Raw genomic sequence first — 115,343 nt, 5'->3', positions numbered from 1 at the left:
CATTGCTGAAAAGGCGTTTGATATTGGCGACCGTTCCGGCCCTCAGCGTAAGACGATTTTCGCCAGCGATTGTTGGCTTCAAAATGCCGACCATTTTCCCCACGTATTGAACGAGCGCTTACTCAAGATTTTCGATGCGACCTTGCTCACACCAGACGGCCAAGATAGACACGATTATGTGTCTCGAAGTGTAAAAGCGGACCAAGCAATGGGATCGAGCTACTTTTCACAGCCTACTGAGATGATGGCAAGAGCCTTTGAGGCCGTCGTAGAGTCATGCTCTGGCATAGAGAACGCTTATCTAGTTTCGGGTACAATCAAGCCTGATACCTTGCCCCTCTATCCCGATATAGCGCACAGACATGTCATTAATGACGCACTGCAAGCGTACTTTCGCCCTTTGGGAGATGCCCTAAGTCGTTGATATGTTAATAGCGACTACTCATCATTATCTCGCTCAGTTTGAGCATAAACCTTTCCCATCAATCTCAAAAAGGTTTATACATAACATTATGTTATTCAAGCTGCTGAATATTTCATGACGTCAAAAGAAATTCTAAAAATTCGCAATGTCCGCTGTTTCCTTATGTTCCGAACCAGCTATTTTGCGCGCTTCTATTATCCCGTATTTACCCTGCTCTATTTGGACTACGGGTTAACACTTTCTCAGTTTGCCATGCTCAATGTCGTGTGGGCGGCGACCATTGTTTTAGCTGAAGTACCGTCTGGCGCCTTCGCTGATACGCTAGGTCGTAAAAGGCTGGTGGTTTTATCATCACTCGTCATGTTCATCGAAATCGCAATGATCGCCTTTGTCCCAACCGTGAACCCCACTTTTGTTTTCATTGTATTTTTGATTAACCGAGTATTGAGCGGCTTAGCGATGGCGTTGGCAAGCGGCGCCGATGAAGCATTGGCGTACGATACGTTAAAAGAACAAGGCAAAGAGGAGCTGTGGCCACGTGTGTTGCAGATTCAACTTCGCCTTTCGTCAAGCGTTGGTATTGTTGTCACACTATTGGGGCAGCCATGTACGACGTTAACTTTATGGCATCGGTGTATCATTTCCTTGGACTGGCAGAGCCAGAAACGACCCAAGACATCATGCGCATCCCTGTTTACGCGACATTGCTTGTTGCGTTGATTGCCATCTACGCGGCGCTGGGCATGAGAGAAGCAAAAAGGGTTATTCCTAGCAACGAGAATAAATTAGCTTCGACCATAGCAAGTATGAAACTGACGCTCAACACAGCGAAATGGGTACTGTCTACGCCTTACGTACTGTTTATCTTGCTTTATTACAGTTTGTTCGAACACACTTCGCGCATGTTTTTAACCATGAACAGTCAGTACTATCGCGCAATTGATATTCCAATTATTTACTTCGGTTTTATCGGGGCTGGCATTAGCTTATTGCAGATCATCTTGGCTGGTAAAAGCCGCCGATTGGTAGAAAGCATGGCGCCGAAGACGTTTATCTTAGTCATGGGAATGGCCACAATGGCAACTTACTATTGGATTAGTATGGGCTGGTCGATTTATGGGGTAATTCCTGCGCTGATTCTGATCTTTATTATCATGACCATGAACATCTTCATCAGTTACCACCTGAACAAAAAGACCGAGTCACATAACCGAGCAACGGTATTGAGCTTCAAAGGTTTGATGTTCAACCTAGGCTACGGTTTGATCGGTATGCTCTATGCCTATTACTACAAGCTACTATCGCAAAACTACAGCGAGGAACAGATAGAACAGCACATTGATTTTATCGCGTCCCTGTCTTCGTTCTTCTATTACTTTACGTTCTTATTTGTCGCAATCAGCGTCTTTTTCTATATGAAAGACAAAAAACAGGCGATCTTTTAGATCGCCTGTTGGTAGGAAGGTTCAAACTACCACGTTCTATCTAAGTCTTTTGCATACAGAGATATCGCACGCTGATACGCTTTAATGGCTTCACTGTTCGTAGTTGAAACCAATAACTCTAGTAATAACGACGTTGCTTCTTTATGACGACCGAGGTTGTATAAACACATCGCGTAAAACGGCTGAACTTCTACCGCATTAGGGTATTCGTTGATGGTTTGCTCGAAGTAACTTAGTGCCTCTTGGTACTCTCCAAGGCTACGGTAAGTACTCGCGAGACCAAATAAAGCATCGAACCTTTCATCAGCAGAAAGTATCCCTTCAAGAGACGCCGTATAGTGCTTAATGGCTGCTTGTTCTTTACCTTCATTATCGTAAGACCATGCAATATGCAGGTGAGCTTTCGCCGCGTAATTCTCATCACCTAATAGCGTTGTGAGCAACGCTCTAGACTCTTGGTAATTGGACGCTTTGCGTAGCTCAATGGCCTGCTGGATGACTGATTCCATCATTTTCTTCCTTTGAAATTGCATCTATTTATATCTGTAGCGATTCGCTCTACGTCATTGGCCGCATTAAAACACGCTATCATGCCAACTTTGGCTTTTTGAAGTAATAACGGTAGTAGCCCACAAGGTTGCTGGAGATAAATAGGACTTCCATTAGCACAGCGGTTGGTGAACCAATAAGGTAATTATGAAGCAACCAGAAGGAAGTGCCGACAATCATCAGCTGACGTAAGCGGCGATCATCCTCTTGAAACGCCGCCATTGTTTGAAAGACAGAGCCGAAGCAACTTACGATACTCGTTACGCCCGTAAACGTCACACCTGTCGCAATAACCGACGCGCCACAGAATAAATACTTTAGCTTTGAAGAGGTTGAGAAGATGCTGATCAGATAACGCACAGTAGCGATCCCCATCAGAGAGGCGCCTGTCCATTGCTCCAATAATGCAAAATGGCTAGATATTAAAACGCCGGCACAGAATAAACTGGCAACAATCTTCTTTCTCTCTTTGAATTGAAACGACAACAAATCGAAGCAAATGGCAATTGCTACGAGTACCTGTGACAAGAAAAACGCATCCATACCTACACCTACTGTTACAAATTCTTACAACTGGCGCAGCGTATGATCGACTTCGAAATGACACCACTATCTTCGTGCCACAGCATAGAAAAATGTGAATGTCGATCACATGTATGGCGTACGACATTCAAGGCAACGAATGGTCAGAAGCCTCTCTCAAGGCTTCAACATTATCTCACTGTCGCGGTAATGAACTTGTCGACCTCGGCATAAAACGTTTCGGGATCATTTTGCACCCAATGGTTGGCACCTTCGAATGCAATATTATTGAGTGAGGAGATAAATTCTATAGCACGGTGACAACCCGCTAAACTCTGTGTACCCCAAAAATACACTTTAGGAATCGACAAACTTTCATAGATTTGTCCCCACTCCACAACGCCTCGTTGGTCCTTTGTGCTGTGCTGAGCATAAATTTCACTGGCCGTCTCACCCAATACCATTGGGTCACAACGCCTTACTGAAGAAAGATATTTGATGCCTGCACTGTGACCCCAAGATATAGAAAAACGCTGAGCGAAACCGCCACCTTTTACCCAAGCGGAGAATGCGTTTTTATCAAGCTTTGAATACTGTTCGGCGATAACTTGGGATAGGATGATACTTTCTTCATGCAATCCACCCTCAGCGTTGATGAATCCACGTATGACGCCTTTATTGTCGAAATGGCAAACTAATGTCGAAGTATCACCACCCCAGGAGTGACCAAGAAGAAAACACGCTTCAATCTCTAATTTCTCGATTGCTCGCAGAATACGCTTTGCCTGCACTTCGGTCGCATGAGAGGAGCTTGACGCGGGCGAGTACCCATAGCCACATAAATCGAACATGACTATGTTGTAATTGGGTAGCCAATCCAACGCATCGGCAAAGCATAAATGTGACTCCCCTAACCCGTGAATAAGTACCAATGTTTCTTGAGATGTTTTAATTGGCGTAGACAAGCAATATAGCTTGTCACCTTCAATGTCTATCCACTGTTCTACTAACACACTACCCTCGCGTTTGACTGCTGAACATGGACTCATCATAACCAATTCACTTTGTAACAAAAGAACTCTTTTATAAAAGTTCGAACTGTAAAAGAGACTAACTCGCCTTGATACGCCAAGGTGGGTTCTTTCGATTTTCCCCTGCCCAATACAGCTTAATTTCGTTACCCGAGGGATCGGTCAGCATCGCCTCTCTCCAAAGATAATCTTTGTCAGTTGGCTCTTGTACAAACTCGATTCCTCTTGTCTTTAACTTTGCGACTAAAACATCAAGCTCTTTGTGCTCAAAATAGATAACGCTGTTATTTTTAGACTGTGGCTCACCGAGATAAAGTGAAAAGGTCGCGTCTCCTTCAGGGCATTCAAAACGCGCATAATGGTCTGCTTCCACGATCAATTTAAACCCCAGCTTTTGATAAAACTGGATGGATAGTTCGATGTCTTTTACGGTTAACAGTACTTGATTTAGATTCATAGAAACTCCTTTTCCTAGTTCTTACTTAGAGATTTGTGGTTCGTGTTCTGAAAGTATTTGAAGGTAAGACCTCAAGTTAACCTGAGGTCAAGAAGGAATTTCACGCCTTGTTAAAGACTCAAGATAAATGAGAATTAAAAGTCACAACGCTATTAGATCATACTTCCGCTCGGACACCCTTGGGACAAAACACTTCCGTAGCTCGTCGTCGGAGTAAATAACATGACTAAATCTGCTGGCAAGAACACAACATCAGTAACCAAAGACAGAGGCATATCCACAAATGAAATAGGATATAAAGCATATGACACTGCAGAGCCATCCAAGAAGCATGGCTGGCGCGCAACTGACAACGCCGTACCGGAGAATGGTTTACCGTAACCACCTCTAGCATGGGCATCCATAGATGAACATCCCACCGTCAAAGAAGCCATTGCTATAACGGTAAGCACTTGAAGTTTTTTAAGAAGATTGTTTTTCATGGTCGATAGGTTCCAACTGATTGTTATTGATATACATTATTATTCGGCGACATTAACGCCTTATGTATTTATAAAACAACCTATCTAGCTAATTTAATGGGTAATAAATCAATTTTCGTGATGAATGCATTGTTTCTTTTCATCAAGGTATTCATGTTTGCCACCCCATTTATAAGCAAACATAAAGACGCGTCCCCAAAGCTCAACTTGAGGAAATAATAAAGATGTTTAGCGGAGCGTTATAGCAAGTTGATACCAAACTGTTTAGCTATCAAGTTGGTTATAGCAAAGCAAACGACAGACACGATGCAACTGATCAGTAAAGTGGTCCAAAAGGAATACTTACTGAGTAGGTAAGGGAAAAGAAGAAACATTGGCAGTGTTGGCACAACAAACCAAAAAGTATAGAACGCATGATTAGACAGTTTCTCCGTTCCCTGCCCTTCGATATACATCCAAACCAACGCCAATATGGTCACGGTAGGTAATGCGGCAACCAATGCGCCTAATCTATCGCTTCGCTTTGCGACTTCAGATATTAGTACCACAATAGCAGCGGTTGTCAGGTACTTGGTTACAATCCATAGCATGTCAATCCTCCTGATCGATGATGCGCTCGTCCATAATCACTCAATCCCACACGCAGTTAATTACTGGTCATTTGTGAGCTATCAAATCCACTATTTGCTCTGGCGTCATTGTCTAGCGCTGACACATTCACCTTTATGAGTGCGTGATTAACGCCATCGTCATGCCAAGTAGCCGTACAAACTACACCGGATACGTACCTGATTTACAAGGCGATAAAGCCATATCTGTGAGTGCGACACTAAATCACAATGAAAATCTGTCACCCGGAGGCATTCGAACTTCGACAATAAGCCCACGCCACCACACGGGAAATTCCTCTTATTTTCATGATCTTATAATCACAATAAAAACAATAAAAACAATAAAAACAATAAAAACAATAAAAACAATAAAAACAATAAAAACAATAAAAACAATAAAAACAATAAAAACAATAAAAACAATAAAAACAATAAAATTTTATAAAGATGAACTTTGAGCTTTTTTCCGTAGCTTTCCGCGCAATTCGTTTCTCTTTTTGTTGATAAATCTCTAGCTTGACAACCACTTTCACAACGACGTGAAAGGCAACGATGATAACCGCTAATACGAGTTATCAATCAGCAGCTATAACACTGGGAAACACATAATGAAAAATAAAACTGCAGCACTTTTCGCTCTAGCAGCATTAACAGCAGCAACAACGTTCACCGCTAACGCAGCGGCAAAATACGAGTCGTTTGTTGGTATTGATGCTGGTGCACGCTTAAGTGGGCAAGCTGAATCCAAATATGACGGAAAAGAAGATCACCTAGACCTAAAATCATCAATGGTATTTGGCGTGGAAGGTGGTGTAATCCTTAACCAAGCGCATCAGTTCAGCATCGGTTACGACTACCGTGGAGTGAGTGTTGACTACACTGATGACGATCTTGAAGTTGGCACGCTATACACACAGTACGATTACCTTGTCCCTATCACGCAAAAGCTGGCGTGGACTATTGGTGGCAAGCTTGGTTACGAGATGTATAACTCAGATTTTGATAATGCAGACGAGCTAAACGGTGTCGTATTGGGTGCACAAACAGGCCTAAACTACCGCTTTAACGCTTGGAGCGTAGGTACTGAGGTGAGCTACCTTCACCACACACACGAATTCGAATCTTCAGAGACCTACAACGGTCAAACAGAAACTTCATCATATAAGATCGGTGACGAAGTTCTGCTAACAGCAAACGTGAAATACCACTTCTAATAACAACAATCTTAGTTGGCTTTTTCTCCCGGGAAACCGGGAGTTTTTTCGTTTTAAAAGAAGGTAATTACCAAACTCGGCTTAGCATTAAGTGGTTTCGCTCTCTCGCGATCACATCAAGGTTTTCATCGTGATAGATGAGTTGGTTCTTAGACGTACCAGAAAGAAACAATGAGCTGTAACTCGCCGCTTGGTAACCATCTAGCACTTTGGTGGTTTGAATGGGCTCAGTCGTATAAGAAAACTCAAACTCCCCATTAAATGAATTGTTAATTTTCCCCGTCACCGCAAAAGCGCAACACCCTCTAACCCATTTCCCTCTATGGATACCGTTGATTCGAGGTTCTCGTTATTTAAATCAACCTCAATGCGCTCTTTCCACACACCGCCGTCCGCTGAGTATTGCTGTACTGTGGTGGTGTATCTACCACTGAGCAAAAGCTTCTTTTCACTCACATACACAGAAACGCCGTAAAGGGTGAGCGAAAGTAGGAACAGCCCAATCCAAGGTCTCAAGCTACGTTTCATCCGAGCTCCTTAATCAGCTTTGGTAACGTGTCCATTTCGAACAGATAGTTTTCACTGCGTTGGTGTGCGTTCTCATAAACCGACAGAGTATAAATTCCTTCGGTTTCCGCCACAAAATAGAAGCAATCACATTCGGAGCGCTGAATCATAGACTCAAGCTCTGGCGGTATTGTCGTCGCTTTTTGTTTTAGAACTTTATGATGATTAATCTCGATGAACTCATAGTCTTCGTGGAGGTAGGAAACCAAATGTGTGTTGGTTACCCTAGAAAAATTGAAGAAAGACAACAGCACGAGCACAAGAGAAACGAATGTCAGAGAGGCTTTCGCTAACGTAAGTGAGTTAAAAGCGCGACGATTTGGCGTTGATACCTTGGCTCCCGCACAGCTGCAATAGAGCATGTACCCGACACCCGCAATGGTTCGTAGCTCTACGCAATCAGAGATGGCAATGGCAAGCCTCAGCTTTTGTACCGACTTTTGCAGAGAAGAATCCGTTACGATCGTATCCGGCCACCCTGCTTGTTTGAGCGTCTCTTTATCAATAACTTGGTTTGCATTGTCCAGAAACGCTTTGAATAAAAGACATTCGTTGTAATTCAATGAACGTTCTAAGCGGCCTGTGCTGACGCTCATCTTTTCGATGTCGAATATCAAATCGTCACAAGTGTACTGCTTACTCACTTTTTACTTTGCCCGTGAACGTTTTGCTTAAAAGGCCGAGCATTGTAGTTGAAATAGCAACCACACATCTAGGACACAAGCACTCATCAGACCAGTTTGAAGTAATATAAGAAATACGGTATCAAGCTTTGACGTAAACGCGGTTTCTACCGGTTTGCTTAGCTTTGTATAGCGCTTCGTCGGCCTCTGCCAAGGCAATCCTTACATCATCAGCAGAATGAAAATGGGCAACGCCGATACTCACCGTAATTTCTATATTCAAATCATTAATAAGAATTGGAGTTGCAGCGACCTCTTGTCGAAGCGCTTCACAGAACAACACTGCTTCTGCTTTCGTAGCACCTGGCATAAGGAGAACAAATTCCTCGCCACCAGTACGTGACAAAGTAAAATTCAAATCGGTCTTCGCCCCACACAGCAAAGCAAACTGAACCAGAACCACATCGCCAATTTCATGGCCGTAGGTATCGTTGATGGCTTTAAAGAAATCGATATCAAAAACAGCAATAGAGCCAGAAACCTGTTGTTCTTTTAAAGCGTAAAGTCGATTTTCCAAACCTCGTCTATTTAGTAATCCTGTAAGAAAGTCTGTGTATGCTTCGTTTTGTAAATCGAAACGTTGTTTCTCAGACCGGCGATATTGATTAAAAAACTTTACGGGGGACATTATCAAAAGCAAGGTGACAAGCAACGTCGAGAAAATAAGAACTCTAGCCAGTACTCCTGAATCGTTCGGCGAAATAGATACCTGCCAGTTGGTGTTAAATATTGTCACGATGCTAGTGTCAGCATCGCAATCAACCTCACCCTTACTACTGATCACTTTTTCATGAAACTTGCGATTATCTGGATCGAATCCAACGATCGAATAATTAGAGATATTTTTATCTTCTAGAATATTCTCTAGCGATTGTAAAATCGTTTCTAAATAGATAACCGAAGAGGAAAAGCCCACGAATCCAGATTCATTGGTAATTCCTTTACGCAGGATAAAAGCTTGCTTGCCATTTTGAACCAGCGTTACCGGCCCAATTACCATGTTTTTACGGCAATTAATCGACTGCTCCGCTCCTAGCCTTCTGCTTTGATCTTGAAGCACATTGTGACCTATCGCCCGTTTATTTTCTTCATATGGGTAGACGAGCGTCACAACGCCCTTTGGCAAATATAGCAAGGAATCAACGTTACTATAGGTAAACAACAAAGTTCGGCTCAGTTTGTTAAACGCTTCAAGTGAGATGTGGCTATCTTCAGAAAGTACTACGACTTCCTTCAATACTTCTGCGGTAATCAAGGCATCGTTGAACACCTTCTTCATCTCTTTGTTTATCGCATTGATGACATTAACTGACTCTTTTTGGTTATTGATTCTACTCAGTTGAGTCGCTAGTAATTCGGTTAATATCAGTACCGAAATGACTAATGCTACTTTGATGCTTTTGTTCATGGTAACAATCCCAGTTCGTTTGGTTCTCCATATCCATTACTTGGTTCTAAAAATTCCATCTATATTTCAGTAATTTCTTTTCTTATCGACGTTATTATGCTCGAGAAATTCAAGAAGCAGGGATTATACGCATAATTGAATAACGGTCGATGCCCAATGGGTATCGTTAAGGAAAAACTTTTTTATCAAGATTGATTAATTTTCTATCGATCGACGGCGGTGATCGACACGATCGATTATCTTGATTAAAAAGATTGATCTAGACGGAAAATATTTTCGCGCAAACTTGTTCAATAGGTAACCAAACAATCAGTATTGCCAATAAAAAGACTAAGACGGAAATAAAAAAGACGGTCAGTGAAACCGTCTTTTAGCTAGCCTTTGATAGAAATCAGTCTTTAGGTTGTTCTAACTCTTTTTCAGGAGGGTCGGTATTCTCTAATTCTGATGCCACATCTTGAGTTTCGGCGTCTACCCACTTCATAAATACCTGATAACCTGCCGCTAAGAATGCAGCACCGATAAACATGCCCAAGATACCGCCAGACATCATACCGCCAACCGCACCTATAAGAACAATAGGCATGGGTACTTCTAACCCTCGCCCAAGAATAAGCGGCTTTAAAAAGTTGTCGATCAAGCTTGCCGCAATTAGCAATACAGTAAAGATAGAATTATGAATGGTTCCTGTGTCACCTGACCACAAGATGGCCACAGCGACGATAGCAATAATGGTGACAGGTAGCTGCACAATTGCAAAGACGAGTGCAATCAAGGTAAAAAGCGCTGCTGCTGGAACACCAGATAACGCAACAACACCACCAAAGGTCATCGCGGTTAAGAATGCAATACCAATAATACCGATGGCTACTTGCCTGATGGTTGCGGTGGTGAGTTCATGAAGCTCTGGGCCCCTCTCTTCATCGGTAAAGCTAATGAAGATCTTTCGTATCGACCTAGCAGCCGGTTGAGCCCACGCAAGCATAATACCCACGATAATAATGGCACCAATCAGCATAAATACACTCTTCGCTGCACCCGTCGCACTATTGATGAACCAACTGAACACACCTTTTATTTGCGGTTGACGTTTTTCGATAAAGTTCGGTAAATCTTCTGCGGCTTCATCCCAAACTTTATGCAACTTTCTACCGACTAAGGGCCACTCTTTTACACTGTCGGCAGGTTTGCTGACAACGAGAGTCCCATCACGATAGGATTCAAATACCCCCAAGGTCTTAGAAGCGAACGAGTTACCAACCATCGCGGTTGGCGTACCTAGGATAAGTACACCAACAATGGCAATTAGAGTCGCAGTGCGTGCAGAACTTAAACCCATCTTTCGCTCTATCATGAGCTTTACTGGGTAGAGAGCAATGGCCAGCACTAACGCCCAAAGTAGTATTGGTAAGAATGGTAAGAACGCCCACCAGCAAACAATCACGATAAATGACGTCACTGAGAAGCGTATCAAAGACGTGGTGAACGCCTTAGACAGGACTTTCTCTAGGTTTTCATTTGAATTACTCACTGTTTTTCCCTTTGATTGAGTTTCTGAGCAGACACCAACGCGTAGTGGCCCCTGTTTAGTGTGTAGATGTCCGTTACACACCCATTCTTTTTGATCAAACCAGCTTTTATATAAAACCCTAGTACATACCACCATGCACCGCATGGTTTAGTTAGGAATCTTAGGTGCAGCTGAACTGGAAAGCGAAGGGAAGGATGAGTGACAAGAGGCGTGGGTTAAGGGAAAGAAAAAGACGGCAGCGAGGCACCGTCTTTTAGTTAGTTTTAACTACGATATATGACTAGCGAGTCTCTATGGCAATAAAACCGTGTCGATAACATGAACCATACCATCTGATAGTCGGTTATCAATATCAAGCAATCCAGCTTCTGAGTTGGTCGCGATTATCAACCCTCCTTCAAAGCTGATCGTATTGCCGTCGAGCATGGTAATCGTTTTCGCTCGTGTCACGGAACGCGAATTGCGAACATCAGGCGTGACATGGTAAGCCAATACTGCGGCGATCTCTTCTTCGCTTAACAGTGAAAGTACAGCATTGAAGGCATCTGTATCGTTATCTGTGCCGGTGAGCATGTAGAATGCGTTATCGTTCGGCGCAAATACCGTTAAGTCAGTGCCATCAAAAGCCTCGACAACGCCTGTAGCGATCAGAGCGGCAACCAAAATATCGAAGTCTCCACCGTTGTCATCAAAATCAAACGGTTCGCCGGAAGCACCAACGGCAAATTCCACAATCGAGGCATCGATCTGGTTTGCCCATTTTGGTTTCTCGGAATAGCTTACTGCACTAAAAGTAAGTGCGAAGGAAGCTATCAGTGTGGTGAGTGAACGTAGTAAAAGTCCCATTTTCAGTCTCCCTTTCACGAGCGTGTTTAAAACACTTTCAATCGCACTGATGCCTACGCACCAAATTATTCAATCGATCAATTTATTTGGAAGTTTGACTGGAATTCTTTTACACATCAGACCGGAAACTAAGAGTGATTTTTCTGCTCCGCATCCGCGATTGTTTTAGATATCAACAACTCAAAGTGCTCCAACTGGCCAGCAGGTATCAACTGGTTTTGAATTTCGCGTCGCTTATCAGAATCAAACAGACGTTCTGCTAGCCAACCAATGAGATACATGAGTGATAAGCAACCACCTGCTGTTGCAATATTGCCTTCTACAACGAGAGGAACATCTTGAACGTCCCCTCCCATGCTTTCCAATACTTGTTTCGCATCTGGGTTTGTTGTGAGCTGTTTACCATCAAGTAAACCCAATTCATGCAAGATAAAAGAGCCGGCGCAAATCGAGCCAATCAGTTGCTTTTCAGGGGCAAGCTTCATTGCCGACATAAACTCTCTATCTTGGAGTGCTGCTGGGATCCCTTTCTTGCCACTTGCGATTAGCACAACGTCTTGTGTAGCAACTTCAGAGATATGGCCATCCGTTTTTACCGCCATACCTAGGTGAGAAATATGTTCTGGCTTGGTTCCTAACACTTTGACGGTCCAACTGTCTTGAGTTCTTCCCAACAGGTCATACATCAAGAAAAAGTCTACGTCAGTGAAATCATCAAACAACACAATGCCAACGGTATACATAAGCCAACTAACCTAACCAATTATTAAACTGTGCGAAGAGTGTAACGACAAACCAAGCAAGTTGCGAATTGTTCATTAGAAATAAGCTCACACATTCGTACATACTTAATAAGCCCTTGCTAATTAGCGTATTTTTGACATTCAGAGCAGACGTAACATCAGTTGTATTGACATCTACTTATGATAATTGCGCAGTCAATCACATCGAAAAAATCATTGAAATCAATCGATTTAATTCCTTATTAACTTTTATAAATCCGAACTACTATCATGTAGAACCATCGCTCAACATAAATAAGGTTAACAATAATGAAAAAGGCTTTCTCTACTCTAAGCATCGCAGCTGCACTGCTTTCTAGTGCCGCATATGCTGCAGACAACTACACGCTTGATTCCGATCTCTCTTCCCTAAGCTTCGCAACAATCAAAAAGCAGTATATTGTCGAGCCCGCGACCATTGATGCCCTATCCGGCACACTTAACAGTGATGGGCAATTCGATGTCGCTATCGACCTAAACAGCATCAATACAGGGATTCCAATCCGAAATACACGCCTGAACGAGATCTTCTTTGAATCTGCAAAACACGCACCAGTAAAAGTGGCTGGCAAAGTGGATTGGGCCGCTCTGGGTGAAGGCTCACACAAGGTAAAAGTACCGGCAGAAGTGACGTTGTTTGGTAAGACGAAATCAGTAGAATTCCCTGTTGTGGTACTCAATGCAGGTAATACCGTAATGGTAAGTTCAAGTGCCCCTGTCATCATCGGTGCTAGTGATTTCGGTATCCCAACGGAAAACTTGACCAACTTGGCGGCAACGGTTGGTGGAATTAAGATTTCGGATAGAGTTCCGCTTACTCTGAACCTAACCTTTAAAAAGTAGTTTAGTAGCCCAAAAGCGGCTTGCTAACTGGAAACAAAGGCTTGGATAGGCTCACCAAGCCTTTTTTATGCGCCATCAAACAAACCTTTCTTTAAGGTTTATGACCGACTTAGCTTGGACAAGTTAAACGCCATACTTCTTAAGACATCATTCTTATTCACGAAATGATGTTTTAGAGCGGCCAGCGCGTGTAGCAAAACCAAGCTTGCCAGAGTCGCGCAACCAAAACGATGGACCATAAAAAAGAACGCATTCACTTCAGCATTTGAAATTGGGTTTGGAATAGTAAACAGCCAAAAGAATGGGTACTCGTGTTTAAGCATTAAAAAACCGCTGACAAACACAACGAACATCACAAGATAGAGAGCGCCATGTGCAAGTTTGGCCATGCTTTTCTGAGTGTTTGGAATCGTGTCTGGTAGCTCTGGTGTCTTACGAAAAAATGACCACCCCCACCTCACAATCAATAGTACCGAAGCGATCGTTGCAAACGACATATTAAGCGTCGATAAAACGTGGAACAGTTGCGGCATATCCATAACGAATAACATGCCGTAGCCTGCAATCGTTGCATAGATAATAATCACTGCCATAATCCAGTGTAGCCATTTGCTGAACGCGTCGTATTGTTGAGTGGATGTATTTTGGACGTGCGGAATCGCTTTCTGGTTCTGACCAGAATCTAATTTCGACATATTGTCACCACTGACTTTTATTTGAGATTGGCATGGGAATACGGCGAGCAAAAGCGTTCCCATGATGAAGATTGAAGAAATAACGGAAGGCATAAGAGCCTTCCGTCGTTCAAGTAGATTACAAGATGAGGTGAGTACTACTTGCTTACGCCGATCATGTCGTTAAAGTAGTCCACTTGCTCTGCCATGCTCAAACCTTGGTTGTTTGAACCCAACGTCCACATAAAGAAGCCACCATAACCGTTATCTTTCTGCCATTTAGCACGGTCTAGGTTGTTCTGGCGTGTTTCGACAAAGTTACCACCTGGTGCCCACTGACTGTTGATCGTATTACCTAAAACAATCTTCGACTTGTCTCCAATGTATTCAGCATAGTTTGCCATCGCCACTTCGTATAGGAAGTTTCGACCCGCGTCGTATGTCATCACGTTGAAGAAATCAAAGTCGTTCTTGGTCGCTTTCAACAAATCAATCACTTCACCGTGGTGAGATGAGCGGCCAGACTCTTCGATATAAGAACAGTTTTCAAATACGCTCGCGTCCATACATTCAACTGGATCCGCGCCTACGTGGTAAGTCGTCAGAGACAGAACCTTCGTATTGCCCACTTTCTCACGGATCAGTTTGATCAAAGCCGTCAGGTCCTGATTCTCTTTGTCCGTGATTCGTGCCGCTTTCTCGAAGTCGAAATCTAAACCATCAATGTGCACGTAACCCGCTAATTGGTACTTGCTGTAGTCACAGCTACCGTCTGAATTTGTTGCAAGACACTCGCCTTCCATCTCTTCAGGTTTTAGGTTCTTTTTGTACACAGGGAATGGTGTATGCACCAAATCAACCAAACCTGTCGCAACCGATTCACGGCTTTCAGGCGTACTGATAGCCGACCAAATGCTTTCGTAAGTTTGACCACCAAACGCGACCATCATAGTAACATTTTCATTGTCATGCTTGAGCGTTGACCATGCTAGGTACTGTGTTGGCATCCAGTCCGGATTGTAATTCGGTGGCGTTAGCATGCCATCAGAGATCGTGATGTTACCGCTTGCGTCCCACTTACCAAATGACAATAAGTAACCATCACCTTCTGAGTTGAACAGCTCTTGGTAGTCATTCAAACCCCAAGACGTTAGGTAACTGATAGAGCGATCAGGGTTATCGACTAAGCCGCCACCACCTGTGCTTTCTTTGACTGTAATGTTAGACGTTGCAGAGGTTTGCTCTTGGTTGGCCGTATTCACCGCTTTTGCTGTGATAGCGTATGTACCCTTTTGAGCACCTAGCCATTCATATTCATAAGGTGCTTCAGTGTCTTTAAACAGCTCGCTGCCATTCGCAATGAAGCTAACCGAGGAAATATCGCCTTCGTAGCTCTTCGCGTCTGCTTTGATCGAAATCGCACGACCTTCGAAGTAGCTTGAACCATCGACAGGAGATGCTAGAGAAACAACCAAGTCTTTATCGGTAATCGCTAAAGAAATTGGCGCCGCCTCTGCACTCGCACCTTGATCATCATAAGCAACAACCGTCAATGTGTATTGGCCTTCGACTTGGGCAGGCACCGTGATGGTATAAGTATCTCCTTGAGAAGGCGTGTTTGATGTCGCAACCACTTGACCATTCAATTGAACATCAACGCGGGCAACTTCAGTGTCATCCGTAGCATCGACAACCACGTCGAATGCTTGGTTAGGTGCGATTTTCTGTCCATCTTGCGGCGATTGAACGTCCACCACTGGCACTGGGTTCGGATCACACTCACCAACTTCATTCCATGCATCTTTCCACGCATCCGGGTAATCAGGGTGACCTGTTCCCGGTGTCCATACTGGGTTGCCACACCAACCAGCTACCGTACACGAGTAGATATTGCCAATGTTAGTGACTTCATCACCGACTTGATAAGCCACACCATCTTCGTACTGAGGTATGTCACCACAGCTTGTGCTTGTATCTGTAACCGTGATGGTTAAGTTCTTACTAGAGACATGTTGCTCGTCATCTTTTGCTTCCGCACGAAGCGTAGTAGAGCCTGCCGTTTGCGTTGTCCAGTCACAAGAGAAATCTTGCGTCGCTTTCGCATCAAGAGAACACACTTCTGCATCGTTAGCGAAGAACTTAACGGTCGCTAAGTCATCATCTGCATCCGTCACATGCGCTGAAATTGTGATGCTGTCACCTTTTTGGTGAGAAGAGCCTGCGTCTGGCGAGATAAACTCAATTACAGGTGGATTTGGCGCCGTTGATTCTGACTCTACCGTCACTTGAATCGCTTTCTCTGTGAGTTTGTCACCATTGTCATTGAACGCCATGACAGTGATCGACGCAGCACCAACTTCTGTTGGAAGCCAAGCTTGCTGGTATTCTGTTGTGCCTTCTACAACGTTTTGCTCGCCCAATTTGGTACTGTTTGCCCAGAATTCTAGTTTGCTTGCACCGTCACCTTCGACACCCGTGATGATGTCAACATTCGTACCTGTGTAAACCACTGAGTTTTGAGCAGGCGCTAAGATATCCAGTGAAAACTCTGGTGGCGGAACAACTTCGCCATCCACTTTCACCACAACAGAATTCTCAAACGCGTTCAGGTCATTCAATTCGCCACCGAAAGAGATAGTCAATGCCGCAGATTCACCTGAGGCCAGCTCACTATCAACCCAAGAGCCTTCTGGGAACGTCAATGTCACCGAGTTCAATACACCATCCGCTTGCGTCGTATGAGAGATTTCCCATGATGGGTAAGAAAGATGGTTTGACGCCCAATTGATTTCGTTAATCGCTACCGGCAATAAAAATTCGATCACGGCTTCACGCATGTCTGCGCTATCTGAGCCTGTGTTTGTGATATCTAGCTTATAGGTGCTCCAGTATTCACTTTCTGACTGAGCTACCGCATCGGTGCTGAACTCTGCGGCCATGGCTTGTGAAATTGGATTCAACAATAAGCCAGAACAAAGCATTGTTAGCCCTAACGTACGATAACCAATGGAACTGGTCTGATTAGCACTGCCCTTTCTTAGATACATATTTAAGTCCTTAGTCTTATATTAATTATTTAGGTACTGTACAAAAACCTGCAATTGGCAATTCAACGATTCCTTGCAAGCACACTTAATTTATAAATAAAAATAACCAAGGCAAAAATTCATTTTCACTTCTGGGATAAATATCAAAATTTATCTATTTATGGGAATAAAACCACAATTTTATAAACCATATGATTATATAAGAGCTAATTAAATACTATTTATAGAATAAACTTAATTAGCCACCTTTAATTTAGCGAAACGAAAGCTATTGAATTTAGCTGGAAAGGAAAGGTTTCAACGACATAAAAAGAGACTATGACAAGCCGGTCAACAAAAGAATAAAAACCCAATATAACAACAACTTAAATGAGACAATTCAATAAAATATCATATTTAAAAGAATAAACCACATGATTACCATGTAGTAAATTTCGCACAATAAATAAGTCACATGAATGATTATCTCATTTCAATATCACTTTGAAATATGAAGTAAAGATGCAAAATTAATAAAAAATTGAAGTCAACATTTGCTTTTATTTGGAATTAACATCACGCATTTTTCATGGGCTACAGAAATAATAATTATCCTACAACATCTAGAGTATTAATTCTATTTTCAACTTAATAGTTCAATTAACAATCTAACTATCATTCTAATCCTTTCACTTTTTCTAATATAGCTCGACCTTGACGATAATGTATTTACGCTTGTTTTGTGTTTATTTTACCCACTATTTCTCCAAGTATTAGAATCAAAAAAGGCAAGCCGAAGCCTGCCTTTCACTGCGTATTGCACTTTTTATCTGAGATTAGGCTCAAGAAGTTCGTTTTTCCTCTTTCGCGTCCACATTGCTCGCGTTTTGCTCTGTGGCAACCATGTCATCAAACTTAGAAATTCTTGCCAAGAATGCAGGCTTGTCTTTACTTGGGATCGAGCTTGCCAGTGGCAAGTCTGCTTTCATTGAATCGACCGCGCGATTTCGTACCAGTACTTCGAAGTGCAGGTGTGGGCCTGTTAGCCGGCCTGTCGCTCCGGAAAGCGCAATTTTCTGCCCACGCTTAACATGGTCTCCTTTCTTAACTAAGAAACGGCTCAAATGCAGATAACGCGTTTTGTAGACACTGTTATGCTCTATTACCAAGTATTTCCCCGCATAAGGATGGTTACGAATCGCAATCACTTTACCATCGCCAGTAGAGTAGACTGGAGAGCCAACAGGCGTCGCGAAATCCGTGCCATTATGTGGTGAGATACGTCCTGTCACTGGGTGTTTCCGATAAGGGTTGAAAGGTGAGGTAATACGACGGAACTGTTTGTCGACTGGGTAACGATTGAATGCTTGCTCAAGGCTGTTTCCATCTCGGTCATAAAAACGTCCATCTACCGCCAAAAACGCCTCCACATCTTTGCCGCGCATCTTGATTGCAATGCCTTGTACTTCTGTATTGCCAGTTAAATGATCATCAACATATTGGCGACGAACCAACACATGAAAACTATCACCAGCACGAAGTTCGCGAGCAAAATTCACTTTATCGCGCAATACACGTGTGATGTTGGCAATCTGGGTCGTAGTTAAGCCTTGTCGATGAGCTGACGATGAGAAGCTACCGTTGATCGTCCCTGAGTGCATTTCCTCACGCCATTCACCCGGCTCTTCCACAAAGTCATAGGCAAAAGTACCATCGCTATTTTGCGTGTAGATCGCGCGTTCAACGAGACTCTCATGGAAAATCACTTGCTGTAAGGTTTTAGTGTCTCTATCCACCACAAACTCGAGGTGGTCGCCTGGTTTAATGGTATCGAGCTTAAGTGAGATTAAGTCAGCTTCAAGAAGCTTCTGCGTCGTTTCGTACGGCACACCCCATGAAGAAAAAATCGTGCTAAGCGTATCGCCGACTTTGACGAAGTAATGAATACGAGCAATGTTGTCATGACCTTCAGCGGAGCGGTCATTCTTTTGTGTCGCCTCCGTTGATTGAGTGCCAGACTTTGGAGCGCTCTCTAACTGAGAATAAGGCGTCACCTTAATAGTGATTTCTTCAGGTTTCGTTTCTGCTTGATAGGTGAGGTATGCTGCGAGAGAGAATGCGGTAGCAGCGACAGCAATGAGTGAATAACGAACAAACTTCATAATACTTGGATTGACTGAAAACAATAGTTGTTATGTTATAACATTATGCGTTAGCAATTAAAACATTACGTATTTGAGAACTTTGTTTCTAAGCTTTATTGGGTTCTATAAGCCGCTCTTTTGATCAGGAAAGCTTATAGAGAAAAGGCCAAGTCAACCTTGCCCTTCTCTATGATTACCAAATCGTGTTTTAGTTCACCGGACTGACAAAACTTCTGCACATTCGTCTTAACAACCCCTCTATGCGCGCAAATACTGGCCAATCATGGGATCGCGTTTTAGGCTGTTGAGTATAAATTGCACTCGTTGTTCGACGTTAAGTGTTGGAACCTCAATCAGCGTGTATCCGAATCGTTCGTATGCTGCAACCATCACTTGATAAGTTCTCACGGCTTCCGAAAAGTTTTGCTTTCTCTCTTCATCGTTGACAAAAATGGCCTCCCAAGGTGGGAAGATGAAAATGCGTTTGGCGTATTGTTGTTCCCTACAGGCATTCGTTAACGCTTGCGGGATAGGTAAACTTTCGAGTTGGCTATAGCCGTATGAATCCACAATACCGCGGTCAAAGAAGACGAACTCATTATGATGCTTGTGGGCTTCATAGTTGTTTTGCTCTTCGCGCACCATTTCATCACGAAAAGCGATTTTGTTTTTCCAAGGTAAAGCGTCACCACCAAGTGCCACTTGATGTTGGATCACCTTACGCCCGGTTTCTGGTGCGCAAACGTAACCAAGCTTAGTAAGATGCTCAATCACTGAGGTTTTGCCCGAACCCGGACCACCAGTAAATACGATTAGGTTATTCATTTAGACCTCAATGGTTAAAAATAGAAGGTTGAAGATAAAGGTTAAAGGTAAAGGGTTGTCTTATCGCCGCTTATTCCGACTTAAGGGCGTTAGTGGCATTAACGTAGAAACAACGAGAAAAAATGGATGTCATGACGCAAAGTTGGTCTTAGACGACATCACGCGGGGAAGATTAGGATAACGGTTCGAGAGGAAATCAATAGAAGTGCACAAAAAGGCGCTAGAAACTGCCTCTGCATTATAAACGTACTGACGTAAAATGCACGGCTGTAAATTACATTACCCTCCCCTAAATCTGTGACCAAGCTTAGATGTTATCGACGTTTCATCGGGTATTGGGGGCTGGAATCGTCCCAAAGACCGCCGTGGCGAAGGCTATCTTGTATCAGAGTCAACCTTCTTAAAACAAGCAGACTTGGGTGTTCCAATCATCGGTGTGGGTGGAATTGAAAGTGCAGAATACATCGACCAAGCGGTAAACAACGGCTGGCTCGATTTGGCAGCCGTCGGCCGTGCCATATTGAAAGACCCTCTCGCCTTTAATAAGCAGATCATGCAACAAGAAGTCAGTGCATAACCCCCTATTCAAAAACAACAAATGCCGAAGCAACCTACATCACTTCGGCATTTTTGTTGTCACCCTTGGTTCTGTTTTACCACTTACTTCTGATTTTCCGCTTAGCTTTACTTTCACGGTTAAGGCAAGATACGAATTACCACTTAACGATACCCAGCGTCACTTTGACGCCGCCTACGAGTGTTGAACCACCATAATCTTTTGCTAGGCGCAGCAAGGTGTCATGAAAGCCTAAGTTTGGAAAAGCCGCTTCAACTTCTGCGATGGTTTCTTTACTCAACCCTTTGCGAACACTGCCTTTGGTCGCATCAATCCAGTCTGCTTTCCGACACGCTTCTATCACTTTTTGGTGCGGACCTTTATACGGAGAAATCTTATGATGCCAATGAATCGCTCCACGTAAAGCATCAGGATCTAAACCCCATCCAAAGTGTTCATTGTCAGCTAACGCTGCAGCTTCAGAGGGTTCGAGATAAGCCAACTCATAGTCAGTCCACAAGCCAATGTCGTGATAAACAAATGCCGTTTCAACTAACTGCTCGTACTGCTCATCATTGCCTAAAAAATGCATCGCATAAGTAATGGTCCGATATACATGATTTCTATAACCGGGAAAATCGTCACCGATCTGCTCTTTGTATTTAGCAAACAACAACTCGACGCGTGGCCGGTCCCGTTTGATTTCTATTCTCGACATATCACAGTGCTCCTTGGCGCGTGCATCTGTGTTGTACAAAGTTAAAGCATAGCACCTGAATGATTTGTTCAATCCACTGTCGCGAAATGGCAATTCAGTTCAAGCCTATTTTCCTAAGATAGCCTCAGTTCCCAAATTCAGTTTGAAATTCAACGAGGTTTTTATGCTTAAGAAAACACTTATCGCTACTTCTCTTGCTGTTGTCGCTGGCTCACTGATGGCGGCACCAGTGGTTACCACGACTCAAACCGAAACGGTTGCCGAGCAACCCCAGGTTACCGTGTTCACTAACGTGAATATCTTTAACGGCACCGATAACAAGCTGTTTAAGAATCAATCGGTTGTTGTCACTGGCAATAAGATCACCGCGATCACTGAAGGTAATCCCGACGTACCTAGCGATGCTAAGGTCATTGATGGTGAAGGCAGAACCTTGATGCCGGGCTTGGTGGAATCACACATGCACCTTGCATTGCCAAAAGGCTTATTGGGCACAAACGATATGCGTTGGTCGGAAATCGCGGTTCATGCTCAAGGCTTTGGTGAGATGTACCTAAATATGGGCTTCTCAACAATTCGTGATGTGGGCGGTGCAGAAGGCTCATGGACAGATATGGAACGCGATGGTCGCTTAAACGCCTTCCCTCGTACTTTTGTTTCTGGTGCTCCTATCGCCCCTATCGGTGGTCACTCTGACGTTGGCCTGCAATCTCGTCGCCTAACGGATTCACCTCAAAACCTTGAGATCCTGAATATCATGTCGACACCTGCTGGTGTGGATGCGATTCATGAACAAGGTCGATACAACTTCCGTCAGGGCGCGCAGTTTTTAAAGGTATTCCAATCTGGTGGTGTGTCGTCTAAGTTCGACCCGTGGCAGTACCAGTCATTACTAGATTCGGAACTGAAAGCGGCCGTTGATATCGCAAACTCATATGGATCTTACGTATCGACACACGCTTATTCAGAAAAAGCGATTAACCAAGCGCTAGATACAGGTGTGAAGACCATTGAGCACGGCTTTATGTATTCACCTAAGCACCATAAACGCTTTAAAGAAGAAGGTGCATTCTTGGTGACAAACCTAACTGCGTTTTCTCCAGAACTTGCGAAAACGCCTGTAGTGCAAGATCCAATGATCCAAGCGAAGCTGCACTCGGCGCAAAAAGCTTTCGACTCTTACGTTGATAACGTCAATGAGGTGAACCCAGACTATCGCGCGTTTAATACCGACTGTGTTGGCGTTGCATCGACCTGTGCAAAACAAATTGCGCATGAGATTTACCTAAACGCGAAGTTCTTTGGAAACTACAATGCACTTAAAGCAATGACTTCGGTCGGCGGTCGAATCCCAGCAGAGTTGATGGAAGATTGGATCAACCCATATTCAGACGGCAAAATCGGTGTGATTGAGGTTGGTGCTTACGCAGATATCTTACTGATTGCTGGTAACCCGCTAGAAGACATTACCTTAGTCGGCGGACGTGAGACTTGGTTTACCAACGATGCCAAGCCAGACGGTTCTCACCTAACAGAAATGGATCTCATCATGAAAGATGGTCAGATCTTTAAAAACACACTGTAATTAAATACAACTCACCTCGCCTTTGCGGGGTGAGTTTTTATCGAACTAAGACGATTTAATTACCGTAAACTCGTTCCTTCCAGCTTGGCTGCACACCGAGAACTCATCTGTCATTTGAGCGATCAATATAAGCCCTCGACCAGAAGGCAACCAACTGTCTTCATCGAACAAATTGGGCGCTTCAATCTGTTTAGAGATGTGATCTTTGAACGTATCGTCATCAATACCGTTTCCGTAATCAGCCACGCGCAGTTCAACTTTTGTTTTTTCCCCCTGAATCACTTCGCATTCTAACTCAACCGTTTTTCCGGTTTGTTCTTGATAGGCATGAATGAAAGCATTGTTCATCAACTCAACCACACACAACTCTAGAGTTTGCACGACATGAGAAGAAACCGAGTGTTGTTGAAGGAACTCAACCAATTCGAGACTCGCTTGGCGTGAAACTTCTAAAGACGCTTGATAGGATTTTTGGAATACCGAACTTGTCGACTTAACGGCTTGCGATTGTGCACAGCCCAACCATTGCACTTTCAACAAGCTCACATCATCGTCGATTTCTGGTTTTCCTTGCCAGCTTTGCACTTGCTCCAAAACGGAATTGGTTTGTGCCTTTTCTGGCATCGCTTTACTCCCTTCGATGTTAGCTAGCAGTCGGTCAATGCCGTAAAGCTCCTCGCCTTGCTTTGCTTCCAATAAGCCATCGGAGAAAAACCAAAGCGCGTCATTGGGCTTGAGTTGGATACTTCCACCTTGGTACATCATCGGCTCCAATGCCCCGACGATGAAGTTGTTGTCACCAACAAGTTCCAAGCAGTTGTGTTCCGTCTGTTGCCACACAAATTTAGGGTGGCCTGCAGTGCAATATTTCAGTTCACCGGTTTTGGTGTTCAACACAGCGTATTCGATAGTGAAATAGAGCTTGCCGTTCTGCGTTTGCTGGTAGCGTCGATTGAGCCTTTCAATCACAGCCGCAGGCTCACTGATGCGGTACTCATTGTCGCCCCAGTCTAACGTTATCGACTCCGACTTGTTACGTTGTGACAAAGTTTGTTGAATCGAGAACGCCATCAACGCCGAAGAAATACCGTGTCCGGAAACATCGAAGACATAAAACGCGACATGGGAATCATCAAGCTCCACATACCCCAACATATCCCCGCCAATCTTGGTACAAGGGACATAAGTGAAGCTAAATTGTGCCGTATGAATTTGTTCTTCAACGGGCAACAGTTGCCCCATTAACTCTCCAGCAGAATCCAGATCCTGCTGAATGGTTTGATACGCTAAATCGAGCTCTTGGTTTTTTGTCGTGAGCGTATTGTGCAATTCTAGAGTACGAAAACCCGCTCGAATTCGCGCTTGCAACTCAGCGACAGAAGTCTTCTTATCAACAAAGTCATCGGCACCTGCATCCATGCCTTTGATGATGGATTCTTGATCGTTATATGAAGAAAGGAGAACAAAGAAGATATAACGAGAAAACGCCGACGACTTAAGCTCACGACAAAGCTCAATGCCACTAATACCCGGCATCATCAAATCACTGAGGACAAACTGAATGTCAGTTCGGTGAGTCAGCACTTCTAACGCAGACTCACCATCTTCAACGGCAATGACCTCGTACCCTTGCTTTTGCAATGCACTGGTCATGTAGAGCAGAACCGTTTTGCTGTCGTCAACCAACAATATGGACTTCATGCGTCTCCTTGCCTATTTGCTTTATGGCAGCACATTACTCATGGATTGCTCATCTCTGAAACGGCTGTAATCTTCCGCCAAAAGTTGGTGTTGATAACGGGTGTAAGATAACGCCTCATTCGAGACTACGATTTGGTTTTCTTTTTCCACCAGTTGCCCACGCAGCAGTTCAATTTGTTGATGCTGCTGAGTGTGACTTTGATACATGGCCACGAGCCCGCACACAGACGCTACGAGCAGCGTACACAACACGCCATTGATGGTTTTACTTCGAACACGCATAACCTCTCCTTGTCGCTTGGTGTCCTTCATTACTTGATGAATTCCAATAATGATTGGGACGTCTACAGACTAAGAACGTAACGTTCTAAAACGCCGTAAGAGCCAATTGAGGTTGTTTCATTAACAAAGTTAATTATAGGAGAGAGGCTGAAAAAAGAGAAAACCCGAGAAAATTGAAGATCTTTACGCTTAAAGCGACAAAAAGCAGCGAACTCATACAAGCTTCACTGCTTTGTTGATGCAGACTAAGCCTCAGTCTTGGAATGCTTCACGCACCGATACTTGTTCAAACCAACGTGCAATATTTGGGTAGGTTTCGAACACTTCAATACTCAAACCATTTACGGCAAAACCAACAAAAATGTAGCCGGTAATGTCTACGATGGTGAAGTTGTCCGTCGCGATGTGCTCGCTCTCCGACAGACGCTTGTCGAGAATTGGCAGGAATTCTAATACGCGGGATTTCGACTCGTCACCCCACGCAGCCACACAGTTTTCACGGTCTTGGTAAATTGCTGTGATATTGCGAAACGCCTGAAAAGCCGTGTACAAGCCTTGGAATTCCACCACACGATGCCACATTTCTACCTGAGCGCGTTCGAGTTGGTTAGCACCAAACAGCGCAAGATCATTTTCAAACGCTTCATCTAGGTAACGACAAATCGCCACGCTTTCACAGATCGTCGTGCCATCATCCAGTTCTAGTAGAGGCACTTTGCCGTTCACGCTTTTCGATTTAAACGGTTCAGATAGGTTATCGCCCTCACGAACGTTCAGCGCAATTCGCTCAACCTCGCCACCGATTTCCTTTAGAAAAATGCTAACTCGCTTACAACTTGGAGTCATTGCGGTTTCATACAGCTTCATTTCACATCCTTTTATCTTTTTCTAACCGATTGGTTAGGATATACTGTAGCCAGTTTATAAACGATCAGTCAAGAACTTCATTATCAAAAATTTTCAAACAGTTTTGGGTCTGTTTGCTGAGCGAGATTTTTGATGCCGTTTGTGAGTTCGTATGAATTTGGAGTTTCACTATTTTGGTTCAGTTCGAACGCTAGAGGTTCTCTGTGCCATCCCTCCAAAATGATTCAATTACCCGATAAGCAGACCCAGGCAGGTAATTTATGGCAAGAAAAGCCAATTTCGACCGAGATGAAAAGCTTCTCGTGGCTATGGATGTGTTTTGGCGCAAGGGCTTTGCGAACACGTCAATCTCGGATCTCACCGACGAGTTGAACATCAACCGCTTCAGTCTTTACAACACCTATGGTGACAAGCAACAGCTCTACTACGAAGCGCTCGATGCTTACTTGAAAAAGGTCTCGCTACCGTCACTGAATGATTTGGAAAAAGACGATGCGTCTTTACCTGAGTTGGAATCGTTCCTTAAATCTTTTGCTGAGCTGCAACGCAAACGCAACTGTGGGTGTTTTATCCAAAATGCGTTGATTGAGCATGCAGGTGAAGACGATGACGTACTGCGCAAAGGGCATTTCTTATTTGACCATCTTATCGACATCATTGCGGATGCGCTAACCAATGCGCAAAAAGAAACCTTAGTGCCGAAAACGCTGAAACCAGAAGAACTCGCTCGTTTCGTTCTCAACAACATGCAAGGCATGCGCGTACTTGGCAAAGCCAAACGTTATGCCGACTTAGATACGGCGCTTTCCTGCTTGCTGGTTTTGATTAGGAAGTAATATGTCGATTGAAGTGATAGCAGTACGTCTTACCAAAGGCATGGACTTAAAGCTGAGCCTAGCGAAATTGGTCGCGGAGCACGATATCAAAGCAGGCTCGATTGCTTCATGTGTTGGTTGTGTCTCTGACCTCAACCTTCGTTTGGCAGGTGCAGAAAGCACGTTAACCAAACAAGAGCCGTTTGAAATCGTCTCTGTGATGGGAACCCTAACGCCTGAACATCAACACGTTCATATATCAGTCTCTGATCGTGAAGGACGAGTTTGGGGTGGGCATTTGCTAGAAGGCACAGTGATTGATACTACCGCAGAATTGATCATCCATTCTTACTCAAAACTTGAGTTTACCAGAGCGATGGACGACTCGACTGGCTATACCGAACTACAAGTGAATCCTTCCAAATAGTAAAAAGCCCCAGAGCCATACTGTACTGTCTCTGGAGCTCTATTCGTTTCTTTCTTACTAAGATATATACGGAATGTGCCAACTAAAGTTGAAGCGTTTTAACTAGAGGCGAGATGTTCTTTGAAGAAGCCGAGAGTGCGCTCCCAAGCGAGTGCTGCTTCTTCCGGAGCGTAACGTGCCGTTGAGTCGTTATGGAAGCCGTGATTGACGTTCTCATACATTAACGCTTGATACTGTGCGTCGGTTGCGATCAGTTGCTGTTCATAAGCAGGCCATGTTTCGTTAACACGCTTATCGAGTCCTGCAAAGTGAATCATCAACGGCCCTTTGACTTGCTTTTGGATCTCTTGTGCCGCTGGTGTTCCATAGAAAGGCACACCTGCATCGAGCTCATCGGGCATCACTGCTGCAAGCATATTGACAATGTAACCTCCGAAGCAGAACCCGACCGCCCCCAACTTACCGTTCCCATCCTCGTGCTGTTTGATGAAATTAGCCGCCGCAATAAAGTCTTGCTCGATCTTAGCTCTGTCCATCTCTTTCTGCATAGAGCGACCTTCATCGTCGTTCCCTGGATAGCCGCCAAGTGGGTATAGGGCATCTGGAGCAAAAGCAATAAAGCCGTCTTTCGCGAGTCGCCTAGCCACATCTTTGATATAAGGGTTCAGCCCACGATTTTCATGAACCACTAACACCGTCGGTGATTTTAAGGTCTTCTTCTGTGGCATCACCAAATAGCCGCGCCCTTCTCCATGCCCATTTGGTGATGGGAAGGTTTCGTAAGTTGCTTTGATGTCAGGATCGTTAAATGAAACTTGTTCTGCCAGTGCGTAATTCGGGGTTAGCGCGTCGACCAGTGCTGTCATGCTAAAGCCAAGCACAGCAAGGCCACCCAGCCTATTTAGAAACTCACGGCGTGAGATTTTTCCATGGGCGTATTCGTCGTACCAATCGAAGGCTTCTTGCGGGATAGGATGAGAAGCCTTTTGTTTGGTAGTGGTATGCTTTAGAACCATTATCCATGTCCTCTACGTCTTACCATATGTTTATTTCAAACTCTCAGCGGCGAAACGAAGTCGAACGCGACTGATTCTTGAACGGTGGTTTCACCCCTGAAACGGAACGCGGCGGTGAAACACATCACTGGTGAGCTAGGATCTTTTACCTTCTTCAAACAATAGATAATGGATTCAGATTCAACAACTTTGCGTCGTCGGTTTTACATTCATTGACAATAGTACGTTATTGCTGGCCGCAATAGGCATGCCAGTAAGAAAAAGCACGTTCAAATGCTTTTTCTCTGTCGTGCATTTGTGCAAATAGAACCACTGTCATCGTCGCTAAAACCGTATTCGCCATTTGGTTCATGTCATCTTCTGACGTACCAAACGGGCAATTTACTGGCATTGGCACCTCAGACAGCATTTGCTCCGTCCAGTAGTGCGATGTCACGCCGCTTGTTTGGCTTAACCATACCGTTTGGCTTACTTTCGGGTTGTATTCTGACTCACCCGATTGTCCTTTGAATGACACAACGGCGTGAGCGGTTTGACCAATCTCGTACTCAACTTCTGCATGAAGTTGTTGGAATCCAGGATGAAAACTACCACGAATACCGACGGTCGCTTGCCCTGGGTTCAATGCACGAACCACGGTATTAATCGGCGTTCTAAGCCCATAACGATTCTTCCAACCAATCATGGTTTCTGCTTGAGGGGCAAACGCACTGAGCGGTAGATACACGATGTTTTGTGTTTCTAAGACACGCTTTGCGTCTTCTGCTGATTCCGCTTTCTTGATAGCAAATTTGTCGAGGTAATCTTCAGCATGTAAACGACCAGATTGACGATCGTGATAACCATGCATCAACACTTTATGACCATTATCGGCGAGGATCTTCGCTGCCAACAGGTGCCAAGGTTGACCTGCTGCTTCACGTTTGCCTGCGTAACATGGCCAGTCAATGTCTGTGCCAATAGCTGGCATGCGGGATTGGAATGCTTTAACAAAGCCAGCGATTTCTTGTTGAGTCTCGTTCTGTACGCGGATCAGCATCAATAACATTGCCATCTGATCGTCGTCGCACTCGCCGTTTAGGTATTCATCCATAACTCGAAACGCTTGGTCAAAGTTCAGTGGTTTTCGTCCACGTTCACCACGACCGACTGTTCTGATACACTCCAAAATGCTGCTCATATTCCCTCGTATTCCGTCACTGACTGTACGGTTTTTATTAGTTGTTTGCGCAGTTTGACAACTTCTCCCATCACAATCAATGCTTCTTAACCTCCGTACCCAAACATACAGTGACCGCCACCTTTTAATCTTACAGTCCGCCTTCCTTGATTCGTGAACGAACTATTTAATAGCAGGCATCCTCTTAAAATACTGAGCTACAAGCGAAAAAAAACCTCTCCCGAAACGAGAGAGGCTGCATTGCCTATAAAAGCTCAAAAAAGTAATACCCTATCCGCTTAACCGCCTGCTAAGGGAAAGCGGCGCATCGAGTTAACGATGAACATAATCTAAGTTGCAAACCCGATTCCAATTTCATATTAATCTATATTTCAATAACTTAACAAAACCAGCTATAGCTTTATAATTGGCAATGCACTGATTAGGTGCGAGCTTGTATCACAGAAGTGCAAGATTAACGGGCTAGTGCCATGACCAGTCTAGGCTCTCCATCACCGAAATAATCTTCTTCTTTTTCCAGAGCCTTAAAGCCTAACGAATTGTACAACTTGTAAGCTGGCGCATTGTTTGGATCGACAGTTAACTTAACGATAGAACCTGAGCTTACCTTTGCAATTGCATTCTCCACAAGCGAACGAGCAATCCCCTTTCCTCGATGCTGGCTATCTACCGCAAGCGACAAGATCCAATGTGTGTTTCGCTCATCGCTTGTCGCCATCAGTACATAACCCGTAATTTGATCTTCTTCTTTGGCAATCAACAAACCATGCGGCCAGCAATCAAATGCTTGTCGAAAGAAAAACTGAGGGTAAGCGTGATGACCAAACAATACGTGTTCAAGTGCGTGTACTGACGCCAAATCCTGTTTTCCTGCTGGGGTAATCTTCATTAAAACGGTTCCTTTTGAGCTTAAGAAGCGGAATATAGTGGCGAAAAGCGATAAAACCTAATGATTTCATACCTTTCCTAGCAATCTGTTAAAATAATCATACTCAGTAGATTGGTAAGACCACTTCTCATTGATGAGAGGTAGTTTTGATTAATGGAACGTCGTACCAGTTTTTATTTGATTGTTGCTTGTTTTTTGTAGAATAATCGCCGCTCTCATAAGCAGAAACAATAACAACAATAAGGGCGAACTCGCCCACCATGAGCCATTGCGATCCTTTAGCTAGGCGAATCATTATAAAAATGAGGCTCTCGCATTATTAGTGCAGAGACTTCAATTACGCTGTCATAATTAGAGTTGAATAATGTCGATGTCTGGACTCGAGCAAATCAGCCCTTTGCTCGAATATAAAAATAAAAAGTGGTGGCAGTTTTTAGGGACTCAGATCCTAATCTTTTGCGCAATACAAGTTAGCTATAGCCTCTCCAATTTCTATGTGATTGCGCAAGATCGCGTTCACGTGCTCTCTTTTACGGCCGCTTTCGTTGTTGCAGTTACGCTCAGATACAATTTTAGGGTACTGCCCACGATCATCGTGAGCTTGCTGTTTTACTACACCATTTGCTCTGAACGTCCATTTGATATGGCGCTGATGTTCGCTCTGTTCCTTCCTGTGCTTCCATTATTGTTTTGCCAGCTCTATCGCTCGGCTTTGAAACATGTTGCTGCCTACAACTTTACTGTAAAGCTAAGCTATTTCGCTCTGTTTATCGGTATTCTTTACCCAATCGCCAATACGGCTTTATTGTTGTTAATCAGTGTGCTACTCGGCGGTAGCCCCAACTTTTCATTTGAATTTATCGCCTATTCGGTTTTAAGTGCGGTTCTGACACAGATGGTACTAACTCCCTTATTGAGTCTAGGGTTGAGTTACGTTCTCGATGGAGAAAATGCGCCATACCTAAAGCTCGACCGTGCAATGATGAGCGCACACTCTAGTCCATTTCACTTTCGTATATGGGTGATGATTTGTGCATTATTCCTAGTCGGGGGCATATCAACAAACAACCCACTCACACTGAACACGCTCAGTTTGATATTGCTCTGCTTGGTTGGTATGGGATTGGGTAAGTTTGGACTGATTCGCCCTATGTTAGTTGGTGCTGCAACATTGTTGATTTGTGTTTTTAGCATCATTAATCGTTTTAATGCCGAACTTCTTTCACGTGAACAAGTTTATGCGATGCTTCTGGTGTTGTTCGTTCTCACCATGCTCACGTTTATGTTGGGCGCGCACACGATTAAAAACTATGTCACGACACGCAACGCCATTCGCAAAGAACGTATCGACAGCTTTACGGGTTTATATAATCTCGCCCAGCTAAAAGAGGATGTTGCCAAGCAAGCCAATGCAACCGTGATATATATCGACCTAGAACCAACGCTATCCAAACTCAATGGTTTAGGCCACCAAGGTAGGGCTCAGCTAATGAAGCAGCTCAGCCAATATCTTGCCTCCAACACTGAGCATTTAAAACGCGCCTATTTACCTCCGTTTGCCAGCGGCTTGCTGTGTATCGCTCCGCGTCTACCTGATATGGATGCTGAGTTAGAAACCCTTATCGCTCTGTTAGATCGTTTTTACTTTTACTTTGATGATAAAGCGATAAGCTTGGTAAAACGTACCATACAGTGTGCTTCGGTTTACGGAGACAAAAGCCTCGATCCATTAATTTCTAAACTGTGCGAACAGCAAGGTCACGAACATCGCTGTGTGAACTGGATTACTCAGGATCAAGAGCAAAAGAATACACTTGATCAATTAAGTTTTATTCAGCAGTGTTTTCGTAAAAACGAGTTCGAGCTCTACTGCCAACCTTACCGCGCACTTAGTGAGGCACACCAAGCAGCGAACTTTGAGATACTTTTACGTCTTAGACCCAGCGAAGATACGTTGATGTCACCGGGAGAGTTCTTTCCGCTGATTAACGAATTTGGTTTAGAACTTGAACTGGATAACTGGGTAATTGAGCACACCTTTCTCTCACTAAAAGCACAAATTCACGATTGGCGTTCAGTCGGTCGTTGCTCTATTAATCTAACGGCAAAAGCGCTCAACTCAGAAGGTTTGGCAGAGCAGATACAAACAAAAGCCGCACTGCACGAAATTCCGATGAATAAGCTCTGCTTTGAGATCACAGAATCTGATGCCCTTTGTAATGAGCCGATCGCCATCCAGAACCTGAACTTACTACGCAAAGCGGGCTCAACTATCGCACTTGACGACTTCGGTACAGGGTACGCGAGCTTTGACTATTTGCGTCGCCTTCCACTGGATGTACTAAAAGTGGATGGTTCTTTTGTCAAAGATATCGTTGCTAGTGAGAACGACAGAATTATCGTCCAAGCCATTAGCCAAGTAGCAAGGAGCATGAACCTCGTGACTGTTGCTGAATTTGTAGAGTCAGAAGCTCATATAGAGACATTAAGAGCATTAAATATCCAGTTTGCTCAAGGGTTTGGCGTTTCTAAACCGATTCCGCTCTCTGAACACCTTACAATATTATCGAACAAAGCTTAACCACAACATCTAAAACCATAAAATCATAAAATTTCGCGATATTATTTCAATTTAAACACGACAAACTGAAACTATATATCGCTTTTTTCAAATTTTCATGGTTCGATAGTTTACACCACCACCTTTTCACTAGCACGATTCACCACAAACTCGATGTGATAACAATCACTAAAACATATACCATCCGCGCGATTATTATTTTTATAAAAGCGAGTTTTAAGTGAAAGAATCTCGAGATACGTTAAATTTTAGTGAATTAAACACCAAAAATACTTGGACAAAGCACGATACACACTGGCTATTAAGCTTGTTTGGTACTGCTGTTGGTGCAGGTATTCTATTTTTGCCGATTAACCTTGGTATTGGCGGCTTTTGGCCTCTCGTTGTCATGGCGGTTCTTGCATACCCAATGACTTACTTAGCTCACCGTGGTCTTGCCCGATTTGTCCTGTCCTCAAAGATCAAGAACGCTGATTTTACCGATGTGGTAGAAGAACACTTTGGCGCGAAAGCGGGTCGTTCAATTTCGCTGCTGTACTTCCTCTCTATCTTCCCAATCCTACTAATCTATGGCGTTGGCATTACCAATACTGTCGACAGCTTTATGGTCAACCAAGCGGGTATGGAGCCATTACCGCGTGCCCTACTGTCTGGCGTATTAGTGTTTAGCTTAATTGCTATCATGATGGCGGGTGAAAAAGTAATGCTGCGTGCCTTTGCCATCATGGTTTACCCGTTGGTGGCGATTCTGGCGTTTCTATCATTCTACTTAATGCCAAACTGGAGCATGCCAGTAATGGATGCGCCAGAAATGTCGTCTTTTGCAAGCACCATGTGGTTGGCGATTCCTGTCGTCATTTTTTCTTTCAGCCACGCGGCAGCAATCTCAAGCTTTGCCAATGTTCAACGTCGTCACTACGGTGAGGCAGCGGATGCGAAGTCTGAGCTTATTTTACGCCGCACTAGCATCATGCTGATCGCTTTTGTGCTGTTGTTTGTCTTCTCTTGCGTACTCGCGCTATCTCCGGAACAGCTGGCAGAAGCAAAAGAGCAAAACGTATCTGTGTTGTCTTACTTAGCAAACGCTACGGACAATCCTTTTATTGCAACGTTAGGTCCACTTGTCGCATTTGTCGCGATCACCTCTTCTTTCCTTGGTCACTTCCTTGGTGCACGTGAAAGCTTGAATGGTTTGATCACTAAGCATTCTGATATGCCAAAACGACGCGTAGATCGCATCAGTGTTGTTGTACTGTTTGTGTCTATTTGGATTGCTGCGATCATGAACCCTAGCATCTTGGGGATGATGGAAGCCCTGTCGGGACCTGTCATCGCAATGATCTTGTTCATTATGCCAATGCTAGCGGTATACAAAGTAAAAGGCCTGCAGAAGTATCGTGGAAAAGCATCGACCTACTTTGTACTTATGACGGGAGTTATCGCAGTAAGTGCGTTGGTTTTTAGCTTGTTGAGTTAAGAATAGAGACTTAGATAGGATTTTCAGGGGAATACCTTATTTTTTGTTAAGGTAATTCCCTGAATTTTGCTATGTTTTCTTAGCAGTACTGATGAACTACCGTCTTATTACATAAGAGTGAAAACACCTGCGATCATAAGTACTGAAGCGATACAAGTACGACCGATGATACCGAAGCGAGAAGGTTGAATCATTTCGTTGTGCATAGGCAATCTCCTTTTTAGTTGGAACAACCAGTTTTTCATGGCTTAATAACACTATGTCTAAAAAGATGTTTTTTCACAAGACATACCAATATTAAATATTTATGACAGCTAAATGAAATTTTAGAGATCGAGGGATTTTTTACGAGCTGTTACCCCATCGTTTATCCTCTTTATGAACAGAGTTACCTACTCATCTTTCCCCTACTCTATTGTTAAGATTCTTATGGCAACAGCCTTTAACGAGAAAAGCTGAAAGACATCCGTCCAACCGGATATTTTTGAGCATTTTGTGTTAAAAACGTCTGTATTTCAGTGGCCTATTTTCACTCATTGAACAGTTACTTTTAATGTACAGATAAAACAACTAAATCTGTGGTTATTCATAGATGAGAAATGATAGACTTCTTGCGTGTTTCACTTTAAAGAGTTCGCTTTTATCAACCGTCTAAAGCTTATACCGTTTAAAACGTTACGGTATCTATTTCCGATTGTGTTTGGCGCGATGTGTTCAACCAGTAGTTTCTCTGCAGACCACGCGAACAAAGAAAGTTACCTCAGACACCATATCTCGATAAAAGACGACCCGATGTTGGAATTTTATTTCGACTCTATCGGTAAGCCTCGCTCAATCAAATCAAGCGACTTCACATTACCCGCGGACGCATCTCCGGATTCACAAGCACTTTATTACTTCGCACATATTTATCTTGAGCGTTACGAAGGCGTTCCAATTCCAGAGCTCCCTGACCTCGTTGAATTCGGCAAACAACATGATTTGCCTTGGGTGATTGCAGAAGCAAAGTTAAACCAAGCCGTCGAACTGATAGAAGCAGACGAAGTTTGGCAAGGCGAGCTTCTTCTGCACGATGTCATCAATATCTCTCGCCAGATTGGCTATAACTCTCTTCAAGGTCGAGCTTACCGCTGGCTTGGGAATGCAGAGGTTCAACGCGCTCAAGTACAAACCGGTTTAAAACATTATCGAACCGCTTATGATTTGCTTGAAGGATCTGAGTTTGAGATCCAGATTGCGATGACACTCAACAACATCGCTTCACTTTATATGGAACTGTCGGATTGGGATCGGGCAAAAACCTATCTCGACCAAGCGATTAATGGCTACTTAAACAGCGACGATAAGTATGACAACAGCTTGTTCCTTGCCATCATGTATGCGAACTTAAGTGTCATTAACTATGGCATGGAAAAGTACGAAGAATCAGAACGTTACTTTGAGCAAGCTGCCCAACTTTCCATGGCAACCGGCTCAGTCAGAATTAAGCATAACTCCGTTTCTAACTTATCCCAACTTCTTAGCACACTAGGTAAGATGGAAGAATCTTATCAACTTGCACAGACATGTTTAGAACTTCCGAACCCGCAAAACTTAAAAGGCCTAAAAGCCGCCTGCCACGAAGCTTTTGCCGAAGCCTACCTTAAGGATGGGAAATATGAGCAAGCAATTGAGAGTGCAAAAACTGCATTAGAAGGCCTAAGTGAAACGGCAAGTGCAGAGACTAAGCAGCAAATGGACCTGTATTTAGTGCTCGTGCGCGCCAACCAAGAATTAAAACATTTTGAAAAAGCATTCGATAATTTAGGTCGTTTACGTAACTTAGAAAAAAGCTTTGATAGCCATGTTCATGGCGATGAGATGATCAATATCAAGCTCGACTTAGAGGCGAAGCTGGCTCAGAAAGAATTGACCCTTCTCGAAGCGAAGAATGCGCTCCAAGCTTCTGAGCTTGAATCCCAACGCTACCGCGAAATCTTCTACTTCCTTATTGTTGCCGCTATCGGTTTTTGGCTTTTCCGTTACATTCGTCAAATGAACAAGATCAACGAGGAGTTGGCGCAGCAAAATACCACTGACCCGCTAACGAAGGTACATAATCGTCGCTATCTGCCTAGTTGGCTGGATCAAATGGCGCGTCGAAGCCCTGAACGTAAGTTCGCCCTTGCCGTTATTGACATTGACCATTTCAAAGCCTTCAATGACCAGTATGGCCATGACCTAGGCGATAAAATGCTGTTGCACGTTGCACGCGTTCTCGACGAGGCGACGCGCGCCGGAGACTTACTCGTCCGTTGGGGTGGCGAAGAGTTTGTGCTGCTGTTCGAAATTAGACACGCTGATGACTGTGCAAAAACGTTAGATCGTTTGAGACTTGCAGTTGAAAACAACAACCTTGAGGTTGACTCTGAATCGCTAGGCGCGACAATCTCACTCGGCGCAGTTAACGAGCTAAGTGCGCAAAGCATCAAACAGGAGTGGGATCAATGGTTCTTTGCCGCTGACCAAGCTCTGTACGATGCTAAACAATCTGGTCGAAACCAGTACCAAATTCACTCGACGTCATAGAAAAACACAATGAAAAAAAACATGGATTCTCGCTGCACTGTCGCCCTTAGTATTGGCCGCGTGCAGCAATCATCAAGCCGCGCAATTAGGAATGAGAAGCAGCAGTGTTAATGTGTACGCTCAGCAGATGAGCAACATGCAGTTATGTGAAACCCTGTATTACAACCGCGCATCAAATCAAACCCGCGTGGCAATTGGTGCCGAATTCAACCGTCGTGGTTTGAACAAGCGTTGGTGTGATAAGGAGTATAAGAAGTTTTATGTAGAAAAAGTGGTTGACGGTCTGCTGTCTCGTAAAGAACAAGCCCCTACAGAACCTGCGGCAACCATACAACCTGCCATATAAATCATCCCATTCCATAAAAAGCAGAAAAATTCTCTAGTTTTTCTGCTTTTTAAACATGCAATCTTTCCTGCAAATATCTAGATTCTAATGTGACTTCAAGCACTTATCGTCAAGAAAATGTCGTGCGTCGAAAAACAAAAGTAAATAAGATGTAAACAGTTTTCGTTTCCATTCTAAGCCGCTAGCTTTGTTTAGACCTGTTTAAAGGAGTATCGAACAGGGACAAAAATTCCAAACAAAGACATGAGGTCACAAATGGAAACACGCATTAATCGCCTATTCGCTGCAATGTTAGCAGTAGGCCTTTCTCCTGCCGTCTCGGCTTATGATCCGCTCTACTCTGAGCAATGGCACCTAGACAACACAGGCCAAACTGCATTTGCAGCAAACCCTGCCGTTGCGGGTAATGACTTGAACACCAAACTGACACAAGCAATGGGCATTGCTGGTGTTGGTGTAAAAGTTGCCGTTATTGACTCTGGCGTACAGATCGATCACCCAGACCTTGCAGGTAACGTAGTCACAGGTAGTAGAAACTTCGTTGAAGACTCTTCATTCCCAGCCGATTACCCAGTTGATACAAATGGCCACGGTACCGCTGTTGCTGGCCTAATCAGTGCAGTTGGTAACAACGGTGAGGGCGTTCGCGGCGTAGCTTCTCGCTCTTCTCTAATGGGCTTTAACTGGCTCGCAAACCAAACGCTGGAAGGCTGGTTGATTTCTCACGGCGTGGACGCTGCAACCAGCGATGTTCGCGTTTTCAACCAAAGTTATGGTTTTAGCCCAATCTACCCTATTCCATTCGACGAGAACGATCCGCAGTTCAAGCTTGAAATGGATGTAATGAAAGACGTCAGCGAAGGTAATGCTTGGGGTCGTGGTGCTGTCTTCGTTAAATCTGCCGGTAACGGTTATCGCTACTTCAACACTGGCCGTTTTTTCGTGCTTCCTAGCGACTTTTTCGCAGGCGGTGGCAACAAAGGCCTACCAATGCATAACTCGGCACAGTCTTACGACAATGCGAGTTACTACAACCTTGTAACCAGCGCACTTCGTGCTGACGGAACTCGCGCAAGCTACTCATCCGTTGGTGCTAATGTGTGGGTCGCGGCACCAGCGGGTGAATACGGTCAAGACTTTCCAGCAATGGTAACGACAGACCTAGTAGGCTGTGAAGAAGGTCAAAACACCAGTGCAGATTTAGGTATTAACGGCCTTCACGGCGGTACTGAGCAAGATCCGAACTGTAACTACACCAGCACAATGAATGGTACGTCTTCAGCGGCGCCAAACACTTCTGGTGCAATTGCGGCGATTATGTCAACCAACCATGCGCTGACCGCTCGTGATGTCCGTGCGTTACTAGCAGAAACAGCAAGCGTAACCGACAAAGACCACCCAGGTGTTCAACTTGAGTTCGTTAATAGCCAAGGAGACTTGGTCAGCTACGAAGCGATTTCACCATGGCAGACAAACGCAGCTGGCGTTGACTTCCATACCTTCTATGGTTTTGGCGCAGTTAACCTAGATGAAGCGATGAAACGTGCTCGTATGACAAACAATGTTCTACCTGCACAAGTTATTACACCTTGGGCAAGCAATGCGACGGAAGTAATTGTTCCAGACGCAAGCTTGGCGGGTGGTTCTTCAGCGATTGCTGTTACCGATGACATTACTGTTGAGTCAGTACAAGTGAAACTTACACTTGAACACTCGCGTCTACCAGATTTGGCAATTGAGCTGATTTCTCCATCAGGTACACGTTCAGTTCTGCAAACACCGCGTAATGGTCTCGTTGGTCAATCTCTTGATCCAACAGTAGCAGGTTATGAAAACCAGTTGATGCTTTCTAACCAATTCTACGGTGAAAACGCGAAAGGCGAATGGACACTACGAGCGATCGATACCAACGGCGATGAAGTGTTCTCATTCATTGCATATTTCAATTCTTCAGCTATCTATGATGTACCGATGGCTAACAACGCAAAACCAGGTGTTATCAAAAACTGGTCTATGCGTATCTTCGGTCACTAAGGAGTCATTCACATGAAATTTATGACATTTTCTATTCTGGCTCTATCGACAATGGCAGCGGCTGTACAAGCAGAGCAACAATTGGCTCAGCAACCGACACCTGAACTGTTTGTTGCATCTGATGCCGTACAAATTAACGGCCAAGATTACCGTAAGCTTTCTGTTGATAGCCTTGCCGAAGCGGCAGAGCTACACGCTGGTGACGAGGTGTTTAAGAATGCGTTTAGTAACGTATCTAAAGCAACGGGCCTTATCTTTGTTACGGTGAAAAGCCCAGCCGATGCTAAGGCAGTAGCTAAAGAGCTCAAACTTGATGTCGTCTTTGCACAAGGTGAATCAGCCGTGTTCAAAGCTGCGGAAGGTCAAGATCTTCTGGGTATCAGCGATTACCTAAATGCTGACAGTCGCGTAAAAGCGACTAAAATTGAACTAAACAGCGGTAAATACCGTGCACAATAATTCTCTAACAAGAGAAGTTGGCCTATAAAAAATGCCTCAGCACATGCTGAGGCATTTTCTTTTCGCTTACGAGAAGCGGACAGTTTAAATCTATTGAGTTGAGAGCCTACTGAATAAAGCTGATTAACTTCTTCGCGATGTCAGTGTTATTTTGCGAACCAACAAACTTATCCGCACCTTGCCCATAGGCGAACACTTGAACGTCAACGGCAGTATGGCCTTTTGTCGTCCAACCGGTGTAGCTCTTCTCATTAATGATCGCTTTCACTTCCTTGTAGAGAGCTTTAGCTGGCTCTTCACTCAATTTAGCGTATGCCAGCTTTCGACCTTGATCTTTAGATAATGACCAATCGACCGACTCATTCCATGTCGCGATCATGTCATGGGATTGCGCAAGAGACATCGCTAAAGGCCATGCCGTTTTGTGAACACCCTTAATCACCTCAGTGTCCCACTGATACTGCCCATTCGAGCCAATTGTTAAGCCGCCAGTTGAGTGATCAGCGGTGATCACCAATAAAGTATCAGGGTGAGCATCGACATACGCTTTAGCCAACTCAATGGATTTAGCAAAATCATTCATTTCTGCCATTGCACACGCAATGTCGTTCGCATGCCCACACCAGTCGATCTGGCTACCTTCAATCATCACGAAGAAGCCATTGTCTTGACGTTGTAATAGAGAAAGCGCTTTGTTGGTCATCTCTTCTAGGCGAGTGGGGTTTTCATCTAGTGCGAACGGAAATGCCTTATCCGCGAACAAGCCTAAGGCGGGTAAAGTTTGTAGTGCAGGAAGCTGACCAAAGTCGGCAACGTATTGGTAGCCTTGCTGCTTGAACTCGTCAACTAAATTACGGTCTTCACGCTCGAAATAGCGAACACCACCGCCCAAGAGTAGATCGACTGGTAATTTCTCACCCACTTTATTGTCGATGTAATCATTGGCGATATCGTCATAGTTTCGGCGAGATTCATTATGAGCGGCAAAACTTGCAGGCGTTGCGTGGTTAATTTGCGATGTGGCCACCAAGCCTGTGGTCATGCCCTTCTCTTTCGCCATCTCTAACATCGTTTTGATCGGCTTCTTATCCGTATCCACCGCGATAGCACCATTGTAGCTTTTGATACCGGTACTCAGAGCGGTAGCACTTGCAGCACTGTCAGTAACGTAAGTCGCATCATCAGGATACGTCTTCGCCATACCAACCAAAATAGAATCAAAAACCGTCGGCTCTATTTCATCTGTGTTTGGATCATCATGATAATAGCGATAAGCGGTCGTAAAGGCTGGCCCCATGCCATCACCGATCATATAGATAATGCTCTTCGGCGCGTCACCTGCGTAAGAATGGGTAGCCAAGAGGCTCGCGGTAATTAGGGAGTATTTAAGTCTCATATCTCATCCATGACATAGTGCGATGGCACCATAAAGGCGCACATCAACTTGAGTATCGTTCTAATTTGTATGCCAATACTATCATGCACTTAGGATGAAACATGGCGTTGCTTCATAGTTTTACAACGCACATCATTTCTTGAACACAATCACCTCAGTCAACAAGTCTGCTTTGTCAGTGTCATTTGGGTTATTAAGGTAACGTTCGATGCCCAACGGTTTGGTCTTCACTTTGATGCCATTGTGCCGAGTAAGATTCATCGCATACGACCATGCATTCCCCAAAAATTGATACTCTCCCTTGTGTTCAATCACATAGGTGTCACTTTCGGGAATGGTTCCGGCAACAAACTCACCAGTCGCGACAACGCCAGCTTTGACAGGCAAACAAGTAATGAACTCAAAGTATCCTTGCTTCATGTCCATTGATAGGTAGTAGCAAAATAGCTCACCAGTGACAGGCAGGTTTTCTTGCTCTGCCATCTCATACAATCGCACCACATGCGATTGCATGAGATGGCCAAGATCAGGAATCGTACCCGCACCGGATAATCCAATGTAACTGACTTCATTTTGCTTCCGGGAGCCCAAATCAGTGAGCAGGGATAACACTTGCCCTGTTTCCAACTGGCTTTTCAACATACGTAAGCCACGGTCATAATCCATCTCGATCATGGACTTAAACACGTTTTTTAGAAAGAACAAGAACCAAGGTACACGTGATTGCATTAGCCACTCGACGGTACAACCAGCTTGTGACGGCGTCACTATTAAAGTAACTTTCGCATGAGTTTTTAAAGGCCGAAAAAAGTGAAGTTCCATGTCCAATCGATGCTCTTGAGTACTTTCGAGAACCATGGCACCAGTACCAATTCGTTTTCCGTTCCATTGATACCCTGCCCCTACCACACCTTGCTCATCACTGTAAGTTAGCTCACAGTCTGGCTCGAGAATGATCCACGGCGACCACTCAGGCCAACGAGTAAAATCTTTTAGGTAGTTGATGATTTCACTTTGTGTTTTTTCTATCTCGATACTTCGATTGACCTGATATGAGAGCATAACCACTCCTCTGAATTCACTTTGACTCTTTTGAGTCTAATCGATATCGAATTTATTTCTTGTTTCACTGACAGTTAGATGCAAAAAAGCCAGAGTATGTTCTCTGGCTTTCAAAACATGCACACAAGGTTTAGGAATAAAAATCGACCTTGGCAGTAAACCTCATACCATCATCATTGAGTTCAAACGGCCAGCTCATGCGCTCACAAATACGTTCAACGATCACTAAGCCACATCCATAGCCGGCGTTGTAGGTCTCATTGCCATCGTGACGGTTCACAATGGTCAATTGAGTACCATTAAGAACAATTTCGATATCTCCGATACTGTAACTGAATGCGTTCTTGATCAGGTTGTTGATCACGATCGTCACAAAGCTTTCAGGCGCATGCACCATACCGCTATTAAGCTCATCCAGTTTGTACTCTGCACCTTGTTTGGCAAATAGTGGTGCCAGTTCCGCTAATTGTTGATTCAAGCACCCTAGTAAAGCGTGATCCGCGTAATGTTGATCTTCAACTTTCTCTTTGCCCAACAAGAGGAACGCTTCAGTTAACACTCGCATCTCGTCACAAGCCGTTTGCATGCGTCTCACCGCCTTTTGAGCCACCGGAGGCTGCTCCGGCACACGAGCTAAAATATCGGCAGAGCCTTTGATTACCATGATTGGCGTGCGTAACTCATGAGAGGCAAAGCGGCTAAACTCTTGTTCACGGCGGAAGTAACCTGCAATCTCATTTTTGCTGTCGAGCAACGTCTGCTCAATATGGCGAGTCTCGCTGAACTTGGTATCAACATTAAACGTCGGTTGATCCGGAGGCATGTGACCAATTTTGTCTTCGATCTTAGCTAAAGGTCGAGACAAAATCCGTACCATGTATACGCCATACCCGACCATGATAATGGAGAACAAGCCCCCTAAGAAAAAGGTAAACTGGTGCAACGAGCTTTCGTATTCATCCAAATAGTCGTCTGAGTCATCTTGGAAGACGATGTACATCAAACCTTTACCAGAAGGATGCTCAAACACCACGAAGTGCTTATCCTCTTCCCCTAAAAGATACTCGTAGAATCCAGGAAACTTAAACGACAACAACCAATCCGGCGTTGGCGCTTCACTCCAATAAGAATCAAACTCCAGCACATTGGGCAATGGTGCGTCCCACCCCTGTTTTTGGTAGTTTTCTTTATAAAGCTCAACTTCTGTATCTAACCAATGGTGCAAGCTCAATACTTCAAGTTTGTTCTCAGCAACGTAGATCAACGACCAAAACAACGTAAACATCGCAAAGGTCATCAAGCCAAAACCCCAGCGGATCTTGCGATATATGCTTGGGTATTCTTTATGCTTTGAGTCGGTAACCTTGTCCATGAATCGTCTCTAATCTGGAATCATCAAAACCCTTGTCGAGTGCCGTTCTTAAACCATAAATGTGGCTTCTCAACGCATCACTTCCCGGCGGCTCATCACCCCACACGTTCTCAATCACTTCAGTACGAGAAACCGCTGAAGGAGCGCGTTTCAATAATAATTTTAGGATTTTGGTTTGAATGCGACTGAGCTTGATGTTTTTACCCATCCGAGTCACTTCATCAGTGCGAGCATCCAAGCTAATATCAGCAAACTTCAGCGTTCCTATGTCTTGTCTTGGACCTCGGTTGGCCAGCGCGTGAACTCTCAAGCTAAGCTCTTGCATGGCAAAAGGCTTCATCAAATAGTCATCGCCACCCGCATTAAAGGCAGCCACTTTGTCATCTAAGGTATCTTTGGCGGTCAAGAATAAAATTGGCGTTCCACATAAGAATTCTTGACGCAGCTTTTCAACCGTACTAATGCCATCGAGTTTTGGCATCATGATGTCCATAATGATGACATCATAATGATTTTCTTGAATTAAATTTAGCGCAGCCTCTCCATGGTAAGCGCAATCGATCGTCATCCCTTCCAGTTCTAGATAATCAGCAATAGTTTCTGAAACATTGTGATTATCATCGACAATTAATATTTTCATAGGCTCACGTTTCTTCACGAACACTTCACGATACGCGTCATAAGATACAACCAAATTCATAAATAAGCTTTCAAAAATAGGTCGATATCATGAAAAAATTAGCGCTTGTAGCGGCAGTGGGTTTGGCATTATCTGGTTGTGGCGGTTCTGGAGACGGTGGTAGTTCTTCACCTCAACCGGCGGCAAAACCAAGCTCGGCAATTGGTACGGTTGAATCAGTCAACGAAGCGAAAAGCACCATTACAGTAAACGGCTATACCTATCATGTTTCTGAAGTCATGTATGGTTCAAAAGAAACGAATCTAGGTGCTGTTCAGCGAAACATGATGGTTCAAGTTGGTTCTGGAACAGAGAAATCGGCAGAGGAACCAGTAGTCGTTACGCTAGAGCCAACCATGACTGGTACAGTGACGGCAATTGATCATGTAAACAAAAGCTTCACTGTTAACGGTGTCGAACTTCATTTTGAAGATTTGAGTAATGAAATCGACCAAGGCGATTGGGTTATGGTGTCCTCACTGCCAACCGCTGATGCTGGCTACAAAGTGCTATCCGTTGTGAAGTTTGACTTCGACTACAACGGTCCTGATGAAATCGAAGGCCGTATCTCAAGCATTGATGCAAATAACAGCACCTTCAAACTGGGTGCGAACACAACCGTTTCTTACGACCGTGTTGATGGCCTAGAAGTTGGTCAATGGGTTGAAGCTGAAGGCTCAATGCAAGGCGACCTATTTGTGGCAACCGAAGTAGAAGTTGAAAACTATGACAGCCTTGTTGGCGATAATGATGTGGAAGGCATCGTGACATGGGTTGCGAACGATTACAGCCAATTCTCATTAAACTACCGTGGTAACTTCGCTGTCGACAGCGCAACACGCTTTGAAGATGGTACCAAAGCCGATCTTAAACAAGGCCAAGAAGTTGAAGTGACATCAGTAATGAAAAATGGTGTTCGCACAGCGACAAACGTTGAAATCGACGGCCCTGATTTCGATGGCGACCACGACAGCAACTGGCAAGGTAAAGAGTTTGAATGTGAAGGTGTGGTATCCAACTACGATGTCAACACTGAGACTTTCCAAGTAACGCGTTGTGAGAATGACGCTGACCAAACTATGTCGAACAACACGGTTGTGATTGACGCTCAAACTCGTTTCGAAGGTTTAAGTCAACACAACCTAAATGGTTCTCGAGTTGAAGTGGAAGGTGTGATCATCAACAACCAAAACATCGCGCGTGAAGTGGAAGCAGAAGGCCACGACGACTAACGCAATGTAAATACACGCAAATATTTAAGAAGCATCACAGTTTGGTGCTTCTTTTCCTTCCGTATCGACTTTTCTTCTATCCTCTTTAAAACAGATACGTATGACCAAATGAGGGATTAATAATGCGTAAAATAACACTACCTCTAATTATGCTTTTCGGTGCTTGTGTTTCAGCAAGCAGTTTCGCTGCGACAAATGCTCAGGATGCACCAGAGCGACTAGAGTCTTTCGAGTGTACAGGCCTTGTAAACAGTTACGACGCAAACTCCCGAACTTTCGTACTGGATTGCCAAAACGAACACGGACCAGACTTCCAAACCAAAACTGTCGTGATTGATAGCAATACTCAAATTAACGGGGTGCAAGAAGCGAACCTAGACGGGGCAACCATCGAAGTTGATGGCGTGGTAATGAATGATCAAAATATCGCAAGAGAAATTGAGCTCGCTAACGACTAAACTTCCGAAAATACAACAGAAACTCTCAAGTGTCGCGTCGGCGGCACTTTTCTTTTCCTGCAAACTCACCACACTCAGTTACACTTAATTGATGTTTACATGAATACGGTAACTGCAATGAAAAAACGTAACCTTGCCCTTCTCCTTTTCTTGTTTGGTTCGACTGCGAGCTATGCGGGTGTCATGGATCCAGATTGTGATGCTGAAAAAGCCGCTAAGGCCACAGCGACTAAAGCAGTTGTTGGTGTTGGTGGTCGTTGTACGCCAAAAGAAGCGTTGAAAGACACCACCGTCGATGCAGGTAAAGAAGCCCTACCCGATGATGGACTGGCTGGCAAAGCGGTAGACGCAGCCATGCCAGAGCAAGAGAAGAAACCACTCAAAAACACAACCAAGAAAGTCATCACGGATTAACTTCTGATTGCTGTGAATAATAGATATATAACCAATAAAAAGAGCGTCCATCTGGACGCTCTTTTGTTTTCAGTTTAAAAGCTAACGTAATAACACTCTTCGATTCGTGTTTAGATCAATTAGCCAAAACCCATTCAACTCATAAGAACCGACCAATAACACGCTCTCGCTGTACCACCGGGCAACCGAAATCGAACCAAGTAGGCTCGGGCTTGCTTCACTGTCCGCAATAACAGCAGTCGACTTGGACACCAAGTCATAGCGATACAAACTGTCATTAGTGTAATTCTGATAAATAATTCCTGTGGCATCTTGATCCCAAGAGATGGAGCCCTCGATATTCAATGCAATGGCTTCTGACTCATTAAGGAAAGTGCGCACACCAGTCTCTATATCCACTGAGATAAAATACGTTCGGCCAAAATCACGGCGTTTCTGTGAGTCCACAACTAAACGATTATTCAACTCATCGACTAATAGCCCTGTGACACTGTAAAACTGAGCATTGGGGTCATTTGCAGATACGACCTCAACACCGCCATCCTGTAGGTCGTACTGCTTTATTTCGTCTCCATCGATGAAGTAAATGGCCTCACTTCCTGATAGTGCAATAAATTCAAATTCGAGCCCAATTTTAGGATCAACCAATACTTGCAGTTGTTCGGTAGCGGAATCAAAAACACTTAATGTTCCAGAATCATCCCCAATATACAGTTTCTCTAGACTCTCATCCCAAGCCAAAGAAAGCCCTTCGCCACCTAAGGTATAGAGCAAAGAGAGTTGACCCGTTTTAAGGTCGTAGGCATTTAATTTATAGCCATCAATAAACAGAACTCGCTCTCTCTGACGATCAACGATTAGGCTTGTAATCTCATCAATTTCCCATGGTTGACCAGAAAAACCCTTGATTTCGAGAGAATCAAAGGAGTCTGTAGCTTGATCGTACGATATTGGCCCAGAATAAAAACCAAGGTACATCTCTCCCGTATTTGGATTGATATCAAACCCTTGTAGCGACTCACGCTCAGCATGCAGGTCGGATGGCATTCGGAAATATTCTTTCAAACATCCAGCCTCAATATCCATTTCATAAACCACGCCGTGGTCTTGCTTCGACACCAAGTACCATTCAGAGTCTGCACGTGCATTGCCTTCTGATAGCTCTAAGCTGTCTAGCTGAACACACTGCTCACCCGCCGTCATTGGAACTTTGCGAATTTTACCTTGTTGATCTCCAGAGAGCGCTAACGAATAGAGACTAGTGTCGTCATTAAACCCAAGCCCCCTGTCCAGTAGATAAAGCTTATGTTCCGTGTCTGAGTATTTAACTGAATCAACACTTCTCAAAATTCCATCATCGCTCGCCAATATCGTATCTGCGATGAACACCATTTGTTTTGATGCGATATCAAAATCGTAGAACTCTTCATAATTCTGCCAAGAGTTTGGTCCCACCTGTTTAGCACCAACAAACACGATGAACACTGAAGCGCCATCCTGAGACATTGTCATTCTGGACAGCCTGATGTTGTCATTAGTTAAATTGTAAAGCAGTTGTGCTTCATTATTTTCCATATCGAGAAGATACAGCTCATTATCACCACTGTCTGGATTAACGACATGGCCAACAACAGTTTGCCCCGACACCACATAGGATTCTGGCGTTGCTGGTAAACCTTGGACAGACTGGGGTGTGAACTGCTCTGTTTGACCCGAGGTCAAGTTAAAACTCAATAAAGCATCACGACGGTAATCATTAACCAAAATTTGACCATCACTAAGATACGTAAGATCTTTGCTTCCGTGATGCAACGGCCCTTGATACTTAAAGGTTCGAATAAATGTGGAGGTTTGCGTTTCTGTTTCTACAGTAATCTCAAAGCGATTATTTTCTTCTGTTAGGCTCAGATTATCTTGCCAAGAACGAGGATCCGAGACCTCAAACTCTTGCCCATTAATCACCAAACTCTGAACATCCACTTCAGCATTCATCGAATATGGCATGTCGGCGTTTTCTGAAATCGCATCGACTGGTGGAAAGAACGTAATACCATCAATCAAGTCGACGCTCTCGCGTTCACTAAACACTAAAATTGCTGCGGGAGAGGAACTGTTTCCATCATCTGCCAGAACATCGATTCGATAAACATCGTCCGCGATCTGAGGTTTCTCTAAAATCAGTTTTTCATTTTCAAGCTTGCATGTAATACCTTCGTTACAACTCGATACCGAAAGTGAAATAGCATTCCCCTCTTTGTCGGAAACGTAAGGTGATAGGTCAACCTCCAAAGTACTGTTTAGTTGCATAGTTTGCGTCGGAATAGAGGTCCAAGTCGGGCTGTCGTTGACCTCTGTGACTTCTAAGTTGAAGGTATGCATTACTTTGGCACTGTTTGAGTCCGTGACGGAGACTGTTACCGCGTTTTCAGGGCTCGAATATTCGCGGTTTGGAATCAAATATAACATCTCCCAAATGAGCAAACATTCTACATTACTAGGGCATGACTCAACGTTGTAAAGCATTTCATCACCGTCGATATCATAAGAAAAGCTCCAAAGATTGAGCGAGAAAATTGAATCCTCTTCAGTAGACTGATCAGGTATCATTAGCGATGGAAGGTCATTTTTCGGCAAAACAACAACATTCACCTCTTCTGACTGAGAAAACCCAAATGTATCTTTTGTCGCCACTAGAATTGAATTATCTGCACCGTTATAGTTCTCACTAGGGGTTAGGCTGAGAACGCTCCCTTCAAGCTGACAGGTTAGGTTTGAGGCACATTCATTCAAGTAGAACTCAACTGGTATGTCTTCAACAGAATGGTACCAATCTGCTAGGTCAATTGATTTACTGGTATCCTCATTGATTGAGATTTCCTGAGCATTGAAGCTTGGCATGTCATATATCGAGTTTATATCGACATTGAACGTGACATTACTTGAGGCGCCATCATCATCACTAACGCCTATTGATACAGAGTTAATTGAACCAAAATAGTTTTCTTTAGGAGTCACGGTTAAGCGCTGAGCATCGATCGCACATTGCATATTTTCCGCACACGATTCAACAGTGAATGAAAAGCTATGACTATCGACATCTTGTACGAAAGGCAGGAGTTCAATCGTTACCCTATCATCTTCATTAAGAACAATATCGCTTAACTCCAATGAAGGGGCGTCATTAACTGCTTCCACCGATACTGTGAACTGACCTTGTTTTTGATTCCCTTTACCATCCTTCGCCGTTATCGCGATTGAATTATCGGGGCCAAAATAGTTAAGAGTGGGTGTCACCAATAAAACGTCATCTTTAATTGAACACGTCAAATAGTCAGAACACTGCTGGCTCACTTCGATGGTCAATGCATCTTGTTCTGGGTCACTCACGTAGTCAGTAAGCTTGATGGATAAAGGGGTGTCTTCCAGAGTTGAAAAACGGCCAGATAGGATTTCTGGTGATGAATTGGTATTTGTGTTCGTGTCGTTGCCTGTGCTTCCAGAATCTGTTTCGCTTCCTGCGTCAGTTCCTGAATCAGAGCCACCACATCCACTTAGCAGCAACAACATAGCTGCTGATAGCAGTGTATATCTCATGAAAGTATCCTTACTAAACTCGCCTAAATCTGCAATTCTTTTCTGTAGACTCCGCTACCTGTGCTTCAGATAACCCAACGGTTCTGAATATAAGCGCATAGGATACCAATAACAAAAGCAAATAAATTAATTATATTTCTATAACTTAGAGTTATTTCTCATAAAAAAGAGCGTCCACCTGGACGCTCTTTTGTTTTTTATTCACGATGCTTAAGCCGCTTCGGCTTGGCCAATCCAGTGGTAATGGTGGTTGGCTTTCTTACCGACTAAACCCAGTTCGGATAGCTCTTCGAATACTTTATCAACTTCTTCTGCCGAGAGTCTGAACTGATTGGCTACTGCCTTTTTAGTGCAAGTGATTTGGTGACCTTTTAACGCATCACTCACCTGCTCTAATAATGTTTTGGGCTCTTCTGGCTCAAGCTCTTGTTGCACTTCCGGCTCAGCTTCCTCTTTGATATGAGGCAGGTATCCTGCTGGCTCTGGCTCTATATCTCGAACGTTTGCGAGCGTAATACCATCGTTACGACGGAAGAAATGACGGAAGCGGTTCTCTTCACCAATCAAACCCACAAAGAAAGCAGCAAAGAAATCCAACAAGATAGATAAGAACACCACCAAGCCCAACTGCGCTTGGGAAGATGTCGTTCCAAATGCTTTCGCTAAGCTGTCGATCAAACCAATCACGGAACCTTGCGCCACTGGCGGTAAGCTATCTCGCTCTGTTGCCAAGCGTTGCTGCTCTTCACGTAGTTTCTTGTTCTGCTCTTGAATGCGCGTTACGCCAGTCGCGATGCGCTCCATCTCAATGTACTTTTGCGCCGCCATGTTGTTTAGTTCAATCTGCTTATCGATGGACGCAATCTGGCGGTTATACGCTTCGACTTTCGCTTGTTCTACCGAGATATGGCTTTGAGCACTGTTGGTTGCACTGTTGATGCCACCGATACTGCCGCCGATAGAAATAGCAGCCAACACCAAATAGAACACTAACGCCGTGAGGGCCCCGGTGTAGTTTCTGTGTGCACGACGCTCACCGTATTCATACCAAGCGTAAAACTTGCCCGCTTCAAAGATGATTGCCAGACCGCCAAATAGCGCCTGCATCATTGGGTTTTCGTCAATCGACAAAAACAGTAAAAGAGAAAAAATAGTCGATGCTAAAATCGCAGCTCCAGTGAACGCGTACACGCTCACCATAGCAAATCGACCTTTAGGATATCGATATCCGATCTGTTGTTCGTATTTCATTGGAGAAATTTCTTAAGATTCCGCAGCCCTTATATGACGGGCGCTTCAAGCAACTACAAAGGTGCGGAGAATACCGTATCCTTTATTAAATTACTGTCATAATTCCGTTAATGGAAAACAAGTGAGGAATAGATAATCAGTTTGAATTGAATCAGTGCGATTCTAGCACGCAAAATCACCAGCTCAATTTGCGACATTCAGCGCACCAATAGGTTTGAAAGCTTTCCGAACGATAAATCTTTGCGATATGTGTTCTCAGAATAAAAAACCGCAAAACAAATAAAACACACTCACATCACCTTTTTATAAACTCACGATTACAATTTGATGTTCGTTTGTTACTATCCTGCGCCGAAACATAGTCTTACAGCCAATTAGCGTACCTCCGCTTCATAATAAAAAGTCGTATGGACACACTCAGAACACAGCATGGAAAGAAAGCGATAAGCGCAGTCATGATCATCATCGCTGTGCTGTTTCAGCTGTACCTAACGTCTACTGCGGCACTGAACCCTACGCAAATCCACAGCGAAAATTGGCTAAACCAAGTTCAAGATGAAAAGGTGTTGCTGTGTACCGCTGATGGCTTTAAATGGGTGGATATTAACCAACTGATTGAAGCCAACGCACTGCCCAATTCTGAATTTGTTCAAGATCTTAATCTGCACGATGGGTTTCAGTTTGAATGTCCATTATTGCAAGCGGCGCAATTCTTTATCGCTATCGCGTTCGGTCTGTATCTGACCACGCTCTCTTGGTTACGACGCACCAAGCACGTTTTCACACCCTACCATTTCGCAGCTTGCGGAAGAAAAGTTTACAAGTACGTAGCGCCCAAGCAGTCTCCGCCGTGTGTTTTCCACGCCTAAATACTCAACGAAGTAGTCGGTAAATAAACATAACGTATTAATCCTATCGAATAGTCGATAGAGAACAGCCAGAATAAAAAAGGAAAACACAAATGATCAAAGTGATGAAAACCACAGCCATCGCCCTTATCGCTTTTATGCTAAGCCCACTCAGCCTTGCTCACGAATACGAAGCAGGCAAGATTCACATCGATCATCCTTGGAGCCGTGAAGCGCCACCAAATGCCCCTGTGATTGGCGGTTTCTTTCAGTTAAGCAACCTAGGTGACGCTGATGACGCGCTGATTGCGGCTTCAACACCGATTGCTGACCGTGTGGAGATTCATACTCACACGAAAGAAGACGGCATGATGAAGATGATTAAGATTGATGAAGTCGTGGTTGACCCTCAGCAGAAAGTCGAATTCAAGCCAGGCGGCTTCCATCTCATGATCTTCAACCCAACCCAAACGCTTAAAGAAGGCGACCGTTTCCCTGTGACTTTGACGTTCAAAAAAGCAGGTAAAGTCGAGGTAGAAATGGCGGTTGAGAAGAAAGACCACATGGAGAAGCATACGCACCATCATTAATCGCTTAAACGAAAAGAGCCCGCTACTTCAGCGGGCTCTTTTTCTTTTGGTAATTAAGACTTTAATTATGTGTACTTGAGAGGTTCCCTACTCGCTCGTTCCTCGCTCTAGGGAATGACCCTATTTAATCTTCTGCCAAAGTTTGAGTAGCTTAGTTCTCGGCACATTAGCCAAACTCCACCCTCGTCATTCCGACGAGCCTAGGCGAGATCAGGAATCTAATAACAGCTTACTTAAAGCAAACCTCTGCCCAGCGCGCCAGACCTGCGGTGACCGAACCAAAGTAGTTGCCACTCACCACCGGAATGTTTGGCAGCACGGTCTGCACAGCATCACGCAAAATCGGTGAACGTGCCGAACCACCCGTCATAAAGATCGCATCCGGTTTCACACCTGCTTGCTCTACCGCTTCAGTAACCAAAGCTGTCATCTTATTCTTCGGTGATTCAATCGCTTCAATCATCTCGTCGCGTTGAACATCGACTTCAATCAACTCAGACAACAAGTTAATGCCCGCACGGTAAGACGCTTGGTCAGACAACGCGACTTTGGCCTCTTCTGCGCGACGCACGATGTTGTAGCCCAGCGACTCATGGTAAACCTCTAGCAAACGAGCCAGCTTCTCAGGCTCTTGCGCTTGCTTGTGCAGCAGTTTCAACGCCGCTAAGTTCTCACGTGAGTAGAAATCGTTTTGCGCTTCCACATTGTTGATCGCGATTGGGTTCCAGAACTGTGTGGTTGGCATCATGATGCCCGATTCCATCTTGCTCTCCATACCGAATGGGAACATCAGTTGTTTAAACGCCAACGCGATATCTAAGTCGTTACCACCAATTCGTTGACCACTGTGCGCCAACAGACTTGCGGTACGATCGGCTTTACCTCGCCAAGATGGTCCCATCTGAATCAAAGAACAGTCTGTCGTACCACCACCGATATCGACCACCAGAATGGTTTTATCTTCGGTTAGCGTTGCTTCGTATTCCAGGCCTGCGGCTACCGGTTCAAATTGGAATTCGATATTCTGAAAACCAGCGCGTTTTGCTGCTCTTAAAAGAATGCCTTCCGCTTGAATGTTCGCCGTCTCACCGCCACGACCGTGGAAGTTGATCGGACGACCAATCACCGCATCAGTAATGATTTGTTGTGCGCTGTTCTCTGCTTGCGCTTTGATGTTGTCCATCATGGCGCAAACCAGATCTTCAAAGAAACTCAACTGGACATCACGCAGACCAGAAGCACCGAGGAAAGACTTTGGTGATTTCACATAGTAGATATCGCGAGGATCTTCCAAGTAGCGATTCAATGCCGCTTGACCAAACGCCATGTCTTCTGGCTCAAGTTCAATGCTTTCTTCACGATTAAGGTTGATAGCACGACGCAAAACCTGCTCACCAAGCTGATCGAATGGTTTGATGCTGCGATGACGGAACAAGTGTTCAGACACCGACTCACGCGTTGGTGCAGCAAGGGTGGAAGGAATGTAAGGGCTATTCCCTTCAAGGTTTAAAAGTTGCGGCTCACCTTGTTCCATTTTCGCCACCGAACAGTTCGCGGTGCCGTAGTCAAAGCCAATATACATAAGTCCTCCCACTGACGAAAAAAAGGCCGGCGATCCTACCTCAACCTCAGTGGAATTACTACCGCAACTCAATGAAATAAGTGGCGCTTACTCTTTTTCAGCTGGTTCTTTCTTCACCGATGGCAACACAACCGCAAGCAACAAAGCCAGCAGCAGAAATACCGGAGTGAGCGTAAGCCCATGCCAAATGGAGTATCCGTCGTGGAACAGCCAGAAAATACCAACAGTCAGCAAGTACGCGAAGTAACTGCAGAACACCAAACTGATCGCGACAAAGCGAGTACGATTGATGATCAAGATTCGCACCAAATACTGACTCATGACCCCGGCGCAATGTACCGCCAATTGCCAATTAATGATGAAACACGCCAGTGCCACAAACCCAGATACGACCAAGGCATCATGAGTATTGAGGATAAAATAGCTGCCAAAGCGGCTGATAATGATGGAATAGTCCCCTTCGTACACGATCGACCAAGAAATGGCGTTTGCTGCAGCCACAAAGTTGGCAAAATAGGCGATGGCATAAAAGGTGGTTTGAGAACTGAACGGCTGAAAGACTTCGGAACAATAGCCCTGCCATTCTTTTTGATTCGACGTGGGTCCGACCCAGTTACGTTTTTTGTTTGGCACCCGCTCGGCAAATGCAGGGCCATTGCGAAACAACAGCCAAAAGATATACAGCGCAAGTGCAATTAAGAGTATTGTAAGCATACCCTTTCCCCTCCAGAAATGTCCTTTTCCACTGCCATTGGCGTTGGGGTCGTAAACTGCACTTCCCTGTTTTTGTGCTTAATCTTGTTTTAATGCATTGTTAAACATCACAAATGTACTCACAACGGCAGTGACTACTTTATCACTACCGTTATTAAGGTTTAGCACACGATGGACGGAATTGCTGAATCTAGATAGGCCACAGGAGGGAAAGAAGTGGCCTGTACGAATGATTTATACTTCGAGCTTTTCTTCAAACACACCAAGTTCACGCCCCAACCAAATCGCACGCTCGGTATGATCACGTAACTCATTGTCGCTGACTGGATGAATTAGGACTGAAAAGCCACCTCTAATGGTATCAAGCCAAGCAAGAAACTCATCACTGACCGATTCAATATGCAGTTCAAACATTGGCATCTTGTGCGGGCCGACTAATTTGCACACTAACGGAGATACTCGCAAAACATCTTGGCGCTCCTGACGAATGATCTCATTGAGCGCTTGAGCTTTATCTTGTTGTTGAAGCGGAAAGTAAACATGAACGTGGTACATAACTTCTCCATGTGTATCACAGGCTTTAATTTTTTCGTCACACTACCTTCATTCTATGACATTGGGAAGTCACAAGTGTCGTTCGATCGTCAAAGCGTGACAACGAGATTAACGTGTTACGACATTATCGTCTCAAACTGCTGATAAATCGTGCAATGTGTGAAATTTCACAAAACAATTTTATTACAAATTTCGTGTCAAGCTCAGTGAATCCCTTCAACTTTGAAATCGTACAATTCTTAAAATCAGTATTTTATCCTAGAAAAGCACGGTGTAAGCGAAATTTTACTGATGAAGAAAACTCAAATTAAAGCACAATTTAACAATTTGTTTACACTTACTATATCTGGTTATACCAAGATTCATCACTGGATTAGGCGGTGTAAACAGCAGTATTAAACGACGCCTTGTGTTTTACCGGAACACAGTTTTGCTAGAGAGACGGAAAAGAGGTGCGTCGATAACTAACAAAAACAACTGCAATCCTAGGTATGGCCTTTTGCGCTGATATCAAAGACTGAGTACCCATACAGACTTTGATTTAACAATAAGCAGCTGCAGTCCAAAAGACCCGCAGCTTCAAAAGGAGCTTGAGATGAACGTTCAGGCATTACCCATGCATCGGTTTATCGACCATGATGGGAACCTCGTCAGCCAACTACCCAACTGGGCTGACCTAGAAGTACTGGTCGGTTTTTACCAAGACATGGTATTAACTCGCACCTACGATAACAAAGCCGTTGCCCTGCAACGCACCGGTAAATTAGGCACCTACCCTTCGCACCTCGGCTCGGAAGCCATTGGGATTGCGGTTGGCAGAGCACTAAAAGCCAGTGATGTCTTTGTTCCTTACTATCGCGACATGCCAGCGATGTGGTGTCGTGGTATTGGTATGGAAAAGAACCTGCAATACTGGGGGGGCGATGAACGCGGTAGCGACTTCGCACCAGAAGGCAGCCCATTCCCTAGCCGAGATTTACCTTTCTGTGTTCCTATCGCCACCCAATGTACTCATGCGGTCGGCGTTGCATCTGCACTGAAGATCCAAGGCAATCATGAGGCAGCTTTAGTGATGTGCGGTGACGGCGCAACATCTAAAGGTGACTTCCTCGAATCCGTCAACTGTGCGGGCGCTTGGAACATTCCATTGGTCTTTATCGTGAACAACAACCAGTGGGCAATCTCCGTGCCGCGCACCTTACAATGCGCCGCGGAGTTTTTATCTGAAAAAGCCAAAGGTGCAGGTATTCCTGGCATTACTGTGGATGGTAATGACGTCGTTGCGGTGTTTGACGCAACAATGACTGCCCTCGACCGAGCCAGGAAAGGCAAGGGCGCGACGTTAATAGAAGCCGTCAGTTACCGCTTGAGCGACCACACCACTGCCGACGACGCTACCCGTTATCGTAATGAGGATGAAGTTCAAACGGCTTGGCAATATGAGCCCGTCCGTCGCCTTAAAGCCTTTCTCACCAATCAAGGCGTTTGGAGTAACGAGAAAGAGCAAGAGTGGCAAGCCCACTGCAAAGAACAAGTTGAACTCGCCGTTGAACGTTATCTCAATATGCCGAATCAAGCGCCTGAAACGGGCTTTGACTTCCTTTATGAATCCCTACCCCAAGAGCTTCATGCACAAAGAGATGAACTGATCAACAAAGCAATGCGAATGCAGGGAGGGAAACATGGCTGAACTGACGTTAGTTGAAGCAGTGAACCTCGCACTGCACCATGAAATGGAACACGATCCGAATGTCATCGTCCTTGGCGAAGATGTGGGTGACAACGGCGGTGTATTCCGCGCCACTGTCGGGCTCAAACAAAAGTACGGCCTTAAGCGCGTTATCGACACGCCATTGGCCGAAGCACTTATTGGCGGTGTCACTGTCGGGATGGCAACGCAAGGCTTAAGACCTGTCGCAGAGTTTCAATTCCAAGGCTTTGTCTTCCCTGCGCTGGAGCATTTAATGTGTCACGCAGCGCGAATGCGTAACCGTACTCGTGGTCGACTCACCTGCCCTGCCGTATTCCGCGCGCCCTTTGGTGGCGGTATTCACGCGCCAGAACATCACTCTGAAAGTGTTGAAGCTCTGTTTGCTCATACAGCGGGTTTTAAGGTTGTGATTCCTTCATCACCGCAACGTGCTTACGGTTTGCTCCTTGCAGCCATACGTAGCAACGATCCGGTGATGTTCTTCGAGCCGAAACGTATCTATCGCACTGTGAAATCAGAAGTGATTGATAACGGCGAGGCTCTTCCTCTAGATACTTGCTTTACCCTTCGCAAAGGTCGCGACGTCACATTAGTGACTTGGGGCGCATGCGTGGTCGAATCACTGCAAGCGGCTCAAACGCTGTCTAATCAGGGTATCGAAGTTGAGGTGATTGATTTAGCCAGCATCAAACCCATTGATACCGCGACCATCTTCCGTTCACTTGAGAAAACCGGACGCCTCTTGGTGGTACACGAAGCCAGTAAAACCTGTGGTGTCGGCTCAGAACTGCTAGCCAGAACCGCAGAACATGCGATGTGCCTACTCAAAGCGCCACCAAAACGCGTCACAGGTATGGATACCATTATGCCGTACTACCGCAACGAAGATTATTACATGGTTCAGGAAGAAGACATTGTACTCGCCGCGCGCGAACTCGTGGAGGATTGGAAATGAAGACGTTTAATTTACCCGACCTCGGCGAAGGTCTCGCTGAGTCAGAAATTGTGAAATGGCACATTAGTGTTGGCGATATGGTCCAACTCGATCAAATAGTGCTTACCGTAGAAACCGCAAAAGCAACCGTGGATGTCCCTGCTCCTTATGGTGGTCGGATCGTCAGTCGCCACGGTGAAGAAGGTGATGTGATTAACATCGGTGCTCTACTTCTGGAAATCGATGAAACTGGAGCAGAACAAGCAGCTACAGAACAAAAGCAAACGGCTGATGCTGCAACCGTGGTGGGTAATGTCTCCCAGCACGCACATAGCGTGAATGTCGATGACTTTTGGATTGGCGGTGAACATAACCCCTCTCCCGATAATCTCATCAGCGCTCTCCCTTCGGCGCGTTTATTAGCGAATAAACTAGGAGTCGATTTAGCGTTGGTGAAAGGTAGCGGCCCCGACGGTTTGATCCTTGATTCAGATATCTATGACGAAGCTGGCAAACAGCGCCCTGGAACAGAAGTACTGAAAGGTGCACGTCGAACCATGGTGTCAACAATGGCGGAATCTCACCATAATGTCGCAGCAGTAACCATTACTGAGGAAGCTGTCTTAGATGGTTGGAAGCAAGGCGAAGACATCAGTATTCGTCTCGTCCAAGCGATTGTGCATGCTTGTCAGGAAGAACCCGCCATGAATGCATGGTTTGATGCGGAAACCATGACGCGTTGTGTCCACAGCACGGTGAACATCGGTATTGCGGTCGACAGCCGACACGGTTTGTACGTGCCTGTTCTTCGACACGCTGATGAGTATGAACCGCAAGAGGTGCGCCGTTGGTTAGATCAAACCGTACAAGGTATACGCGAACGTAAGATTGGTCGTGATCAGTTACAACATGCGACCATCACGCTTTCAAACTTTGGCGCGATTGCAGGTATTTACGCAACGCCTGTTGTGACTCCTCCGCAAGTTGCGATTGTCGGTGCGGGTCGAATCATTGAGAAGGTCGTAATTCGAGACGGACAAGCTGTAGCAGTGAAAGCCATGCCGCTGTCGATCACGTTTGACCACCGAGCATGTACTGGTGGTGAAGCAGCAAGGTTCACAAAAGTACTGGCAGAGCACTTGAGAAAACCGAGTGTTTAAGCAGCTTTCTCCATAATTAGCGAAGGGCTTCCAATCGGAAGCCCTTTTGTTTTGAGCGTGAATTTGAAAAAGAGATTCCCTACTCGCTCATTCTTCGCTCTAGGGAATGACGTTGTTTGGACTGCACTCAAAAAGAAGCTACGTAACAATCTAATACTTAAAAGGAAATTCTAGCGCGTCATTCCAGCAAGCCTAGGCGCGACTACGAATCTAATGACAACGAAAGCTGAAGCACCTTTATAGCAATAAACTAACAGCGCACTTTGACAATAGATTCTGAATCACGCTCGTTCCTCGCTGTTCAGAATGACGACTTAAAGTAGCAAGCAAGAAGGAGTTCACCTGCCCGTTTATTCTTCATTCTAAGGAATGACGCAGTTTGGTTTTCACTCAGCAAAAGCGCACTAATGACATGATTACCAATAAGAAACCCCAGCGTGTCATTCCAGCAAGCCTAAGCGCGACTAGGAATCTAATGGCAAAGCGCACTGCAGGGCTTTCATAGCAATGAACCCACAGCGCACTTTGATAGCAGATTCTGAATCACACTCGTTCCTCGCTGTTCAGAATGACGGCTTAAAGTAGTGAGTAAGGAAGAGATTCCCTGATCGCTCATTCTTCGTTCTGGCGAATGACGCTGTGTGGTGTTTACTCAAAAAGAAGCACCGTAACAATCTGATACTTAGAAGGAAACTCTAGCGCGTCATTCCAGCAAGCCTAAGCACGACTAGGAATCTAATGGCAACCAAAGCTGAAGCAACTTCATAAACATAAACCCACAGCGCACTTTGATAGCAGATTCTGAATCACACTCGTTCCTCGCTGTTCAGAATGACGACTTAAAGTAGCGAGCAAGAAGAGATTCCCTACTCGCTCATTCTTCGTTCTAGGGAATGACGCTGTTTGGTTTGCACTCTGCAAAAAGCGCCTCAAGAATCTGATTTTAATAAGGAAACTCTAGAGCGTCATTCCAGCAAGCCTAAGCGCGACTAGGAATCTAATGGCAAAGCGCACTGCAGGGCTTTCATAGCAATGAACCCGCAGTGCACTTTGATGAAAGGTTCCGAATTACGCTCGTTCCTCGCAACTCAGAATGACGACTTAAAGTAGCGAGCAAGAAGAGATTCCCTACTCGTTCACTCTTCACTCTTCACTCTTCACTCTTCACTCTAGGGAATTACGCTGTTTTGTCTGCACTCAACAAAAAACGCCGTAATAACCTGATTCCTCTTAGGAAACTCTAGCGCGTCATTCCAGCAAGCCTGAGCGCGACTAGGAATCTAAGAACAACGAACACCGAAGGGCTTTCGTAGCAATGAGCCCACAGCGCACTTTAATAGCAGATTCTGAATCACGCTCGTTCCTCGCTGTTCAGAATGACGACTTAAAGTAGCGAGTAAGGAAGAGAGCCCCTACTCTCTCATTCTTTGCTCTAGGGAATGACGCGATTTGGACTGTCCTCAACAAAAAACGCCGTAATAACCTGATTCCTCTTAGGAAACTCTAGCGCGTCATTCCAGCAAGCCTAAGCGCGACTAGGAATCTAATGACAAAGCGCACTGAAGGACTTTCATAGCAATGAACCCGCAGCGCACTTTGATAACAGATTCTGAATCACGCTCGTTCCTCGCTGTTCAAAATGACGACTTAAAGTAGCGAGCAAAAAAAAGACTCCCTACTCGCTCATTCTTCGCTCTAGGGAATGACGCTGTTTTGTTTGCACTCTGCAAAAATCGCCTCAAAAATCTGATTTTCATAAGGAAACTCTAGCGCGTCATTCCAGCAAGCCTAGGCGCGACTAGGAATCTAAGCTGAAGCACCTTTATAGCAATAAACTAACCGCGCACTTTGATAACAGATTCTGAATCACGCTCGTTCCTCGCTGTTCAGAATGACAACTTAAAGTAGTAAGCAAGAAAAAGATTCCCTACTCCCTCATTCTTCGCTCTAGGGAGTGACGCCCGAAAAATATCGAACTTACACCTTCTCCAGCAACTCCGGCATAATCTCAAACAGGTCGCCAACCAAACCATAGTCTGCGACTTGGAAAATTGGGGCTTCAGGATCACTGTTGATCGCCACAATCACCTTGGAGTCCTTCATCCCTGCCAAATGCTGAATTGCACCAGAGATACCCACAGCAATGTACAGCTGAGGCGCGACAATCTTACCTGTCTGCCCAACTTGCAAATCGTTAGACACAAAACCCGCATCTACCGCAGCGCGAGACGCACCAATAGCGCCACCAAGCTTGTCAGCAAGTTGTTCCACCAGCGCAAAGTTCTCTTTGCTGCCCAACCCACGACCGCCGGACACAACGACGTTCGCCGCCGGTAGCTCTGGTCTTTCACTTTCCGCTTTTTGCTGTGAAACAAACTCACAGTGTTCTGCCTTAATTACCGCTTCTAACGTGGCGACATTCTCAACTACTGGAGAATCAGACACAGCAATTGCGTCAAACGCAGAGCTTCGAATCGTCATCACTTTGGTAGCATCGTCCGAGCGAACTCTGGCTAACGCATTACCGGCATAGATTGGACGAACAACCGTATCAGGCGATTCAATCGCAATCACATCCGACAGCTGCCCAACATCCAGCAATGCAGCGACACGAGGCATTAGGTTTTTACCAAAAGTACTCGCAGGAGCTAGGATATGAGAAAAATCCTTACCAACGTCGGCAATTAATGTCGACAGGTTTTCTGCCAACGGATGCTGATATTCGGCAGCATCAATCGCGATGATCTGCGAAATACCTTGTACGCACTTCAACTCGTCCAGTACCGACATGCAATGATGGCCGATAAGCAACGCCGTTACAGGCAGAGTCGTACCACCTTGTTGAATATCAGAAGCCGCACTCAATGCGCGTAATGTGTCCACTGAAAGTGATTGGTTATCGTGTTCCACAATGACCAAGGTTGCTAACGGTTTGTTTTCCATGATTATGCCTCCTAAATCACTTTCGCTTCGTTTTTGAGCTTGTCGACTAACTCGCTCACACTGCCTACCATTTCGCCCGCTTTTCGTGCAGGCGGTGTCATGACTTCAAGTACCTGTTGAGAGCGTTCAACACTCACATCAAAGAAGTCTGGTGTCATCACAGACAAAGGCTTCTTCTTCGCTTTCATGATGTTTGGTAGAGAGGCATAACGCGGCTCATTCAGACGCAAATCTGTGCTGATAATGGCAGGCAAATCCAGTTTGAGCGTCTCCAAACCGCCATCGATTTCTCTCGTAACTAAAGCCGTTTCCCCTTCGACTTTCACTTCCGATGCAAATGTCCCTTGAGGACGATTCGTCAATGCAGCCAACATTTGCGCAACTTGGTTGTTATCTGTATCGATTGACTGCTTACCCAAAAGCACCAGTTGAGCCTGTTCTTGCTCCATCACGGATTTGAGCAACTTCGCTACCGCAAGAGGCTCTGGCGGTAGCTCAACATCGATTTGGATCGCACGGTCTGCACCCAGCGCCAGTGCTGAACGTAATTGCTCCTGACAGCTAGCATCTCCAATCGAGACCACTAGCACCTCTTCCGCAACGCAGGATTCTTTTAGGCGTACTGCCTCTTCCACCGCAATTTCACAGAACGGATTCATCGTCATTTTTACGTTGTTGGTTTCCACGCCGGAACCATCCGATTTCACCCTAACTTTCACATAAGGATCAACTACACGTTTAATCGCAACCAGTACTTTCACATTCCCTCCTAGCAGATCGCAATAGCGATACGCGTCCTAGCAATTGGGTCATACGTGACCAAGATTTTCATTAAAGCTAAGCATTTTCATTGTGTTGCTTGCAAAAGTCATTTAGTGACATTGTCACCGAAAAATCTTATCACGCCCTTTGACGTTACCATTTGAGCTTAGTTTAGTTTACGTTTACGTCAACTGGACTATAGTTCTTTATACGAGCACTGCTTGTTAAAAGAAGCACCTAAAACACAAAGAAAGGTTTCACACAAAGGAAGCAAGATGATGGAACGAGAATGCATGGAGTTTGATGTGGTGATTGTTGGCGCAGGACCTGCTGGGTTGAGTGCAGCCTGCAGATTAGCGCAACTCAATCAAGAGCGAGAGGATGAGCCGCTTTCTATTTGTGTGGTTGAAAAAGGTTCAGAAGTTGGCGCCCACATTTTATCTGGCGCGGTATTTGAGACTCATGCGTTGGATGAACTCTTTCCAGACTGGCAGAGCATGGGCGCGCCTCTCTCGGCATCCGTAAAAAACGACGCTTTCTTATACCTAACGACAGAACTTAACCACGTCCGCGTACCCCACTTTCTGACACCAAACCCAATGCTTAACGATGAAAACAACTACATTATCAGCTTGGCAAACTTGTGTCGTTGGTTAGCAGAGCAAGCGGAATCGCTCGGTGTCGAGGTCTATCCCGGCTTCGCGGCTTCCACCATAAACTACGACGAATCAGGTGCAGTAACCGGAGTAAACACCAGTGACATGGGTTTGGACAAGAAAGGAGAAGCCAAAACCAACTTTGAAGCGGGTATCGAGTTAAAAGCCAGATACACTGTATTCGCCGAGGGATGCCGAGGCCACCTTGGTAAAGAGCTCATCCAAAGATTCGGCTTAGATGATGATAAACAACCGCAACATTATGCGCTCGGGCTAAAAGAGATCTGGGAGTTACCTGCTGGCGCCAAAGATCAATCTGGCAGTGTGATCCATTCTGCAGGGTATCCACTGAGTGAATCCAACACCACAGGTGGCGGTTTTCTTTATCACATGGAAAACAATCAAATCGCCGTTGGGCTTATTGTCGACTTAAACTACAGCAACCCTTACTTGAGCCCATTTGACGAGTTTCAACGCTTTAAGCACCACCCTGCAATCGAAAAACACTTGAAAGGCGCTCAACGCATCGCTTACGGAGCAAGGGCTATTGCCAAGGGTGGACTTTCTTCTCTGCCGAAACAACAATTCCCCGGCGGTCTATTAATTGGTTGCGATGCAGGCACCTTGAACGTCGCCAAAATCAAAGGCAGTCACACTGCGATGAAATCTGGCTTGCTAGCGGCAGAAGCCATTATCGAAGCATTCGCACAAACAAATCCAGAACCGGATTACCAAAGCCGATTTGAAAGCTCATGGTTGTATGAAGAACTCAGCGAGACGCGTAACTTTGGTGCAAACATTCATAAGTTCGGCAGCCTACTCGGCGGTGCACTTTCCACCTTTGAGCACAATATCTGGCAACCACTAGTCAAGAAACCAATACCATGGACAATTACCGATACTTCGCTCGATCATGAACAATTAAAACCGATTGACGCATGCCAACCCATTGAATACGTGAAACCTGATGGCATCATCAGTTTCGACAAGCCCTCATCGGTGTTTTTGTCCGGAACACAGCACGAAGAAAACCAGCCATGCCATTTGCAACTCGCCTATCCTCATATTCCGATTCAAGTGCATTTGAAGAAGTTTGATGAGCCGAGCCAGCGCTACTGCCCTGCTGGTGTATATGAAGTAGTAGAAGTAGAGGGCGAGAAGTTATTCCAAATCAACGCCGCAAACTGTGTGCATTGCAAAACCTGTGACATCAAAGATCCGTCGCAGAACATCACTTGGAAGGCACCAGAAGGTGGCGGCGGACCGAGTTATCAGAACATGTAAACAATGAATGACTAGCGCAATGGCATAGCTGTTGCGCTAGCTTAATGTGTCGACCAGTCTAAGAGTCAAACTCCTTACTCAAAAATTCTTCAAGCGGCATAGGCTTAGCAAACAAGAACCCTTGTAGATAGCTTACGCCTCTCTCCTTTAAGTACTCCGCTTGAAATTCCGTTTCTACCCCTTCAGCGACCACATCCAACGACAAGTCATGAGACAAAGTAATCATATTCTGTAGTAAGTGTCCGGTTATCGTGTCGACGCCAATATCTCGGACAAACGTTTGATCAATCTTAAGATAATCTAAATCGACTTTACGCAAGTTGACCAAAGAAGAATGCCCTGTACCGAAATCATCGATTGCGATTTTACAGCCCATACTTTTTATCTGAGTGAATATTTCATCGGTTAAATCGCAGTAATTTAACGCCTCTCTCTCCGTGAGTTCTAAGACCAAGGTAACGTCTTTAGAATCAACAATATCAATGAACTCTTGGCAAGCACTAACAAGCGTCCCTTTTGAGCAATGTTGCGGTGATATATTCACACCGACATGAAAAGGTTTTGGTAGCTTGTCTTTCCAAAGGCGAATTTCTTTCGCAGTATGTATCATCAATTGATGTGTGATCGAGAGGATCAACCCTGAGCGTTCAGCTTTAGGAATGAAAAGATCCGGCCTTACCGTCCCTTGCACTGGGTGCTGCCAGCGCAAAAGGATTTCAATTCCCTGAATCTCTCTGTTTGCACTGTTCAAAATAGGCTGCGCGTAAGGGACAAACTCTTTGTTTTCCATCGCCCTCTCTATCTCTAGGTATAAGTTTGATGGACGTCTTGATAGCCACAGAAGGTAAAGCGCGAAGAGCGTCTGAATGATTAAGATAGCAACAATATATTGATTATCATGCTCCCAAAATGCAGAAATCATACTAGGGTAATCAAACCCCGAATACACACTGTAAGGAAAGTTAGCTGATGACACTTTATGCCAAGCGATCAGCTTGTCCGCTGGGTTAACTTTAAGCACAAGGTCTTTACTATCGAGCCACTGTTCACCTACAGCCAAGTATGAGTGCAACTTGTCGTGAGGCTCTAACAACTGCCTTAAGTACAGGCTGTCTATCCCACTTAATGCGGTATCCTCACCCGACTCAGACCGAACCACAATAAGAGGATGTTTGGCATCGACTTTACTGCCATGCATTAAGCGTAAACGCCCAGAGCTGTAATCTGCTAGATCGTACTGGTAATGGCTGTCTCCCCAGATCGAGGTACAGTAAATCACATTGTCTTTGGCTAGGTTGGCACTTCGTACATACGGCACTGTTGCAACCAAATGGCGCAAAGCCACACTGTGAGCCTCACAGCTATCGGGCTTCTCCAAAAGCATTAAGGATTGGTTATTAGCCTCTTCACCATACTCCAGAATCTCATCGACCTCTTGGACCACACTCGACGCTTTTAACTGAGATAATTCATCAAGAGACTGACCAAAGCTGAAATACAAAAACGCCAGCGCGAAAAGACTCGGAAGAAAGGAGAGCAAAACTAGATTCGTTGAATTTTTCTTATTGTTTGCAAACATGAAAGGCCTAGTTAATGGGATATATGTTTAGTTTGTAGCCTGCCTTCTCAGAAGTGATAGCAGTCAACAAACTTATTGGAGCGATTTAATGTATAGATATCAGTATATAACGTGACTTCTACATACCATGTGAGAATAGCTTTCTTTTTGCGCATTACATTCTCAACCTTGAGAAATTGTAACATTATGATGTGTTTTTGTATAAATAGCTCTTGATCTCGTTGAACACAAAGTTTAAATGCAGGAGCGTGATTAGGACGTTAACTTACCTTCAGAAAACGATAAGCGTACTGTCAAATCTTCCCGTGACAGAGAGGAATAAAGGGGGCTAAGAGAGTACACCACTGGAATCCACTAATGCGATTACACAGCCTGAAAGTAATAAAGCAGCGTTCATTAGTGGCAAGCAATGCAGAGAAATCATTTCGAGCAAACCGAAGTGGCTTAATACATGAATAGTAAGCATGAAAAGCAAGCAAGGTATTTTTGAATAGAGCCTCACGTTCGGTGAGGCTCTTAATGTTCGAACCCTTACCTGTCCCACCGAGACTAAGGCTCCCATATCGGCAATTGCAATGCCTCAGCTTGCTCTATGAGCATCATTCCGTCTTCAACCAAAAGATAGCGCTCAAAGATCAAAGACCATACAGATAACACAACTCTTTGCACGTATGTTTGCTTGGTTGGATAAAGCATTAGCAATGTTTCGTCGTCATATTCTGAAAATGTCCCACCGTTAGCAAAGAAGATCCCAGGGCCTCCGGCATAGCTGTAATCAATACCGCCATAGATACCTAATGGAGCCCCCATCTTAGATGAGAATGGACTTTGCTTTGAACTAGGCATGTGAGGAAGACGTATCCCGCCTTCGGCGAAGCCATCTCTATTCGAATCAGTGATATATACCTGACCACCACTCCAACTCAATAGAGAGTCATCCCCTCTTAGATCCAAGAACGAAACGAATGTCTGAGGATCCGGCTTTGAAAAAAGCGTACGACTTTTCGGTGTTGGGACGTCATCTTTCACTTTCAAATATAGATTCCAAAACGCGGCTCTAACGGAAGGCGCAACAGAAATTGGGTTTTGCTTAAAGTTGAACCCTAAACCACCAAACAACACTTCAAATGGCAAAAACTGCTTATCAATATGAGCCAGACCAGCATACTCATAAACACTTAAGCTCGACGTTGAGTTTCTTAACTTGCCATCTCCGCGAGCAAGTTCTGTTTCACTTTGTGTATTGTAAGCGACCGTCGGGACATGCTTATTAGGCGCTTTTGCACAAGAAGTATATCGCCAAGGAAACACATCATTAATTAAATGACGACAAATGCCACCAGCGACACCAAGGAACAAGCCATCAAAGGCGGGATTTTCTATGCTCCCATTGAGCTCTTCCGTTAGCATGGTCGCTAGCAACTTACCAGTTTGCGACCAACCGAAACCAATCGTTTGTTTTATGTCACAGTCAGTTTCGAGCTGCAACATGGGAATGACCTCATTCGTTTTTAAAAAATGAGCAAACTGTCGCAAGATGCTATAACCATCCGTCCCCTTAACGATCGTTCCACTCGTCTGGTCTACCACGTTTTTATCCCAAATAACGCTCGCATAAATAAAACTGTTTTCACCTCTCCCCGAAATGAAGTTTTCTCCGAGTATTATTTGTCCAATATTTAGCGTGATGTAACCAAGTGGTGTGGGTGGGAATTCAAAAAGTACGCTGTTTACAACATCAACAATCGCAACCTGATTACAGCTTTGCTTCGGAATCATTAAAGAGACAGGGACACTAAACGGTGAGCTTGTTTGGCTAGGCTCTTCAACCTCCCCCGCAAACATAGCGGAAATCACATAATACGGTTTATTCCCAACGTCTTGTTCTTGTATATCCACATCATTTAGCGTCGAAGCATGCGCCATGGATTGAATCATTAATAACAATCCAATAGCGATGTTCCTAAAAGTAAGTCGTCGCATACCAATCCTCCATCGAAGTAGATTTACTTTCGTTGACGTATCTATATTTTTATTTTTATTTTTATTTTTAACAACAAGATACGCCCAACCACCTCGGGATTGTGCTTATTACTCGGGATGCCACCTTTATGCCTGACATCTCTAATGATAGCTTGTTTCTGCAACAGCCATGCGAGTTCTGAAGCCACGAAACAATGTGGCTTCAATGCCCATATCGACCAACTACTTCTCACACACGATTTTTTAGACTTCTACCCCTGCTTCATCTTCTTCTACGATATCCGTCTCTTGGTTCGCCTCTTCCAACCATTGCTGTAAAGATTCACTTGCTAGCACCTTCTGTTGGTAAGCTTTAGCACCTTCCGATAGCTCGATGCCGTAAGTTTGGAAACGCAATGCCACAGGTGCATACATGGCATCTGCAATCGACCATTCTCCAAATAACCACCCGTTCGGATACTGCTTGGCTTGCTCTGCCCAAATAGCGTCAATACGAGCAATATCTTTACGCGCGCCATCCGTTAGATCGACTTTTCTGCGTGCGCGGATGTTCATTGGGAGTTCGCTTCTTAAGTTAAAGAAACCCGAGTGCATTTCGGCGGCGATGGCGCGTGCTTTAGCCCGTTCTGCAGACTTACTTGGCCATGCTCTACCTTGCAAGTACTGCTCGTTAACGTACTCCAAAATCGCTAATGAATCCCACACGGTTGCGTCACCATCCACCAATGTAGGTACTTTCGCGGTTGGTGTAATACCTTCCAAGGTTTTGTAAAAATCTTCCGTGAATAACTTGAGCTTGGTGACTTCCACATCCAATTTGAATTGAGAAAAGATCAGCCATGCGCGCAGTGACCAGCTCGAGTAGTTTTGGTTAGCAATAAACAGTTTCATGACGCCTCCATGCGGTTCGTGTTTTGAGTACCCATTCACAATATCTGATTGTATTTAAGGGGACTAACGGATAGTTTTGATGGAACACTTCAACAAAAACGATGGATGAGTTTTAGATATGGATATCGATGCGTTGCGTAGCTTTCTTGCCTTTGTAGAAACGGGAAGTTTCACTCGTGCAGCCAAACAGATCAATCGCACCCAATCAGCGTTTAGTGCACAAATGCGTAAGCTGGAAGACGAGCTCAGCGTCAGTTTGTTTGAAAAAGAAGGGCGTAACCTTGTCTTAAGTGAAGCGGGATTAGCACTACGCTCTCATGCAGAGCAACTAGTTAGCTTACACAATCAAACGCTGAAACAGGTGAAACGCTATGAAAATAAGCGCCCTCTTCGCTTAGGTTGCCCAGAAGACTATAACGATAATATCCTGCCTAAAGTCATTCGTGTATTACAACAATCTGAACCCACGTGTTCGATTCAAGTCTTCAGTGAGCCAAGCATCACCTTGAGAGAAAAACTCGATGAAGGAAAGCTAGACGCCGCTATTGTGACAAGAGCACCGGACAGTGAAGAAGGTTACTGGCTAGCAAGCGACAAAGGCGTGTGGATTGCTCATCCTGATTTTGACATCGAGCGCGCCCAACCTCTCCCTCTCGCCCTATTCCAAACCGACTGCAAATACCATGCTGCGGCCGTCGATGGATTAACCAAACGTGGTATTCCTTATCAACTACTGGCGTGTTGCAATACGGCCTCTGCACAACGAGCAATTGTACGTTCAGGTATGGCTATCGGTGCTATGGGCAGTATTAGCGTTAGCGATGATCTCGAGATCTTAAACGATATGCCATCGCTGCCTTCCGTGGATATCGTTTTGGTCACAGGCGTCGAGCCTCATCCGATACTGGATAAAGAATGCTTGGCGCAGTTGGTTGCGTTAATAGCTTAACAGGATTCCCTAGCCAATCACAAAGTTGAATTCACCCGTTAATCGCCCGTCGATTCGTATAGTCTCAAACTGTAGATAATCTCGGGCTTTGCCTCCCCACCATTCATCGCCAGTATTGCCTTTTAAGTACAACTGAGTGGTCAGAAACTCTTGATTATCCCGCCACAACTTGACGTGAATGTGCGGCGGACGAGAGGCATAAGGCACGGGATACAAAGTCTGGAATAAGTAGCGACCATCCGATTGAGTTTCTGCAGCGCCAAAGCCAGCAAAGTGAGCATCAAACTTATCGTTATTTGGCTGCTTAGGATGATCGTAAATCCCCTGCCCATCGCATTGCCATATTTCTACTTTGATACTTGAGACAGGGTTTCCCGATGTATCTACTACTCTGCCTTGTAACACGATAGGTTCACCGACCAAGCCTTCTGATTGCAGAATCAAGTTTTGACGAAGAGGAATATCTACTACTGGATAAAATGGCCCTTCTGTTTGTGCTGGCGTTGGCCGCATTGGTGTTTTCGCTTTTAAAGAGGGGGCGAACAACAATGTCCACAGCGCTAAAAAGTCTCTTCTTTCCATGATGCCACCAATGCAATTGCGTTGAATTAAGTTTGGTGGAACTTGAGCGATTTGCCATGACGAATATAAAAAATGCCCCTGCTAGAGAGTCATTTGCAGAGGCACTGTGGAACTAAATTGTAAATGCTGATTGAAGAATTATGCGGCTTCGAACGCCAATGCTTTCTTCTCTACCTGACGGAAAATGAGAGTTAGCACACCATTTACCGTTAAATAAAATGCACCTGCAATACCAAATACCGTCAACGTATCGTAAGTTTGTGCATTAATGCGCTGCGCGTAGCCCATCAAATCCATGATCGTAATCGTGCTTGCTAGTGACGTGCCTTTGAAGACCAAAATCACTTCGTTCGAGTAAGCCGGAACAGCACGGCGAATAGCGTAAGGCAGCAGCACTTTCAGCGTTGCGGCTTTGTTCATCCCCAGAGCACGACACGCTTGCCATTGACCGGAAGGAATCGCGTTAAACGCTCCTTTGAACAACTGAGTGCTGTATGCCGCGGTATTCAGTGCTAGCGCTAACATCGCACAGAACCAAGGTTGGCTTAACCATGTCCAGAATACGCTTTCTCTTACAGCATCAAACTGACCCGGACCGTAGTACACCAAGAAGATCTGTACCAACAAAGGCGTACCTGTGAACAAGGTGATGATGCCACGACTTACCCAATGCAAACCCGGAGTACGTAGGATCAGAGTCAGCGTCATCATCAAAGCTAAAAGACAGCCCACAACCAAGGAAGCGGCGGTTAACTGGAGGCTAGTGCCTAAGCCATCCAGCATTTGCCAAACATGTTGTTCGTTCATGCAGCTGCCTCCTGTCCCATGCTCATGCCTTGAATTGAGAACTTCTTATCAATCAGTTTGACGGCACGTTGCGTAATCAAAGTAATGCCTAAGTAAATCGCCGCAGCGGTTGCATACCATGTAAACGCTTCATGCGTCGCTGCAGACGTTAGCTGCGCTTGTTTCAGCAAATCCGTCACACCGATCAGTGATACAAGCGCGGTATCTTTCAGCAAAACCAACCATTGGTTAGTTAAACCTGGTAGTGCGTGTCTTACTGCTTGTGGCAAAACAATGCGAACGAAAGCGTGTGCTTGACTGATGCCGAGTGCACTTGCTGCTTCTCTCTGCCCTCTTCCAACGGCTTTCAATGCGCCACGTAGAGTTTGAGAAGCGTAAGAAGCGAAGATCAATGACAACGCCACCACGCCAGACAAGAACGGGCTAACTTCAATAAAGTCGCCGGTGATTAAAAACAGAACCTGCGTCGAACCAAAATAGATGAACAACACGACAAGGATTTCTGGCAAGCCACGTACAATCGTCACAAACGCCGTCATTGGCCATTTAACGAAAACGCGGCGAGACATTTCACCACTGGCGAATACCACTGCCAGGATCAAACCGACTAATAGGCTTGTGAAGGCTAGCTGGACGGTCATCCAACTAGCTTGAACAAGCGATAAAGAGTAACCCGTTAGTGCCATATTACTTACCGAAGTACTTGTTGTAGATTACGTCGTATTCGCCGTTCGCTTTCACTGTTTTCAGTGCCGTGTTCAGCTTGTTTACTAGCTCATCATTACCTTTGTTTACTGCGATACCGAAACCGTTACCGAAGTATTTAGGGTTAGTGACGTGCTCACCCACATACGCTAGGTTGTCTTCTTTCTTGAACCATTCTGCTACGACTGCTGTGTCACCGAATACAGAATCAATACGGCCATTCTTCATATCGATGAATGCGTCTTGGTAGCTTGAGTAAGGAACCGCTGTTACGCCCGGCATTTGCTCAATCAGGTAGCTTTGGTGTGTTGAACCGTTTTGAACACCAACACGCTTACCTTCTAGTGCTTTTTGGTCAGCCACTTTTTCTTTGATAGAAACAAACGCTGCTGAGTTGTCGTAGTAAGGGTCAGAAAAGTTCACTTGCTCCAAACGCGCGTCAGTAATATCCATTGCAGAGATAGCCGCATCGTAACGCTTGAATTTTAATGCAGGGATCAGGCTGTCAAAAGATTGGTTGTGGAAGGTACATTTTGCTTCCATTTCTTTACATAGTGCGTTCGCCAGATCCACATCAAAACCTTGGATTTGGTTGTTTTCATCCATGTATTCGAACGGTGCGTAAGTCGCTTCCATCGCAAATTTGATTTCTTCTTGTGCTGCTGCGTTCGCTGCCATGGTTGCAGAAGAAAGGCCGATTAGTGAAGCTAGTAGAATCTTTTTCATTGCAATACTCCGTGTGTACTTAGTGGGCTGACACTCGCAATGACAGCCGAGCTTATCTGTTAAATAGACTGAACTTTAAAAACGTAATTTAGTGATTTAGGTAATCGGCAAACTGAGTGGTTTGCGGATTAACAAATGCGTCGTGCGTACCGTGTTCAACGATGTGTCCTTGTTCTAGGTATAGAACATGGCTAGCGATTTTCTTGGCGAAATCCACCTCGTGAGTCACAACGACTTGTGTAATTCCGGTTTCGCTTAAATCATTAATGATTTTGACCACTTGGTTCGTGATTTCAGGGTCAAGCGCCGCGGTAGGCTCATCAAAAAGCAAGACTTCTGGTTTCATCATCAGGGCTCGGGCAATCGCCACACGTTGTTGCTGACCGCCAGAAAGTTGCATCGGCCATGCATCCGCTTTGTCTGCCAAATGCAGCGTCGCGAGAATTTGCATTGCCTGCTTCTTCGCTTCTTCTTTATCCATGCCAGAGACTTTTACCGGAGCCTCAATCAGGTTCTCCATCACTGTCATGTGTGGCCATAGGTTGTACTGTTGGAACACCATGCCCACTTTACGACGAAGCGCTAAACCTTGTTTCTCTTTGATTTCAGTTGAAAAGTCGAATGCGTCATCAGCGATGTTTAACTGGCCGTTATCCGCCCCTTCAAGAAGGTTAAGAACACGTAGCAGAGAGCTCTTCCCTGCACCACTTGGACCGAGTAACACCAGCGTTTCACCGCTTTCACAATTAAAACTGACATCGTGTAGAACTTGGGTATCGCCGTAAGACTTATCGATACTTTTAACTTGAATACTCATGCTGCCATACTGCATTAATTGTCATCTGGGACTTATACTAGCAAGAAAGATATTTTATGCAATAAAAATGTATAAAAATTTAGATTGTTAATTTTTTGTATAAGAAACAACCAGCCAAGCAGAGTATCTGACTGGTGCAATGAGTGAGGTTTTAACCGTATTTGTTGATCAAAAAAGCCAGCGGTTAAGCTGGCTTATTCAGTCCAATAGAAACTCTATTTAGTGCAACCCACCAACGCTGATTGGGAGTGTTGTCTGGAAAGGGAGTAAGTGATTTTCATCATCGCACTTTCTCTCTCATTTTGAGAAAAAATCTCGCGTAGTATTTCCTCGATTATGCAAGGTCCAACATTGAGACAAACAGTACTCACTTTGTAAGAAGATAAGTTTCTTAACATTTTCACCATACAAAAAATTCATCACAACAAAGCAACGGTTGTGCTTTCTTGAATTGGTCTGACCGATAGCCAATACTTTCTTCTAATTTGACTCGCAATTTGAGTAATCGAAGTTTTTGATTGGGACAAATCAATAATGAAGCCATATCGTTCTGCGCTGCTTGCGCTGGGTTCTTTGAGCCTTTTGTTTACACCTGTGACATGGTCAACCACAGCAATCGTTTTACCGGGGCTGCATGAACAAGGTGTTGATCTACAAGATGCACCGGTTTCTGCAGCGGCAGCGCTTGAGTGGGAACTAGATAATGCCGATGTCGTTTTTGGCGCATATGAAAATAAAAGCGATAACGAACGCGTGAATGCGATTGGTTATATGTACAACCAAAAGCTGGAACTTAACTCAGGTTGGCTGGAAAACGATATACGTAACCAAGCAGAAACAAATAACATCGATTATGAGGACTTTTTTCTTCATTTTTCGGAAGACACTATCCTCGCTGAAGTCGACTCAAGCCATGGCGAGAATACCCTACTCAATCGAAAACCAATGATTGTTGGTTATACGGCTAGTGCTGACCACGCAGGCTTTTGGTTATATCAACAACCACCATGGGACGCTGACGTATTTGGTCAGACGAATAATGGTGGTGCTCTCTATGTTTATCACTCAGAGAAGTTCGACCGCTTAGCATTTACGTTCTCCCAGTTTGCTCAAGGCGGCAGCTTCACGATTGAATACCCTTCTGCCATAGACTCATTTGGTCAGGTATCGGAGTGGAAGCCGTTTGATATTAACAAAGATAAAACGCACGGCATGACCAAAGATCAAACCGTAGACTGGCATGTTCCATCGGATTGGGCTCGAGCCACAACGCACGATGGCAGCGGAAAAACCTATGGCGGCGGTCAGTATTTTGGTTCTACTTTTTTGCGCGATGGTGGTCGACTCTATGTAGCAAGAATTACTTGGCATGACGATAACATTGATAATCGCCCTCACCTCGATAACATCCAGCTAAAAGATAGCTTCCCTGTCGTGAATGTTTCTGGTGCCCCAACGGCGACACCAGAGGGACAGACTATTCAGCGCTGGCGAAAAATTCGAGGTTTTGACGAATCGGCAGATCGAAATCAAGATAACTATCTTTCTTGGCAAGAGTTCAAGAGTCGCTCTAACAAGAATGCAACTGCCCGTTTTCGTTGGGAGTCACGCGTTATTCCATTTGGTCGCATGTGGAATCAATCTTCTTCGTGGGCACTGACCAACCTAAGCCACCCTACCTTTGCAAGTGTAATGAATGACTATTACCAAGCGAAATGGGCAACACAAGGCTTAAACGGTGCATACAACGACGATACTAATAAGTTACTTGGAGCAAATCAGTTCTACGTTTATTCCGGTGGTACGGTGGATGAACTTGGTTTGGTGGCAGGCAGCCAAGCTGCTGACGATGCTTACAAAGCGCAATTCTCGGCGTTCTTAAACAAACTGGCAACGCTGGATGCGGATGCGTTAATTGGTCTCAACATAGGCACGGCGAACTTATTCGGTCGTAATGGACAAAACCACTTGGTTGACGCTGGCTCTCTGTACTTACGTGAGCACTACCTTTTCCCATCTACTGGCTTTAGTGGCTATGCTGGCTTAGCGAAGTTTTGGGACAATTCTGCACTCGCCAAAGCGGGCCAAAAGGTAATTTACCAAGCGACGACACGTTATGGACGCGTTCAGTACTTTGGTAACACAGAAGACAATTGGAAAAAGGACCAATACTCTTCACTGGCGGCATTCTATTTAAACCACCATCCAGAGCGTAGCTTTTTTAATCAATGGAACAGTAGCTACTTATATGGCAGTAACAACACTACCGCCGACAACTTCTGGAAAGCTGGCGTACCAAAAAACATCGCTTATCAACCCAGTGCTTTACTCGCCGTCGACTTGGGCGAACCTGCCAATCTAATGCCTGTAGGTTCTGAAGCGGTACCACTTATGATGTCTACTAGCACACCGACAAAGTCCGATTATACAATCATTGGCGATTCCACCATGAATGAAGTCGTGCACGCTGATTTACCCGGAGACATTACTTATCTTTATCCCACCTATACATACTTTGCCTATCGTTCAAGCACAGATGTCGTCGCTCAAGGTCCATCAGAAATGGTGTTAGCACGTGAGTTCACCAACGGGCGTGTGCTATATCGCACCGACTTCTTCGGCAAAAACGCAGACTATTTCTCCGCGCCAAAAATTACCATCACATTAGACAAACCGATGAGGCCCGTAGACAAAGACGGCAATATTGGTGACTACGTTTCGCACATTGAAATCGGCGGTTATGAGGGGTTGTTCTTACTTTATTGATCAACATTCGGTGAGCGATTTCTTCAATATCGTATTGGTATCGACGGCCTCCTTTCAGTCTTGGCTTCTTTAACAGAAAACCATTAGTTTCACTTTTGAGACTGCAAATATCCGGATTCAGGAATATTCATTGCAGTGAATATTTTGAACGCTCTTTTGGCTCGTGTTTCTCTCATATTGAGAAAATATTAGGCAATTTGAGAAGAGATGTGCAACTAAGTAACTGATAAGGAAAAAGTATGAAAACCATTTCAAAATTAGCACTCATCTTAGGTGCTCTGTCTTTCACTTCATATAGTTATGCGGTACCAGGTGCAGTTTGTAGTAATGGTAATCATGTTGGCAATCCGCATTGTACAGGTAGCTCGATATCCTCCTCTAGCGCACCAATGCCCAACCTGTCAGCTAACTGGTCAGGAGCAGGAATTCTGCTTAGCGCAACATTACTTGGCCTTTATATAAGAAGAAGAGACTTACACAATGCTTCAGAGAAAGAGCTCAAGTAACTTAGCAAGTGACTCGGAGAGAAGGAGTGTTTTTAACGAAACCTCCTTTATCTTATTGGTTTTAGCCACCATCGCGAATGGGCTCGCAAGCGATTTTGTCGTTTGGTCCAAAGACGCAGGTAATTTCCCTTTATCGCCATTAGTTGTGTTTACTCTGTTTGTCTTCGTCTATTTACACCATAAAAATCAAAACCATACCGCAGCACTTGGCATTCCAATGGCAGTCTTGGCACTGTTTATGATGATCCCGAGTTCACTGGCATCATGGATAGGGCTGCTGCTCGCGAGTCTTCTTTACCGAATTCAAACCGACAGGTTCCACCAATCTATCATTCTCTTGATTATGCTAGCGCTAACCTTCATCTGGCAAAACAGCATATTTAAGGTAGTCAGTGGTTTTATTCTCCATGCAGAAACTTGGCTCATAGGGACATTCTTAGCGCCCTTTTACCCAGAAATGACGGTCTATACCAATCATCTCCTCTTTCACAATGGACATGACCTTTCCATCAACGTCGGTTGCTCTGTATTTTCCAACTGCTCTTTCGTCTTACTTGGCTGGGTATCAATGTATTTTCTGCTTGGGAATCGTTCACTGCCCATTAAGTGGCTGGCCATTTTATTCATCCTCTTAACACTGACCAACGTTGTAAGAATTGGCGTAATGGCTATTGATTACCCAACCTACGTTTTCGTACACGAAGGCTTGGGTGCTGATATTTACAACACAATTCTTATTTTACTCTCAGTGACGCCACTTCTTTTCTCATTTTGCAAAAAGGAGAAAAAAGCATGCGATTAACAGCGCTCTCATTCGCGATGATCTTGGCGCTGGCTTTGATCAGCCTTTCTCTAAAAGTGGTGAGATATACTCAGGAGATGTCGACACTAGAACATGTCGCGCTAGAGCAACAGTTTATCGAAAGCGTGGCGCGGAGTGAGTGGCGTATCAAAAACAAAACACCAATGAACACCAATGAGAGTAGTTATATCTATATACTTCAAAACGAGTCTTGCTCTAATCCCGTCATGGTGAGTATTTTAGGTAGAGACGCAAGTGACAAATACCTACTTGCTCAATACCTTCAACAAGATGATATTGTTTTTCTCCTCAATGGTAAGGAAGTAAAACACCTATCGACGCCAAAGCTTTACATCATGAGCGTGCAAAGCAATATTGAGCGCCTCTATGATGAGAGCAAACCTCTTCCGCTCGCACTCTCTGTCTACAACGAAACCGATTCAGCTCAGTGCAACTTCGTACTTTGAGCGACACAACGGGACTCCAACAGCACCAAATACCAACTCGGTTGCTTATGCTGTTTTGACAAGGCATTATAACGACGACAATTTATAAAATAAAAATGGAGACGCTCGAGTGAGTGAAATAACGTCATTGGAAGCACTAGAAGCCCTGTATGGTCAGCCAAGCCAACGAGCGAAAAACAAAGTGATGTTCGAGCTAGATGAATATGCCCAGACATTAATCAATCACAGTCATTTTGTCCTCTTTACAACCAGCGATGAACAAAGCTTTACTGATATATCCCCACGTGGTGGGCTGCCAGGATTTATTAAAATCTTAGACAATAAAACCCTGCTAATGCCTGACAGCTCTGGTAATAATCGACTGGACAGCTTTAAAAACATTCTCGCAAATCCAAAGGTCGGACTTTTATTTATGGTGAATGGGATTGATGAGGTCGTAAGACTAAAAGGCGTTGCCAGTTTACACACAGATGAAAAGTTAAAGTCAATGTGCCCTGATGGGAACAAAGCGCCTAAAATCGTCATCAAAATTCAAGTAGAAAGCTTGTACTTCCATTGCGCTAAAGCCATCATGCGTGCAAAGCTTTGGAGCGATGCGTACCGCGTCGATAGAAAAATCCTCCCTTCTCTTGCTCAAATCATGAAAGCACAGCAGAACACCCCAGATTTAGTGGCGGCCACTCAAGAAGAGATGGTCGAATATTACAAGTCAACGCTTTAACGAGCGCTTGTTTAAAAATGCCGCATCATGGCTTGATGCGGCATTTATCGTTGTATCAGAGTGTATTTCATCGAAAGCAATACCGAGCAAGCATTACTTCGCTCTGATGCGAGATACAAACATGGTGAGTACTTTACTCTGGTTTCGATACAACTCGCATGTTGTCCAGATAGTAATCAGGGATAGCACGGGGATAGAATTTATCGTCTAAGCAATCAAAATAGAACGCGTTTTTGTCTGATGATTCCGGGGCCAAACCACATACTTTTAGAGCACGTGTTTTGTTAATAAACTCTGGTTTTTGGTTATCAAAGATCTCCTCAACAAAATAGAATTTGTTGCCCTTAACCACACCGCCGTTGGCACGTTCAAACATACTTTCCGTCAATGCAAAATTTGCGACTTCGTTGTCATTCATATTGCTGTATATCTTCAATGTGTAGTGACTAACATCAGCATCAAATAGCTGATCTTTTGTCAGCACTAATTCTTGCTTGGCAAACATAATGTTTCGATACACGATTGCTCCACTGTTATGAGTGAGGATCACTCGGTACCCGCTCACATCCTGTCCAGCGAATTGCAAATCGGTATTAAGAATGGCTTGCGTATTATTGAAGAGCGTCTGCCAAGGGTTAATCGCATCCGAAATATATTTATAAAGCACCATCAGAGGTGTTGTACCGCCGGTATTATCTTCTAACGTTGCTGTGCCTTTTGGTTGATCGAGCAATGAACCGACGGTAATCGGGAAAGCACGGTAGCCAAAATTAGGCACATAAACACACTTTTCTTCCAAAGTAATGCCATTGGTGAACCCACTCCCGGCAATCTCATCGCTGTTACACAAGTAACGCTCCGACTCTCCAATAATGACTTTTGGTAAGTGTTTAATCACCGCGTTCACCGAGCTTGCCAGGTTGAACGTTTTCCCGATATGGGCGAGCTTAAAGTTGGTCGTCACCGCACTATTCATCGCCTGAGACGCCTGGTTAACGAAAGTTGCGCCAGTCGGGCCCGTTGTGATTTTAACAAGGGAGTTAAACAAGCGACGAATGTTCGGAACCATCGCTTTTTTCCAAATATCAGAGCTCAAGTTAACGCGCGACACACCTTTCTTCATGACTTCCCAAGAAGCTTGCTCAATATTGGCAGGTTTTGCATCATCGCTTACTTGGTCTTTTGATACAAATAAGTAAGCCTCGTTTTGTTGGATATAAGAGCGAAGGTTCGAAAGAAACTGGACAACAGAAAGAGTCTTATCTCCAGATTCAAAATACTCGACCGGGTAAAGTATCTCTGAATTTCCTGCTGGTAGCCCTTCCAATCCAAATAACATCACCTCTGCGAGGCTAATCTCTGCATAAGATGTATATGAGTGGCTCACCGTTTTCACGATAGGTGTTGTCGTACATTCAGCGCATCTCACCAAGTCTCGGATAACATCCGTAAGAAGTTTGTCTAATTCTCTTTCTGCGGTAGTCATTGATAGCTTTTCCGCAAGGTAGAGTTCTGAGAAGAGTAATTCTTGGTAATGAATCTTCTCCGCCTTTGTTGGTTTAGGCGCTAAGAACTCAATTGGCTCCATTTCGGTTTCACGAAAGCGCTTTGTTTCGTCCTTGTACTGCACTAACAATTGCTTCTTGGCGCCAACAAAGTCTAGACCTGTTTTCCCACCGTTTTCCTTAAGCTCCTGCTGAATGATCTGATTTAACTGAGGTTTAAAACGTGTGTCCATGATTGCTTGAGTATCTGCGACGATTGGACTGAAATAGCCTTGATCGCCATGATGTACGTCAGCAAGAATGAAACCCATGTCATCGAGCATTTGGAGTTTAATATTAAGATATTGCTTTTTGACTGGCTCTTGTTCCGCAGACCAATCGGATACAACCGTCTTGCGCTTGTCATAGAGATAGCTGCTACAAGCCTCTTCATCAAGTCGGTAGTTTAGACAGTGTTTGGACATCACAAGCTGAAACAGGTAAAGCGAATCGTGATATGTCGGGTCGACTTGATCATAATAAACCGTCTGGACGACAGATGAATGGTTAACCTCTTGAGCAAAAGAAACGTGAGATGAAAGCGCGCTTAACAGTATAAGCGGCAGAAACTTAGATATTTTCATGTATTTTTATTACCACTGCGATTTGATGTAATCGCTATTTATATTAATAACAACAGCCGCTGTTTTAAGTGAATCATGGTAATCAAATCGTTAGTTACTTAATGATAATAATAAAAATAAAAAAGACCCCGCAATATTTATAAACACGCCAGCAATTAACAAAATAATAAATAAAAAGACAAAAGTTTAAGCCCATAGTGTTTATATGGATTTCACCTTTATTTGTTAGAGGTCTTGCGGTGGAAAGAGAAGAGAAGAGTAACAAGGTTGATGCCAGGAGGAGAATGAAGTTGAGGAGCATCAAAGGCTTTATCTCAGCAATAAAAATGCCGCTCACTATGGCATGAGCGGCAATTTAATCGAGGTCTAACCTAATAGAATTTAAACTTTCTAACCATCACTTTGCGGTTTTTTCAAAACTCGCAACAATACTCGTCTGGTCAAAATTACGGTAACCGCGAATCATGATGTTGAACATACCCGCAGGTTTGTTAAGAACACACTGCTCATTGCTACCATTTTGGAATGGGCGGCAGTCGAAACTCGTTACGGATACAGAGTCGTTGTACTTAACGAACAAGTCAGCATCACCACTTCTCGGGCCTGACATGGTGATCGTCACCTGCCCTGCTTCTTGTGTTTCAAAGGTAAAGAATTGCTCTTCGCCATACCCTGCCTGCAAATTGTCAACGGGTTCACCATCTTGTAATGGCGTCACACCCGATACGCTATCCATGCTCGACTCCACCAAATAAGCCACTGCAAGTTTCGCGAAATTGCTAGCATGAGTTGCCGTTGGATCCGCGTTTTCTAAAGTATCAAATTGGGTATGAATATTCGGGTTGTAGTCTTCAAACATACTCTCGAAAGGCATTGCAGCTGGGTAGCCAGCATTATGCCAAGATGCATGGTCAGAACATGCGTAGCCACATCGGTCAAAGGCGTAGGTGATTTCAGGCGCATACTCATCAATCAACTCAGCCAAAAAGGCCGTTAGGTTGCTGTCCGTATAGTCTGTAATGAACGTAATGTCATGAGCAGAGCCATTGTAGTTAGTCATATCCAGCTGCAAGGCTGAAAGAACGTTGGCTCCTTGGCTACTCAGCATTGATACCACGCCTTGGGATCCTCTCAAGCCGACCTCTTCCGCCGCATAGCCATAAAACTTAATCGTACGATCGGGCTGGACTCCACTGGCGATCATCAATCGAAGCGCCTCCGTTACGGTAGCAATACCCGATGCATCATCGTCCGCACCTGGAGAGATGGTGTGCTCTTCTGTCCAAGTCCCTGCCGTCGAGTCTAAATGGCCACCCACAACAATAATTTCTTCTGGGTACTTCGCTCCTAATAAGGTGACTTCAACTGACTTTTGAGGGAACCCAGCATGAGGAATTTGCACCGCAGATGCATAACTCACTCCCTCAATCTCTTTTATCCAGCGCTCTAACAACCAGTTTGAGGCTTCAATACCCGTCGGTGTCGTATAAAAACGGTTGGTGAAAGATGTCATGTCTTCAATCGTTTTCACCAAGTTGGTTGGCTCTACCTGTTTGATGAGCGTTTCGACCGTTTCATGATGACTTATCGTGGGCTTGTTAAATGTTTTTATTGTCGTCGGCATCGCTGCCGCTTTCATTGCGCTGGCTTTATCTGGGTGCACCATATAGCCACCACAACGATGTTTGTCATGGTGCATGTGACTGGATAACGTCGCTAACTTATCTCGAGGAATCTTAGCAACGATCGCTGGGCGTGCACCGAAAAAGTCAGAATACACCACGGCGCCGTGTTGAATAGCTAAGTGCTGAGCATCTGCGTCTGTTGTGATCCACACCTCTTCCTGCAACGGAGATTCACTCGCAGCAACAGTGCCGCTCAGTAATGCCATCGCTAATAAGCTCTTTTTCATTTGTTGTTTTTCCTTTTCTAGCCGTACATGACGAATTAGGGCTCCTTTGGGAGCCCTTTATATTGCGTTATTATTTATTTGGTTTTAGGAATCGGTAACGCTTCGTTTCAGAACACACATTTCCAGAGGTACACACTTGGTATTCCACGTCGATCGTGCCGTTGTGCTCAAACTGGTCAACGTAAGACTGGAAGTCCGTTGCACCTACGTTTTTACCATCACGCTTCACGATGAAGTAATCGTCAGTGCTGTATTTCCAAGAAAGTTTGACACGAGCTTTACCATTCGGGAATTTGTTACCAAAGTTCAGTTTCAGCGGGAACGCATCCGTTTGGCCTTCTTCGATCGTCACTGTTTGTGTCGTCGAAGTTGCACTACCTGCATCATCCGTTACGGTTAACGTTACTGCGTAGTCACCTGCCGCAGCGTAAGTGTGTGATACCGTCTCACCAGTTTGCGAATTACCATCACCTAGGCTCCATTGGTAAGAAACAATGTTGCCGTCACTATCACTACTTGTGCTACGAAGTTGAACCGTTTTACCCGAAACTGATTGGTCAAACGACGCTACTGGTGGCACGTTCGCACTGCTATCATCGTAAGTCGCCAATAGCTCTGCGTTATCGTATGCAGCGTAACCGTAAACGTTGATGGTGTAGCGGCCTTGCTCTGGGTTTTCAATGACACACACTTCGTCTGATACTGAAGCGCTAGAACAAATGTTCTCCGTCGAGCTTGGCGCGTAATCAAAACCAACATAGATATCCGGATCACCATTTGGCGCTAGCAGGTTAATCGTCAACTTTTGCTTGCCTTCTGGTACTTCAATATCAAAGTAAGTCTTCGAGCCTGTGTCACCATTCACGGTTACCGAGCTGCCATTCTCTAAGCGTTGGTATTCTGGCTCTGGTGGCAATGGTGGCTCCGCACAAGGCTCTACACCCACAATGCCAAACGCATCAACAACCGCAGATGCGTCGTAACCTAGGTCAGTTGCGGCACTTTTAACGCCACATGCCCCTTCCCAGAAATCACTGTTTTGTGACCAGTAGATCTGGTTAGCAAGTACGAACAGTTCAAACGCTTTCTTGGTATCCCAGCCATCCGTTGTCGCAAGATGGTAGAAAGCTTTGTTGAATACGCCCGAGCTGTAGTGCACATTCAATCCATCGTAATAATCTTGAGCATGGTTGATAGAAGAACCATCACGCGAAGGGTCATCCATGTAACGCAGGGCGCCATCTTCTTTAAAGATGTCTTTACCGACCATCCAGTCATTTTCGCCCTTCATGTAGTACTCTGCCGCTTCACCTGCGATATCCGAGAAGGCCTCGTTCATGCCACCAGACTGATTAGCGTAAACCAGGCCTGAGTTTTGTTCGGTAAAGCCATGGCTCACTTCGTGAGCTGACACATCAAGGCTAACCAGTGGGTAGAAGTAACTCTCACCATCACCGAATGTCATTGCCTGACCATCCCAGAACGCGTTTTCGTACCCAGTGCCGTAGTGAACGCGCATCATCAGCTTAAAGGTAAGCGGTGCCGTATCGAACCAGTTTTTATACATGTCGAATACGATGTTGCCAAAGTAATGGGCGTCGTTCAGTGGCGAGTAAGCGCCGTTGATTTCTTGGAATTCATTGCGCGGACATTCGTAACTGTATGGAGTAGAACCTTCAGTACCGCCATTTAGGTTAACCGTGACAACGTTCTCCGACTCCATCACACAGTTAGTGCCATCCTCTTGTACGTCGAGGAAGTGGTAATCCGTACCGTACTCGTACATACCCGTTTTTTCATTACCACCAGGGCCTGTACCGATTTGTGCGTGTGCAATCCCTTCCCAACGATCGATGATTTCGCCACTGTGAGCATCTAGCATAGTAAACGGACGAGATGGTTGAAGGCTGTTCGCTAACAGATAAGAAACCACGTAGACTAAACGAGTCTTCTTGCCGTCTTGATAGATGAATAACTCATCTTCAACGTTTCGCAGGAACTTAACTGCGAAGCCTTTATCCTGAAGGTTTTTAGACGCGACTTTTAATGCATCTGCACGGTTCAACTTCGGCTTAACAAAGCTACGATCCAAGTCATTCACGCGAAGGTAGCTTCCTTGTACCGTTTTTAATGCACCACCCTTAAAGCTTTGCGTCGCATTCAGAGAATGGCCCCAAACAGGAACACCCCAAACGTTCTGCTGAATCTTAACTTTATAAACGCCACGTTTTTTAAGGTGGATACTTTTCACCTGTTTAAAGCTAGAAGCATTGTTAACACCCAGTTGTGAGTTAAGGCCAGAGAAGTTGGTGAAGTTAACTGGCTTGGTAAGTGTGACTGATTCACCTGCATGTACTGACATGGTCATTACACCTGCAACAGCGACTGCTATCAGACGTTTCTTGATTATCATTTATCTATCTCCTTGATGTATTCGAATCGAATCTATCAGAAAAAAACACATCAAAGTCGATATTTAAAATCAATAAAATAGTTGTGATACATCAATTCTATAAATCAATGAAACTGGCAAATCTAAAAGTTACAAAATTGTTGCAAATGAATTTTTCATGGAAGAAGATCTCATTTATAAAATCCAAAAAATACATTTTTATCATTAGATATTTTTATTTAAAAATATTGTTTTCTTAAATTTCATTATGAACAAAAAATTTATTAAACCCAGAAGAAATAGAGAGACCGATTTCAATATCATTATTATCTAAGTCATAAAATTTAGCATATTAAACTTTGTATTTTCAAATACAAAATATCAAAAACCAAGTATCAGATAAAAGTTCAGAATGAATGCCATCCCGATTAAAACTCGACTACTTACCGCAATCGTTTTCGTCGCAATCGCCCTTTAAACTTAACTAGAAAATCCATACCACGACTTGATATAAACTGTCATAAAACCCACATAATACAAGGTTATTTATGAGATTATCGAGAAGAATAAGCATTTAAAATCAAATAATTTGAATAAATAAATGACATTTCACATTTTAAATTTGTTGTTTTAAACAGGAAGAGGATCACGTGAAAATCAGGATATAAATAAAGTCAAAGAACTCATTTATTAAGAGGTATAAAATAAAACAAATCAGTAAAGTTATAATAGACCAAAACCAATCATATTTGATGTTATTAATAGTTTTATTCCATTTTTAAATAGGCTCAAAGTATAGGTAATAAAAAAGGCTACCCAAAGGCAGCCTCTTAGTAATTTGGTCAAAGGATCGGTATCAAGCTAATTCACCAGCACCTTGAATAGAACGCTCACTATTTTCGACAAGGAACACGGTGGCGGTCTGTTTTAAGGTTTCCCACTCAGCATCCTCCACAAATATACCCTCTGCCCATGATGCCTTTTGTGCACGGCTTAGCTCTTCACCTTCGATATGAATAGCGTAGCCTTGCGAACTCGCATCAAGGTTAAAATCGTTGGTGGAGAGTTCTATGATCATGTTGTGGTAATCCGTACCGTGCCCTTCTACCACATCAGAAAAGAAGACTTCTGGTGCAATGTGACCTCGATTTAACACATATAAGGTGCGTTTCGGACTGGTACCATTCACCCATTGCGCACGACAGGCTATCCCCTTGGCAGACAATCGAGCTAACTCACTAAATGCTAACCAACGGTTATGACATTGTTTTAGCGTAACAGTGACAGACTTACTCTTCACCATCTTTTCTAACGCAAAGTCCAGCACCGCTGGTAAATGACATGCAACACTACCATTGTGCAAATCCACTTCAATGGACGAGTCTGTGTTGCCAGCAATGGTGACTGCACAGTCCGAATCGAGATTAAGGAACAGACTGGCGTTGTTGAAGTGGCGTACACCGTGTAAACCAACCATTTGAAGGTCCGCAACCATGTTAGCAATCACATCCGCTTCACCACAGTGACGACGCATCCCAAGAAAGGCTTTGTTTACCGCAGCCATTAGCTCATTGTGAGAAACGATCATTATGCAAAACCCCCATCAATTTTTTGATTGTCGCGTCGCGCGATGTCTTCACGCTCAGGCATAGTAGGGAAAATCCAACTATCGGTATACTCAGGATCGTTGATTTCATCCAAAAGTGGGGCTCCTTGGAAGAAGGTCACGCGCACCCAGCGGTCAGACCTCGGGTCGAACTTGGTAGCGCCAAACATCGCTAGCTTACAGCGCAGCAAGTGCATTGGCAGGGCATCCTTACGAAGTACGTTCATTTGGATATCACCCATCTCTCTATTACCGAGTGTCCACGCACGACGAGTGATTGCACGATACTGCGGGTGTTGCAACAAGAACTCTGCTAACGATGTGTCCGGCTTACACGTTTGTAGAGCATGGTAGAGGCGGTTTACTTGTCGCCCAATATCCAGCGGCAGCTCACGTTCTTCGCCAATCTCCTCTCCACGAACACCTAACCTCGGCTCCTCTTTATCTTGGGAGCGATACCAGAACCAATAGTTGTTCTCTGGTAACGAATAGTCCGCATCAATCGACCAACGGTATTTGTTCTCTAGTATTTGCAAAACATCTTGAACGCTTTTTCCACCTGAAATAGACAAAGATTCATCGGTGTTCATTTGGTTTTCAAATTCATCAACCAAAGCAGGGTAAAGCTCGATCAAACATGAAGTTAGGATTTCTTGGGCTTCCAAACTCATTGTTGTGGTTTGTCTGATCAAGCTTGCCCAGTTCAGGTGTTTCGCCATCAAGGCGTTCAAGTTAATTTGCAGCGCCTGAATGTCTTCTATCGCTTTATGATTCAGTTGGTCTTGATGCTCATTAATGGTGATTACCTGCTCTAGATGACGCTGCGCTTTTGCCAACAACGCTGTCAGTGGCGCTTCTTGCTGGATCTCACAAGGCATCGACAATACTTGAGCAATAGCACGCTCACGTGACGTCATCCATTGATCAACAATGCAAGGGTGGTTGATAAGATAAGGCGCCATACCTAACCCTGTTGCATTCCCCACACCAAGGTAACGTTGTAGCCCTTTGTGTAAAGCAATGGCTTTGTCTCCACCTTGTTGCTGAGCTAGATAGTGCACCCAATCAAGGCTGAACTCTCTAAGCATGTACACCGCACACATTTGGGCACTAAAGGATTGATTAAAATCAGGATTGTTCTCTAACAGCTTAAAATCGGCTATACCAAACTTGCCGTTTCCGTATACGGCTGTCGTTCTCAGTATGTAGCCAACCTCTGCAAGTTCAGAAGGTTCTGGTTGCTCACCTTTTGCCAATGCAGCAACGAGATGTTCAAACACGCGGACGCTTTTGTTCGCACGAGCAAGAACAAGTACGTTGTTAGGGTTACGCCCTGCTTCTTGCAAGGGCACATTGGCTCTTAGCTGTTCTAAGAGCTCGACATGGACATCCCCTTTCACAAGTGCAAAGGTGACGTCCCATTTCTCAGCGATAACGCGATCATTGCGTTCTTCATCGGCAATCTCATCGCAAAACACAACCAAGTGATATACATGCTCCGGCGTCTCAAGCTTATAAATTACGTGACCAAATCCACGTGGGCACAATTGCCATTCATGTTTGCTGACTTGCCATTCTTGGCTTGCCATCTTTCGAATCAAACTTCTCACAAAGCTGATTCGGTTTTGGTGCATAGCCCCTAGCCTATCTGGCGCCATCACAGTAGCAGCGTCGCGAAGCGTTGTTTCAGTGTAAGTAGAACGATGTGCATCCATTTTGCTCACCACCTATTTTTTATTGTAAGAATATAGACTTGTGCGGGTGTAGGAGGGTTATAACCCGCACAAGCTCCACGTTATTGTTTTTTTTAAAGCATTGTTTCTAAAGTACGGTTTCTAAACCATTGTTTATCGCTTTATAGCGACTTATAACCCCTGCTCTTTTGCCATCTTGATGGCGATCTGCGGTGCATTCCATAGTGACGGCAGCAAGATTAGCGAGACTGGCACTGCCGTGATCACAATGAAGGATTGCAAAGCAGAAATACCGCCCGAGCCAAGCGAAATCAGAATCAGCGCGACGACACCCATCGCCACACCCCAGAACGTACGAATGATGGCATTTGGCTCTGTTTCACCACTGACCACGACACTGATGGTGTAAGTCATCGAGTCCCCTGTTGTCACAATAAAAATGGTCGTTAACACAAGGAACAAAATAGAAACTAACATCGGCATTGGCAGCTGTTGCGTTACGGCCAGCAGCGCTCCCGGTAAGTTAAAGCCTTCAAACGCCGAACTCACGCTGCCAGGGTTTGCGATTTCAAACGCCAGACCTGAACCACCCACAATCGTGAACCAGAAACAGGTCGTCAATGGTGCAACAATACTGATGGTTGTAATTATTTGGCGAATGCTACGGCCACGTGAAATACGAGCAATAAAGATGGCCATCATTGGCCCATAGCCTAGGAACCAACCCCAGAAGAATACGGTCCACCAGCTCAACCAACCTTCATCACCGCGGTAAGTCGCCATAGGGATGAAGTTATCCAGCATGGTGCCTACGCCTTGAATGTAACCATTGAAAATAAAGTCTGTTGGACCGAATAGCAGGATGTAAGCCATTAGAGCAATCGCCAAGATAACGTTATAACGACTCAACATTTGCATGCCACGGTTCAGGCCACTTAGCGCAGAGACGGTGTAAAGTACGATGGCAAAGAGAATAATGATCAGCTGTGTCGTGAACCCATCAGGAATATCAAACAAAGCGTTTAACGCGTAGCTAACCTGTAGACCTAAAAAGCCGATTGGACCAATAGTGCCTGCCGCTACCGCGATGATGCAGCACGCATCAATCAAGGCGCCGATTTGGCCCTTCAGTGCGCGCTCACCTAATACTGGGTAGAGCAGAATTCGTGGCTTGAGTGGCAAGCCTTTGTCGTAATGTAGATGCATTACCACGATAGACGTTAAGCTACCAACAATAGCCCAAGCGAGGAAACCCCAGTGCATGAAGGATTGTGATAGTGCGTTGACGGCGCCCTGCTGTGGATTATCTTGTGCACCATACAAAGGTGGTGGGCTGACATAATGTGCGATTGGTTCTGCTGCCGCCCAAAACACGCCACCACCGGCGAGTAAGGTACAGAAGATGATCGCCATCCAGCGAAAACCGTCCATTTCAGGCTTGGTTGTGCCACCTAAAATCACCTTACCTGTTCGCCCTGCAGCCAAGCCAAGACCAATAAGAAAAGTGAGAAGAAGCAGTAGTTGCCAATATGGGCCGAAGACTTTTACTGACCACGCAAATCCTGTGTTTACCAATGTGGATAGCAGTTCACCATCATAAAGCGCGATGGCAACGAACAGTGCGATAAAGCCGCCACTGTACCAAAGTGCTGGGTTACTGAGCCCCAGCTTATCCGGTGAGTTTTCTGTTGCTGAAATGTCGTTGTGTTTTGCTTGTGGCTTCTTTGATGACACGCTCATCGTAGAAACTTTCATGCTATTGGTTAGATCAGACATGCTCTGACTCCAGAGGTTTATTGCAGCTGCCTTAACGGCTACAAAAAGTGACTTTAACGCCCGCCTTATTATTGTATTGGTGGCGGGCTATTCCTTGTTCGGGTTACAACTTATAACTTGGCCTCCAGCCCTTCTTTCAAAAAGTTAAACCAGTTCTCACCCAGTATTTTTCCTGCCTCAGATTCGCTGAATCCGTGGCGCATTAAGCCGTTGTAAATATTCTCCATACCCTTGCTACCGCTAAACCAAGGCAGTGCATCGGGCCAACCAGAATTACTTGCCGAACCTTCACCATAATCCATCGCTTTCGACCAACGGCCATTACGCATCCATTCAAGGACTTGCTGTGGCTGGTTCAAGCAAAGATCACTGCCAATACCCAGATGATCCACACCAAACAAATCAGCCGTTTTGGCGACCATTTGGCAAAAATCATCAAGCGAGCATTGGCTACCATTTGGCAGGTGGAACGGGTACAAACTAAAGCCAATCAAACCGCCGCGTTCCGTCAGTGCTTTGATAACGTTGTTAGATTTATTACGCAGAGCGTCATGGGCGAACGTTGGGTTTGCGTGGCTGATGCAAATAGGGCGGGAAGAAAGATCAATCGCTTCCAATGTCGAGCGCTCTGCACTGTGTGACATGTCGATGATCATCCCAACACGGTTCATTTCTTCGATGGCCTGTTTACCAAAGCGCGTGACACCAGAGTCGTTCTGCTCATAGCAGCCTGTCGCCAACAAGCTTTGGTTGTTGTAGGTCAGCTGCATGATCAACAAACCTTGGCGACGCATGACTTCAATCAGGCCAATTTCATCATCAATTGGAGAACAGTTTTGCGCACCAAAGAAGACCCCTACTTTTCCTTCTGTCTTCGCTTTCTCGACATCGGCCATGGAATGAATTGGCATGATGAGATCTGCGTTTTGCTCGAAGCGAAGATTCCATTCAGCAAAGCGGGTTAACGTTTCTCGTGCATTTTCGTGATAAACGATCGTTGCATGCACAGCGGTGATGCCGCTGGCTTTTAGTGTCTGAAAGTACTCTCTATCCCAATTGCAGTACTGCAATCCATCAATCACAATCCGTTGTTGGTACATAACCACTCCTTAAACGTTAATGAGCCTTTAAGGTTGGGCAGCGGAATCCTCGGCTGCCCTATTTCACTTAGTAAGGACGTTGATAAGCGGTTTTCACCACGGTGTAGAACTCTTTCGCATACTGACCTTGCTCGCGTGGACCAAAGCTCGACTCTTTACGACCGCCAAACGGTACGTGGTAATCCGTTCCTGCGGTTGGTAGGTTGACCATCACACAACCTGTTTGTACCTGCTGCTTGAAGATGGCGCTGTTACGAAGGCTTTGTGTGATGATGCCGCCCGTCAAACCAAAGCGAGTATCGTTCGCCACGGCAATGGCTTCATCCAAATCAGAAACTCGAATCACACTTGCCATCGGTGCGAACACTTCTTCTTGGTTCACTTCCCAGCGGTTTTGCGTGTTAAGGAACAGAGTTGGCGACATGTAGAAGCCTTCATGTTTCAGGTTTAATCGCTCGCCACCGAATGCCAACTCTGCACCACTTTGACGTGCCTTCTCGATCCAATCGAAGTTCGCTTCCAACTGGTTGCCATCCACCACTGGTCCCAGGAAGATGCCTTCTTCTAATGCGTGGCCAACTTTAAGCTCGCTCATTCGTTTGATCAGTGCTTCAACGTACGCATCGTGAATACCATCCATCACCACTAAACGAGATGAAGCCGTACACTTCTGACCTGCGCCGGAGAAAGAACCTGCAATCGTCGCTTCAACAGCAATTTGAATATCAGCATCATCAGCAACCACGAGTGCGTTTTTACTGCCCATTTCTAACTGACAGCGAACGAAGTTTGGCGCTGTCGCTGCTGCGACTTTACGACCCGTATCAACAGATCCAGTAAAGCTCACACCGTTTACGTCTTTCGAATTAATTAGGGTGTTGCCCACTTGTGAGCCACTGCCCAACACTAGGTTAAATGTACCTGCTGGTAAGCCTTGTCGATGGATAATCTCAGTCAGTGCGACGGCACTTGCTGGTGTTAAATTCGCTGGCTTCCAAACCACACTGTTACCAAACGCAAGGGCTGGCGCGATTTTCCAAGCGGCAGTCGCAGTTGGGAAATTCCAAGGAGAAATGATGGCGATAACGCCAACTGCTTCACGAGTAACCTCAACGGAAACCCCTGGACGGACAGAAGCAGCGTTATCGCCAATTTGACGCAGCACTTCAGCCGCAAAATATTGGAAGAATTGTCCAGCGCGGTAGATTTCACCTCGACCTTCTGCAAATGGTTTGCCTTCTTCGCGTGAAAGCAATGTACCAAGCTCGTCACAACGAGCGATCAGCTCATCACCAATCGCTTGTAATACTGCTTGTTTACGCTCAATCGGTGTTTTTTCCCATTCTGGCTGCGCAACTTTCGCGGCCTGAATCGCTTGTTCGACTTGCGCTTCACTCGCCTGAGCAAAGTCGCCTAAATTTTCACTGATGTCTGAAGGGTTGATGTTTGCAATCGTGTTGATGCCAGATTGCCATTCACCGGCAATGTAGAGGGATTTTTCTGCTTGAACATTATTGATAAAAGTCATTGCTCTGTCCTTGTTCTTCCTGACGTCTAGTGGTCTTCCACCAGCTCATTCATCTCACTTAATACGCCAAACTTGGCTGTGTGTTTTTGTTCTTTACTCTGGCTGGTTCGCTGAGGCGTAAACCACAAACTCGACCAGCATTTCTTCACGGGCAAGACCTGCAACAACCATGGCTGCGCGGTTTGGATAAGGCGCTTCAAAGTATTCCGCATACACTTGATTTACCGTTTTTAGATACTCGCGATCCGTCACGTAGATCAGCACTTGTAGAACTGAATCAAGCGACTCGCCCGCGCACTCAAGGGTGTGAATGAGATTATTAAAGGTTTGGCGTGTTTGCGCTTCGATGCCACCTTCCACGACCGCGCCCGTATCATCGATTGGGATTTGCGCCGTGTATAACGTGCCATTGTTGACGATGGCCCACTCTAGTGGTGCTTTAGAAGCAAATAGTGCCGTTTTGACTGGGTATTTTTTCGTAGAAGTATTCACGTGCCTTTCAACCTTTGTAACAACCTTGTTTCAAGATAGTTAAATACTGCACATTGACAGTCGATAAATCGAACGGTAAATTTTTTACATTTGATAAAAAAAATCTATCACCTTATGAAGATTCCAATAAATAAAGGGGTTGCAGGGGTTTCGCGATGAGTATCAAACTTCAACAATTAAAGCATTTTGTGATGGTGGTCGAGGAAGGCGGTTTTAGGGCGGCTTCACATAGAGCAAACCGCTCTCAAGCTGCGCTGTCAACGTCGATCAAAGAACTGGAAAAAAACCTCGGTCAAACGCTGTTTGAAACGGGCAATAAATCTAAACTCACGCCCTTTGGTGAAATCTGCTTACCCAAGATCATCCAGTTTCTTAATATCTATCACGCACTGAACAACGACTTAAAAGCAGCCGCTGCTGGACAGCAAGGTCGAGTGCGAATTGCCAGTGTCCCTTCTGTTGCTGCTAAGCTCATTCCAAGTGTTTTGGGCGCATTTTGTGAACAATACCCTAACGTCGAGGTCAGCCTAATTGATGATAACGCAGCAGGGGTCGAAGCCCGTCTTTTATCAGGCGAGGTCGATTTAGCGTTAGGAAACCCATCACATTTAGATGAAGGCGGTATTGAATTTACTCCATTGATCTCCGATCCAATTGGCGTGGTGTGTTTGAAGGACAACCCTATTGCCCAACACCCCGAGGGTATTGAATGGCAGACCTTATTAGAACAGCCCTTTATTCGAAACGGCACGTGTACCCTACTCGATCCCACTCCTGCACGCGCGCTCAGTGAACAGGCTTTATATTCCGTTGAGAACATCACATCTTTGTTCTCCGTTCTGGAGCTCGGTATTGGTGTCACTACCTTGCCGAAATTAGCGTTCCCCACTAATGAAACCCGCTTAGTTTGGATTCCGCTGATCGATCCACCTTTGGAAAGACAGGTTGGCATCTTTACTCTGACGGATAGAACCATCTCCCCTCAAGCAAAAGCGTTTCATGATCTGTGCATTCATTACTTGAACTACCAAGAAGAAGTAGAAACTACATAGGCATAACTCACAACTAAAAAAGCCCCTGACACGTTAAGCATCAGGGGCTTTTTAAAATTTCATGAGCCAGAACGCACTACTTTCTGCGCTTGTAAACCACGCAGAAGTTACCACGCTTGGTGCGACACTTAGAACAACGTTCGCAGTCCACTTCGGCGCGGTTACCGTCTTTCCAGCGCTTGATCAATTGTGGCTCTGCCAATAACGGACGAGAAAGCGCGAAGAATTGAATCTTGGTGTTTTCAGCCAAGTCTTCAATCGCACAGAAGTCGTTTAAGCCACCTACGGTAATCACAGGTACGTTCACATCTTGGCTGATCACTTGGCCGTACTCGTGGAAGTAACCTTCTTCTTGTAGCGTGTAACCATCGAACGATTCACCTACCATGGTGCTTGCGTTGCCGTGAATGTTACCCGATACAATGATCGCATCCACGCCCACTTCTTCTAGCTTCTTACACACAATGCGCGTTTCATCGAACGTCAGACCGCCATCGAAGAATTCCGTTGCTGTCAGCTTAACCAGAATCGGGAAATCATCACCAACTAGCTTGCGTGTTTCGGCATAGATCTCCATAAGGAAACGCATGCGGTTCTCAAGGCTGCCGCCGTACTGGTCTTCGCGACGGTTGTAATATGGGCTTAAGAACTGGTTGATCAGGTACGTGTGCGCCGCGTGGATTTCTACACCATCAAAGCCAGAATCTTGCGCACGCTTACTTGCTAATGCGAATGCTTTAACGATGTAGTCGATCTCATCTTGAGTCATCGCTTTGCCTTCCGTTTTGGTGCCGCGCTCTGGCACTTCACTTGGAGCAAAAATCACACGCTCACCCACGTTGAATGTCGTTTTTGTACCGCCGTAAGCGATCTGCATGACGATCTTAGCGTCATGCTCATGGACAAGGTCAGTCAGCTTTTTGTATTCATCGATGAAAGAGTCGTTGTAGATCCCCATCATGCCTGCGTTCGGCTTTTCTTCTTCTACGATGTTTGCGTAGCCAGTAACGATCAGGCCCACTTCACCTTTAGCAAGTTCTTCATAAATGTCGTACAGCTTCTCGGTCATGTGACCGTCTTCTGTCGCCATATTTTCCCACGTTGCACTACGTACAAAGCGGTTCTTTAGTGTCATGTTGCCAATGCGGGCTTCTGAAAACAAAATGCTCAAGTCCAGTCCTCTTAAAATCTGTCTTTTTAGATACATCACTACCAAGCAGGAACGAAAAAGGAACAGCGATACACAAAGCATGGCTGTTCCTTCTCTGAATTTCTGTTCAGTGCAATGAGCGACGCGAACCTTACCGCCGAAACTGCGGCAAAACTTTAATCTGGATTAAGGTTTGGTGAGATAAATGGGTAAACGGGACAAACTCTACTCTACCTCTTCGTATTCTTTTACTGAGCACTCTGGCTGCATGATTTTTCCTTTGTTGAATGAGACTTCGCAGTCCACAAGGACACTCCCACTTTGCAAATAAAAATAATCCAATACAAAAAACAGTTTAGTGCCTCGTTTTCCGTAATCTTCGACAAAAACCCCTGCAGAGTCAGTAAAAGCTAAAACCTCTTTATCTAATAGAATCGACTTTATCTTCTTGGAGTAATTAAGCGTATAACTGGGTGTATCGATGGTATCTATCTCAATTAAGGGATTTACTTCCATGTTGTGAATCGCAATCCTCACTAACTGCTCATTTATTCGATAGCTGCTTACAGAACTTAAAGATGCAGGGAGTACAGCGTAAGCACTAGAAGGAATCAAAAATACGATGCTCACCAATATTGATAATAGGTAGGCTCTTTTTACAATTGCAAACATTAGAAGAGCCTGTTTTTTCCTACTGGTTTCTCTATTGTTAATAGCACTTTAATTGCCTAGTCAAAATATAATCAAACTCATTGATGAACAAACATGTTAAACGTAACCAATTTAACTAGGCTTTACTTAGTAAGAAAATTTAGGCATTACTTTTGCGATACTAGCTTAATAAAAATGCAATATATATGTTTATCATAAAGAGCGAACCACATAGATACGCTCTTTAATGAATAAACGGCAGTGGAATCAACTCCAGCCCAAGTACGCCGCTGATGCCCATGACAACCAATAACGACATCTTAAACACCGATTTGGACCATTGAATGTAGTTGTTGTAATCCACTTTTTGGAACGTCACACGTGTCCATATAAAACACACCGCCGCCGAAACGGCTAAGTACTCGTAACCTGCTTCACCTAGCATAAACAGTCCAATAGCAACCACACCAAAAGCTACCACATACGCTTTCATATGCTGATGCGCTTTAGCAATCCCCTCTTTAACAGGAAGTACTGGAATGCCTGCATCACGGTAATCTTGCATGCGGAACATAGCAATCGCGTAAGAGTGCGGCATTTGCCACAGACAAAACATGACGAACAGCAATGTAGCTTCCAAGCTAATGTAGTTGGTCACGGCTAGGTAACCCACCAAAGGAGGAACTGCGCCGGAAATACTGCCAACTAAGGTGCCGTAAACCGAATTTCGCTTGTACCACATGGTGTAAAAGAAGACATAAAACACGTAACCCAAGAGTACAACCACGGCCGAAAGCGGATTCACCACTTGGAATAGCAGCGCCGTGCCGTTAAGCAACAATACTAAAGCATAAACAAAAGCCGCATCGGTATTGATGTTACCCATCACTAATTCGCGGTTTTGCGTGCGCTTCATCTTTTGATCGATATCGCGGTCAAAGATGTTATTCACCACGCATCCTGATGCAATTACAAGCCCCACGCCAACTAACGTTGTCAATAACAACAGAAAGCTCGCTGGTTCTGATTTTGCGGCGAGGAAGAACCCCGCCGCAACAGAAATCAGGTTGCCGAAAATGATGCCCGGTTTGGTAATAGACAAATATCTTTTCAGCATACCCTAGCCTACAACTTCATGTTGACGTTCATGTTGTAGATGATCCAAATCGAACCTGCGATAAGAATCAAAACAACAATGGCGGTAAACATCAGTGAAACGAAGTTCCATTGGCCTTCTGGTGTTTTCACTTCCATATGCAGGAAGTACTTAAAGTGCACGAAGATCTGAACAAGCGCACAACCAAACAACACCGCATAAGTCGCAGTATCTGGCAGCACTTGCGCCCACACACAGTAGAAAGGAATCACCGTCAGGATCAGCGACGCGATGAAGCCTTTTACGTAATCAGAAGCACCGGTATCTAGATGGTTTTCCATTACATAACCCCCAGTAAGTAAACGATGGTGAATACGCAAATCCAAACGATGTCTAGGAAGTGCCAGAACAAGCTTAGACACTGGAATCGCATCGACATGTTGTCGTTCAGGCCCTTAGTTGATAGCTGGTGGTAACCCACCGCCAGCCAGATCAAACCAAAGGTCACGTGGAGACCGTGAGTGCCCACCAAAGTAAAGAACGCAGACAGGAACGCACTTTCTTGCGGCCCGTAACCTTCTTCAATTAGGTGATGGAACTCATACACTTCCATGCAGATGAAGCCAAGACCAAGCAAGAAGGTTACTTTTAACCAACGTTTTAGGCCTGCGACATCTTTGCGCTTCATCGCAATCATGCCGAAACCAAACGTGATACTACTAAACAGTAGCAACATGGTTTCTACAAATACGAACGGCAGTTCAAAGATATCTTTACCTGTTGGGCCCGCGATAGAGCCACTTTCAAGTACTGCGTAAGTTGCAAACAAGGTCGCAAACAATACACAGTCACTCATTAGGTAAACCCAGAAACCAAACAACTTGTTGCCGGCCGAGTCATGGTGATGATCGTGGTCGTGAGCGGCTACATTAGCTTGCATACGTCACCTCCAGATCGTCTTTTTTCTCGTTGTCTTTCACTTCGTTTTTCTTCGCTTCTTCAAGTTGAGCTCGACGCTCCGCTTCAATCGCTTTGATTTCTTCAACTTCAACGTAGTAATCCACATCGTCGTTGTAGCTGTGTTGAATACAAGTCACGATGATGCCAACAAAGCTTGCTGCTGCTAGCCACCAGATGTACCAAATCATCGCGAAGCCAAACACCAATGCCCATGCAGATACGTAGATACCTGTTGGTGTGTTCTTCGGCATATGGATACGCTCGTATTCCACTTCTTTGGTTGGATCGAATTCGCCACTCTGTTTTTGGTACCAGAACCCATCTAGAACGTCGCCTTTTGGTAGGTGCGCGAAGTTGTAGAACGGCGGTGGTGAAGAAGTCGCCCACTCGAAAGTACGACCGCCCCACGGGTCACCCGTTAGGTCACGATTTTGCTCACGGTCACGAACACTCACGTAGATTTGAATGAACTGACAAACCACGCCAAGCGCAATCACTGCCGTACCTGCTGCGGCAACTGCCAACAGTGGGAAGTACTCTGGGTTCAGATCTTGGCTTAGACGACGCGTCATACCCATAAAGCCCAGCGCGTACAGTGGTAGGAACGCCATTAGGAAACCGACAATCCAGCAAATGAATGCACGTTTGCCCCATGTTTCGTTCATGGTGAAGCCAGTTGCTTTCGGGAACCAGTATGTGATTGCAGCGAAACAACCGAATACCACACCACCGATGATTACGTTATGGAAGTGCGCAATCAGGAACACTGAGTTGTGCAGAACAAAGTCCGCGCCTGGCACTGCCATTAGTACGCCCGTCATACCACCTACAGAGAAGGTAATTAGGAAGCCAACCGTCCACATCATCGGAGTGGTAAAGCGGATTCGACCTTTGTACATGGTGAATAGCCAGTTGAAGATCTTCACCCCGGTCGGGATAGAGATAATCATGGTGGCGATGCCGAAGAACGCATTCACATTCGCACCTGAGCCCATGGTGAAGAAGTGATGCAGCCAAACGACGAACGCCAAAATCGTAATAACGATGGTCGCCCATACTAGAGAGGTGTAACCAAACAGTTTCTTGCGTGAGAACGTTGCGGTTACTTCAGAGAACACACCAAAGATAGGCAAGATCAAGATGTATACTTCTGGGTGACCCCATGCCCAAATCAAGTTCACGTACATCATTACGTTGCCACCAAGATCATTGGTGAAGAAGTGTGTACCGATGTAGCGATCCAATGTCAGTAGCGCGATGGTTACCGTCAAGATTGGGAATGAAATAATGATTAGGATGTTGGCACACAGGGACGCCCACGTGAACACTGGCATCTTCATCATTGGCATAGACGGTGTACGCATGCGCAAGATGGTTGCGAAGAAGTTCACGCCCGTCAGCGTGGTACCCACACCAGATATTTGCAGTGCCCATATCCAATAGTCTACCCCGACTCCTGGGCTTGCTTCGATACCAGACAGTGGCGGATACGCCAACCAACCAGTACGACCAAACTCACCTAAGCCAAGTGACATGTTGGTTAGGATCACACCCACAACAAACAACCAGAAACTCAGGTTGTTTAAGTAAGGGAATGCCACGTCACGCGCACCAATTTGCAGCGGTACGATGATGTTCATCAAACCAATAACCAACGGCATCGCCACGAAGAAAATCATGATTACGCCGTGGGCGGTAAAGATTTGATCGTAGTGATGTGGTGGTAGATAACCGGTCTCACCTGCCGCAGAAAGCAGCTGTTGGCTACGCATCATGACCGCATCAGCAAAGCCACGAATCAACATCACCATTGCCACAGCGATGTACATAAAGCCTAATTTTTTGTGGTCTACTGAAGTAAACCATTCATTCCATAAGTATTGCCACTTACCCGCTTTGGTTATCGCCGCAACGACAGCCAAACCAACGATCGCGATCACCGCTAGAGTGACGACGATAATCGGCTCGTGATAAGGGATTGATTCAAGTGTTAATCTTCCAAACATTGCGATTATCCTAGATTTTCCGGCAAACAGTTCATTGAACCCGGATGCTGGGTCACGACGTCGGTGAACAAAAATGGTGGAACGCTAGAGAACAGCTTCACAGGCTCAGCCACCGTTGGTGATGCAAGCGAGCGGAATTGCTCCCAGTCTTCAATACGGTCTGGGCTAGCTTTCACTTGTTGCACCCAGTTTAGGAATGCCGTGCGATCTTCCATTGCCGATGCTGTGAACTTCATTTGTGAGAAGCCTTCACCGCTGTAGTTAGAAGCAAAACCTTTGTAATCACCAGTGTGATTCGCAATCAGGTTCAGCTTGGTCACCATGCCAGGCATTGCGTAAATCTGTGTTCCCAAACGTGGGATGAAGAACGCGTTCATGATATTGTCCGACGTCAGTTTGAACTGAACAGGAACATCTTTAGGGAATGCCACGTAGTTAACTGTCGCAATGTTCTCTTCTGGGTAAATGAATAGCCATTTCCAGTCGAGCGACACCACTTCGATAGTGATCGGTTTAACATCACTTTCGATTGGCTTAGATGGCTCTAACTCATGAGTAGAGCGCCAAGTGATGGCGGCTAGAATCGCGATGATGATGATTGGAATAGTCCATACCACCACTTCGATCTTGGTCGAATGCGACCAATCCGGCGCGTACTCCTCGCCTGTATTTGACTCACGGTAGCGGTAAGCAAAGTAGATTGTCATAAGAATCACAGGGATCACGACAATCAGCATCAGTAGAAGGGCTGTGATGATCAGCTCTTTCTCCTGAACGCCAATACTACCTTTCGGGTCAAGTAGAGCAGAGTTACACCCTGCGAGCATAAGGATGGTCGCCACCAAACTTATCCTCGATAAGATGCGTGTATATCTTGAAGCTTCCATTAACTTTCTCGATGGTTAGCCAACAACAGAGTAAGCCCTGTAATTGGTTGTCTTGGTCATTAGAATATTTTTGTGTTGAGCTTATGCAGCAATGGACTTCTTAGTAGGAACATCAAGTTGCTTGATGGTTAAAACCACACTCACAACGTGAGTTTATTGTTACACTTTGAAATACATTGTTACATTCGACCGCATTATGGGGAGAGAAAGGACAAACCTCACCAGACACAAATGGAAACTAACATTCCATTTACGAAACAAAGCATTAGGCAATGAAGACAAAAAAAGACACACAATATTTACGTGCTTCAGGATTAAAGCCTTTTACTGAAAGGATCAATGAAGAGGAAAAGGTGACATGTTTAGTCACGCATTAGAAAATACGCCGAGCACTACATTAGAAAGTACGAATTAAATAAAGCGTGACAAGCATCATAGTTATGAATTCACATACTATTTACATGGCATTTCAAATTTCAATCACCAAGAACAACCTATCATTCACGATCCTTATATTTTGACGAGTAATTGGGAAACCGCCCACTTAACTGTTAACTCACTTTAACACTAAGTAGCAGCGTCTTTAGCTTGAGAACATTTCATTCTGTACATTTAAATTCGTGAGTTCATTCGAGGCTAGGAAGCTAACTGTCTTTGTTGGGCTTACGATGAGTTTATTGTTTGATTAAGGTGAAAAATCAGGCATTACGGTCATGTCCAAACTTCTTATTCTAACGTTCTATTACGTCATCATTTTTTCTTTCACAGTGTGGTTCTGGTCTGATGCAGACGACTCGACTAAAACTGGTTTGTTTTATTTCGTGTTCGGAATAGCATTCTTCCAAAATGCTTATTACACACACAAAATTGAGACACTCAAAAACAAAAAAGAGCCATAATCGGCTCTTTGTTTACATTCTTATCCCGCCATCCACTTCGAGCACCCGCCCAGTGAAATAGTCGTTTTCGAGAATGTATTTTACGGCATGAGCAATCTCACTTGTCTCCCCCATCCTTCCGACAGGTATCATCTTTTGCAGTCGGTCTATGGCTTCTGGCTTCATTTGCTCCGCCATAGCGGTTTTGATAACACCGGGGGCAATGGCCGCAGCACGGATACCGTATCTGGAAAGCTCTCTTGCCCATGTTGTTGCCATGGTCGCAACGGCAGCCTTCGATGCAGAGTAATTGGTTTGTCCAATATTGCCTGCTCTCGCCACACTGGAGATGTTAATGATGGCCCCTTTCGAGCCACTCTCGATCATTTTGACCGCCGCTTCTCGGCCGCACAAGAAAGTGCCGGTCACATTGACGTTCATTACTAGGTTGAACTGCTCAAGCGACATCTTGGTGATCTCGCCATCTTTAGCTTTGACCAACAACCCGTCTCGTAATATACCTGCGTTGTTGACTAAAGCATTAAGCTGCCCAAAGTCTTGGATAATCTCGTCAAAGGTTTCTTCCACTTCAGATTCATTGGTAACATCGAGTCGATAAATCAGCGCCTTGGCACTGAGCATTCGACATTGCTCTTGAGTGTTCAGAAGCCCGGTTTCGTTCACATCAAGTAGGGCTAAATCTGCGCCCGCTTGAGCAAGGCTGACCGCCATCATCTGTCCTAACCCTTGCCCCGCCCCTGTGATTGCAATGACACTGTTTTTTAAATCCATATCTGTACTCCATTACTGGATGACTTCCATGCTTAAACGCCTGATAGGGAATCTCTCTTTTAGCCCTTTTGGTTCTTATAGAATTCAAACAAGCTAGAGAAATCGAGTTCCGCGTGACCTGCTGCGTTATGGAATGCATAGAGGTTGCGAGCCAAAGATCCCATTGGGACAGAAGAGTTAGTTTGCAGCGCTGCATCCAAACCTAAGCCAAGATCTTTCAACATCAGCTTACTCATAAAACCAGGGTTGTATTGATTACTCGCTGGTGCAGAGTCCATCACTCCGGGACATGGATTATAAAGCTCTAACGCCCAGTTTCGACCTGAGCTTTGCAGCATGATGTTGGATAAGACTTTCGGATCAAGTCCGTGGTCGATACCGAGGTTGAGCGCTTCGCAAGTTCCCGACATCAAAATACCTAGCATGAGGTTGTTACAGATCTTCGCCATCTGACCATCGCCTGCTTTCCCTGCGTGGAATACGTTCTTACCCATGTATCGCAAGATCGCATTGGCTTTGGAGAATGCTTCGTCCGAACCGCCAACAATAAAGGTCAGCGTTGCCGCTTTTGCGCCTGCCACACCGCCTGAAACAGGAGAATCAACAAACAACAATCGTTTGTTCTGTGCTTCGTTCGCCACCAAACGAGCAGAATCTGGATCAATGGTCGAACAGTCAATCAGCAATGCATTGTCCTGCACAATGTTGAGCAAACCAACACCACCATGTAAATCCCCCAAATACACCGCACGCACGTGTGCACCTGCAGGTAGCATGGTGATCACCGTGCCAGCGCCATCCACGGCTTCTTCTAAGGTACTAGCAACCACTGCGCCAAACGGTTCGAGTTGCTTCGCGGCGTTCACATCCACATCGAACACTTGCACATGAAACCCTGAAGCCAATAGGTTTTGTGCCATTGGACTGCCCATGTTGCCCAAGCCAATAAATGCAATGGTACTCATGTTGTTTCTCCTTATTTTCCTAGCTGTGCAAGTGGATGTTCCTCTTCTGACCAAAGAGAAGTAAACAAGGTGTCGATGACGCTTTCATCGACTTCACTGACGCTGTTAAACATCCATTTTGGATTGCCGTCTTTATCAACTAATCGAGAGCGCACGCCCTCTTCAAACTCACCGAGTAATGCGCTACGAACTGACAAGGTTAGCTCTAGACGGAAACAATCCGCCAACGACAAACGGTGGTACTCTTTGACTTGTCTAAAGCAGATATGCGCGGTGATCGGACTGCCCGAGGCAAATGACTTTTGCGCGATCTCAAGCCATTGAGTGCCGCCTTCTATTGCTTGAATGCGTTGGGCAATCTGATTTAAATCTGAACCTTTGCAGGCTTCTTTAATTTGGTCGAGATACGGGCAGATTTGCGTGGTTGGTTTACTGTCGATAACTTCCTCTTCCATTAATTGAAGTAACGCGCTGACTAGCGATTTGGCATCGGTAGAACCCCAAGCTACTTGCTTCAATTCTTCAAGCAATGCCGGATATTGCTCTTCCAACAGCAACCATTCTGCCAAACCAACAGTGACAGCGTCACTTGAATTCACCATTGCGCCAGTCAGTCCTAAGAACAAACCTACTTCTGGGTCGATTTGGCTTAAGAACCAAGTGCCACCCACGTCTGGATAAAGCCCGATATTGATCTCTGGCATCGCAAGACGAGATTTAGGGGTAACAACCCTGTGGCTAGTGCCCATAAACAAGCCCATACCTCCGCCCATCACAATGCCCTCACCCCAGCCAATGATTGGCTTTTGGTAGGTATGAATCAGGTAGTCACACTCGTATTCGAGCGAGAAGTAGTTAGAGCAGAATTCGGCAGTTTCTTCTTTGCTTTTCTCGTGCATGACATGGTACATGGTTCGTACATCGCCCCCTGCACAAAACGCTTTTTCGCCCGCCCCATTGAGGATGACACAAACCAAATCAGGGTCATCTTGCCATTCGATAAGTTGGTCGTTGAGTTCTGCCAACATGTCGTAAGTCAACGCATTCAAAGAAGCTGTGTTGTCTAACGTCGCGATACCAATTCGGTGCACGCCGTCTAAGCAATCTATTTCGCTAATGGTTACTTTCCCTGTCATGCGACCTCCTATTGGTTCTTCCAGTTGGGTTTACGTTTTTCTAAGAAGGCGCAAACCCCTTCGGTTTGATCTTCGGTATCGAATAAGTTTAGAAACAGTTCTCGCTCTTTAATCAGACCATGTTTGAGTGGCGCTGAACGCATGTTTTGGATAAGCGCTTTACATGCGGTTACCGAAGACGGCGATTGATTGGCAACCGATTCTGCAAGCTCAATGGCTTTATTAAGCGCTCCACCTTTTTCCACCACTTCTTCTACTAACCCAAGTTCTCGCGCTTGTGCTGCACCGACTTGTTCACCGCACAATATGATGCGTTTCGCCCAACCTTCACCGACCAATGCGGTTAGGTTTTGCGTACCACCAGCACAAGGCAGTAAGCCCACTTTCGCCTCTGGCAGTGCCAGCACGGCTTGCTCTTCCACCACGCGAATATCACACGCCAATGCGACTTCCAATCCGCCTCCCATGGCATAACCGTTGATGGCCGCGATGGAAACGCCTCGAAATGCAGACAGCGTTTCAAAGGCTTCACCAAAGATCCGCGCCATCTCTAACGCAACCGCTTTATCGCCATCGGCAAACAACTTGAGGTCTGCACCAGCCGAGAAAAACTTCTCACCATTCCCTGTGAGCACTAGAGCGTAAACGTCTTTGTTGTCGTTTAACGCAAGCACCAATTCCTTTAATGCCGTTAAACTTTCTGACGTCCAAGTATTGGCAGGCGGGTTGTTCATGGTCACCACCGCAACGTGATTGCTGATGGTGTGTTGAATCGCTTGTTGTTCTGGTAATGACATATCTCTGAATCCTTTCTTGATGAAAATGACCTGAGTTTTATGAATAAAAGCAGAGCTTGGCGTTGCGTCTATAACAATGCCGACTCTTCTGCGAGCAATCGACGTGCGATGATCAAACGCATGATCTCATTGGTGCCTTCCAAGATTTGGTGCACTCGAACATCACGGAAATAGCGCTCCATTGGGTATTCTTTGATGTAGCCATAGCCACCGTAAAGTTGCAGTGCTTGGTCACAGACTTGAAAGCCGACATCGGTTGCAAAGCGTTTTGCCATGGCACAATAAGTAGTGGCATCTGGGTCACCTCGGTCTAACTTGCTAGCGGCGTACCGCACCAGTTGGCGAGCAGCGACAAGCTCGGTTGCCATGTCTGCCAGTTTGAATTGCAATGCTTGGAATTGAGCTAATGATTTGCCAAACTGTTTGCGCTCTTGCATGTACTGCGCCGCTTGATTCAACGCTTGTTGAGCCGTACCGACAGAACACGTAGCAATGTTAATGCGCCCGCCATCCAAACCTTTCATAGCGAACACAAACCCTTGCCCTTCTTCACCGAGCAAATGTGACGCAGGAATAGAAACATTGTCGAAAGTTACTGCGCGTGTCGGCTGACTATTCCAACCCATTTTCGGCTCTTTACGTCCGTAGCTAATCCCTTCTGCATCGGCCGGGACAACAAATGCTGATACGCCTTTCGCGCCAGCATCGCCGGTTCTCGCCATCACGACTAAAACGTCGGTATCGCCTGCGCCAGAAATAAAGGTTTTGCCGCCGTTGAGTATGTAGTTATCGCCTTGTTTAGTTGCAGAAGTCGTTAGAGATGCCGCGTCCGAACCTGCGTTTGGCTCGGTTAAACAGTAAGAACCGAGAAAGTCACCCGTAATAAGTTTGGGGCAGAACGCGTCTTTTACCTCTTCGCTAGCAAAGCTCGCGACCATCCAAGTCACCATGTTATGAATGGTCATAAATGCAGTAGTCGATGTGCATCCCATCGAGAGTTGCTCGAAGATGATAGATGCATCCAAACGGCTTAAGCCCAAACCGCCTTGCTCTTCTGGGGTGTAGAGGCTCAAGAAACCAAGCTCTCCTGCCTCTCGTAGGATGTCTTTGGGGAAGATTTGTTTCTCATCCCACTCTGCTGCCATTGGCGCTAAACGCTCTGCCGCAAACTGCTGCGCGGTGTCGGCAAACATACGTTGATCTTCGTTGAGTTCAAAATCCATATGATCTCCTTACTTCGTTAGCGCAAATTAATAGTCAAGTTTGGACCGGTTGGGATATCGTCATCAAACCAACGAGCCGTCACGGTTTTGGTCTCTGTGTAGAAGCGCACCGCTTGTTTGCCGTAGGCGTGCAAATCACCGTAAAAGCTGCCGCGCCAACCCGTAAACGAGAAGAATGGCAAAGGCACGGGAATCGGCACGTTCACACCTACCTGCCCGACTTGAATCTCATGTTGATACTTTCTCGCCGCCGCACCATTCGCAGTGAAAATTGAAGTACCATTGCCGTATGGGTTGCGATTCACCAGATCTATCGCTTCTTGTAACGTGTCGACCTCAATACACACCAAAACAGGCCCGAAGATTTCTTGGGTGTAAATCGACATCTCGGTAGTGACGCCACTGAATAAAGTCGGACCGACCCAGTTACCTTCTGGGAAGCCTTCCACTTCACATTGGCTACCATCAAGTTCACACACCGCCCCTTGTTGTTTGCCTTCTTCAATCAAACCAAGCACACGCTGTTTTGCTTGTGCGCTAATCAAAGGACCGTAAGCGGCATTTTCGTCATCCCAAGCGCCGGGATGCACTTTCGCCATTTCTTGCTTTAGGTCGGCAATCCACTCTTTCGAACTGCCTACAAACACAGCGACAGATATCGCCATACAACGTTGCCCTGCCGCACCAACCGATGAACCAACTAAGTTGTTCACCACTTGGTTTTTGTTCGCATCTGGCATCACTACCATATGGTTTTTCGCGCCAGCAAAGGCTTGAACACGTTTGAAGTTCTGTGTGCCTGTGGTGTAAATGTATTGCGCTACGGGTACAGAACCAACGAAAGAAACGGCTTGGATATCGGGATGTTTCAGCAGCAAATCGACCTGCTCTTTACGACCGTGCACGATTTGTAGCACACCTTTTGGTGCACCCGCTTCTTCGAACAGTTCAGCCAAGCGAATTGACGTGAGAGGCACTTGCTCAGAAGGCTTAAGAATAAAGGTATTACCGCTCGCAATCGCGATTGGGAACATCCACAAAGGGATCATGGCAGGGAAGTTAAACGGCGTAATACCACAGCACACCCCAATCGGTTGGATCAGCGAATAACTGTCGATATCGGTCGCAACGTTCTCGACGGTTTCTCCCATCATGTTGCTGGCAATATTGGCAGCTTGCTCGACAACTTCAATACCACGCCATACGTCCCCTTTGGCATCCGCAAAGATCTTGCCTGTTTCATGAGAAAGTAGCGTCGCCAATTCATCATGATGTTCTTTAAGTAGATGTTGATAGCGCAGCATCAAGCGAGCGCGCTCAGAAACGGCGACATCTTTCCAACAGGTAAAGGTGGCTTTTGCATTTTCAATTGCCGCGTGCATCTCTTCATCCGTAGCACACGGCAAGCGCGCAATCACTTCATTGGTAGCAGGGTTTGTGACTTCTACCCAATCCGTTGCTTGAGATTCACGAAACTCACCATCGATGAATAAGGGAACCGTGCGAGTCATAATCTAGTCCTTCTTTACGTTATTTGATAATTGGAATTAAAGCGGTATCTCGATACCAATAGCAGTGGCTTCACCACCACCGATACACAGTGATGCAACACCTCGCATCACCTTTTTATTGTTGTTGTCACCATCTACACCAAGCGTTTGCAGTTGGCGTAGACTATGAATGAGAGTCACCAAGATACGAGCACCACTTGCACCAATTGGATGCCCAAGCGCACACGCACCGCCTTTGATGTTTACTTTGCCTTTATCGATGCCCAGTTGGCGTACCGCGATTTGTGTGACAACGGCGAACGCTTCGTTGATCTCCCAAAGATCGACCTCGTCTACTGACCAGTCGAGTTGAGATAACAACTGCTCTATTGCAAAGACAGGAGCGAGGGTAAATTCAGCAGGCTTTCTGGCGTGGGTTGAGTGCCCTTTGATGATTGCTAATGGCGTTAAGCCTTGATGCTGTGCGACTTGAGAATCCATCAATACTAACGCTGCAGCCCCGTCAGAAATCGCACTAGAGTTTGCTGCGGTCACCGAGCCGTTCTTATCAAAAGCAGGTTTGAGTTGAGGAATTTTGTCGAGCTTAATCGAGCAAGGATGCTCGTCGTAATCCAAAATTGAAGTGTTATGACGTGTCGTGATTTCTATCGGCGAGATTTCATCGTCAAACAGACGCTGCTCTTGCGCTTCCAATGCTCTTGTCGCGGATAGGATCGCCCATTCATCCATTTGCTCACGGGTAAACTCAGAACGGTCAGCCGTTTGCTGCGCATAGACTCCCATCAAATGCCCTTCATACGCATCTTGAAGACCGTCGAGGAACATGTGGTCGTAGGTAGATTGATGACCCATTCGCATGCCGTTGCGTGCTTCTTTGAGCAGATACGGTGCGTTGGTCATGCTTTCCATCCCACCAGCAATAGCACTTCGAATACTACCCGCTTTGATGAGATCGTGAGCCAGCATGACGCTCTTCATTCCCGAGCCACATACTTTGTTGATAGTGGTACAGCCTGTGGTTAGCGGAAGATCTGCACCTAGCGCCGCTTGTCTGGCTGGCGCTTGCCCGCACCCTGCTGGTAATACGCAGCCCATATAGACTTCATCGACTTGGCTAATCCCGCTCGCATCCACTGCCGCTTTGATGGCAAATGCCCCTAATTGAGGCGCTGAATATCCTTGTAATTGACCTTGAAAACGCCCAATTGGCGTTCGCTTTGCACTGACAATCCAGATGTCGTTTCCCATGATTTCGTCCCTTTTGACGATAACTCACAGTTCAACAACTCATCCTTCACACCTGCTACCACGGAGCGTTCACACGAAGTGTGTTGTCACTCCAGCCTCTCATAAAGCAATGAATTTTCGCACTGTGATTCCTTGACGTTTACGTAAGCATAGCACTAACATTTACGTAAACGTAAAGAAACACATTAATAACAACATAATTTTTTCTCCTGTTTTGTGCGAAGACCGATACTAGGCCTTTCAGATAAAAGCATGACGGGATTTTAAGAAGCCAAAACTTTTACTCAGAGGGACAAGCCGAGTGGATAAATACAAGATTAGTGACCTCGCCAAGGAGTTCGACATTACCACCCGAAGCATTCGTTTTTACGAAGATGTCGGGCTGATAGAGCCAGAACGAAAAGGCAATATTCGCGTATATCAACGCAGAGATAAGATTCGCCTCAAGCTGATTTTACGTGGCAAGCGATTGGGCTTTTCACTTGCAGAAATTCGAGAATTGTTCGAGCTGTACGATACCCAGCAAAGCGATGGGCAACTGCTCAAAATGTTGACCATCATTGATGAAAAACAAGCACACTTACAGCAACAACTTGACGACATTAGCGTCGTGATGAACGAGCTAGAAACCGCCAAAGAGCGATGTAAACAAGCGCTGAGCAACAATAAAACCAACAGCCAATAGCTCTAAATTAGTGAGCAATAAAAACAAACAAGAATAACCATAATTTCCAAGCCCAAGCAGTGTAACTCGAACCTTATCCGTACTAACAACCGCAGTACTCGCAACAGGGAAATGTTATGAAAAGCAGCTACACCCCACTCAACTTTGGGCTTGGTGAAACCATCGATATGCTCCGAGACCACGTCAACGCGTTTGCCACCGAGCATATCGCCCCTATCGCCTCAGATATCGACCGCGACAACCAATTCCCCAATCATTTGTGGTCCAAGTTTGGTGAAATGGGTTTGCTCGGCGTGACCGTCGACGAAGAGTTCGGTGGTGCAGGCATGGGCTACCTTGCTCATGTTGTTGCAATGGAAGAGATCAGCCGAGCTTCGGCGTCTGTCGCGCTCAGTTACGGCGCACATTCCAACCTTTGTGTTAACCAAATCTTTCGCAATGGCTCCCCTGCTCAACGAGAAAAATACTTACCTAAACTCATCGATGGTTCTCACGTTGGCGCACTAGCCATGAGTGAGCCGAACTCGGGTTCTGACGTGGTTAGCATGCAGCTACGAGCCGAAGATAAAGGCGACCACTTTTTAATGAACGGCAACAAAATGTGGATCACCAACGGGCCTGATGCCGACACCTTAGTGGTCTACGCGAAAACCGATCCCAATGGCGGCTCTCGTGGTATCACCGCTTTCATTATTGAGCGAGAGTTTGAAGGCTTTAGCCATGCACAGAAGCTCGACAAACTTGGTATGCGCGGCTCCAACACCTGTGAATTAGTGTTCCAAGATTGTGTCGTGCCTAAAGAAAATGTGTTGGGTGAATTAAACCGTGGTGTTGAAGTGTTAATGAGTGGCTTAGATTACGAACGCGTGGTACTAGCCGCCGGCCCGCTTGGCATCATGCAAGCCTGCATGGACGAAGTGGTCCCGTATGTCCATGACCGCAAACAGTTCGGCAAATCCATTGGTGAGTTCCAACTGGTACAAGGAAAGCTTGCTGACATGTATTCACGCATGAACGCCGCTAAAGCTTACGTTTATACCGTCGCTGCCGCATGTGACCGAGGTGAATGCACACGTAAAGATGCCGCTGGCGTGATCCTTTACAGCGCCGAACTTGCCACTCAAATGTCCCTCGATGCTATTCAGCTGTTGGGCGGTAATGGCTACATCAACGAATACGCGACCGGGCGCTTGCTGCGCGACGCCAAACTGTATGAGATTGGCGCTGGCACCTCTGAAATTCGCCGCATGTTAATTGGACGAGAGCTGTTCGAAGAGTCTCGCTAAACCACCGACAAGGAAGTCACAATGGCAATCATTAAAAGTAAAACCAAGCCAACCGACGAGCTGTTCTTGTCGAACAAAGCGGTCATGACCGAGTTGGTGAACAACCTCAATGCCAATATCAAAGCCATCAAACAGGGTGGCGGACAGAAAGCTATCGACCGCCAACGCCTGAAAGGAAAGCTGCCCGTCCGTGAGCGCATCATGCATCTTTTGGATGAAGGCAGCGAGTTTCTTGAAGTCGGACAATTTGCCGCTTGGAACGTCTACGAAGAGTCAATTCCATGCGCAGGTGTGGTTGCTGGGATTGGCACCATTGAACGCATTCAATGCATGGTGATCGCCAACGACCCCTCAGTGAAAGGCGGCACCTATTACCCACTCACCGTGAAAAAGCATCTACGCGCGCAAGAGATAGCACAACGTTGCCAACTGCCTTGCGTCTATCTGGTGGATTCTGGGGGGGCGAACCTCCCTCACCAAGCAGAAGTGTTTGCTGACAAAGAGCACTTCGGACGCATCTTCTTCAATCAAGCCAGAATGTCGGCACAGGGCATTCCTCAAGTTGCAGTGGTGATGGGGCTTTGTACCGCTGGTGGCGCTTATGTACCAGCCATGTCGGACGTTTCCATTATGGTCAAAGAGCAAGGCACCATCTTCTTGGCAGGTCCACCGCTAGTAAAAGCCGCTACGGGTGAAATTGTCACCGATGAAGAACTTGGCGGTGCCGATGTGCACTGTCGCAAGTCTGGCGTTGCCGATTACTATGCAGAAAATGACCAGCACGCATTACAGCTTGCGCGCGAAGCTATCTCAAATACTAATCAATCACTCCCCGTTCAAAGCGACAAAACCGTCTTGCCACCGCGTTACGACGCCGAAGAGATGTACGGCATCGTCAATGCGAACCTTCGCTTGTCTTTTGATGTTCGAGAGATCATCGCTCGCGTGGTCGACGACTCAGACTTTGACGAGTTCAAGGCGCTTTATGGCAAGACTTTAGTGTGTGGTTTCGCTCGAATCCACGGCAATTTGATTGGCATTGTGGCAAACAACGGCATCTTGTTTTCAGAGTCCTCACAGAAAGGCGCGCACTTTATTGAGCTGTGTGCCAAACGCAAAATTCCCCTACTCTTTTTGCAAAACATCACTGGTTTTATGGTCGGCAAAAAGCTTGAAGCGGAAGGCATTGCCAAACACGGCGCGAAACTGGTGATGGCAGTCGCCTGTGCGGACGTACCCAAGTTCACCGTGATTATTGGCGGCTCTTACGGCGCAGGCAACTACGGCATGTGCGGTCGCGCTTATGACCCAACCATGATGTGGATGTGGCCGAACGCACGAATCTCGGTAATGGGCGGAGAACAAGCCGCGGGCGTGCTCACTCAAGTACGGCGAGAAGTGAAAAAGCGCCAAGGTGAAGACTGGCCAGAACCAGAAGAAAGTGCATTCCGAGATTCTATCGTAGACTTGTATGAGTCTCAGGGGCATCCCTACTACGCCAGCGCACGTTTGTGGGATGACGGCATCATCGACCCAAAAGAAACGCGTCAGGTGTTAGCTCAAGCGTTAAGAGCATCGCTCAATGCACCAATTCCTGATAGCAACTTTGGCATATTCCGAATGTAGCAATGTAGCAATGTAGCAATCTAGAGAAGAAAGGACGTCACATGCAGGATCATCAACCGAGTATCATCCCCAATACCCAACGACAAGATGAAGTACTTTGGAACGTCGATGAATTCGGCGTCGCAACGCTTACGCTCAATCGCACAGAGAAGCACAATGCGTTTGATGCCTGCATGATTGACTTACTGATCCACAGGCTGGACTACCTCGCTTTGCGCACCGATGTTCGATGCTTAGTGCTTAGGGGAAACGGCAAGCACTTCTCCTCTGGCGCGGATTTAAATTGGATGAAATCCATGGCAAACAGCACCAGAAAGCAAAACCTTGAAGACGCACAGAACCTCGCACGTCTGATGCATACACTGGACGCTTTCCCTCAGCCTACCATTGCGGTTGTGCAAGGCTCCGCTTTTGGTGGCGCATTGGGCTTGATCTGTTGTTGTGATATTGCCGTCGCGGCGGAGAATGCGAAGTTCTGCTTGAGTGAAGTCAAGCTAGGGCTGGTTCCGGCAACTATCTCTCCTTATGTCATGCGTGCTATGGGAAACCGTCAAGCTCGTCGTTACATACTCAGTGCCGAGGTGATTAACGCTGCCAAAGCAGAAAAGTTTGGCCTTGTGCATGAGGTTCATAAGCTGGATAAAATCGAAACCGTGGTAGAAAGCTTGATTGATTCTTTGCTGCTCAATAGCCCAGATGCGATGCGAAAAGCCAAAGCCTTGTGCCATCAATGCCACCAAAATCCGATTGATGGTCAGCTTATCCAATACACGAGCCAGCTTATCGCCGACATTCGCGTATCACCGCAAGGACAAGATGGCTTACAAGCCTTTCTAGAGAAACGAGAGCCGAGTTGGATAAACAAGCCAGCTAAGGGCAAGAAATGAATTTGCCAAACAAGGTAAATATTGTCGAAGTGGGTGCGAGAGACGGTCTGCAAAACGAATCTCCAGTGTCCACGCAAGCCAAGATCCGCTTAATCGACCTGCTCTCGGATACAGGGCTCCCCCATATTGAGGCAGGCTCTTTTGTGTCGCCTAAATGGGTACCTCAAATGGCGGATTCACTCGATGTGATGAAGAAAATCACCCGCCGCCATAATGTCATCTACTCAGCACTAACGCCTAATGTGCAAGGCTTTGAGAAAGCGCTAGAAGCTGGTGCTACCCACGTTGCTATCTTCACCTCTTCCTCGGAAGGTTTTTGCCAGCACAACATTAATTGTTCGATTGCGGAGAGTCTCACCCGCTTTGAACCAGTAATGGAATTGGCAGCAACGCATAACATTCCCGTTCGAGGTTACTTATCTTGCGTGGCAGACTGCCCTTACGACGGACCAACCAAACCAGAACAAGTGGCAAGAGTCGCTAACCTGCTGATGGAATTAGGTTGCTATGAGGTTTCACTTGGAGACACCATTGGTACAGGCACGCCGATACGCATCGCTAAAATGCTCGAGGCTGTGCAAGTAAAAGTCCCAACCGATAAGCTCGCTGTGCATTTTCACGATACGTGGGGACAAGCGTTAGCAAATATCTACCAAGCCTTAACAATGGGTGTCCATACCGTCGATAGCAGTGTGGCTGGACTTGGGGGCTGTCCTTACGCTCATGGCGCATCGGGCAACGTCGCCACCGAAGATGTGCTCTATCTTTGCCAAGGCTTAGGAATCGAGACAGGTGTAGATTTGGAGTTGCTCGCCA

Annotated in this window: 101 protein-coding genes and 1 pseudogene (2 of these 102 cut by a window edge); 36 read left to right on the top strand and 66 right to left on the bottom strand. The window is 45.3% G+C overall.

Features of this window, described 5'->3' with window-relative positions:
- A protein-coding gene (locus KHO06_RS21005; protein ID WP_212583322.1) for a CLCA_X family protein crosses the window boundary here: on the top strand, positions 1 to 424 show its 3' portion. 368 nt of this gene lie to the left of the window's left edge; only the last 424 of its 792 coding nucleotides appear in the window; its start codon lies off the left edge, out of view; it ends in the stop codon at positions 422 to 424.
- Positions 425 to 538: 114 nt separating this feature from the next.
- A pseudogene (locus tag KHO06_RS21000) lies at positions 539 to 1,869 on the top strand (MFS transporter).
- A 26-nt stretch (positions 1,870 to 1,895) separates the two neighbouring features.
- On the opposite strand, the gene KHO06_RS20995 reads toward KHO06_RS21000, so the two are convergent.
- From KHO06_RS20995 to KHO06_RS20970, 6 genes are all read right to left on the bottom strand, one after another.
- Positions 1,896 to 2,378, bottom strand: coding sequence for a tetratricopeptide repeat protein (locus tag KHO06_RS20995; RefSeq protein ID WP_212583415.1), 483 nt, complete (start codon positions 2,376 to 2,378; stop codon positions 1,896 to 1,898).
- 79 nt (positions 2,379 to 2,457) lie between these two features.
- Positions 2,458 to 2,961: a YgjV family protein gene (locus KHO06_RS20990; protein WP_005431266.1), complete on the bottom strand. Its 504-nt coding sequence runs from the start codon at positions 2,959 to 2,961 to the stop codon at positions 2,458 to 2,460.
- 170 nt (positions 2,962 to 3,131) lie between these two features.
- Entirely contained in the window at positions 3,132 to 3,953 is an 822-nt protein-coding gene (locus tag KHO06_RS20985; protein WP_212583414.1) for an alpha/beta fold hydrolase, read from the bottom strand.
- 97 nt (positions 3,954 to 4,050) lie between these two features.
- Positions 4,051 to 4,428 (bottom strand): VOC family protein, encoded by a 378-nt coding sequence (locus KHO06_RS20980; RefSeq protein WP_050912989.1) that lies wholly within the window; start codon positions 4,426 to 4,428, stop codon positions 4,051 to 4,053.
- Between the two features lie 152 nt (positions 4,429 to 4,580).
- Positions 4,581 to 4,910 carry a YceK/YidQ family lipoprotein gene (locus tag KHO06_RS20975; RefSeq protein WP_080514171.1) on the bottom strand — a complete coding sequence of 110 codons (330 nt, stop codon included), beginning with the start codon at positions 4,908 to 4,910 and terminating at the stop codon, positions 4,581 to 4,583.
- Between the two features lie 239 nt (positions 4,911 to 5,149).
- On the bottom strand, positions 5,150 to 5,500 hold the full coding sequence (locus tag KHO06_RS20970) for a DUF3147 family protein (protein ID WP_005431367.1): 351 nt from the start codon (positions 5,498 to 5,500) through the stop codon (positions 5,150 to 5,152).
- 143 nt (positions 5,501 to 5,643) lie between these two features.
- On the opposite strand from KHO06_RS20970, the gene KHO06_RS20965 reads away from it, so the two are divergent.
- Both KHO06_RS20965 and KHO06_RS20960 read left to right on the top strand, forming a co-directional pair.
- A complete protein-coding gene (locus tag KHO06_RS20965; protein ID WP_212583321.1) occupies positions 5,644 to 5,979 on the top strand; it encodes a hypothetical protein in 336 nt (111 codons plus the stop codon).
- 150 nt (positions 5,980 to 6,129) lie between these two features.
- The gene (locus KHO06_RS20960; RefSeq protein ID WP_212583320.1) at positions 6,130 to 6,735 is read left to right on the top strand and encodes an outer membrane beta-barrel protein; all 606 of its coding nucleotides are present in this window, start codon (positions 6,130 to 6,132) and stop codon (positions 6,733 to 6,735) included.
- A 67-nt stretch (positions 6,736 to 6,802) separates the two neighbouring features.
- On the opposite strand, the gene KHO06_RS26625 is transcribed toward KHO06_RS20960, so the two are convergent.
- The 7 genes from KHO06_RS26625 to KHO06_RS20930 all read right to left on the bottom strand — a co-directional run bounded on the left by KHO06_RS26625 (position 6,803) and on the right by KHO06_RS20930 (position 12,513).
- On the bottom strand, positions 6,803 to 7,021 hold the full coding sequence (locus KHO06_RS26625) for a hypothetical protein (RefSeq protein ID WP_223976303.1): 219 nt from the start codon (positions 7,019 to 7,021) through the stop codon (positions 6,803 to 6,805).
- Positions 7,018 to 7,263: a hypothetical protein gene (locus tag KHO06_RS26620; RefSeq protein WP_223976300.1), complete on the bottom strand. Its 246-nt coding sequence runs from the start codon at positions 7,261 to 7,263 to the stop codon at positions 7,018 to 7,020. Before KHO06_RS26620 ends, KHO06_RS26625 begins: the two co-directional genes overlap by 4 nt.
- The gene (locus tag KHO06_RS20950) at positions 7,260 to 7,946 is read right to left on the bottom strand and encodes a winged helix-turn-helix domain-containing protein (protein WP_045382365.1); all 687 of its coding nucleotides are present in this window, start codon (positions 7,944 to 7,946) and stop codon (positions 7,260 to 7,262) included. The genes KHO06_RS26620 and KHO06_RS20950 overlap by 4 nt, the downstream gene beginning before the upstream one ends.
- Positions 7,947 to 8,067: 121 nt before the next feature.
- A complete protein-coding gene (locus tag KHO06_RS20945) occupies positions 8,068 to 9,393 on the bottom strand; it encodes a diguanylate cyclase (RefSeq protein ID WP_212583319.1) in 1,326 nt (441 codons plus the stop codon).
- Positions 9,394 to 9,784: 391 nt separating this feature from the next.
- Positions 9,785 to 10,924 (bottom strand): AI-2E family transporter, encoded by a 1,140-nt coding sequence (locus KHO06_RS20940; RefSeq protein ID WP_212583318.1) that lies wholly within the window; start codon positions 10,922 to 10,924, stop codon positions 9,785 to 9,787.
- A gap of 291 nt (positions 10,925 to 11,215) precedes the next feature.
- Positions 11,216 to 11,770, bottom strand: a complete 555-nt coding sequence (locus KHO06_RS20935; protein WP_005431276.1) for a fasciclin domain-containing protein — start codon at positions 11,768 to 11,770, stop codon at positions 11,216 to 11,218.
- A 128-nt stretch (positions 11,771 to 11,898) separates the two neighbouring features.
- Positions 11,899 to 12,513, bottom strand: coding sequence for a DJ-1/PfpI family protein (locus tag KHO06_RS20930; protein ID WP_077263166.1), 615 nt, complete (start codon positions 12,511 to 12,513; stop codon positions 11,899 to 11,901).
- Positions 12,514 to 12,822: 309 nt separating this feature from the next.
- Here KHO06_RS20930 and KHO06_RS20925 point away from each other — a divergent pair, with 309 nt between their 5' ends.
- A complete protein-coding gene (locus tag KHO06_RS20925) occupies positions 12,823 to 13,395 on the top strand; it encodes a YceI family protein (RefSeq protein ID WP_212583317.1) in 573 nt (190 codons plus the stop codon).
- Positions 13,396 to 13,493: 98 nt separating this feature from the next.
- Here KHO06_RS20925 and KHO06_RS20920 read toward each other — a convergent pair whose 3' ends face one another.
- The 4 genes from KHO06_RS20920 to KHO06_RS20905 all read right to left on the bottom strand — a co-directional run bounded on the left by KHO06_RS20920 (position 13,494) and on the right by KHO06_RS20905 (position 20,064).
- Positions 13,494 to 14,090, bottom strand: coding sequence for a cytochrome b/b6 domain-containing protein (locus KHO06_RS20920; protein ID WP_043883427.1), 597 nt, complete (start codon positions 14,088 to 14,090; stop codon positions 13,494 to 13,496).
- Between the two features lie 137 nt (positions 14,091 to 14,227).
- Positions 14,228 to 17,116, bottom strand: coding sequence for an Ig-like domain-containing protein (locus KHO06_RS20915; protein WP_212583316.1), 2,889 nt, complete (start codon positions 17,114 to 17,116; stop codon positions 14,228 to 14,230).
- Between the two features lie 821 nt (positions 17,117 to 17,937).
- Positions 17,938 to 19,257 (bottom strand): peptidoglycan DD-metalloendopeptidase family protein, encoded by a 1,320-nt coding sequence (locus KHO06_RS20910; RefSeq protein ID WP_212583315.1) that lies wholly within the window; start codon positions 19,255 to 19,257, stop codon positions 17,938 to 17,940.
- Positions 19,258 to 19,497: 240 nt separating this feature from the next.
- Positions 19,498 to 20,064, bottom strand: a complete 567-nt coding sequence (locus KHO06_RS20905) for an ATP-binding protein (protein ID WP_212583314.1) — start codon at positions 20,062 to 20,064, stop codon at positions 19,498 to 19,500.
- Positions 20,065 to 20,479: 415 nt separating this feature from the next.
- Here KHO06_RS20905 and KHO06_RS26615 point away from each other — a divergent pair, with 415 nt between their 5' ends.
- Positions 20,480 to 20,641 carry a hypothetical protein gene (locus KHO06_RS26615; RefSeq protein WP_230674881.1) on the top strand — a complete coding sequence of 54 codons (162 nt, stop codon included), beginning with the start codon at positions 20,480 to 20,482 and terminating at the stop codon, positions 20,639 to 20,641.
- Between the two features lie 136 nt (positions 20,642 to 20,777).
- Here the strand turns inward: KHO06_RS26615 and KHO06_RS20895 are convergent, their stop codons facing one another.
- On the bottom strand, positions 20,778 to 21,338 hold the full coding sequence (locus tag KHO06_RS20895; protein WP_047477469.1) for a hypothetical protein: 561 nt from the start codon (positions 21,336 to 21,338) through the stop codon (positions 20,778 to 20,780).
- A 163-nt stretch (positions 21,339 to 21,501) separates the two neighbouring features.
- Here KHO06_RS20895 and KHO06_RS20890 point away from each other — a divergent pair, with 163 nt between their 5' ends.
- Positions 21,502 to 22,923: an amidohydrolase family protein gene (locus KHO06_RS20890; RefSeq protein ID WP_212583313.1), complete on the top strand. Its 1,422-nt coding sequence runs from the start codon at positions 21,502 to 21,504 to the stop codon at positions 22,921 to 22,923.
- Positions 22,924 to 22,968: 45 nt separating this feature from the next.
- Here KHO06_RS20890 and KHO06_RS20885 read toward each other — a convergent pair whose 3' ends face one another.
- From KHO06_RS20885 to KHO06_RS20875, 3 genes are all read right to left on the bottom strand, one after another.
- Positions 22,969 to 24,624, bottom strand: a complete 1,656-nt coding sequence (locus KHO06_RS20885) for a SpoIIE family protein phosphatase (RefSeq protein ID WP_212583312.1) — start codon at positions 24,622 to 24,624, stop codon at positions 22,969 to 22,971.
- 21 nt (positions 24,625 to 24,645) lie between these two features.
- Positions 24,646 to 24,906: a hypothetical protein gene (locus KHO06_RS20880; protein WP_045395635.1), complete on the bottom strand. Its 261-nt coding sequence runs from the start codon at positions 24,904 to 24,906 to the stop codon at positions 24,646 to 24,648.
- Positions 24,907 to 25,158: 252 nt separating this feature from the next.
- The gene (locus tag KHO06_RS20875) at positions 25,159 to 25,773 is read right to left on the bottom strand and encodes a glutathione S-transferase (protein WP_045374810.1); all 615 of its coding nucleotides are present in this window, start codon (positions 25,771 to 25,773) and stop codon (positions 25,159 to 25,161) included.
- A 260-nt stretch (positions 25,774 to 26,033) separates the two neighbouring features.
- Here KHO06_RS20875 and KHO06_RS20870 point away from each other — a divergent pair, with 260 nt between their 5' ends.
- Complete coding sequence (locus KHO06_RS20870) at positions 26,034 to 26,609, top strand: TetR/AcrR family transcriptional regulator (protein ID WP_005531575.1); 576 nt, start codon at positions 26,034 to 26,036, stop codon at positions 26,607 to 26,609.
- A 1-nt stretch (position 26,610) separates the two neighbouring features.
- Positions 26,611 to 27,015 carry a PPC domain-containing DNA-binding protein gene (locus KHO06_RS20865; RefSeq protein ID WP_212583311.1) on the top strand — a complete coding sequence of 135 codons (405 nt, stop codon included), beginning with the start codon at positions 26,611 to 26,613 and terminating at the stop codon, positions 27,013 to 27,015.
- Positions 27,016 to 27,113: 98 nt separating this feature from the next.
- Here KHO06_RS20865 and KHO06_RS20860 read toward each other — a convergent pair whose 3' ends face one another.
- The 3 genes from KHO06_RS20860 to KHO06_RS20850 all read right to left on the bottom strand — a co-directional run bounded on the left by KHO06_RS20860 (position 27,114) and on the right by KHO06_RS20850 (position 30,100).
- Positions 27,114 to 28,031: a dienelactone hydrolase family protein gene (locus KHO06_RS20860; RefSeq protein WP_212583310.1), complete on the bottom strand. Its 918-nt coding sequence runs from the start codon at positions 28,029 to 28,031 to the stop codon at positions 27,114 to 27,116.
- A 226-nt stretch (positions 28,032 to 28,257) separates the two neighbouring features.
- The gene (locus tag KHO06_RS20855) at positions 28,258 to 29,211 is read right to left on the bottom strand and encodes a glycosyl transferase family protein (protein ID WP_212583309.1); all 954 of its coding nucleotides are present in this window, start codon (positions 29,209 to 29,211) and stop codon (positions 28,258 to 28,260) included.
- Between the two features lie 454 nt (positions 29,212 to 29,665).
- On the bottom strand, positions 29,666 to 30,100 hold the full coding sequence (locus tag KHO06_RS20850; protein WP_182052373.1) for an N-acetyltransferase: 435 nt from the start codon (positions 30,098 to 30,100) through the stop codon (positions 29,666 to 29,668).
- Between the two features lie 595 nt (positions 30,101 to 30,695).
- On the opposite strand from KHO06_RS20850, the gene KHO06_RS20845 reads away from it, so the two are divergent.
- The 6 genes from KHO06_RS20845 (at position 30,696) to KHO06_RS20820 (ending at position 39,565) form a co-directional block, all read left to right on the top strand.
- On the top strand, positions 30,696 to 32,681 hold the full coding sequence (locus KHO06_RS20845; RefSeq protein WP_244858454.1) for an EAL domain-containing protein: 1,986 nt from the start codon (positions 30,696 to 30,698) through the stop codon (positions 32,679 to 32,681).
- A gap of 220 nt (positions 32,682 to 32,901) precedes the next feature.
- On the top strand, positions 32,902 to 34,158 hold the full coding sequence (locus tag KHO06_RS20840; protein WP_212583307.1) for an aromatic amino acid transport family protein: 1,257 nt from the start codon (positions 32,902 to 32,904) through the stop codon (positions 34,156 to 34,158).
- A gap of 792 nt (positions 34,159 to 34,950) precedes the next feature.
- Positions 34,951 to 36,726 carry a diguanylate cyclase gene (locus tag KHO06_RS20835; RefSeq protein ID WP_244858453.1) on the top strand — a complete coding sequence of 592 codons (1,776 nt, stop codon included), beginning with the start codon at positions 34,951 to 34,953 and terminating at the stop codon, positions 36,724 to 36,726.
- Between the two features lie 25 nt (positions 36,727 to 36,751).
- Entirely contained in the window at positions 36,752 to 37,072 is a 321-nt protein-coding gene (locus KHO06_RS20830) for a hypothetical protein (protein WP_212583413.1), read from the top strand.
- A gap of 255 nt (positions 37,073 to 37,327) precedes the next feature.
- On the top strand, positions 37,328 to 39,106 hold the full coding sequence (locus KHO06_RS20825; protein WP_212583305.1) for a S8 family peptidase: 1,779 nt from the start codon (positions 37,328 to 37,330) through the stop codon (positions 39,104 to 39,106).
- 12 nt (positions 39,107 to 39,118) lie between these two features.
- Positions 39,119 to 39,565, top strand: a complete 447-nt coding sequence (locus KHO06_RS20820; RefSeq protein WP_212583304.1) for a hypothetical protein — start codon at positions 39,119 to 39,121, stop codon at positions 39,563 to 39,565.
- Between the two features lie 106 nt (positions 39,566 to 39,671).
- Here KHO06_RS20820 and KHO06_RS20815 read toward each other — a convergent pair whose 3' ends face one another.
- The 4 genes from KHO06_RS20815 to KHO06_RS20800 form a co-directional block, all read right to left on the bottom strand.
- Positions 39,672 to 40,961, bottom strand: a complete 1,290-nt coding sequence (locus KHO06_RS20815; protein WP_212583303.1) for an alkaline phosphatase — start codon at positions 40,959 to 40,961, stop codon at positions 39,672 to 39,674.
- Between the two features lie 132 nt (positions 40,962 to 41,093).
- A complete protein-coding gene (locus KHO06_RS20810) occupies positions 41,094 to 42,023 on the bottom strand; it encodes an SRPBCC family protein (RefSeq protein WP_212583302.1) in 930 nt (309 codons plus the stop codon).
- A 130-nt stretch (positions 42,024 to 42,153) separates the two neighbouring features.
- Positions 42,154 to 43,395 carry a HAMP domain-containing sensor histidine kinase gene (locus tag KHO06_RS20805; RefSeq protein ID WP_077201809.1) on the bottom strand — a complete coding sequence of 414 codons (1,242 nt, stop codon included), beginning with the start codon at positions 43,393 to 43,395 and terminating at the stop codon, positions 42,154 to 42,156.
- Complete coding sequence (locus KHO06_RS20800; protein WP_212583412.1) at positions 43,367 to 44,035, bottom strand: response regulator transcription factor; 669 nt, start codon at positions 44,033 to 44,035, stop codon at positions 43,367 to 43,369. The genes KHO06_RS20805 and KHO06_RS20800 overlap by 29 nt, the downstream gene beginning before the upstream one ends.
- A gap of 89 nt (positions 44,036 to 44,124) precedes the next feature.
- Between KHO06_RS20800 and KHO06_RS20795 the strand changes: the two genes are divergently transcribed.
- The 3 genes from KHO06_RS20795 to KHO06_RS20785 all read left to right on the top strand — a co-directional run bounded on the left by KHO06_RS20795 (position 44,125) and on the right by KHO06_RS20785 (position 46,178).
- Positions 44,125 to 45,306, top strand: a complete 1,182-nt coding sequence (locus tag KHO06_RS20795; protein WP_212583301.1) for a DUF5666 domain-containing protein — start codon at positions 44,125 to 44,127, stop codon at positions 45,304 to 45,306.
- A gap of 122 nt (positions 45,307 to 45,428) precedes the next feature.
- Positions 45,429 to 45,764: a hypothetical protein gene (locus KHO06_RS20790; RefSeq protein WP_212583300.1), complete on the top strand. Its 336-nt coding sequence runs from the start codon at positions 45,429 to 45,431 to the stop codon at positions 45,762 to 45,764.
- 117 nt (positions 45,765 to 45,881) lie between these two features.
- Positions 45,882 to 46,178 (top strand): hypothetical protein, encoded by a 297-nt coding sequence (locus KHO06_RS20785; protein ID WP_043883431.1) that lies wholly within the window; start codon positions 45,882 to 45,884, stop codon positions 46,176 to 46,178.
- Between the two features lie 81 nt (positions 46,179 to 46,259).
- Here the strand turns inward: KHO06_RS20785 and KHO06_RS20780 are convergent, their stop codons facing one another.
- Both KHO06_RS20780 and KHO06_RS20775 read right to left on the bottom strand, forming a co-directional pair.
- Positions 46,260 to 49,772 (bottom strand): tandem-95 repeat protein, encoded by a 3,513-nt coding sequence (locus tag KHO06_RS20780; RefSeq protein WP_212583299.1) that lies wholly within the window; start codon positions 49,770 to 49,772, stop codon positions 46,260 to 46,262.
- Positions 49,773 to 49,982: 210 nt separating this feature from the next.
- Positions 49,983 to 51,023 (bottom strand): Preprotein translocase subunit SecY, encoded by a 1,041-nt coding sequence (locus KHO06_RS20775; RefSeq protein ID WP_212583298.1) that lies wholly within the window; start codon positions 51,021 to 51,023, stop codon positions 49,983 to 49,985.
- Between the two features lie 407 nt (positions 51,024 to 51,430).
- On the opposite strand from KHO06_RS20775, the gene KHO06_RS20770 reads away from it, so the two are divergent.
- Positions 51,431 to 51,892, top strand: a complete 462-nt coding sequence (locus KHO06_RS20770; RefSeq protein WP_182052366.1) for a hypothetical protein — start codon at positions 51,431 to 51,433, stop codon at positions 51,890 to 51,892.
- 92 nt (positions 51,893 to 51,984) lie between these two features.
- On the top strand, positions 51,985 to 52,461 hold the full coding sequence (locus KHO06_RS20765) for a copper chaperone PCu(A)C (RefSeq protein ID WP_212583297.1): 477 nt from the start codon (positions 51,985 to 51,987) through the stop codon (positions 52,459 to 52,461).
- A gap of 229 nt (positions 52,462 to 52,690) precedes the next feature.
- Here the strand turns inward: KHO06_RS20765 and yegD are convergent, their stop codons facing one another.
- The 3 genes from yegD to KHO06_RS20750 all read right to left on the bottom strand — a co-directional run bounded on the left by yegD (position 52,691) and on the right by KHO06_RS20750 (position 55,312).
- Positions 52,691 to 54,043: a molecular chaperone gene (gene yegD, locus KHO06_RS20760; RefSeq protein WP_212583296.1), complete on the bottom strand. Its 1,353-nt coding sequence runs from the start codon at positions 54,041 to 54,043 to the stop codon at positions 52,691 to 52,693.
- An 87-nt stretch (positions 54,044 to 54,130) separates the two neighbouring features.
- Positions 54,131 to 54,757: a hypothetical protein gene (locus KHO06_RS20755; RefSeq protein WP_212583295.1), complete on the bottom strand. Its 627-nt coding sequence runs from the start codon at positions 54,755 to 54,757 to the stop codon at positions 54,131 to 54,133.
- Positions 54,758 to 54,991: 234 nt separating this feature from the next.
- Positions 54,992 to 55,312: a DOPA 4,5-dioxygenase family protein gene (locus tag KHO06_RS20750; protein WP_005431478.1), complete on the bottom strand. Its 321-nt coding sequence runs from the start codon at positions 55,310 to 55,312 to the stop codon at positions 54,992 to 54,994.
- A 595-nt stretch (positions 55,313 to 55,907) separates the two neighbouring features.
- Between KHO06_RS20750 and pdhA the strand changes: the two genes are divergently transcribed.
- The 3 genes from pdhA to KHO06_RS20735 are packed head-to-tail and all read left to right on the top strand — an operon-like array spanning position 55,908 to position 59,117.
- Entirely contained in the window at positions 55,908 to 57,002 is a 1,095-nt protein-coding gene (gene pdhA, locus KHO06_RS20745) for a pyruvate dehydrogenase (acetyl-transferring) E1 component subunit alpha (protein ID WP_005431459.1), read from the top strand.
- Entirely contained in the window at positions 56,995 to 57,978 is a 984-nt protein-coding gene (locus KHO06_RS20740; protein ID WP_005431463.1) for an alpha-ketoacid dehydrogenase subunit beta, read from the top strand. Before pdhA ends, KHO06_RS20740 begins: the two co-directional genes overlap by 8 nt.
- Positions 57,975 to 59,117 carry a dihydrolipoamide acetyltransferase family protein gene (locus KHO06_RS20735; RefSeq protein ID WP_045374889.1) on the top strand — a complete coding sequence of 381 codons (1,143 nt, stop codon included), beginning with the start codon at positions 57,975 to 57,977 and terminating at the stop codon, positions 59,115 to 59,117. The genes KHO06_RS20740 and KHO06_RS20735 overlap by 4 nt, the downstream gene beginning before the upstream one ends.
- 1,977 nt (positions 59,118 to 61,094) lie before the next feature.
- Here KHO06_RS20735 and KHO06_RS20730 read toward each other — a convergent pair.
- Both KHO06_RS20730 and KHO06_RS20725 read right to left on the bottom strand, forming a co-directional pair.
- Positions 61,095 to 62,060 carry an FAD-binding protein gene (locus tag KHO06_RS20730; protein ID WP_212583294.1) on the bottom strand — a complete coding sequence of 322 codons (966 nt, stop codon included), beginning with the start codon at positions 62,058 to 62,060 and terminating at the stop codon, positions 61,095 to 61,097.
- A gap of 11 nt (positions 62,061 to 62,071) precedes the next feature.
- The gene (locus KHO06_RS20725; protein WP_212583293.1) at positions 62,072 to 62,821 is read right to left on the bottom strand and encodes an electron transfer flavoprotein subunit beta/FixA family protein; all 750 of its coding nucleotides are present in this window, start codon (positions 62,819 to 62,821) and stop codon (positions 62,072 to 62,074) included.
- A gap of 279 nt (positions 62,822 to 63,100) precedes the next feature.
- On the opposite strand from KHO06_RS20725, the gene KHO06_RS20720 reads away from it, so the two are divergent.
- The gene (locus KHO06_RS20720; protein ID WP_212583411.1) at positions 63,101 to 64,762 is read left to right on the top strand and encodes an electron transfer flavoprotein-ubiquinone oxidoreductase; all 1,662 of its coding nucleotides are present in this window, start codon (positions 63,101 to 63,103) and stop codon (positions 64,760 to 64,762) included.
- Positions 64,763 to 64,820: 58 nt separating this feature from the next.
- Here the strand turns inward: KHO06_RS20720 and KHO06_RS20715 are convergent, their stop codons facing one another.
- From KHO06_RS20715 to KHO06_RS20705, 3 genes are all read right to left on the bottom strand, one after another.
- Positions 64,821 to 66,341 (bottom strand): EAL domain-containing protein, encoded by a 1,521-nt coding sequence (locus tag KHO06_RS20715; protein WP_212583292.1) that lies wholly within the window; start codon positions 66,339 to 66,341, stop codon positions 64,821 to 64,823.
- Between the two features lie 549 nt (positions 66,342 to 66,890).
- A complete protein-coding gene (locus tag KHO06_RS20710; RefSeq protein WP_212583291.1) occupies positions 66,891 to 68,324 on the bottom strand; it encodes an alpha/beta hydrolase domain-containing protein in 1,434 nt (477 codons plus the stop codon).
- A 243-nt stretch (positions 68,325 to 68,567) separates the two neighbouring features.
- Positions 68,568 to 69,215 carry a glutathione S-transferase family protein gene (locus KHO06_RS20705; protein ID WP_212583290.1) on the bottom strand — a complete coding sequence of 216 codons (648 nt, stop codon included), beginning with the start codon at positions 69,213 to 69,215 and terminating at the stop codon, positions 68,568 to 68,570.
- Between the two features lie 118 nt (positions 69,216 to 69,333).
- Here KHO06_RS20705 and KHO06_RS20700 point away from each other — a divergent pair, with 118 nt between their 5' ends.
- Positions 69,334 to 70,164 carry a LysR family transcriptional regulator gene (locus KHO06_RS20700; protein ID WP_212583289.1) on the top strand — a complete coding sequence of 277 codons (831 nt, stop codon included), beginning with the start codon at positions 69,334 to 69,336 and terminating at the stop codon, positions 70,162 to 70,164.
- A gap of 9 nt (positions 70,165 to 70,173) precedes the next feature.
- Here the strand turns inward: KHO06_RS20700 and KHO06_RS20695 are convergent, their stop codons facing one another.
- The 5 genes from KHO06_RS20695 to artP all read right to left on the bottom strand — a co-directional run bounded on the left by KHO06_RS20695 (position 70,174) and on the right by artP (position 73,801).
- The gene (locus KHO06_RS20695; protein WP_212583288.1) at positions 70,174 to 70,746 is read right to left on the bottom strand and encodes a protocatechuate 3,4-dioxygenase; all 573 of its coding nucleotides are present in this window, start codon (positions 70,744 to 70,746) and stop codon (positions 70,174 to 70,176) included.
- Between the two features lie 138 nt (positions 70,747 to 70,884).
- Positions 70,885 to 71,553: an arginine ABC transporter permease ArtM gene (artM, locus tag KHO06_RS20690; RefSeq protein ID WP_005431471.1), complete on the bottom strand. Its 669-nt coding sequence runs from the start codon at positions 71,551 to 71,553 to the stop codon at positions 70,885 to 70,887.
- On the bottom strand, positions 71,550 to 72,239 hold the full coding sequence (artQ, locus tag KHO06_RS20685) for an arginine ABC transporter permease ArtQ (RefSeq protein WP_038889357.1): 690 nt from the start codon (positions 72,237 to 72,239) through the stop codon (positions 71,550 to 71,552). The genes artM and artQ overlap by 4 nt, the downstream gene beginning before the upstream one ends.
- 1 nt (position 72,240) lies before the next feature.
- Positions 72,241 to 72,984, bottom strand: a complete 744-nt coding sequence (locus KHO06_RS20680; protein WP_005431576.1) for an arginine ABC transporter substrate-binding protein — start codon at positions 72,982 to 72,984, stop codon at positions 72,241 to 72,243.
- A gap of 88 nt (positions 72,985 to 73,072) precedes the next feature.
- On the bottom strand, positions 73,073 to 73,801 hold the full coding sequence (artP, locus tag KHO06_RS20675; RefSeq protein WP_280519535.1) for an arginine ABC transporter ATP-binding protein ArtP: 729 nt from the start codon (positions 73,799 to 73,801) through the stop codon (positions 73,073 to 73,075).
- A gap of 534 nt (positions 73,802 to 74,335) precedes the next feature.
- Here artP and KHO06_RS20670 point away from each other — a divergent pair.
- The 5 genes from KHO06_RS20670 (at position 74,336) to KHO06_RS20650 (ending at position 79,063) form a co-directional block, all read left to right on the top strand.
- A complete protein-coding gene (locus KHO06_RS20670; RefSeq protein ID WP_212583286.1) occupies positions 74,336 to 76,567 on the top strand; it encodes a hypothetical protein in 2,232 nt (743 codons plus the stop codon).
- Between the two features lie 239 nt (positions 76,568 to 76,806).
- Positions 76,807 to 77,073, top strand: a complete 267-nt coding sequence (locus tag KHO06_RS20665; protein ID WP_077201821.1) for a hypothetical protein — start codon at positions 76,807 to 76,809, stop codon at positions 77,071 to 77,073.
- Entirely contained in the window at positions 77,048 to 77,875 is an 828-nt protein-coding gene (locus KHO06_RS20660; protein ID WP_212583285.1) for a hypothetical protein, read from the top strand. Before KHO06_RS20665 ends, KHO06_RS20660 begins: the two co-directional genes overlap by 26 nt.
- Positions 77,866 to 78,342, top strand: coding sequence for a hypothetical protein (locus tag KHO06_RS20655; protein ID WP_045395589.1), 477 nt, complete (start codon positions 77,866 to 77,868; stop codon positions 78,340 to 78,342). The genes KHO06_RS20660 and KHO06_RS20655 overlap by 10 nt, the downstream gene beginning before the upstream one ends.
- A gap of 109 nt (positions 78,343 to 78,451) precedes the next feature.
- A complete protein-coding gene (locus KHO06_RS20650) occupies positions 78,452 to 79,063 on the top strand; it encodes a pyridoxamine 5'-phosphate oxidase family protein (RefSeq protein ID WP_212583284.1) in 612 nt (203 codons plus the stop codon).
- Positions 79,064 to 79,196: 133 nt separating this feature from the next.
- On the opposite strand, the gene KHO06_RS20645 is transcribed toward KHO06_RS20650, so the two are convergent.
- The 9 genes from KHO06_RS20645 to KHO06_RS20605 form a co-directional block, all read right to left on the bottom strand.
- Positions 79,197 to 81,191 carry a hypothetical protein gene (locus KHO06_RS20645; RefSeq protein WP_212583283.1) on the bottom strand — a complete coding sequence of 665 codons (1,995 nt, stop codon included), beginning with the start codon at positions 81,189 to 81,191 and terminating at the stop codon, positions 79,197 to 79,199.
- A 397-nt stretch (positions 81,192 to 81,588) separates the two neighbouring features.
- Complete coding sequence (locus tag KHO06_RS20640) at positions 81,589 to 83,103, bottom strand: M28 family metallopeptidase (RefSeq protein WP_182052347.1); 1,515 nt, start codon at positions 83,101 to 83,103, stop codon at positions 81,589 to 81,591.
- 70 nt (positions 83,104 to 83,173) lie between these two features.
- A complete protein-coding gene (locus KHO06_RS20635; RefSeq protein ID WP_212583282.1) occupies positions 83,174 to 85,516 on the bottom strand; it encodes a M4 family metallopeptidase in 2,343 nt (780 codons plus the stop codon).
- Between the two features lie 835 nt (positions 85,517 to 86,351).
- Positions 86,352 to 87,083, bottom strand: a complete 732-nt coding sequence (locus KHO06_RS20630; RefSeq protein WP_212583281.1) for a DUF3726 domain-containing protein — start codon at positions 87,081 to 87,083, stop codon at positions 86,352 to 86,354.
- Positions 87,083 to 88,816: a hypothetical protein gene (locus KHO06_RS20625; RefSeq protein ID WP_045420548.1), complete on the bottom strand. Its 1,734-nt coding sequence runs from the start codon at positions 88,814 to 88,816 to the stop codon at positions 87,083 to 87,085. The genes KHO06_RS20630 and KHO06_RS20625 overlap by 1 nt, the downstream gene beginning before the upstream one ends.
- A gap of 150 nt (positions 88,817 to 88,966) precedes the next feature.
- Complete coding sequence (locus KHO06_RS20620) at positions 88,967 to 90,571, bottom strand: BCCT family transporter (RefSeq protein WP_212583280.1); 1,605 nt, start codon at positions 90,569 to 90,571, stop codon at positions 88,967 to 88,969.
- A 110-nt stretch (positions 90,572 to 90,681) separates the two neighbouring features.
- Positions 90,682 to 91,671 carry a membrane dipeptidase gene (locus tag KHO06_RS20615; protein WP_212583279.1) on the bottom strand — a complete coding sequence of 330 codons (990 nt, stop codon included), beginning with the start codon at positions 91,669 to 91,671 and terminating at the stop codon, positions 90,682 to 90,684.
- 67 nt (positions 91,672 to 91,738) lie between these two features.
- Entirely contained in the window at positions 91,739 to 93,199 is a 1,461-nt protein-coding gene (locus KHO06_RS20610) for an aldehyde dehydrogenase family protein (RefSeq protein WP_212583278.1), read from the bottom strand.
- Positions 93,200 to 93,292: 93 nt separating this feature from the next.
- Positions 93,293 to 93,691, bottom strand: a complete 399-nt coding sequence (locus KHO06_RS20605) for a RidA family protein (protein ID WP_005431596.1) — start codon at positions 93,689 to 93,691, stop codon at positions 93,293 to 93,295.
- Positions 93,692 to 93,846: 155 nt separating this feature from the next.
- Between KHO06_RS20605 and KHO06_RS20600 the strand changes: the two genes are divergently transcribed.
- A complete protein-coding gene (locus KHO06_RS20600; RefSeq protein ID WP_050917899.1) occupies positions 93,847 to 94,743 on the top strand; it encodes a LysR family transcriptional regulator in 897 nt (298 codons plus the stop codon).
- A 76-nt stretch (positions 94,744 to 94,819) separates the two neighbouring features.
- On the opposite strand, the gene KHO06_RS20595 is transcribed toward KHO06_RS20600, so the two are convergent.
- The 14 genes from KHO06_RS20595 to KHO06_RS20530 all read right to left on the bottom strand — a co-directional run bounded on the left by KHO06_RS20595 (position 94,820) and on the right by KHO06_RS20530 (position 110,043).
- Positions 94,820 to 95,914 (bottom strand): NADH:flavin oxidoreductase, encoded by a 1,095-nt coding sequence (locus KHO06_RS20595; protein ID WP_020197252.1) that lies wholly within the window; start codon positions 95,912 to 95,914, stop codon positions 94,820 to 94,822.
- Between the two features lie 204 nt (positions 95,915 to 96,118).
- Complete coding sequence (locus KHO06_RS20590) at positions 96,119 to 96,565, bottom strand: hypothetical protein (RefSeq protein ID WP_235284012.1); 447 nt, start codon at positions 96,563 to 96,565, stop codon at positions 96,119 to 96,121.
- 223 nt (positions 96,566 to 96,788) lie between these two features.
- Entirely contained in the window at positions 96,789 to 97,661 is an 873-nt protein-coding gene (cyoE, locus tag KHO06_RS20585; RefSeq protein WP_212583277.1) for a heme o synthase, read from the bottom strand.
- Positions 97,662 to 97,669: 8 nt separating this feature from the next.
- Positions 97,670 to 97,981, bottom strand: coding sequence for a cytochrome o ubiquinol oxidase subunit IV (gene cyoD, locus KHO06_RS20580; protein WP_005431558.1), 312 nt, complete (start codon positions 97,979 to 97,981; stop codon positions 97,670 to 97,672).
- Positions 97,981 to 98,580 carry a cytochrome o ubiquinol oxidase subunit III gene (gene cyoC, locus KHO06_RS20575; protein WP_005431496.1) on the bottom strand — a complete coding sequence of 200 codons (600 nt, stop codon included), beginning with the start codon at positions 98,578 to 98,580 and terminating at the stop codon, positions 97,981 to 97,983. The genes cyoD and cyoC overlap by 1 nt, the downstream gene beginning before the upstream one ends.
- Positions 98,570 to 100,606, bottom strand: a complete 2,037-nt coding sequence (gene cyoB, locus KHO06_RS20570) for a cytochrome o ubiquinol oxidase subunit I (protein ID WP_212583276.1) — start codon at positions 100,604 to 100,606, stop codon at positions 98,570 to 98,572. The genes cyoC and cyoB overlap by 11 nt, the downstream gene beginning before the upstream one ends.
- Before the next feature lie 5 nt (positions 100,607 to 100,611).
- The gene (cyoA, locus tag KHO06_RS20565; RefSeq protein ID WP_005431534.1) at positions 100,612 to 101,493 is read right to left on the bottom strand and encodes a ubiquinol oxidase subunit II; all 882 of its coding nucleotides are present in this window, start codon (positions 101,491 to 101,493) and stop codon (positions 100,612 to 100,614) included.
- Positions 101,494 to 102,404: 911 nt separating this feature from the next.
- Entirely contained in the window at positions 102,405 to 103,163 is a 759-nt protein-coding gene (locus KHO06_RS20560) for an SDR family oxidoreductase (RefSeq protein ID WP_047477621.1), read from the bottom strand.
- A 59-nt stretch (positions 103,164 to 103,222) separates the two neighbouring features.
- The gene (gene mmsB, locus KHO06_RS20555) at positions 103,223 to 104,128 is read right to left on the bottom strand and encodes a 3-hydroxyisobutyrate dehydrogenase (RefSeq protein WP_045382541.1); all 906 of its coding nucleotides are present in this window, start codon (positions 104,126 to 104,128) and stop codon (positions 103,223 to 103,225) included.
- Positions 104,129 to 104,139: 11 nt separating this feature from the next.
- Positions 104,140 to 105,264 carry an enoyl-CoA hydratase/isomerase family protein gene (locus tag KHO06_RS20550; RefSeq protein ID WP_212583275.1) on the bottom strand — a complete coding sequence of 375 codons (1,125 nt, stop codon included), beginning with the start codon at positions 105,262 to 105,264 and terminating at the stop codon, positions 104,140 to 104,142.
- An 8-nt stretch (positions 105,265 to 105,272) separates the two neighbouring features.
- Entirely contained in the window at positions 105,273 to 106,061 is a 789-nt protein-coding gene (locus tag KHO06_RS20545) for an enoyl-CoA hydratase (protein WP_047477627.1), read from the bottom strand.
- 68 nt (positions 106,062 to 106,129) lie between these two features.
- Positions 106,130 to 107,284: an acyl-CoA dehydrogenase family protein gene (locus KHO06_RS20540; protein WP_038889378.1), complete on the bottom strand. Its 1,155-nt coding sequence runs from the start codon at positions 107,282 to 107,284 to the stop codon at positions 106,130 to 106,132.
- Positions 107,285 to 107,301: 17 nt separating this feature from the next.
- The gene (locus KHO06_RS20535; protein ID WP_212583274.1) at positions 107,302 to 108,795 is read right to left on the bottom strand and encodes a CoA-acylating methylmalonate-semialdehyde dehydrogenase; all 1,494 of its coding nucleotides are present in this window, start codon (positions 108,793 to 108,795) and stop codon (positions 107,302 to 107,304) included.
- Between the two features lie 36 nt (positions 108,796 to 108,831).
- Positions 108,832 to 110,043, bottom strand: a complete 1,212-nt coding sequence (locus KHO06_RS20530; protein WP_212583273.1) for an acetyl-CoA C-acyltransferase — start codon at positions 110,041 to 110,043, stop codon at positions 108,832 to 108,834.
- Positions 110,044 to 110,344: 301 nt separating this feature from the next.
- Here KHO06_RS20530 and KHO06_RS20525 point away from each other — a divergent pair, with 301 nt between their 5' ends.
- The 5 genes from KHO06_RS20525 to KHO06_RS20505 form a co-directional block, all read left to right on the top strand.
- Positions 110,345 to 110,728, top strand: coding sequence for a MerR family DNA-binding transcriptional regulator (locus tag KHO06_RS20525; protein ID WP_005431432.1), 384 nt, complete (start codon positions 110,345 to 110,347; stop codon positions 110,726 to 110,728).
- Between the two features lie 116 nt (positions 110,729 to 110,844).
- On the top strand, positions 110,845 to 112,014 hold the full coding sequence (locus KHO06_RS20520; protein WP_010451511.1) for an isovaleryl-CoA dehydrogenase: 1,170 nt from the start codon (positions 110,845 to 110,847) through the stop codon (positions 112,012 to 112,014).
- 21 nt (positions 112,015 to 112,035) lie between these two features.
- Positions 112,036 to 113,640 carry a carboxyl transferase domain-containing protein gene (locus tag KHO06_RS20515; RefSeq protein ID WP_212583272.1) on the top strand — a complete coding sequence of 535 codons (1,605 nt, stop codon included), beginning with the start codon at positions 112,036 to 112,038 and terminating at the stop codon, positions 113,638 to 113,640.
- A gap of 41 nt (positions 113,641 to 113,681) precedes the next feature.
- Positions 113,682 to 114,527 (top strand): enoyl-CoA hydratase/isomerase family protein, encoded by an 846-nt coding sequence (locus KHO06_RS20510; RefSeq protein WP_212583271.1) that lies wholly within the window; start codon positions 113,682 to 113,684, stop codon positions 114,525 to 114,527.
- Positions 114,524 to 115,343, top strand: the 5' portion of a protein-coding gene (locus KHO06_RS20505; protein ID WP_212583270.1) for a hydroxymethylglutaryl-CoA lyase. The gene runs 77 nt beyond the window's last position; the window shows 820 of its 897 coding nt (coding positions 1-820); it begins with the start codon at positions 114,524 to 114,526; its stop codon lies beyond the right edge, outside the window. Before KHO06_RS20510 ends, KHO06_RS20505 begins: the two co-directional genes overlap by 4 nt.

The sequence above is a fragment of the Vibrio sp. B1FIG11 genome, assembly GCF_905175335.1.
GTDB classification, from domain to species: domain Bacteria; phylum Pseudomonadota; class Gammaproteobacteria; order Enterobacterales; family Vibrionaceae; genus Vibrio; species Vibrio campbellii.
This window is presented reverse-complemented; position numbering and strand designations above follow the sequence as displayed.

Excerpts from the sequence above, each read along its gene's own strand:
- KHO06_RS20995 (WP_212583415.1), bottom strand. The coding sequence starts at position 2,378 with ATGGAATCAGTCATCCAGCAGGCCATTGAGCTACGCAAAGCGTCCAAT.
- KHO06_RS20990 (WP_005431266.1), bottom strand. The coding sequence starts at position 2,961 with ATGGATGCGTTTTTCTTGTCACAGGTACTCGTAGCAATTGCCATTTGC.
- KHO06_RS20980 (WP_050912989.1), bottom strand. The coding sequence starts at position 4,428 with ATGAATCTAAATCAAGTACTGTTAACCGTAAAAGACATCGAACTATCC.
- KHO06_RS20975 (WP_080514171.1), bottom strand. The coding sequence starts at position 4,910 with ATGAAAAACAATCTTCTTAAAAAACTTCAAGTGCTTACCGTTATAGCA.
- KHO06_RS20970 (WP_005431367.1), bottom strand. The coding sequence starts at position 5,500 with ATGCTATGGATTGTAACCAAGTACCTGACAACCGCTGCTATTGTGGTA.
- KHO06_RS20960 (WP_212583320.1), top strand. The coding sequence starts at position 6,130 with ATGAAAAATAAAACTGCAGCACTTTTCGCTCTAGCAGCATTAACAGCA.
- KHO06_RS26620 (WP_223976300.1), bottom strand. The coding sequence starts at position 7,263 with ATGAAACGTAGCTTGAGACCTTGGATTGGGCTGTTCCTACTTTCGCTC.
- KHO06_RS20945 (WP_212583319.1), bottom strand. The coding sequence starts at position 9,393 with ATGAACAAAAGCATCAAAGTAGCATTAGTCATTTCGGTACTGATATTA.
- KHO06_RS20935 (WP_005431276.1), bottom strand. The coding sequence starts at position 11,770 with ATGGGACTTTTACTACGTTCACTCACCACACTGATAGCTTCCTTCGCA.
- KHO06_RS20930 (WP_077263166.1), bottom strand. The coding sequence starts at position 12,513 with ATGTATACCGTTGGCATTGTGTTGTTTGATGATTTCACTGACGTAGAC.
- KHO06_RS20925 (WP_212583317.1), top strand. The coding sequence starts at position 12,823 with ATGAAAAAGGCTTTCTCTACTCTAAGCATCGCAGCTGCACTGCTTTCT.
- KHO06_RS20920 (WP_043883427.1), bottom strand. The coding sequence starts at position 14,090 with ATGTCGAAATTAGATTCTGGTCAGAACCAGAAAGCGATTCCGCACGTC.
- KHO06_RS20915 (WP_212583316.1), bottom strand. The coding sequence starts at position 17,116 with ATGTATCTAAGAAAGGGCAGTGCTAATCAGACCAGTTCCATTGGTTAT.
- KHO06_RS20910 (WP_212583315.1), bottom strand. The coding sequence starts at position 19,257 with ATGAAGTTTGTTCGTTATTCACTCATTGCTGTCGCTGCTACCGCATTC.
- KHO06_RS20905 (WP_212583314.1), bottom strand. The coding sequence starts at position 20,064 with ATGAATAACCTAATCGTATTTACTGGTGGTCCGGGTTCGGGCAAAACC.
- KHO06_RS20895 (WP_047477469.1), bottom strand. The coding sequence starts at position 21,338 with ATGTCGAGAATAGAAATCAAACGGGACCGGCCACGCGTCGAGTTGTTG.
- KHO06_RS20890 (WP_212583313.1), top strand. The coding sequence starts at position 21,502 with ATGCTTAAGAAAACACTTATCGCTACTTCTCTTGCTGTTGTCGCTGGC.
- KHO06_RS20885 (WP_212583312.1), bottom strand. The coding sequence starts at position 24,624 with ATGAAGTCCATATTGTTGGTTGACGACAGCAAAACGGTTCTGCTCTAC.
- KHO06_RS20880 (WP_045395635.1), bottom strand. The coding sequence starts at position 24,906 with ATGCGTGTTCGAAGTAAAACCATCAATGGCGTGTTGTGTACGCTGCTC.
- KHO06_RS20875 (WP_045374810.1), bottom strand. The coding sequence starts at position 25,773 with ATGAAGCTGTATGAAACCGCAATGACTCCAAGTTGTAAGCGAGTTAGC.
- KHO06_RS20870 (WP_005531575.1), top strand. The coding sequence starts at position 26,034 with ATGGCAAGAAAAGCCAATTTCGACCGAGATGAAAAGCTTCTCGTGGCT.
- KHO06_RS20865 (WP_212583311.1), top strand. The coding sequence starts at position 26,611 with ATGTCGATTGAAGTGATAGCAGTACGTCTTACCAAAGGCATGGACTTA.
- KHO06_RS20860 (WP_212583310.1), bottom strand. The coding sequence starts at position 28,031 with ATGGTTCTAAAGCATACCACTACCAAACAAAAGGCTTCTCATCCTATC.
- KHO06_RS20855 (WP_212583309.1), bottom strand. The coding sequence starts at position 29,211 with ATGAGCAGCATTTTGGAGTGTATCAGAACAGTCGGTCGTGGTGAACGT.
- KHO06_RS20850 (WP_182052373.1), bottom strand. The coding sequence starts at position 30,100 with ATGAAGATTACCCCAGCAGGAAAACAGGATTTGGCGTCAGTACACGCA.
- KHO06_RS20835 (WP_244858453.1), top strand. The coding sequence starts at position 34,951 with ATGTTGGAATTTTATTTCGACTCTATCGGTAAGCCTCGCTCAATCAAA.
- KHO06_RS20825 (WP_212583305.1), top strand. The coding sequence starts at position 37,328 with ATGGAAACACGCATTAATCGCCTATTCGCTGCAATGTTAGCAGTAGGC.
- KHO06_RS20820 (WP_212583304.1), top strand. The coding sequence starts at position 39,119 with ATGAAATTTATGACATTTTCTATTCTGGCTCTATCGACAATGGCAGCG.
- KHO06_RS20815 (WP_212583303.1), bottom strand. The coding sequence starts at position 40,961 with ATGAGACTTAAATACTCCCTAATTACCGCGAGCCTCTTGGCTACCCAT.
- KHO06_RS20810 (WP_212583302.1), bottom strand. The coding sequence starts at position 42,023 with ATGCTCTCATATCAGGTCAATCGAAGTATCGAGATAGAAAAAACACAA.
- KHO06_RS20805 (WP_077201809.1), bottom strand. The coding sequence starts at position 43,395 with ATGGACAAGGTTACCGACTCAAAGCATAAAGAATACCCAAGCATATAT.
- KHO06_RS20800 (WP_212583412.1), bottom strand. The coding sequence starts at position 44,035 with ATGAAAATATTAATTGTCGATGATAATCACAATGTTTCAGAAACTATT.
- KHO06_RS20795 (WP_212583301.1), top strand. The coding sequence starts at position 44,125 with ATGAAAAAATTAGCGCTTGTAGCGGCAGTGGGTTTGGCATTATCTGGT.
- KHO06_RS20790 (WP_212583300.1), top strand. The coding sequence starts at position 45,429 with ATGCGTAAAATAACACTACCTCTAATTATGCTTTTCGGTGCTTGTGTT.
- KHO06_RS20785 (WP_043883431.1), top strand. The coding sequence starts at position 45,882 with ATGAAAAAACGTAACCTTGCCCTTCTCCTTTTCTTGTTTGGTTCGACT.
- KHO06_RS20780 (WP_212583299.1), bottom strand. The coding sequence starts at position 49,772 with ATGAGATATACACTGCTATCAGCAGCTATGTTGTTGCTGCTAAGTGGA.
- KHO06_RS20775 (WP_212583298.1), bottom strand. The coding sequence starts at position 51,023 with ATGAAATACGAACAACAGATCGGATATCGATATCCTAAAGGTCGATTT.
- KHO06_RS20770 (WP_182052366.1), top strand. The coding sequence starts at position 51,431 with ATGGACACACTCAGAACACAGCATGGAAAGAAAGCGATAAGCGCAGTC.
- KHO06_RS20765 (WP_212583297.1), top strand. The coding sequence starts at position 51,985 with ATGATCAAAGTGATGAAAACCACAGCCATCGCCCTTATCGCTTTTATG.
- yegD (WP_212583296.1), bottom strand. The coding sequence starts at position 54,043 with ATGTATATTGGCTTTGACTACGGCACCGCGAACTGTTCGGTGGCGAAA.
- KHO06_RS20755 (WP_212583295.1), bottom strand. The coding sequence starts at position 54,757 with ATGCTTACAATACTCTTAATTGCACTTGCGCTGTATATCTTTTGGCTG.
- KHO06_RS20750 (WP_005431478.1), bottom strand. The coding sequence starts at position 55,312 with ATGTACCACGTTCATGTTTACTTTCCGCTTCAACAACAAGATAAAGCT.
- pdhA (WP_005431459.1), top strand. The coding sequence starts at position 55,908 with ATGAACGTTCAGGCATTACCCATGCATCGGTTTATCGACCATGATGGG.
- KHO06_RS20740 (WP_005431463.1), top strand. The coding sequence starts at position 56,995 with ATGGCTGAACTGACGTTAGTTGAAGCAGTGAACCTCGCACTGCACCAT.
- KHO06_RS20735 (WP_045374889.1), top strand. The coding sequence starts at position 57,975 with ATGAAGACGTTTAATTTACCCGACCTCGGCGAAGGTCTCGCTGAGTCA.
- KHO06_RS20730 (WP_212583294.1), bottom strand. The coding sequence starts at position 62,060 with ATGGAAAACAAACCGTTAGCAACCTTGGTCATTGTGGAACACGATAAC.
- KHO06_RS20720 (WP_212583411.1), top strand. The coding sequence starts at position 63,101 with ATGGAACGAGAATGCATGGAGTTTGATGTGGTGATTGTTGGCGCAGGA.
- KHO06_RS20715 (WP_212583292.1), bottom strand. The coding sequence starts at position 66,341 with ATGTTTGCAAACAATAAGAAAAATTCAACGAATCTAGTTTTGCTCTCC.
- KHO06_RS20710 (WP_212583291.1), bottom strand. The coding sequence starts at position 68,324 with ATGCGACGACTTACTTTTAGGAACATCGCTATTGGATTGTTATTAATG.
- KHO06_RS20705 (WP_212583290.1), bottom strand. The coding sequence starts at position 69,215 with ATGAAACTGTTTATTGCTAACCAAAACTACTCGAGCTGGTCACTGCGC.
- KHO06_RS20700 (WP_212583289.1), top strand. The coding sequence starts at position 69,334 with ATGGATATCGATGCGTTGCGTAGCTTTCTTGCCTTTGTAGAAACGGGA.
- KHO06_RS20695 (WP_212583288.1), bottom strand. The coding sequence starts at position 70,746 with ATGGAAAGAAGAGACTTTTTAGCGCTGTGGACATTGTTGTTCGCCCCC.
- artM (WP_005431471.1), bottom strand. The coding sequence starts at position 71,553 with ATGAACGAACAACATGTTTGGCAAATGCTGGATGGCTTAGGCACTAGC.
- artQ (WP_038889357.1), bottom strand. The coding sequence starts at position 72,239 with ATGGCACTAACGGGTTACTCTTTATCGCTTGTTCAAGCTAGTTGGATG.
- KHO06_RS20680 (WP_005431576.1), bottom strand. The coding sequence starts at position 72,984 with ATGAAAAAGATTCTACTAGCTTCACTAATCGGCCTTTCTTCTGCAACC.
- artP (WP_280519535.1), bottom strand. The coding sequence starts at position 73,801 with ATGAGTATTCAAGTTAAAAGTATCGATAAGTCTTACGGCGATACCCAA.
- KHO06_RS20670 (WP_212583286.1), top strand. The coding sequence starts at position 74,336 with ATGAAGCCATATCGTTCTGCGCTGCTTGCGCTGGGTTCTTTGAGCCTT.
- KHO06_RS20665 (WP_077201821.1), top strand. The coding sequence starts at position 76,807 with ATGAAAACCATTTCAAAATTAGCACTCATCTTAGGTGCTCTGTCTTTC.
- KHO06_RS20660 (WP_212583285.1), top strand. The coding sequence starts at position 77,048 with ATGCTTCAGAGAAAGAGCTCAAGTAACTTAGCAAGTGACTCGGAGAGA.
- KHO06_RS20655 (WP_045395589.1), top strand. The coding sequence starts at position 77,866 with ATGCGATTAACAGCGCTCTCATTCGCGATGATCTTGGCGCTGGCTTTG.
- KHO06_RS20645 (WP_212583283.1), bottom strand. The coding sequence starts at position 81,191 with ATGAAAATATCTAAGTTTCTGCCGCTTATACTGTTAAGCGCGCTTTCA.
- KHO06_RS20640 (WP_182052347.1), bottom strand. The coding sequence starts at position 83,103 with ATGAAAAAGAGCTTATTAGCGATGGCATTACTGAGCGGCACTGTTGCT.
- KHO06_RS20635 (WP_212583282.1), bottom strand. The coding sequence starts at position 85,516 with ATGATAATCAAGAAACGTCTGATAGCAGTCGCTGTTGCAGGTGTAATG.
- KHO06_RS20630 (WP_212583281.1), bottom strand. The coding sequence starts at position 87,083 with ATGATCGTTTCTCACAATGAGCTAATGGCTGCGGTAAACAAAGCCTTT.
- KHO06_RS20625 (WP_045420548.1), bottom strand. The coding sequence starts at position 88,816 with ATGGATGCACATCGTTCTACTTACACTGAAACAACGCTTCGCGACGCT.
- KHO06_RS20620 (WP_212583280.1), bottom strand. The coding sequence starts at position 90,571 with ATGTCTGATCTAACCAATAGCATGAAAGTTTCTACGATGAGCGTGTCA.
- KHO06_RS20615 (WP_212583279.1), bottom strand. The coding sequence starts at position 91,671 with ATGTACCAACAACGGATTGTGATTGATGGATTGCAGTACTGCAATTGG.
- KHO06_RS20610 (WP_212583278.1), bottom strand. The coding sequence starts at position 93,199 with ATGACTTTTATCAATAATGTTCAAGCAGAAAAATCCCTCTACATTGCC.
- KHO06_RS20600 (WP_050917899.1), top strand. The coding sequence starts at position 93,847 with ATGAGTATCAAACTTCAACAATTAAAGCATTTTGTGATGGTGGTCGAG.
- KHO06_RS20590 (WP_235284012.1), bottom strand. The coding sequence starts at position 96,565 with ATGTTTGCAATTGTAAAAAGAGCCTACCTATTATCAATATTGGTGAGC.
- cyoE (WP_212583277.1), bottom strand. The coding sequence starts at position 97,661 with ATGCTGAAAAGATATTTGTCTATTACCAAACCGGGCATCATTTTCGGC.
- cyoD (WP_005431558.1), bottom strand. The coding sequence starts at position 97,981 with ATGGAAAACCATCTAGATACCGGTGCTTCTGATTACGTAAAAGGCTTC.
- cyoC (WP_005431496.1), bottom strand. The coding sequence starts at position 98,580 with ATGCAAGCTAATGTAGCCGCTCACGACCACGATCATCACCATGACTCG.
- cyoB (WP_212583276.1), bottom strand. The coding sequence starts at position 100,606 with ATGTTTGGAAGATTAACACTTGAATCAATCCCTTATCACGAGCCGATT.
- cyoA (WP_005431534.1), bottom strand. The coding sequence starts at position 101,493 with ATGGAAGCTTCAAGATATACACGCATCTTATCGAGGATAAGTTTGGTG.
- KHO06_RS20560 (WP_047477621.1), bottom strand. The coding sequence starts at position 103,163 with ATGGATTTAAAAAACAGTGTCATTGCAATCACAGGGGCGGGGCAAGGG.
- mmsB (WP_045382541.1), bottom strand. The coding sequence starts at position 104,128 with ATGAGTACCATTGCATTTATTGGCTTGGGCAACATGGGCAGTCCAATG.
- KHO06_RS20550 (WP_212583275.1), bottom strand. The coding sequence starts at position 105,264 with ATGACAGGGAAAGTAACCATTAGCGAAATAGATTGCTTAGACGGCGTG.
- KHO06_RS20545 (WP_047477627.1), bottom strand. The coding sequence starts at position 106,061 with ATGTCATTACCAGAACAACAAGCGATTCAACACACCATCAGCAATCAC.
- KHO06_RS20540 (WP_038889378.1), bottom strand. The coding sequence starts at position 107,284 with ATGGATTTTGAACTCAACGAAGATCAACGTATGTTTGCCGACACCGCG.
- KHO06_RS20535 (WP_212583274.1), bottom strand. The coding sequence starts at position 108,795 with ATGACTCGCACGGTTCCCTTATTCATCGATGGTGAGTTTCGTGAATCT.
- KHO06_RS20530 (WP_212583273.1), bottom strand. The coding sequence starts at position 110,043 with ATGGGAAACGACATCTGGATTGTCAGTGCAAAGCGAACGCCAATTGGG.
- KHO06_RS20520 (WP_010451511.1), top strand. The coding sequence starts at position 110,845 with ATGAAAAGCAGCTACACCCCACTCAACTTTGGGCTTGGTGAAACCATC.
- KHO06_RS20515 (WP_212583272.1), top strand. The coding sequence starts at position 112,036 with ATGGCAATCATTAAAAGTAAAACCAAGCCAACCGACGAGCTGTTCTTG.
- KHO06_RS20510 (WP_212583271.1), top strand. The coding sequence starts at position 113,682 with ATGCAGGATCATCAACCGAGTATCATCCCCAATACCCAACGACAAGAT.